The sequence below is a fragment of the Actinoplanes teichomyceticus ATCC 31121 genome (genome assembly GCF_003711105.1).
GTDB lineage: Bacteria > Actinomycetota > Actinomycetes > Mycobacteriales > Micromonosporaceae > Actinoplanes > Actinoplanes teichomyceticus.
In genome coordinates, this window is sequence record NZ_CP023865.1 from 2,012,790 (window position 1) to 2,127,382 (window position 114,593).

Consider the following 114,593-nt stretch of genomic DNA (forward strand, 5'->3'; position numbering starts at 1 on the left):
CCCGCATCGATGCCGCGGCCGGCCGGACCCCGGCGACCCGGGTCAGTCCAGCGCCACGACCTGCCGGCCGAGCGGCCAGAACGCCACCGGGACCAGCTTGAAGTTCGCGATCCCGAACGGGATGCCGATGATCGTCACGCACTGGGCGATGCCGGCCGCCAGGTGGCTCAGCGCGATCCACCAGCCGAAGAGGACCACCCACAGGATGTTGGCCAGGCCGGAGGCGGCCCCGGCGTCCGGGCGCGACACCACGGTGCGGCCGAACGGCGCCAGCGAGTAGACCGCCAGCCGGGCCGCGGCCACGCCGAACGGGATGGTGACGACCAGGGCGAAACAGATCAGGGCCGCGAGACCGTAGCCGATCGCGAGGAGGAACCCGCCGCCGAGGAAGAACCAGAGAACGTTGAGTAGCAAGCGCACACGACCAGCATGAACCCGGGTGGCCACCCGTAGGGGTGTTCCTGGAGCCGGCGTCGCACACCACGGGCGGCGCCCACCACCGCAACCAGGATGGGCTACCGCGGTGCGACTCGCCCAGGTGCTCGACGTCCTGCAGGAACTACACCGCGCCAGCGGCCACCCGGAGATCGCCGCGGTGGAGCGCTTCGGCGCCGACAGCGTGCCCGGCGGCCCGTCCCCGGCGGGGCTGCGGGTCCGCTACGCCACCGGGTCGGAGGCGTACCTCTGGGGGGCGATCTGGCCGGGGGAGACGCCGCTGCCGGTGCCGGAGGCCCTGCCACCGCCGTCGCGGCGCGCCTCGCGCGCCGCGGTCTTCGCCGCCTGGCTGCTGGACGCCGCGCGACCCGGCGCGTTCCGCGCCTGGGACCTGGTCGCGCTGCCCGATCTGGGCCCGGCCGGCGAGCGCGGCAGGGTGCCCCTGGGCCTGCGGATCACCTGCTCCGACGGTACGGCGTCGCTGCTGCGCGCCACCGCGGCCGGCGGGCCGACCGCCGAGCCGGACACCGAGCCCTACCCGGACTACCGCCTGCCCGCCCGGTGACCCCGGACGGGCGGCGCGGTGATCAGTCACCGGTCATCGACGCGCCGGCGCCCCCGGTGGTGGGGGCCAGGAACGTGGTCGCCGGGCGGCCGCCGTCCGGCGCCCGGGGACCCTCGGCGACCCGCGGGTCGGTGGACCGGAAGCTCGCCGCCGACCAGGACCCCTCCTGCCAGGAGTTGTGCGTCGCCTCGACCGCGCCGGACAGGCCCCGCTGGCCCTGGACGTTGCCGACCGCGACGTTGTACCGCAGCGTGGCCGGCGCCGTGGTGACCGCGAAGCCGAGCCCGGTGTTGCGGAACGCGGTGTTGTTGCCCAGGGTGAGCGCCGCGGTGCTGCCCTCGTCGACGAAGCCGTGCCCGTCGTTGTCCCACGCCGCGTTGTGCCGCACGGTGTGCCGCGCGCCGGTCGCCGGGGTGCCGCCGCCGACGGCGAAGCCGTTTCCGCCGTTGCGGAACGACCAGTTGCCTTGCACGGTCACCGCGCCGGCGAAGTCGCCGAGGTTCACCCCGTCGCCGCCGTTGCGGAACGCGCGGTTGCCGCGCAGCTGGTTGCCGGCGCCGTCGCCGAACTGCACGGCCACCCCGGAGCCCCGGTTGTCGTAGAAGTCGCTGTCCAGCACCCGGTTGGCCGCGGTGCCGGGGTCGCGCAGCATCAGGCCGGCGCTGCCGCCGCCGTGCACGGACAGCCGCTGGAAGACCGAGTTCGTGCAGGAGAGGCAGACGTACGCCTGGTCCGGCGCCCCGGTGATCTCCAGCCCCCGCACGGTCCAGTAGGACGCCCGCTGGGTGATCGCCCACTGGCCGGCCGGGATGCCGGACATGTCCAGGACCGGGTGCTCGCCGCGGTAGGCGGTCAGCGTCACGCGTTTCGCCGCGGTCCCGCTCGTGGTGATCGAAATCGGGCTCGTGGGCCGGTAGGTGCCGCCGCGCAGGGCGATCGTCCGGCCCGGCTGGACGACCGCGACCGCCTTGGCCAGCGAAGCGTACGGCCGGGCCACGCTGCCGTCGCCGTCGTCCGAGCCGTCCGGCGCGACGTGGATGTCGGCGGCGCCCGCCGGGCCGCCGCGCCGGGTGCTCGGCGACGGACCGGCGACGGTCGGCGGCGCGGTGGTGGTGACCGGGGCCGCGACGACCGGTGCGGGCAGCGCGGCGCCGCGGTCCGGGTCGGCCGGCGAGTGGTGCACCGCGTACGCGAAGCCGCCGCCCACCGCGACCGTGGTCGCCGTCGCCGCGACCAGCGCCTTGTTCTGCAGCAGCGCGACCAGCGTGGTGCCGTGGGCGGCCGCGGCCGGCGCCGCCGTTCCGCTCTGGACCGCGGCCTGCAGGGCGGCGGTCAGCGCGAGCGGCACCGGCAGCGCCACCATGCCCAGCAGCAGCTGCTCCGGCGGGACCAGGCCGCCGCGCCGGGCCCCGCAGTGCGGGCAGTCGCGCACGTGCCGGGCCAGCCGCTTGCGCCAGAGCGAGTCGGCGGCGCCGTCCCAGGGCCGGATCAGGTCCGCCAGCCGCGGGCAGCGCGGCCGGGCGCGCAGCGCCCGGACCACCCCTCGGGCCAGCTCCAGCTGCGCCTTCATCCGCTGCACCCGGACCGCGGCGTGCCGCGGCCGCACGCCCAGCGCGGCGGCCAGCTCGGCGCGGGTGAGCTCGCCGGACGCCTCCTGCCACCAGAGCGCGAGCAGCTCCCGGTCGCCGTCGTCCAGCCAGCGCCCGGCCTCGGCCAGCTCCCGGCGCTGCTCGGCGACGACCAGCGCGGCGGTGGTCCGCTCGGCGAAGTCGCCGACCGGGTCGGGCACGTCGACCGGCTCCGGATGCCGGCGCAGCAGCGTCATCTTGCGCGACCGCAGGTGCATCTGGACCTGGCGGTACGCGATCGCGATCAACCATGAACGGAATCGGTCAGGCTGGCGCAGGGTGCCGAGGCTGCGGATGGCCTTCAGCATGGTGTCCTGGACGATGTCGTCGACATCCGGGTGACCGTTGAGCGCGCGCCCGACGACGTTGTAGACCAGCGGGAGGTGCCCGGTGACGAGCCGGTCCAGGGCCCCGAGGTCACCGGCCTGCGCGTCGCGGACCAGGCCGGGGCTGTCCCGTACGGCCGCGGCCTGACTCTCCGTCACCGTCCCGCTCTCTCCGTGGGGTAGCGTGGCCGGTCCCGCCGCGCCCGCCGGTCACTTTCCAGGGCCGAGCGTGCTGGCTGCGACAACGGGCCGGCTCGCGATCGAGCCGTATCGTGGCACGCCCGTCCGAGGAGCGTCAAAAAGACTTCTCGGGATTTCTGTTGTCGCCGAGGTGCCCGCCGCGTCTACGGATCGCCGCCCACTCCCGGGCGGTGATCACAGAGCGTGACGGCTCCGCGGGCCGTCGCGCGCTCCGCGAGAGGACCGGCATTGTCGCAGCACACCCCCGGCCGTGGCGAGCCTGCGGGGCGTGGGCGTTCAACCGTCGGCGGGCGCTGTGCGGGGCGTGGGCGTTCAACCGTCGCCGGGCGCTGTGCGGGGCGTGGGCGTTCAACCGTCGGCGGGCGCTGTGCGGGGCGTGGGCGTTCAACCGTCGCCGGGCGCTGTGCGGGGCGTGGGCGTTCAACCGTCGGCGGGCGCTGTGCGGGGCGCGGGCGTTCAACCGTCGCCGTCGCGCTCCGCCGGTTGGGCGCGTACCAGGTCGCGGGTGATCCCGGCGATGTCGCGGGCGCCGGTCAACGCCATGGTCAGATCGAGCTCGGCCACCACGTTGCGGATCACCTCGGCCACGCCGTGCGCGCCGGCCAGGGCGAAGCCGTACAGATGCGGGCGGCCCAGCAGCACCGCGTCGGCGCCCAGCGCGAGCGCGGTGAAGACGTCCGCGCCGGTGCGGATCCCGCTGTCGAACAGCAGGGTCGGCTCCGGCCCCAGCTCGGCACGGATCCCGGCCAGGGCGTCCAGCGCCGCGATCGCGTTGTCCACCTGCCGCCCACCGTGGTTGCTGACCACGACCGCGTCCACGCCGATCTCGAACGCGCGGCGCGCGTCGGCCGGCGTCAGGATCCCTTTCAACACCACCGGCAGCCCGGTCCGCTGCTTCAGCGTCGCCAGGTGTGCCCAGCTCAGGCCGGGGTTGGAGTAGATGTCGAGGAACGTTTCGACGCTGGCGCGCGGGATCGGCGAGCGCAGGTTGGCCCAGAACGGACCCGGGTGGTTGCGGGCCATCGCCAGCAGCGCCCGGATCGCGCCCGGCGTCACCCGGGGCCGCTCCCGGGGCCGGCCGGCGCGCTCGGCGACGATCTCCCGGAACACCGGGTCCGAGGTGTACTGGGCGATCCCCAGCCCCTTGGCGAACGGCAGCGAGCCGAGGTTCAGATCCTGCGGCCGCCAGCCCAGCACCGTGGTGTCCAGGGTGACCACCAGCGCGCCCGCGCCGATCCGCTCGGCCCGCGCGATCAGGCTGTCCACCAGCCGCTCGTCGGAGCTCCAGTAGAGCTGGAACCAGCGCGGGGCGTCGCCCATCGCGGCCGCGCACTCCTCCATCGGATTGCACCCCTGGCTGGAGAAGATGTACGGGGTGCCGGTCGCGGCGGCGCCCCGGGCGATCGCGAGGTCGCTGTCCCGCCCCATCAGCGCGCCCGCGCCGAGCGGGGCGAGGAGCACCGGGCTGGGCAGCCGGCGGCCCAGCAGCTCGACCGACAGGTCCCGGTCGACCGCGCCGGCCGCCATCCGGGGCACGATCGCCCACCGGTCGAAGGCCGCCCGGTTGCGCCGCATGGTCCGGCCCTCACCCGCGCCGCCGGCGACGTACGCCCAGGCCTCGGCGCTGCTCACCCGCCGTGCCCGGCGTTCCAGCTCGGCGAAGTCGGTCGGCACCGCCGGGCGGCGGCCCAGCGTGCCGGCGCGGTAGACGGCCGACTGGCGGGCGAGTCCGGCGTCCGGCATCCGAGGCTCCTAACTTGTCGTACCCGGTGCGTAGGCTGCGGGTCGTGAGGGCGGATCCGAGCATTCTGCACGTGGATCTGGACGCCATGTTCGCCGCGGTCGAGCAGCGCGACAAGGTCTCACTGCGTGGGCGTCCGGTGGTGGTCGGCGGGGTGGCCGGCCGGGGTGTGGTGGCCACCGCCTCCTACGAGGCACGCGCCTTCGGGGTGCGCTCGGCGATGCCGACGGCCCAGGCGCGGCGGCGCTCCCCGCCCAACACGGCGTTCCTGTCGCCCCGCTTCGCGGCGTACAAGAAGACCAGCGAGGTGGTGATGCGGCTGCTGGCCGGGGTGTCGCCGCTGGTCGAGCAGGTGAGCATCGACGAGGCGTACGTGGATCTCGCGGTGACCGCCAACGACCTCAGCACCGCCGGCGTCACCGAGCTCGCGCTGCGCCTCAAGGCGGAGATCGCCGAGGCCACCGGCGGCGTCACCGGCTCGATCGGCGCCGCCTCGTCCAAGCTCCTCGCCAAGATCGGTTCAGATCTCCACAAGCCGGACGGCCTGACCGTGGTCCCGCCCGGCGCGGAGCTGGCCGTGCTGCACCCGCTGCCGGTGAGCCGGCTGGGCGGGGTCGGCCCGGCCACCGAGCAGCGCCTGCACCGCTCCGGCGTGCGCACCGTCGGCGACCTGGCCGCGGTCCCGCTGGAGCTGCTCGTCGACTGGTTCGGCACCGCGCACGGGACCGGGCTGTACCGCCTGGCCCGGGCGCAGGACGACCGGCCGGTGGTCAGCGAGCGGGAGGCCAAGTCGGTCTCCGCGGAGGAGACGTTCGACGTCGACGTGACCGATCCGGTGCGGCTGCACCGCGAGCTCGACCTGCTGGCCGCCCGGGTGGCCGGGCGGCTGCGGGGCAACGGGCTGACCGGGCGGACGGTCAACATCAAGGTCCGGCACCACGACTTCACCACGGTGACCCGCGCGGTCACCCGGGAGCAGCCGACCGACGACGGGCGGCTGATCGCCCACCTGGCCCGGCGGCTGCTCGCCGAGATCGACACCTCCGGCGGGATCCGCCTGCTCGGGGTGGGCGTGTCGGCACTGGCCGATTTCGCCCAGGACGACCTGTTCTCCGGGGCCTTCGCCGGGGCGGCCGGTGACGTCTTCGGGCCGGCGGAGCTGTTCTGGGCCGGGGCACCCGAGCCGGGGCTGCTGGCGGCGGCCGCGCCGGGCACGCCGGCGGGCGGGACGGCCGGGCCCGCCCCGGCCGTGCTGGGCGGGTTCGCGACCGGCGCCGCGTTGCCGGCCGCCGGTGATGCCGCCGCGCCCGCCGCCCCGCCCGATTCCGCCGGTTCGGCTGCCGCCGACCCGGCTGCCGCCGACCCGGCTGCCGCCGACCCGGCTGCCGCCGGCCCGGCTTTCGCCGCCGCGCCCGATCCGACCGGCCCGGCTGCCGCGGCTTCCGCCGCTGGATCGGCTTCCGTCGCTGGCCCAGCTTCCGCTGGCCCGGCTGTCGCCGGGTCGGTGGAGCGGCCGGAGCCCGGCCCGGAGGAACCGCCCCGGGCGCCGGGTGGCGCGCCGTCGGTGACCTGGCGGCCGGGGCAGGACGTGCGGCACGAGGAGTACGGTGCGGGCTGGGTGTGCGGCAGCGGTCTGGGGCGGGTCACGGTCCGGTTCGAGGGGCCGCTGACCCCGCCCGGCCCGTCCCGCACGTTCGCCGTGGACGACCCGCGGCTGCATCCGACCGACCCGCCCGACTGGACGGCGCCCGCCGACGTGCCGTGACCAGGGGCGCGGACTCCGCCCGCCGACGTGCCGTGACCAGGGGCGCGGACTCCGCCCGCCGCCCTGCCGTGACCAGCGGCGCGTGCCCCGCCCGTCGGCTCGGGAGTCCGGTGCGCGTCATCGAACCTGCCGATATTGGCGGATGGCGCACCGCCGCGGGGTTGACCGAGAACAACAGATATGGAGCGGTTGGCGAGGCGAAATCGGGGGAGTACGAACAGGTCGAGAGTGTCTGGCTGGAGGTTGGATGACCACCGTCGCGCCGCGTCCCGTGCAGAGCCGGCCATGGCCGGTCCGCCGTCAGGTCAGAGGGTCCGCGCTGGCCCGCGTCCTGCGGACCACCGATGCCAAACAGATCGGCATCATGTACATGGTCACCGCGTTCGCCTGGTTCGTGCTCGGCGGCCTCCTCGCGCTCATCATGCGGGCCGAGCTGGCCCGGCCCGGCATGCAGATGCTCTCGCCGGAGCAGTACAACCAGCTGTTCACCATGCATGGCACGATCATGCTGCTGTTCTTCGCGACGCCGATCGTGTTCGCCTTCGCCAACTTCGTCGTCCCCATCCAGATCGGCGCGCCCGACGTCGCCTTCCCGCGGCTCAACGCGTTCGCCTACTGGTTGTACCTCTTCGGCGGCCTGATCGCCCTGGGCGGCTTCCTCACCCCGGGTGGGGCGGCCGACTTCGGCTGGACCGCCTACGTGCCGCTCAGCAACGGGGAGCACTCCCCGGGTGTGGGCGGCAACATGTGGGTGGTCGGCCTGGCCATCTCCGGCGTCGGCACCATCCTCGGCGCGGTCAACATGATCACCACGATCCTGACCCTGCGCGCGCCCGGGATGACCATGTTCCGGATGCCCATCATGACGTGGAACATCCTGCTCACCAGCCTGCTGGTGGTGCTGGTCTTCCCGTTCCTGGCGGCCGCGCTGTTCGCCCTCGCCGCGGACCGGGTGCTGCAGGCGCACGTGTTCGATGCGGCCACCGGCGGCCCGCTGCTCTGGCAGCACCTCTTCTGGTTCTTCGGCCATCCCGAGGTGTACATCATCGCCCTGCCGTTCTTCGGCATCATCACCGAGGTCGTCCCGGTCTTCAGCCGCAAGCCGGTCTTCGGCTACAAGCCGCTGGTGGCGGCCACCCTGCTGATCGCCGGGCTGTCGATGAGCGTCTGGGCGCACCACATGTTCGCCACCGGCCAGGTGCTGCTGCCGTTCTTCAGCCTGCTGAGCTACCTGATCGCGGTGCCCACCGGGATGAAGTTCTTCGTCTGGATCGGCACCATGTGGCGTGGCCAGCTCACCTTCGAGTCACCGATGCTGTTCGCCATCGGGTTCCTGGTGACGTTCCTGCTCGGCGGGCTGACCGGGGTGCTGCTGGCCTCCCCGCCGGTGGACTTCCACGTGCACGACAGCTACTTCGTGGTGGCGCACTTCCACTACGTGCTGTTCGGAACGATCGTGTTCGCCGTGTTCTCCGGGATCTACTTCTGGTTCCCGAAGATGTTCGGGCGGATGCTCGACGACCGGCTCGGCAAGGTGCATTTCTGGCTCACCTTCATCGGCTTCCACACCACCTTCCTGGTGCAGCACTGGCTGGGCAACGACGGCATGCCCCGGCGGTACGCGGACTATCTGGACACCGACGGGTTCACCGGCCTGAACACCATCTCGACGATCGGGTCGTTCATCCTCGGGGCGGCGACGCTGCCGTTCCTCTACAACGTGTGGAAGTCGTACAAGAGCGGCAGGGTCGTCACCGCGAACGACCCGTGGGGGCATGGCAACTCGCTGGAGTGGGCGACGTCCTGCCCGCCGCCGCTGCGCAACTTCGACCGGATGCCGCGGATCCGGTCCGAGCGGCCCGCCTTCGACCTCAAGTTCCCCGAGCTCGCGGCCGGTGCGCAGACCGAGGCGGGACCGCCCGAGGGTGGGGCCCGCCCGCTCACCCAGGAATCCCACGGCGGTGCGACTTACCAGGAAAGTCGAGAATAGGGGCATTTGCCGGTATGCCCGAATAGCGGGCGGCTCAGGGAGCGGCCGTAGCCGGATCAGGGAGCTATCCGATGGAAGGTCGGACACTTCCTCCTTTATCCGGAAGGATGCTTCATGCCGCTCGCCCGTCGCCCCGTTCCCCGGCCACGCCGTTCCCGCAGCGCCGCACCCGCCGCCGCCACGGCAGTCGCCGCCGTGGCGCTGGCGGTGCCCGCCATGCCCGCCACGGCCGGCGGCGCATCCTGCGGGACCGGGCGGTTCACCGCGACGTCGCAGGCCGACCTGGCGCGGATCGCCGTACTCGACCCGGGACCGCTCGCCGCCGGCCTGCCCGCCCTCGCCGACGTCCGCCTCGGCCCCGCGCACGGTGCCGTCGACACCCGCAACCGCAGCGGCAAGACCGCGGCCACCGCCGGATACGCCGATGCCCGGCTGCTCGGCATGCACCTGCCCGGGCTCCCGCTGCGCGACGCCGTCGCCGACCATCGGGCCCCCGGCCGGGGACCCGGCCCGGTGCAGGTCACGCTCGCCGCCCTCAACGCCGGCGGCCTGGCCACCGCCCGACTCGGCAAGGCCAGCGCCGAGGCGACCTGGACCGACGGGTACCACTGCGGCCGGACCGGCGCGCTGACCCGCGCGGCCACCATGATCCAGGGCCTGAGCGTGCTCGGCGGCGCCGGCACGACACCGGCCATCCAGGCGGTCAGCAAGCACGGCCACACCGGCCGCCGGACCAGCCTGCTCAAGGTCGGCCCGACCGGCTCCACGCAAAGCGCCACGGACCTGGTGAAACTGCGGGGCGGGCGGATCGGCGTACGGTCGTGTGCCGGTGTCGCCCTCGGCAACCTGACCCTCTTCGCCGGCACCCCGCAGGAGATCACCGCCAAGGTGATCAGCCAGCCGCGTCTGGAGGCGGTCGCCGGCGGCGACCGCCAGCATTCCGCAGTGACCTATCGGCCCGCCGTCCTCTCGGTCACCTCCGGAGGCAAGCCGGTGACCGGCCTGGACGGTGAGCACGACAGCGTCTCCGTCGACCTCCTCGGCCGGATGGCCGCGGATCGGCCGGCGGCGCCGCTCACCGTGCGGCTCTCGCTCGGCTCACCGAGCCAGGAGATCGGCGACTCCCAGGTGCGAGCACAGGCCGCCGCGCTGCGGGTCGAGGTGAAGCTGGGCTCCGCGCATGTGCTCGACGTCGCGCTCGGCCACCTGTCGGTGTCGGCGACCGCCCCGGCCCGCTCGGGCGGGCGGACGCCCGGTGGCTACGCGGCCGCGCCGGCCGATGCCGATCACCCGGGCGGATCGGGGGCGGACGAGCCCGGCGGTTCGTCGGCGGACCAGCCCGGCTCGCCCGTGGGCTCGTCGGCGGATCAGCCGGGTTCGCCCGCGGATCAGCCGGGCTCGTCCGCGGATCAGCCGGGCTCGCCCGCCGACTGGCCGGCGGACCGGCCCGGGGCGCCCGCCGGATCGGCGGGAGACCAGCCTGACGGCTCGCCCGCCGGCCAGGGTGCCGACTCACCCGCGGGCCAGTCCGGCGACTCGCCGGGCGGCGCGGGCGGCCGCCCGGCGCCGGGCACCGCTTCGCGGCACACCGGCCCGGGTCGTCCGGGGGCGGCGCAGGATGGCGCCTCCCGGTCGCCGGCCGGCGTCACCCCGGCTTCCGGTACGCCCAAAGCCGCCGGACTCGCCCTGACCGGCACGAACGTGGCAGCGGTGGGACTGGGCGGGGTGGCCCTGGTCAGTGTCGGCCTGGCCACCCTGTTCCTCACCCGACGCCGTCGCGGCACCGGGCGCTGACCGGCTGCCCGGCACCACGCTGACCGGCTGCTCGGTACCGACAGCGCTGCCCGGCTGCTCGGTACCGACAGCCCTGCCCGGCCCTGCCCGGCCCTACCCGGCACCGCTGCCGGCCGCCGGGGCCGGGTAGGGCCGGGCAGCCCCGGGACGCGGTGGGGGCGGGGCGGTTGGGTGGCGTTGCGCCTTGCGGGGGCCGCCGTGGCGGGAGTCGTGCCGGCGGCCCCGGAGCGCGGCGCGAGTGGTTCCGGAACGCGAGGTGTTTGCCTTCCGCCGCCCGGCATGGTTTGGTCCGCGTCTACCACCGGAACTCCGTCGTTGGAGCCGTTGGGTGTCAGGTGCCGTGACGCGGGCATCCACCGGTGAGAGCTCCGGCGGTCGGCCGCCGCCCCGCATCGCGGGGATTCGCTCCGGCGGCCGACCGCCGGCCCCGGTCCGCCCACCGCGAACCGGCTCGGGCGTACCGGGCCTTCTCCGGCGCGCCGGGCCGGAGGTCCCGCCCGGGAGTGGCTATGGGGCTGGTGGGCGGTCCGGGAAACCGCCATAAGATGATCGTGTGGCGACGCAGAACCTCCCACCCCGGGACGCGATCCGTCGTGCGGCCGGGGAGCTGTTCGTCCGGGACGGCTACGGCGCCACCACGGTGCGGGCCATCGCGGCGGCGGCCGGATGCGACCCGGCGCTGGTGATCCGGCACTTCGGGTCCAAGGAGGGTCTCTTCCTCGCCGCCGTGTCGGTCTCCGGCGACCTGACCGGCATCCTGACCGGCCCGATCGAGTCGATCGGGCGCGAGCTGGTCCGTTACGTGCTGGACGGCGCGGAGAGCCCGGTCGCCGGGGTCTACCGCGCCCTGCTCACCGCCTCCGACCGTCCGGAGATCAAGGAGCGCCTCCGTGCCTCGGTGCACGACGTCTTCGTCGGCCCGCTCGCCGAACGCATCGGCGGGGCCTACCCGGAACTGCGCGCCCGCCTGGCCGCGGCCCAGTTCGCCGGCCTGATCAACGCCTGCTGGCTGGTCGCCGACCCGGTTCTGGCCTGCGCCGAGCGTGAAGCCGTGGTGGCCCTCTACGGCGACGCCATCCAGCGCTTGCTCACCTGCGAAGACCCGCCCACTCCCGGCCGGCCCGGCGATTCCAACGCCGGTACCGGCGGCCCCGTCGGCTGAACCGACCGCGGCGCCCCGCGCCGGGGAATCACCCGGGTCTGCAGGCGCGGCGTCTCGCGGGTCGAGTGGCGCGCCGGTTCCTGCGACGGCGGGCGCCGATCACGGGCCCGCTTCCTGGTCCCCGGTGGGTGAGGCTCTCCGGTCCCCGCTTGTGGGGCATTCCGGCCCCGACGGGCGTGAGCTCTCCGCTCGAGCGCGCTCGGAGTGTGAGCTCTCCGCCCGGCGAGCCCGGAGTGTGAGCTTTCCGCCCGAGCGCGCGCTCCGAGTGTGAGCTTTCCGCCCGAGCGCGCGCTCGGAATGTGAGCTCTCCGCCCGGCGAGCCCGGAGTCTGAGCTTTCCGCCCGGCGCGCCCGGAGCTGGTGACGAGCGCGGGCGAAGGGGCGGCCCCGCGTTCGTCACTAGCTCCGGGCGGTCAGGTGCTGGCGGCGGTTGCGGTGCCAGGTGCGGATGCGTCCGGCGGGGCGCTGGTTGAGGACGCCCGGCCCGGAATGGCTGGAGCAGAGACGCGCGGTGGGGATGGGAGCCAGCGTGCCCAGGCAGGCGAGGACCGCCAGGGGCAGGCCGCCGGGAGTGCCGCAGGCCGTGCGCAACGCGTCGCCCGGAACGGCCGTGGTGAAGTCGGGCGTCCCGGCGGCGGTGGGCGCGCCGGGCGTCCGGGGGAGGGGGCGGGCGCCGGTCGCGGAGGTGCGGACGAAGCGGCGCAGGGCGGTGCGGCGGGAGCGGCGGCTGCGGATCGTGCCACCCGGGACCTCGCCGGCGGTGGCCGTCGCGGCGGTGGCGGACTCCGGCGCGGGGGTGTGGCGGCGGGCGGCGAACACCCAGCCGCGCAGGATGAGGTAGCGGGCGCCGCCCACCACGCTGCCGGTCAGGGCCAGGATCAGCGACTCGGTCAGCGCCGACGGGTGCGGTCCGGCTATGCCGCTCAGCCACGGGGCCACCGCGAGGTTCGCCAGGTAGACGACGACCGACGTGAGACCGGCTTCCCAGTGCAGGCGGCCGATCGCCGAGGTGGTCACGTTGAAGGTGATCCGGCGGTGGGCCTCGGTGTTCGCCGGGGTCACCACGAGCAAAGCCAGCCAGCTCGCCCAGGTGGCCGCGAGCACCTCGCGCACGGAGACGTAGACGATCGTCTGCAGGACCGTGCTCAGCGCGCCGACCAGCATGAACCACAGCAGCTGGCGGGGCACGGTCGCGCTCCACGCGGATGGGCGGGCGAGCCGTCCGGTCGGACTAGGCATGACTGAACGCTTTCGGACAGCGATGGGTACCGCCGTAGTGTCAACATCGTTGACGGGCCCTGTCAACGCCGTTGACACCGTGATGCAGGTTACCCTGCGCCATCGTTTGGTGGCGGTGTGAGGTGGGTTCTGTCCGTTTTCATGGACCGGTTCAGGGTAGAAGATCCGATTTGGCGCACCCGGTTCGGCCGGCTTGACGCGCGGACGACCTGAGGATCTGCAACCTTGCCGTTACCGAGCTGTTTCCGATCAGCGATGCCGGATCACGGGACGGGGCCTCGGCCGTACGCCGGTGGTCGCCGCCGGCGCACCATGCGTCGCTCCGCGGCGGCGGCCACCGGCCACGCCGCGTGCGGCACGGCGGACCGGATCCCGCGCACCGGTCCGGATCCCGCGCACCGGTCCGGTCCCGCGGTCCGGATCGCGCACCGGTCCGGATCCCGCGCACCGGTCCGGTCCCGCGGTCCGGATCGCGCACCGGTCCGGATCGCGCCGCCGGCGGCAGCGGCCGCGATCCGGCCCGGCCTCATCCAGCCGCGTCGGCGAGTGTGCCGAGGTAGTCGCGCAACGAGCGGGCCGGCCGCCATCCCTGCGCGCTCGCGCGCGCGATGTCGAGGACGACCGGGGCGGTCAGTTGCTCCAGGGCGTACCGGGAGAGGACCGGCTCGTGACGGGTGAGCCGGGCCAGACCGGTGGCCGCCCCGGCGGCCGCGCGGGCCAGGCCGAGCGGCAGGTGCCGCACCGGCACGCCGCAGACCGCCGCCACCGTGGCGTCCCGGCTGTAGGCGGCGGCGTCGGCGATGTTGTAGGCGCCCGGCGGCCAGGCGGGCGCGGCCAGGCAGGCGTCGGCGAGGTTCTCCACGGCGGTCAGGCTGAGCCGGATGTCCGGGCCCGGCAGCAGGGCGCGGCCGCCGCGCACGGCGCGGCGCAGGCGGGGAAGCAGGTGCGGATCGCCCGGGCCGTAGACGGCCCGCGGCCGCAGGACGACGGCGCCGGCGGCGAGGGCCAGGCGTTCCCCCGCGGCCTTCGTTCTCCCGTACGCGGTGAGCCCGCCCAGCGGCTGGTCCTCGCGGATCGGGGTGCGGCTGGGGGCGTACACGCTGGCGCTGCTCACCCAGACCAGCGGGCGGCCGTCGACGGCCTGCAGCAGGCGGGCGGTGCCACCGACGTTCACGGCGTGGAAGCGTGCCGCAGCGGCGCGGCCGGGCGGTGGATCGCCGACCGCGGCGGCCAGGTGCAGCACGAGGTCGGCCCCGGTGAGGTCGGGGACGGCGCGGGTGGCGTCCCAATGCCGGTGCTCGCCCAGCGGGCCGGGGCGGCGACCCAGGCAGATGACCGTGGCGCCGGCCGCGGCGGCGGCCCGGGCGACCGCGGAGCCGCAGAAGCCGCTGGCGCCGGTGACCGCGATCCGCATCCCGCGCAGCGGCAGGCCGGCCGCGCTGTCCGCTCCACCGACCCTGCTGCCCGCGCCCCTGGCCCTGCTGCCCGTGCTGCCCGCGCCCCTGGCCCTGCTGCCCGTGCTGCCCGCGCCCCTGGCCCTGCTGCCCGTGCTGCCCGCGCCCCTGGCCCTGCTGCCCCCGCTGCCTGCGCCGCCGGCCCCGCTGCCTGCGCCGCCGGCCCCGCTGCCGCTGCTTGCGCCGCCGGCCCCGCTGTCCGCGTCACCGTCTGCGCGGTCCGCGGCGGGCCCGGTGGCGCGGACCGCGGGCCGGACGGGGTCGCCGTCGCCCGGGGCCGGGCGGTCCGCGGCGGCCGGGGCGGTCATCGGGTCGCCGCCAGGATCAGGCGGGACCAGCCGGGCAGCGCGCCGTGCCGGTCGACGCGGGCGCGGACCACCCGCGGGCGGTGCCGGGCCAGCGCCCGCAGGGCGTCGGTGAGCTGCCGGCGGGCCAGGCGGGCGCCGGGGCAGGCGTGCGTACCCGCGCCGAAGACCAGCTGCGCGATCTGCGGCGGAGCGGGATCGGCCGGGCACGGGTCGGTGCGGTGCGCGTCCACGGCGTGGCGGGCGACCAGGATCAGCCGGTCGCCGCGGCGCACCGGGCAGGAGCCCGCCGTGCCCGGGGCCGCCGCGACCCTGGGCAACAGCGGGGTGGGCGCGGTGACCCGCAGCAGCTCGGAGGTCAGCGCGTCCGGCGCGGTCTCGGCGTAGCGCCACAGGCCGGCGTCGGCGCACCAGGCCGCGGCCCGCGGCAGCGCGGCGACGGTCGTGTTGATCGCGGCCACGGCGAGCATGGCGGCGAGCGCCACACCGTCGGTCACCCGGTCCCGCGCGGCGACCGGCGCCGGGTGACCGGCGGGGCAGCCGTCGGGGCGCGCCGCCGGACCGGTGGCGCCGGTCGAGGCCACCAGGGCGGTCAGATCGGCCGCGGCGGCCCGCGCGGCGCGGCGCAGCCCGGGGCGGGGGATGCCGGGGAGGTGCTCCCGGGCGGCCGTGGCCGCCGCGGCGCGGGCGGCGGCCGCCAGCGCGTGCGGGTCGGCGTCCAGGTCGAGCAGGGCGGCGGCGGTGGCGCCGGCCATCTCGGCGGCCACGTCGACCAGATCGATCGTGGCGCCGCCGGCCAGCGGGGCGAGCCGCCGGTCGAGGACGGCGGTCCAGACCGGGCGCAGCCGTTGCACGCCGTCGGCGCCGAGGGCGTCGGCGAGCGCGCGCCGGGTGCCGCGGTGCTCGTCGCCGTCCTGGTCGAACAGCAGGCCGCCGCCGGTCAGGTCACCGGCCGCGCCTCCGGTGGTGCCGGCGGCGGAGCGGTCCAGCGGGATCCGGGTGAGGCCGTCGCGGAACGCGTCCCGGGAGTGGATCAGGACGGTGCCGCCGAGCCGCCGGACCGGCCGGCCACGGGTGAGCGTGAGCAGCGTGAACAGCACCGGGTGGCGGAACGAGTACACCCGCCGGTCGCGCCGCCGGGCCCGCCGCATCCCGCTGCCGGTCCGGCGCGCCGGGCGACCGGACGGTTCGGCAGGCGTCATCGGACGTGCACCTCGGTGGCGGTGGGCGGCAACCAGCGCCGGTCCCAGTACCACAGCAGGGTGCGGCGCGCGCCCCAGGCCCGCAGCCGGCGCAGGCTCGCCTCGACCACGAGGTCCTCGGCGCGCACGATCCGGTCGGTGTGGCGGCGGGCGCGGTTGAGCAGGGTGACGTCCTCGGACCCGGCTTCCAGGGGCTCGCGGGCGGTGCCGCCGCAGCGCCGGTACAGGTCGGCGGTCAGGGCCAGGTTGTGGCCGTGGACCAGGACGTACGGGGTGCGGAAGTCCGGCGCCCGGTGCGCGCCGCGGTACCGGCCGTAGAGCGCGGCGAGCCGGACCACGGCCGGGAACACGTGGCGCTCGGCCAGGGACGGGTGCTCGTCCCGGCGCGGGACGCTGCGGCCGCAGACCAGTTCGGCGCCGGAGGTCAGGTACGCGCGGGCGGTCGCCACCCAGCCGGGGCCGGGCCGGCAGTCGGCGTCGGTGCGGGCCAGCAGGGTGGCGCCGTGCGCGATGGCGTACCGGAAGCCGGTGTCGGCCGCCGTACCGGCGCCGGGCTCCGGCTCGGTCACCACCTCGATCGGGAACGGCGCGCCGCACCGGCGGACCACGGCCGCGGTGTCGTCGGTGGACGCGTTGTCGACGACGACCAGGGTGAAGTCGGTGTCGGTCTGGGCGGCCAGGGCGTCCAGGGTGGCGCCGATCGAGGCGGCCTCGTTGAAGGCGGGCACGATGACGGCGAGGGGTCTCATCGGCGTACCTCGGCTCGGGCGAACGCGGCGGCGGCCGCGCGGTCCGGCTTGCGGGAGCGGCCGGCCAGCGGCACGGGCGCGAGGAGAACCCGGTCCGGCCGGGCGGCGCCCATCCGCCGCAGCGGGTCGCGCAACGCGGCCCGGACCGCCGAGGGGTCCGCGCCCGGTGCGGTCTCGACGATCGCCACGACCTGCTCGTCGCCGTCGGTGGCCGGGATCCCGACCAGGACGGCCAGGGACACGCCGGGCACGTGCAGGGACGGCTCGTAGAGTCCGGGATAGATGTTCTCGGCGCGGCGCAGGATCATGTCCTTGGCCCGCCCGGCCAGGACGACCCGGCGGCCGTCGAGGCGGGCGAGGTCGCCGGTGGCGATCCACTCGTGTGGTTCGGCGCCCAGATAGCGGTCGCAGACCCCGGCCCCGGCCAGCAGCAGCTCCCCGGCCCGGTCCGAGCCCGGAGCGGGACCGGGGGGTGCTGAACCGGGGCGCGTGCCGGGTCCGGGTCCGGAGGGTGCTGAACCGGGGCGCGTGCCGGGTCCGGAGGATGCGCCCGGCGCGGGAAGCTGCGGTGTGCCCGGCGCGGGGCGCGACGGCGCGCCCGGCGGCGGGCCGAGCCGGGCGCGGACACCCGGCAGCAGCTCGCCGACCAGGTCGCCGTCCGCGGTGTGCGCGGCCTTCCCGGCCGCTTCGACGGCGGCCGCCGGGAAGACCTCGGTCAGCGCGTACACGCACCACGCCTGCTCGGCCCCGGCCGCCCGGACCCGGTCGAGCAGCGCCGCCGAGACCGGCGCGGATCCGCTGTAGACCCGGCCGCCGAACGGGACCCCGGCGTCCAGCGCGGCCCGCAGCTGCGGCGGTGTCAGATAGGTGGCCTGTGGCCGCAGCGCGGTCATCTGCCGGGCCAGCGAGCCTGGCCGGCGGGCCGGCACGGCCACCGGCGCGCCCACGGCCAGCGCCGGGACCAGCACGAAGAACATCCCGCCGAGGATCGGCACGCCGGGCCGCGGTCGTACCAGCTCGGCGACCGCGCGCATCCCGGCCCCGAGTCCGGTCCGGGTGTGCACGACGGCGCGCGGGCTGGCCGTCGTCCCGGAGGTGAAGATGACCACCGCGTCCCCGTCGCCGTCGAAGACCGCCGGGAGCGGGCCGCCCGGCGGCAGGGCCGGGGCGGACCCGGGCAGGCGGCGGCCGACGGTGACGGTCGGGGCGAGCCGGGACAGGTCGGGCAGGGCCAGGCCGGCGCGGCGGGCCAGCGGCGCGGCCCAGCCGGCGACCGCCTGGGCGGCCGCGTCGGCGACGATCAGCGCCGGCCGCGCCAGCGCGAGCCGGGCGAGCAGGACGTCCGGCCCGGCGGAGGGGTCGAGCACGGCGATGCGCAGGCCCATCCGGTACGCGGCCAGCAGCACCGCCAGGGCCCGCGCCCCCGGGCGCACGGCGACCCCGAGTGTGTCGCCGGGGCGCAGACCACGGGCGTGCAGGGCGGCGGCGTACCGGTCGCGAAGCTCGGCCAGGTCTCCCCGGCTGACCCGGCGGCGGCCCAGCAACGCCGGGGTGTCGTCGCCGGGCCGCAGGCCGGCGGTCAGCTCATCGAGCACGGCAGCGCCCGGCATGGCGGGGACGGGTGATGGTCGCCGGCATGGTCACCTCGGGTCCGGGGTGAGCGGGCCGCTGCCGCGGTCGAGGTACCACCGGGCGGTGCCCAGCACGCCGTACGCGGTGAGCCGCCGCGTCGAGTTCTCCACGACCATCTCCCGGCTGCGGACGATCGACGCCGTGGTGCGGCGCACCCGGTTGAGGAACATCCGGTCGGTCGGCGACGGCCGCCGCGGCATCCCGCCGCAGGCCTGGTAGAGCGCCGCGGTGATGGCCATGTTGTTCCCGGCGTGCATCCGGTACGGCGTGCGGTAGCCGTGGCCGCGGTGCGCCGGGCGCAGCCGGCCGAACGCGGCGGCGATCGTGACCAGCCCGGCGAAGGCCACCCGCCCGGCCGGGCCGTGCTCGTCGCGGCGTGCGGTGATCCGCCCGCACACCATGCCGGCCCCGCCGTGCAGCGCGGCCCGGGCCGCCGCCACCCAGCCGGGCCGGGGCAGGCAGTCCGCGTCGGTACGGGCCAGGAAGCCGGCCCCGGCGGCGATGGCGTGCCGGAACCCGGTGTCGACGGCGCAGCCGACGCCCTTCTCCGGCTCGGCGATCAGGCGCACCGGGAACGGGGCGCGGCCGGCGAACGCCTCGACCGCGCCGGCCGTGGTGTCGGTCGAGCCGTTGTCGACCACGAGCAGGGTGAAGCCGGTGTCGGTCTGGGCGGCCAGGGCGTCCAGCGTGGCGCCGATCCGGGCGGCCTCGTTGTATGCCGGGACCACCACCCACAGGTTCGTGGTCACGAGTGCTCCCAGACCATGGTCATCATGCTGACCCCGCCGCCGAGGCCCATGAAGAGCACCCGGTCGCCCGTGGTCAGCTGCGGCGCGACCCGGGCCAGCTGTACGCCGAGGGTGGCGCTGGCGACGTTGCCGAGCCCGGTCACGGTGATCTCCAGCCGGTCCCGGGGCACGCCGGTGACCTCGATGAACCGGTCCAGGTAGGGCAGGGTCACCTGGTGCACCAGGATCCGGGCGTAGTCGGTGTGCTCCAGGCCGGTGCGGGCCCGGACCCGGTCCAGGATGCTGGCGCCGACCTTCTCGAAGACGCCGCGCAGCCGGTGCCCGTCGCCGGTGAAGTAGGTGTGCTCGTCGCCGCGCGGGTGCCGGGAGCCGCCGCCCGGGATGCCGCCGACCGTCCAGTGCTGCGAGTGCGTCTCGGTGTCGATGTCCAGGATGCCGCCGCGGGCGACCGGTTCGAGCACCACGGCGGCCCCGGCGTCACCGAAGGTGAACCCGGCGAACGAGCGGCGCGCCTGCTGGAGGCTGTCGACGCGGCCGCGCATCGCCCGGGTCGGAGTCTCGCCGGTGACCACCAGGGCGCGGCGGGCCCGGCCGGCCAGGATCATCGCGCGGGCCAGGTCGATGCCGTTGACGAAGCTGTTGCAGGCGTTGGTGACGTCCAGCGCGTGCGCCCGGCTGCCGAGCTCGGCCTGCACGATGTGCGCGGTGGCCGGTTCGACCATGTCGCGGGAGGCGGAGGCGAACAGCAGCAGGTCGATGTCGAGCGGGTCCAGGTCGGCGTGGGCCAGGGCGGCGCGGGCGGCGTGCACGGCGAGGGTGGAGGCGTACTCGCCGGGGCCGGCGACGCGGCGCCGCTCGATGCCGGTGAGCCGGGCGAACAGCCCGCGGGGCAGGCGGACGCCACCGGCGGTGGCCACCCCGTCCTGCAACTGCCCGGTGGTGACCTCGCGCTCCGGAAGGTACGCGCCCACCCCGGTTATCCCGACATACATGAGCGCACATTCTGCCCTAGGCGAAAGTCTGCAGGACAACGGCGAGTTTCGGCAGCTGGGCACCCCAGTCCGGGCGGGGGGCGCGCCACTCGACGACGTACGTGCCGCGGGTGCCGGACACCACCCGCCGCAGCCCGCGCATGGGCCCGTCCTCGGGGTCGGTGAACGTGTACTCCCACAGCGCGTCCGGTGGCTCGGGAAGCGACGTGATCCGCAGCCGCCGGTAGCCGGGCAGCCGCGTCGAGCGTTCCTCGGCGACCAGCGCCGCGACCATGTCGGCGGGTGGGTGCGGCCATCGCCTGATCCGCAGCGTGACCCGGCCGGGCGGGTCGGTGAAGGTGACCGTGCCGGCGATCCGGCCGGGCGACCAGCCGGCCGGGACCGCCAGCTGGAAGCCGGCCGGGTCGCTCCACGTCGTGTAGCCGGCCGGGGTGCCGGCCGACGGCGGGCGCTCGTCGCCCTGCGCGCTGCCGCCGATCACCAGGGTGGCGACCAGGGTGAGGGCGGCGGCGAGAGCGGGCACCCGCCGGCGGATCCGGGACCGGGGCGGCGGCTCGACGGCACGGCGCAGCAGCTCGGCGGTGCCGGCCGGGTCCAGGCGGGCGCCCGGGTCGTAACGCAGCAGGCCGGCCAGGACCGGGGTGAGCGGGCCGGCCCGGCGGGACGGGTCGGGCGGGCCGTCGGCCAGGGCACGCAGGGTGGCGGCGGTGCTGCTGCGGGCGTACGGCGGCCGCCCCTCGACCGCGTGGTACAGCGTCGCGCCGAGCGACCACATGTCGGAACTGGCCGTGGACACCCGGTCGAAGAGGCGTTCCGGGGCGATGTATTTCGGGGAGCCGAGCACGACCCGCGCCCCGGTCAGCGCGGCGACCCCGGCCTCGGTCACCGCAGGACCGAAATCGATCAGTACGACCCGGCCGTCGTCAGCGATCAGCACGTTGCCGGGCTTGACGTCGAGATGCAGCAGCCCGGCCCGGCCGACGGCGGTCAGCGCGTCCAGCACGGCCAGGCCGATCCGTGCGACCCGGGCCGGTGGCAGCGGCCCTCGCTCCTGGATGAGCTGCTGCAACGACCGGCCCGGAACGTATTCCATGATCAGCCAGGGGCCGTTCGGGTCGGGCAGGACGTCCAGGGTGCGGATCACGTGCGGGTGCCGGACGCGGGCCGCCGCCTGCGCCTCGCTGACCGCCCAGGTGCGCACCACGGCCTGCTGGTCGGGGCGCAGTCCGGGTGGGACGGTGCACTGTTTGATCGCGACGTCGATGTGCCGGACCTCGTCGTGGGCGAGCCAGACGTGGCTCATGCCTCCGGAGCCGAGGGGCCGGATGATCCGGTAGCGCCCGGCGATGACCGCTTGCACCGTGACCAAAGCCGCACCCCTGGTGTAGGCCAACAGTAACCATGACGCTACTGCAGGTATGCACCCGGCGCCTGTCAGGTTTCCGGCGCTGCCGCGGCCCCCGATCGGAGTATTGCCGTGGGCTCCCTCCCTCGTGGACACTGCCGCCGCCGGACGTCCTCGGCGGACGGACCCGCCGGTCGGCGCCCGGGGATCTGCCCGCCGCGGGGCCCGGACCGCGCCGGCCATCCGGCAGGCCGGAACCCGTGGGCCGCGGCACATGCCGGAATGGCCCTGTCGATCGTGCCCGCGCCGCTCCGCCCGGTTTCCCCGGACGCCTTTCGCGGCTGCGGTCGGGCATCGCCGCCGATGACGCGAGTGCTGAATACGCAATGACGCCGGTGATTGCGACACGTTCCGCCGGTGTCCGTGAACGACGTCTCCGGGGAAATGGCCGCCCGGGTGCCGATGACCATTTCCGGTGACCGCTGATGTCGATGCTCCGGCCGTGGCGCACTGATCACGGGCCCCGGGGGTGAGCGCCCCGGCCGGGTGCTCGGGCGTACCGAGAAAGTGAAGGTGATGACATTCTCGTTACCGGTGGGTAACGTGACTCGTCGGTAAGGGGGTGACAGTTGCTCTACGGAGCCCCGCCTGCGCGTCGCCGGGACGCCCAGCGCAACCGTGCGGCCATCGTCCTGGCCGCGAGCCAGGTGCTGACCGAGAGGGACCCGGTCGCCCTGATGCCGGAGATCGCCCGCCGGGCCGGCGTCGGCCAGGCCACGCTCTACCGGCACTTCCCGGACCGGCACGCGCTCACCGCGGCGGTGATCGAGCACCAGCTGGACCGCCTGGAGCAGCTGGCCGCCGGCCCCGGCGCGCACCCCGAGCACTTCCGCGACCTGCTGCGCGCGGTCCTGCACACGCAGATCGCCATGCCCGGGCTGATGGCGCTGATCCGGCGCCTCGACCGGGCCGCCCGCCATCGCTACCGCCGGCGTGCCCTGGCCGCCCTCGCCGGTCCGCTGCGCCGCGCCCGCGAGCACGGCCACGTCCGCGCCGATCTGGTCCCGGAGGACCTGGCCCTGCTGTTCACCATGGTGCAGGGCGTCGCCGGAGCCGGCGCCGACGCGGCCGCCGCCCGGGCCGCCGCCGACCGCTGCGTCGACCTGATGCTCGACGGCATCTGCCGCTCCACCCCCGGCTGATGGCGGCCGTGCCCGGCCGGCTCAGCGGCACGGTCGCCGCGTCGAGCAGCGCGAATTCCGGCCTACGCGACGCCGGCCGGTCGGCGTGCCGCGGCGCGGGCACGGCCGCAGGGCCGCCCGGCGGGTCGTTACGCCCGATTCTTCGGACGGATCAGGTCGCCACCGTGGCGGGCTCGTCGCTCTGCACCGGCCGCAACCGCAGCTGGGTGATCGCCCGCCCGGTGACCTCCACCACCTCGGCGGTGTGGCCGTCGATCGCCACCGTCTCGCCCGGCGCCGTCGGGATGTGCCCGAGCCGGGCCAGGACCAGACCGGCGACCGTGGTGTAGTCGCCCTCGTCCTCCTCGTCGAGCTCGACACCGATGTCCGGCAGGTCGTGGATCGGGAAGGTGCCCGGCAGCAGCATCGCGCCGTCGTCCTCGCGGATCACCGACTGCACGTCACGGTCGGTCTCGTCGTAGATCTCGCCGACCACCTCCTCGACCAGGTCCTCCATCGTGACGATCCCGTCGATCGCCCCGCGCTCGTCCACGACGAGCGCGAACTGCTGGCGCTGGGTGCGCAGCTGACGCATCGCGTCGGCGATCTTCAGCGTCTCGGGCAGGAAGGTCGGGGCGAACATGTGGCCGCGGACCGGGCCCTCCGCGCCGACCAGGTCGCGCAGGTGCACCACGCCGAGCACGTCGTCGAGGCCCATCGGGCCGGTCACCGGCGCCCGGGAGTGCCCGCCCTCGACGAGCAGCCGCAGCCCCTCGGGCGCGGGCAGGTCGGCGGGCAGGACCAGCACGTCCCGGCGGGGCACCAGGATCTCCCGCAGGATGCGGTCGGCGATGTCGAACGCGCCACTGATGATCGTCCGCTGCTCCGGGGTGAACTCCTGCTGCTGGGCGACCATGTCGCGGATCTCCTCGGTGCTGACCTCCTCGCGGCCCGCCTCCGGGTCGCCGCCGCTCATCCGCACCACCAGATCGGTGGCCTTGCCGAGCAGCCACACCACCGGCCGGGAGAGCGTGGAGAGCACATCCAGCGGCCGGGCCACCAGCAGCGCCCAGCCCTCGGCCCGCTGCATCGCGATGCGCTTGGGGGCCAGCTCGCCGACGACCAGGGTGAAGAAGGTCAGCACGACGGTGACCAGGACGATCGCCGCGGGCTCGGCGGCGGTGCCGAGGAAGCCGAGCGGCTCGATCAGCGGCTGGGCCAGCGAGACGGCCGCGGCCGCCGACGCCAGGAACCCGGCCATGGTGATGCCGATCTGAATGGTGGCGAGGAACCGGTTCGGGTCCCGTGCCAGCCGGGCCAGCGTGCGCCCGGCGCGGCTCTGCCGCTCCAGACGCTGCAGCTGGCTCTCCCGGAGTGAGATCAGGGCCATCTCGCTGCCGGAGAACACCGCGTTGAGCAGCACCAGAACCACGACCAGGACTACTTGCCACCCGTATCCGCCCACGGCGGACATCAACTCCTTAGACGACGTGTCACTCGGCGCCGCAGACCGGCGCTGAGTCAGTCAAGGTACCCGCCGAAGCTGAACGCCACTCCCAGGAAACCCGATCGGCACGAAACCGTCCGCTGCCGTATCGTGTCGCGGTCCCGACGCGCCGGGAAGCCCCGGCGCGTCGGCCGGACCTTTCCCTACATCTTCCGGGCGGTGCGCCGATTGTTGCGGTACGGCCGGTGACTCGGCATCCGTCGTCCGTTGAAGGAGACACAGCGTGCGGTTGTTCGGTTCCCGGCAGACGACCCCCGAGGCCATCCGGCCGATCCCGCGCGACGTCGAGGCGCTGGAGGAGCTGGTGCTGGCCCTCGAATCGGCGATCGACGAGGCCACCGCCTGGCGGATCACGGTGGCCAGCACCGTCGAGTCGTACGGTTTCGGCTACGGGGCGGTGTGGGTGCCGGACGGCCGGCAGCTGCGGCTGGTGCACGAGACCGGCCGGCTCAGCCCGCAGATTCAGGCGGTCACCCCGGGCCGGACGTTGCCGCTGGAAACCGGGCTGATCGGCAAGGCGTACCGCAACCGGCAGCTGACCCACGCCGATGCGCCCGGCGAGTGCGGTGACTGCCGTCGCTGCCAGGCCGCCATGAACGCCGGGATGGTCGCCGGCATGGTCGTGCCGGTCACCAAGGGCGCCGAGGTGGTCGGGGTGCTGGAGTACTACTCGCCGACGCCGCTCTACCTGGACGACTCGCGCCGGGAGAAGTTCGCGACGATCGCCCGGATCGCCGAGCGGGCGCGCAGCGCCGCGGTCGCCGCCGCCGAGCTGCGCCAGGTCGCCGACGACCGGATGGCGGTCACCACGGTCGTCACCAACCTGGGCACCGCCCAGGACAGCCAGGCGGCGCTGCGGGCCGCGCTGGACTCGGTGCGCCAGGCGTTCGGATGGGCGTACGGGTCGTACTGGGAGATCGACCCGGCCGAGCGGGTGCTCAGGTTCGCGGTCGAGTCCGGCTCGGCCGGCGAGGAGTTCCGCCGGGTCACGCTCGCCGCGACGTTCGCCGAGGGCGTCGGGCTCTCCGGCCGCGCCTGGCGGGCCAAGGACCTGGTCTTCGTCCGTGACCTGGCGGAGATCACCGACTGCGTGCGGGCGCCCGCCGCCGGCCGCGCCGGGGTCCGCTCCGGCGTCTGCTTCCCGATCACCAGCGGGGACCAGATCGTCGGCACCATGGACTTCTTCACCACCGAGTACATCGAGCTGTCCGACTCCCGGGCGGCCGCCCTGCGCAACGTGCAGCAGCTGGTCAACCAGCGGCTCGACGTGCTGCGCAGCAGCGAGCGGGCGGCCGCCAACGCGCGGGCCCTGCTGGACACGGTCGAGCGGCTGCGCAGCGCCAGCGGCGACGCGACCGCCGTCGCCGAGCAGGCGGTCAGCCGGGCCTCGGCGATGACCACCGAGGTGGCCGCGCTGGGCCAGGCGTCCACCGCGATCGGCGACGTCATCAAGATCATCGAATCGATCGCGGAGCAGACCAACCTGCTCGCGCTGAACGCCACCATCGAGGCGGCCCGGGCCGGCGAGTCCGGCAAGGGCTTCGCGGTCGTCGCCGGCGAGGTGAAGGAACTGGCCCGGGAGACCGCCGAGGCGACCCAGCGGGTGGCCCAGCAGATCGCCGGGATCCAGGCCAGCGCCGAGACCGTGGCGGCCGGCATCCACACCACCAGCGAGACCATCGGCAAGATGGACGCGGTCCAGGTGCGGATGAACGAGGTGCTGGCCGAGCAGGCCGAGATGGCCCGCGGCCTGGAGCGCTGACCCTCCCGCCGGCTTGATCGGGCGACTTCTCTGTCGTACCCCCGCGTTACCGTGCTGCGATGCAGCAGGATGCGCTGACACGGCTACGCAGAGGAGTGGGCAGATGAGCGGCGTTCGCTTACTGGTCGGCACTCGCAAGGGTGCCTTCATCCTGACGTCCGACGGCACCCGACAGGACTGGCAGGTCGACGGCCCGCACTTCCCGGGCTGGGAGATCTACCACGTCAACGGCTCCCCGGCCGAGCCCGACCGGCTCTACGCCTCGCAGTCCTCGGGCTGGTTCGGCCAGGTGATCCAGCGCTCCGACGACGGCGGGCGGCACTGGGAGCCGGTGGGCAACGACTTCACCTACCAGGGTGACGTCGGCGAGCACCTGTGGTACGACGGGACCCCGCGCCCCTGGGAGTTCAAGCGGATCTGGCACCTGGAGCCGTCCCGGACCGACCCGGACACCGTGTGGGCCGGCGCGGAGGACGCCGCCCTCTACAAATCCACCGACGGCGGCCAGAAATGGGAGGAGCTGACCGGGCTGCGCCAGCACCGGAGCGGCCCGCAGTGGCAGCCCGGGGCGGGCGGGATGTGCCTGCACACCATCCTGCTGCACCCGTCCGACCCGGAGCGGATGTTCGTGGCGATCTCGGCGGCCGGCGCGTTCCGCACCGACGACGGCGGCGTCACCTGGCAGCCGATCAACGCGGGGCTGCGCTCCGGCGGCATCCCGGACGAGGACGCCGAGGTCGGGCACTGCGTGCACCGGCTCGCCATGCACCCGTCCCGGCCGGACACGCTGTTCATGCAGAAGCACTGGGACGTGATGCGTACCGACGACGCGGGCGGCCGGTGGCGGGAGGTCAGCGGCAACCTGCCCACCGACTTCGGCTTCCCGATCGCGGTGCACGCGCACGAGCCGGAGACCGTCTACGTCGTCCCGATCACCAGCGACTCGCTGCACTACGTGATGGACGGCAAGCTGCGCGTCTACCGCAGCCGCACCGGTGGCGAGGAGTGGGAGCCGCTGACCGCGGGGCTGCCCCAGTCGCACTGCTACGTCAACGTCCTGCGGGACGCGATGGCGGTGGACACCCTCGACGAGTGCGGCGTCTACTTCGGCACCAGCGGGGGACAGGTGTACGCGTCCGCCGACAGCGGCGACACGTGGACCGCGATCGTGCGTGACCTGCCGCCGGTGCTGTCCGTCGAGGCACAGGTGCTGCCATGATCCGGGTGATCCTGCCGGTGCACCTGCGCACGCTGGCCCACTCCGGCAAGGAGGTGCGGGTGGAGGTGGCCGGGCCGGTCACCCAGCGCGGGGTGCTCGACGCGGTGGAGCGCGACTACCCGATGCTGGTCGGCACGATCCGGGACCGGACGACCGGGCAGCGGCGGCCACTGGTGCGGTTCTTCGCCTGCGAGGAGGACCTGTCCAACGAGCCGCCGGACGCCCCGCTTCCGGAGCGGGTGGCCCGCGGCGAGGAGCCGTTCATGGTGGTCGGGGCGATGGCCGGCGGCTGACCGCGCCGGGACCGGGGCTCCGGGGTCTTGCGGCCGCGGCGGCCCGGCGCGGCTCGCGCCGGGCCGCCGCCGCCGGTGACGGTTCACCCTCCGGGGCCCGGAGGGCTTCGCCGGCCCGTTCCGAATGCGAAGCCCTCGCCGGCCCACCTTTCGTTCCCGGCGGCTCGCTGACCGGTCGCCGCTTCGCACGGGACGGTTCGGCGCGGCGGTCCGGTGACGGGTCGCGGCTCCGCACGGGTCGCGGCTCCGCGCGGGTCGCGGCTCCGCACGGGGCGCGGCTCCGCACGGGTCGCGGCTCCGCGCGGGTCGCGGCTCCGCACGGGGCGCGGCTCCGCACGGGGTGCGGCCTTTCCGGCCCGCTGTTCAGTGCCGGGCGGCCTGCGGCGGCGTGGGCGTGAGCAGTGTCGTCGTCTGGCCCGCCGGGCCGTTGATGTTCACCACCGGCGGCAGGACCGCCGGCACCTCCACGTTGACGTCGACCACGGGCACGCGCGGAACGCCGGCGTTGCGGACCACCTGGATCGAGCCATTGACGATCAGCACGGATTGCTGCTGGTTCGCCCGCCAGAGCGAGCAGTCCTGGCGGTCCCACAGACCGGTCTCCTCGCCGATCCGGTTGAAGGTCTGGCAGGCCGCCATGACGTCCGGATCCGGCACGGCCGGCGGGGCCGCCGATGCGGGACCGGGCGGCACCGCGAGCGCGGCGACCGTCCCGGCTCCGGCGACGGCCAGCCTCATCGCTGTTCGCATTCTCAGCCTCCTCGGCTGTTCACTGGACATACCGGTGGCGGCCGCTCCCGCCGTTCGGCGGAAGCGGCCGTGGAAACAGGTTCAGCGCCGGGACGGGTTGCTCGGTCCGGAGGCGTTGGTGGTGGTGTTACCGCTGTTGGCGGCCATGCTGTCGGCCGCCGTGGCGGCGCTGCTCGCGGTGGCGTCGGCCGTCCCGCTCGCGGTGGTGTTGCTCGGCTGGCTGGCGGCGGTGCTGGTGTTGTCGGTGCCGCTCGCGGTGGTGTTGTTCGGCTGGCTGGCGGCGGTGCCCGTTGCGGTGTTGTCGCCGCTCATCCGGCCGGCTGCGGCGCTGGTGGCGTCGTCCGAGCCACCCGCGGTGTTGCCGGTGTTCGTCGCGTTGGTGGCGGCGTTCGTGCTGGCGGCGTTCACCGGGGCGTTCCCGGTGTCGCCCGCGGAGGCGCTGTTGTCCAGTGCGGTGGCGCTGGCGCTGGCCGGACCGGTGGTGCTGGGGTCGCCGACCAGACTCGTCGCGTTACCGGTGATGGCGTTGTCCGCCGCGGTGTTGCCGGCCGCGTTGGCGTTGGCGTTGGCGGCGGTGCCGGTCGCGGTGTCGTCGTTGCCGCCGGTGGTGTTGCCGGCAGCGGTGACCGGCTGCTCAGTGCCCGGTTCCAGCGTCAGGGTCGGTCCGGTCATGTCGGCCGGGGCCGGCCCGGTGGTGTCGGTCGGAGCTGTTCCGGTGGTGTCGGTTGGGGTGGTTCCGGTGGTGTCGGTTGGAGCTGTTCCGGTGGTGTCGGTTGGGGTGGTTCCGGTGGTGTCGGTTGGAGCTGTTCCGGTGGTGTCGGTTGGGGTGGTTCCGGTGGTGTCGGTTGGGGTGGTTCCGGTGGTGTCGGTTGGGGTGGTTCCGGTGGTGTCGGTCGGAGCTGTTCCGGTGGTGTCGGTTGGGGTGGTTCCGGTGGTGTCGGTCGGAGCTGTTCCGGTGGTGTCGGTCGGAGCCGTTCCCGTGGTGTCCGTCGGCGCCGGGCCGGTCGTGTCGGCCGGGGCCGGGGCGTTCGTGGCCGGCGCCGGGCCGCCGGTGGGGCCCTGCGGGCTTGTCGTCACGGGCTGGGCCGGCGCCGGGCCGGTCGCGGGTGACGGTGTGCCGGTGTCGACCGGTGTGCCCGAGGTGTCCGGGGCGCCGGTCGCCGGGGCGACGGGTGTCCCCGGGCCGCCGCTCGGGGCGGTGCCGTCGTCCGGACCGCTGACGCTCGGCATCTCCGGCCAGGCCGGTTCGCCGCTCTCGTCGAAATCGACGACCAGCACGAATATCCGGCGGACTCCCTGGAACCCCTGTCTGCAGTCGGTCTCCTGCCAGGCGCCGACGGCGGCGCCGATCCGACTGATCTCTTCACACGCGATCCTGGAGTCGTAGTAGCCGGCGATGTCGCCGTTACGGTGGCTCTGCGCCTGGCCCCTCATCGCGCCGCTGGTGTCCGGCACGTCCGCGGGCGCTGCCTGCGCGGGTCCGGCGAACGCGGCGCCGGCGAGGAGTCCCGCTCCGGCAAGGGTCAGGCTCCGTGTCGTCTTGCTCATCTCATCCCTTTCCTGGCAGTAGCCGTTTTCCGGGGAAAAGCTGAACACGACCGGGCCGAGCGTTTCCTCCGATCGAAGGAATCAGCGGGATATTTCCGAAAATGGGAAATCTGGCTGGGTATAACCGGGCCCTGGCGTAATCCTGCCCCCTGTGGCGACGGCATAGCATCGGGGCATGGTGAGGCCTACGGGGGCAGCGACCCGGGAGGAGATTCGTGTTGCGGCGACCCGGCTGTTCCGCGAGCGTGGCTATTCGCGCACCTCGGTGCGGGACATCGCGGCCCTCGCCGAGATCAACCCGGCTCCGGTGATCCGCCATCTCGGCACCAAGGAGCTGCTGTTCCTGGGCACCATGCAGCTCACCATCGACGACGAGCCGCTGCTGGCCGCTCCGGTGACCGCGTTCGGCGAGCGCTTCATCGAGCGGCTGCTCGCCGACGACGACATGCGCGGGGTTTACCTGGCGCTGGTCCGGGGATCCAGCGAGGCGCCACCCCGCCCGGGGCGACCGCGTTCACCCGGAGGCCCTCCCCGCCGTACATGAAAGCGGTGTTCCTGGTGATGCCGACCACGACGTGCTTGGAGGCGGTGTAGGCCACCCCTGCCGCGTTGCCGCGCAGCGCCGCCTCGGACGCGACGTTGACGGTTCGCGCCGCGCCGGGCGCTGAGCATGGCCGGCAGCACCGCGCGGGTGAGTCTGACGAGGCCGTCGACGTCGACCGCGAAGATCCGGTCCCACACCGCGTCGGAGGTCTCGTGGATCGGGGTGAAGTCGTCGACGACCCGGCGACGTTGGCCAGGCCGTCGATCCGGTCGCCGGCCGCGGCCAGGATCCGGGCGATGTCGTCGGCGCTGGTGATGTCGGCGGGCACCGGGACCACCGCGTCGCCCAGCTCGGCGGCGAGTGAGGCCAGGCCGTACGTTCACTTCTGCACCGGAGACGAACGGCCGCCGCGCCGGGCGCAGCGGCACCCGCGGTACGGACGGACGCCGCCGGGCCGGTGCTCCACCGGTGACCCGGGGCGGGGACGTGACCAGCGGTGATCGGTCACGAGCGGGCGCCGGCTGGATCCTGCGGACGAGCCTGACCCCGGTGCTCCGGGTCGGCTAGGGTTCCGCCGTGGGATTGCTCGACCGGTTCGTCTCTCCGCGGCGCCGATTTGCGGCGCTGGCTCTGCGTGTCGCCCGCAGGACACCGGGTGTGGAACGCGCGGTGCACCGGCCGGACGAGTTCGCCATCGCGATCTATCGCACCGGGTCGGCCGGGCCGGCCCACCTCTATCTCGCCAACATCTTCCGCGAGACGGCCGGTGTGACCACGGCCGAGCGCCGGGAGCGCCTGGCCAAGCTCGTGCGGATCATGGCGGCGCCGCCGCCGCAGGACACCTGGGAGACCGTACGTCCCAAGCTGCGCCCGGTGCTGCGCCCGGTGACGTTCGGGTCGGCCGGCCCGCCCGGGATGCGCCCGCCGATCTCCCGGGCCGCGCTGCCGTACCTGAAGGAACTGGTCGTGGTGGACCAGCCGGACGCGATGGCCTACGTCGTCCCGGACCGGGTCGACGAGTGGGGCGTCACCGTCGAGGAGGTGTTCGCCACCGCCCGGGACAACCTCGCCGAGATGGCCCGCGCCTCACTGGAACAGCCCTGGCCCGGCGGACAGCCGCTGATCAGCATGCTCGACGACGGCGACGCGTACTTCACCTCGCTGCTGCTGGCGCCCGGCTGGCTGGCCGAGGTCGGCGAGCGGCTCGGCGGGCCGGTGCTGGCGTTCGCGCCGGACAACAACACGCTGCTGCTGTGCCCGCTGCCGCGGATCACCGCCGAGCCGTTCTACGCGCTGGCCGGCCAGCACTTCAAGGAGGCGCCACGGAGCCTGTCGCCGGTCGGTTACGTGGCCGGGCCGCAGGGTCGCACGATCGCGTACGCCCCGCCGGCCGGGCACCCGCACCACCTCTCGGCCCGCCGCGCCGCGATGCTGCTCGCGCTCACCGAGTACCACGGGCAGACCGACTGGCTCGCCGAGCAGTACGCCCGGGCCGGTGTCGACGTGCAGGTCGGCGTGCTGCTCGCGACCGAGCCGGTGGGCGGTGTCCCGGAGACCGTGGCGGTGTGGACGGCCGGCGTGAGCACGCTGCTCCCCAAGGCGGACACCATCGCGTTCGTGCACCCGGAGACCGGGCCGCGGTTCCGCGCGCCGTGGGACACGGTCGCCGAGCGCGTCGGGCTGCAGGCCGAGCCGCTGCTCGCCCCACCCAGGTTCCGGGTCGACGACTGGCCGGCCCCGGAGGTCCTCGCCGAGATCCGCCAGGAGTGCCCCTGACCGCGAGCCGGGTCCTGCCGTCGCTCACTCCGGCCGGGTCCTGCCGTCGCTCACTCCGGCCGGGTCCTGCCGTCGCTCACCTCGGCCGGGGAAGGGGCGTGCCGGGGGCTGTGCTGGGATCGGGGTGTGGCGGGGGAACGGGAGCGCTGGCCGGAGCAGGCCGTGGCACGGGTGGTCGAGTGGGCCCGCGGCCGGGAGCCGTCCGCCGGCGGGCGGCGGGTGCTCGCCGTCGAGGGGCGCTCCGGGTCCGGCAAGACCACCCTGGCCCGCGGCGTGGCCGACCGGCTCGGCGCGCCGCTGATCCACATGGACGACCTGTACGCCGGCTGGGACGGGCTGGAGCCGGGCGTGCTGGCCCTGCGTGACTGGGTGCTGCGGCCGCTCGCCGAGAACCGTCGCGCAGTGTGGCGGCGGTGGGACTGGGCCGCGGGGGCGTACGCCGAGGAGCATCCGGTGCCGGACGCGGGCTGGCTGGTGGTCGAGGGGGTGGGCGCCGGGGCGGGCCGGCTCCGGGCGTATCGCAGCGGGTTGATCTGGTTGGACAGCCCCGGCTGGCTGCGCAAGCGGCGGGCCCTGGCCCGGGACGGGGCGACCTACGCACCGCACTGGGACCGATGGGCGCGCCAGGAGGATGCGTTCTACGCCGCCGAGCGGGTCCGCGACCACGCCGACCTGGTCATCGCCAACGGCGGCGAGGTACCGGAGCGCGCGGGTGGCCGGCTGCCCGGATAGGACCGGCGGCGCGGACCACCGGCTGGTCGGCCCGGACCGGTGATGCGGACGGCGGGCTGTCCGGCCGGGGCCGGTGGCGCGGACCACCGGCTGGTCGGCCCGGACCGGTGATGCGGACGGCGGGCTGTCCGGCCGGGGCCGGTGGCGCGGACCACCGGCTGGTCGGCCCGGACCGGTGACGCGGACCGCCGGCTGCGGCCCGCGCCGGTGTGCCAGCTGCCGAGGACCCGCCCGCGGGGATCCCCGCCGGCGGGTCCGGCCCTAACCCTTGACCGCGCCGGCGGTGATGCCGGCGACGAAGTGCCGCTGCAGGAAGGCGTAGGCCACGATCATCGGCAGCGAGGCGACGACCACGCCGGTGAACAGCAGCGGGTACTCGGTGAGGTACTCGCCCTGGAAGTCGAGCAGCGCCAGGGGCAGGGTGCGCTTGTCCGGGTCGTCGATGAACAGCAGCGGGTAGAGCAGGTCGTTCCAGTGCATGACGACCAGGAAGATCGCGGTGGCGGCGAGCGAGGGGTACGACACCGGCACCGCGATCCGCCGGTACGCCGCCCACGGCCCGGCGCCGTCGAGCTCGGCCGCCTCATAGAGCTCGGCCGGCAGCGTCTTCAGGAAGCCGGCCAGGATGAACACCGCGACCGGCAGGGTGACCACGACGTTGACCAGCATCAGCCCGAGCAGGCTGTCGCGCAGGCCGAGCCGGTCGAACTGCACGTACTGCGGGATCATCACGGCCTGGGCGGGCACGGCCAGGCCGACCGCGAAGACGGCGTAGAGGATCCGGGACGGCCAGCGCGGCAGCCGGGCCACCGCGAACGCGACCAGGCTGCCCAGCAGCAGGGTGACCGGCACCGAGACGGCGACCACGAGCACACTGTTGCCGAGCACCCGCAGCAGGTTCTGCCGGGACAGCACGGTGACGTAGTTGTCCAGCGTCGGGCGGGTGGGCAGGCCGAACGGCGCGGCGAACAGGTCCTGGGTGGTCTTGAAGCTGCCGCCGACGATCACCACGAGCGGCACGATGATCAACAGTGCGTAGACGGCTAGCACCAGGCGTCGCGCCACGGCGGGGCCCCTCATCCGTGTGCCAGTCGTGCGGCCCGGTTCTGCAACCAGGTGACCAGCGCGATGGCGGCCATGAAGACGATCGACTCGGCCGCCGCGTAGCCGAGCTGCGAGTTGGCGAAGGTGGCGTAGATCCGGGTGGCGAGCACGTCCAGGCTGGACCGTGGCGGGTTGCCGGCCAGCCCCAGGATCAGGTCGAAGGCCTTGAACGACTGGATCGTCGTGTACGCCACCACGAGCGCGGTCGCCGGCGCCACCATCGGCCAGGTGACGTGCCGGAACTGCTGCCAGCGGCCGGCGCCGTCGGTCTTCGCCGCGTCGTACAGCTCCTCCGGGATCTGGTGCAGCCCGGCGATGTAGACCACCATCATCTGTCCGGCGTGGAACCAGATCTGGGCCACCGCCACCCACAGGATGGCGGTGGCCTCGTCGCCGAGGTAGGCCGAGCGGAAACGGTCCAGTCCGACCGCGTCCAGCAGCGCGTTGGCCAGCCCGAAGTTCGGGTCGTAGACGAACTTCCAGATGAACGCGACCGACACCGAGGACAGCACGGTGGGCAGGAAGAACAGCGCGCGCAGCAGCGTGGACCCGCGGCTGCGGGCGGCCAGCAGGACCGCCAGCAGCAGCGCCAGCGCGGTCTGCCCGAGCACCACCACGAGCAGGAACTTCAGGTTGTTGGTGAGCGCGTGCCGGAACAGGTCGTCGTTGCTCACCACATCGGTCAGGTTCGCGGCGCCGACCTCGCGGAACGTGGCGCTGTAGCCGTCCCAGTCGGTGGTCGCGTAGCGCAGGCCCTGCACGGCGGGCAGCAGGAAGAACCCGCCGTACAGGGCCAGCGCGGGCACCGCGAACAGGTACAGCGTGTGCGGGGTGCGGCGGGTCATCTCTTCTGGTCGATGACCTTCTGGGCCGCCTCGGCGGCCTCCTCCGGGCTCTTGCCCCCGACCACCTGGACCGCGGCGTTCTCCACCGCGCCGCGCACGTCCAGGTTGGCGAACTGGAAGCGCGGGGCCAGCGCGGTCCGGCGGGTCAGCCACGGCGCCAGCGCCTTCAGGTCCGGGTTGGTGTACTCGACGCCCTTGACCGTGACGTGCTGCGCGGTGCCGTTGGCGTAGACACCGGCCACCGCCGGGTCGGAGAGGTGCTCCAGCCAGGCCAGCGCGGCCGGCTGCTCGGCGGACTTGGCGTTGACGCCCAGGATGAACGTCGCGTTGAAGACGCCCTCGTACCTCGCCCTGTCGGCGGTGGTGGTGATCGGCGCGAGCAGGTCGATGCCGAAGGTGGCGCCGAGCTTGCGGACCCCGGAGACCTGGAACGAGCCGGTGGCCAGCAGGCCCGCTCTACCCTGGGCGAACAGCGCCAGCGCGGCGTCGCTGCCGGTCCCGGTGGCGCCCTGCTGGAAGTACGGCCGCAGCTGCTGATACTGCTTGAGCACGGTGAGGAACCAGTCGTCGGTCACCTTCGCCGCGCCGGTCTCGATCTTCCCGAGCGCGTCGTCGGTCGGCGCGTTGTTGACCACCATGACGTTGAGCAGCTGCCCGGCGTTGGCCGCGTCGCCGCCGGGCCAGGCGATCGGCGTGACGCCCCGGCCCTTCAACGCCTCCAGCAGTGCCAGGAAGCCGTCCCAGTCCTTCGGCGCGGCCGAGACGCCGGCCTTGGTGAGCAGGTCGGTGTTGGCCAGCGGCATGTTGAACACCAGCTGGTACGGCAACCCGAGCTGCTTGCCGTCCCGGGCGCCGGCGGTGATCAGGGCGGGCTCGTATCGCTGCACGACCGACTGGCCGGTCAGGTCCGTCCACACGCCGGCCTTGGCGACCTCCAGGAACTGCGCGCCGCGGAACGCGGTGAACGCGTCACCGACCGAGCCGCCGCGCAGTTTCTGCAGGGCGGTGCTCTGGTAGTCGTTCGACGGGGAGATGTCCTGCCGTACGGTGATCTCGGAATTCTTGCTCCGGAAGTCCTTGATGATCCGGTCGAAGACGTCCTTGTCCTCGGCGCGCCAGTGCGCGAAGGACAGGTCGCCCTCCCGGGGGCCGGTGAGGCCGCCGCCCGAGCCGCCGCCGGTGGCCGAGGTGGAGTCGCCCGGGCCGGCGCAGGCGGCCAGCAGCGAGGCGGCGCCGGCGCCGGCGGCGAGCCGGAGCAGGTCGCGGCGGCGCAGGAACGGACTGGTCATGCGGAAACTCCTCCGGAAGTGTCGAGCAGGCCGCGCCGGCGCAGCTCGGGGATCAGGCCTTCACCGGCGTGCCAGACCTCCTCCAGGTGCGGGTACCCGGAGAGGATGAACTCGTCGACGCCGAGCTCGTGGTACTCGGCGATACGGTCGGCCACCTCCTGATGGCTGCCGACCAGAGCGGTGCCGGCGCCGGGACGGACCAGACCCACCCCGGCCCACAGGTTGGGGTAGATCTCCAGGCCGTCGCGGGTGCCGCCGTGCAGGGCCAGCATCCGCTGCTGGCCGACCGACTCGGCCGCGCGCAGCGAGCTCTGGGCCTTCTCGATCTGCTCCGGGGTGAGGGCGTCCAGCATGGCGTGGGCCTGCGCCCAGGCGGCCGCGGCGGTGTCCCGGGTGATCACGTGCAGCCGGATGCCGAAGCGCACCGGGCGCCCGGCCTCGTCCGCCCGCTTGCGCACCGCGGCGATCTTCTCGGCCACCGCAGCCGGTGGCTCGCCCCAGGTCAGATAGACGTCGGCGTGCCTGGCGGCGACGGTGAGCGCCGGCTCGGAGGACCCGCCGAAGTAGACCGGCGGCGGGTCGAAACGCCGCGGCGCGAACGCCCCGGCGACGCGGTAGTGCTCGCCCTGGAAGTCGAACGGGCCCTGCCACGCCCCGCGCAGCACGGTGAGGAACTCGTCGGTGCGCGCGTACCGGCTGTCCTTGTCCAGCCAGTCGCCGAAGCGGCGCTGCTCGGCGGCGTCGCTGCCGGTGACGATGTTGAGCATCAGCCGGCCCCGGGAGAGCCGCTGGAAGGTGGCGGCCATCTGGGCGGCCAGGGTGGGGGAGAGCGAGCCGGGCCGGAACGCCACCAGGAAACGCAGCGTGCTGGTCTCCCGGGCGATCGCCGCGGTGGTCAGCCACGCGTCCTCGCACCAGGTGCCGGTCGGGGTGAGCACCCCGGAGAAACCGTTGCGCTCGGCGGCGCGGGCGACGTCCACCAGGTAGTCGATGTCCGGCTCGCGCAGGGCGGCGCCGTCGGTGTGGGTGCTCCGGCCACCACGGTCGTCGACGCCGACGATGGACCGGCTGTCGCCGGTCGTGGGCAGGAACCAATGCAGGACCACGGGCATGGCGCAGATATTCGCAGATATCCTATAGATCAACAAGGTGATCTAGGACATGTGCACGTGAACAGGCAACCGCCGATCGCATCGACTTCGATCGTGGTGTTCCGGAACGCCGCGTGGTCCGGGCCGGGTCCGCGGGGCTCTCCGGTGCGCGGAGCTCTCCGGTGCGCGGAGCTCCCCGGTCCGCGGGTGGGACCGGAGAGCCCGGCCGGTCACGACACGGCCAGCGCCTGCCACTGCTCGGAGCCGAACACCTCGTAGCGGATCCGCTCGTCCGGGATCCCGCGGCGGTGCAGGCCGGCGCGTACCTGCTGCATGAACGGCACCGGGCCGCACAGGTAGACCTCGGCGTCCGGGTGCAGCGGGATCTTCTCGACGTCGATCCGGCCGCTGCTGTCCTCGTACCACACCTGGCTGGTGAAGGAGCGCAGCCGGGCGCCACTGACGGCGATGTCGGCGCGCAGCGGGTGCCGCTCGGCGCTGCGATCGGCGTGCACCGCGACCACCTCCCGGCCCGGTGCGGTGCGCGCCACGTGGTCCAGGATGGCCGCCATCGGGGTGATCCCGACACCCGCGCTGACCAGCAGCAGCGGGCTGTCGCCGGGGCGCAGCACGAGATCGCCGTACGGCTGGCTGAGCCGCAGCTTGTCGCCCACCTCGACCCGGTCGTGCAGGAAGCCGGAGATCAGCCCGTCCGGTGCCCCGGCGCGGCCGCGGACCCGGCGCACCGTGATCCGCAACGACCCGGCGGCCGGAGCCTGGGAGAGCGAGTACTGCCGCAGCTGCCGGCTGCCGTCCGGCAGGTCGACCGCCACCGTGACGTACTGGCCCGGGGTGAACGGCGGCGCCGGCTCGCCGTCCAGCGGGGCCAGCAGCAGGGACACGGTGTCCTCCGCCTCGGCGATCCGGTTGACCACCTGGTAGTCCCGCCACGGATCGGTGCCGTCCACGCCGGCCTCGGCGTACAGGCGCGCCTCCCGGCCGATCAGCCGCGCGGCGAACAGCCAGTACACCTCGTCCCAGGCGGCCGCGATCTCCGGTGTCACCGCGTCGCCGAGCACCGTGCCGACCGCGCGCAGCAGGTAGCGCCCGACCGTGGTGTACTGCTCCGGGCGGATGCCGAGCGCGCAGTGCCGGTGCGCGATCCGCTCGACGATGTGCTCGAAGACCACCGCGTCCGGGCCGGCTCCGATCAGGTGCGCGGCGAACGCGGCGACCGAGCCGGCCAGCGCCTGCCGCTGCTCGCCGGTGGCCTGCGCCCCGCGGTTGAACAGGTTGGTCAGCTCGGGATTCTCCCCCAGCATCGTCTGGTAGAAGACGCCGGTGATGGCTTCCAGGTGCGCGCCGACGACCGGAAGGGTCGCCTCCACCACGGGGGTGCTCGTTGCGGACAGCATGGTTTCCTCCAAGGGTCAACGACGGCCGATGCTCAGCAGCGTCTCCCGCACCGGCGGCGCGGCGAGATCACCGATCGTGATCGGGTCCAGTGCGGCGTAGAACGCTCCCTGCGCGGCGCGCAACGCTCCCCGGAGCCGGCAGTTGCCGGTCAACGGGCAGGCCGGGTCGCCGTCGCAGTCGACCACCTCGGTCTCCCCCTCCAGGTCGCGGACCAGGCCGCCGACCGACGCGGTGCGGCCGGCGTCGGCCAGCCGCACGCCACCGCCGCGGCCGCGGACGGTCTCCAGCAGGCCGCGCCGCTGCAGCGTCTGCACCACCTTGGCGAGGTGGTTGCGGGGTACGGCGAGAGCCTCGGCCAGCTCGTCGACGGTCAGCCGGTCGGCGCGTGCCGCACTGAGCATCAGCACCCGCAGCGCGATGTCGGTGGAGCGGTTGAGTCGCACGTGATCACCGTAGGCTAAAAGGACTCTGAGATACCTCTTTTGAGAGGGGTTTCACGCTGCGCCCGGTGCAGGACTTTGTGCCTCGATGTTCAGCCTTTCGCGGTTGCTGCCGAACCAGGGGGTTGGAGGCGGCCACCTTCGACACGAGGCGAACAAAGATGAGTCTTCGGATGTTGCCCAGCACCGTGCGTTTCGCGGCGCTCTACCTCGTCGCGTTGCTCGCCGGCCACCTCACCGTCCTGGGCGAGCCGGGAGCCATGCCGGTGATCTGGCCGGCCACCGCGGTCGCCGCCGTCTGGCTGGTCGACCGCTTCGACTCGCGCTGGCGGTGGGTGGACGCCGGCGTGCTCGGCGTGCTCACCACGCTCGCTCTCGTGGCCACCGGGATGCGCGCCGAGGTCGCCTGCGTGCACGGCGCGGCCGCGGTGCTCGGCGCGCTGATCTTCGCGTTCGCCGCGCCCCGCGTGCTGCCCGGCGTCTGGGCGGCGGGCAGTGACCCGGAGCGCCGTGGCCGGCCCCTGGCCACCCTCGCCGACCTGCTGCGGGTGTTGCTGGTGGCGACCGCCGCCGCGCTCGGCGCCGCGCTGGTCGGCGGGCTCGGCGAGCAGCTGGTCACCGGCGACGACGTACTCGCCCGGACCGCGATCTGGCTGGTCCGTGACGTGGTCAGCGTGCTGGTCTTCGGCCCCGCCGCGCGGCGGCTGCGGGACCTGCCGGGGGCCCGGCCCGCCTGGCCGGAGGCGGTCATCGCGTACGCCCTCTCGGCGGCCGCCTACTACTACGTGTTCTCGGTCAACGAGCGCCTGCCGATCGGCTTCGTGCTGCTGGCGATCACGGTGTGGGTCGCGCTGCGCCTGCCCACCGTGCTGGTGATCGGGCACGTCATGGCCTTCGGGACCGCCGCCGCCGTGTTCACCGTGCACGGGCAGGGGCCGTACGCGTCGATCGAGGCCAGCACCCGCGGCACCCAGACCCTGATCGTCCAGCTGTACGTCGGGGTGCTGGCCCTGGTCGGCCTGGCCCTGGCGTTCAGCCGGGACGAGCGGACCGCGCTGATCGAGCGGCTGCGCGCCTCCGAGCACGAGGCCACCGAGAAGGCCGGCCTGATGACCACGATCGTCAACTCGATGACCGAGGGGCTGGCCATCCTCGACCAGCACGGCCGCCTGGTGCTGCGCAACCCGGCCGCCGGACGGCTGCTGGGCAGCACCAGCACGGTCGCCGGGGGCACCACGCTGGGCAGCGACTACGGCTTCTTCCGCCCGGACGGCACCCCGCTGGCCGACGCCGACATGCCGTACCACCGGGCGCTGGCCGGCGCCGACGTGGAACCGATGGACGTGCTGGTCCGCAACGCGGCGGTGCCCGAGGGCCGGATCGTCCGGTTCAACGTGGCCCGGCTGGCCAGCCCGGGCGGTCCGCAACACGTGGTGGTGGTCTTCCACGACGTCACCGCCGACCGCCGGCACCGTGACGAGCTGATGTCGTTCGCCGGGGTGGTGGCGCACGACCTGCTCAACCCGCTGACCACCATCGAGGGCTGGGCCGAGGTGCTGGAGACCGAGCTGGCCGGATACCGGCCGGCCGAGCGGGTCGCCCGGATCCAGCGCGCCGCGGCCCGGATGCGGACCTTCCTGAACGGGCTGCTCGCCTACACCGCCGCCCGCGACGGCAAGCTGATGCCCACCACGATCAACCTGCAGCTGATGCTCACCGACATCGCCAACAGCCGGTACGACCAGGCGGAGAGCAGCGGCGCCCCGCCACCCGCGTTCGCGTTCGGCCAGCTGGATGCGGTCGAGGCCGACCCGGTGCTGACCCGGCAGCTGCTGGAGAACCTGATCGACCACGCGCTCCGCAGCGTCCCGCCGGGAGTGCCGCCGCAGATCAGCGCCGCGGCGCAGCCGGCCCCGAACGGCATGTTGCGCATCGACATCCTGGACAACGGGCGCGGCATCCCGCCCGGAATGCGCCAGGCCATCTTCACCAACTTCCACCGGGCCGAGGGGCACGGCGGTCCCGGGCTGGAGCTGGCGGTCTGCAAACGGATCGTGGAGCGGCACGGCGGGACCATCGAGGCGGTCGCCAACCCGTACGGCACCGGCACCCGGATGACGTTCACGCTGCCGGCCGGGCGCTCGGCGTACGCCCGCACCCTGGAGAACCAGTGGCAGCACCGCCCGCAGACCGGCGCGGCCGCATCGAATCGCGGGTAGATCTCATCACCGGGGCCGGGTGGCCGACCAATACCGGTGAGGGACGTGCTCCGAAGGACCCGGGGTACGGCGAAGGAGGGTTCGGATGGCGGCCACGGACATCGCCGGCCACACGCTCGAACAGGAACGCCTCGCCGCCCTGCACGGCTACGAGGTGCTGGACACCCCGGCGGAGAGCGACTTCGACGACATCGTCGCGCTCGCCGCGCAGCTGTGCGACAAGCCGATCGCCATGATCAGCCTGCTCGACGAGAACCGCCAGTGGTTCAAGGCGCGGATCGGCGTGGACCGGTGCGAGAGCGCCCGGCAGGGCTCGATCTGCACGTACGCCATGCACGGCGACGGCCTGCTGCAGATCCCGGACGCCCGCGACGATCCCCGCTTCGCCGGCGGCGCGACCGTCACCGGCCCGCCGTACATCCGCTTCTACGCCGGGGCGCCGCTGATCACCCCGCAGGGCCGGCCGCTGGGCACCCTCTGCGTCGCCGCGCCGGAGCCGGGCGCGCTCACCGCGGCCCAGCAGCGCGGCCTGCTGGCCCTGGCCCGGCACGTGGTCAACCACCTGGAGCTGCGCAAGTACGCCCGGGAGAGACACGACATCCAGGTTCGGCTGCGCGACGCCGAGCGGATCAAGGACGAGTTCATCGCCCGGGTCAACCACGAGCTGCGTACCCCGCTCACCTCGATCCACGGCTACCTGGAGATGCTCGGCGACCCGGCGCTGCCGTCCGACGCCCGCGACGGCTTCCTGCAGCGGGTGCAGCGCAACTCCGACCGGCTGCTCTCGGTGGTCGACGACATGCTGCTGGCCGCGCAGGTCAGCGCCGGCAGCCGGGACTTCGTCCGGACCCCGGCCGACCTGGCCGCGCTGGCCCGCGCCGCGGTCGCCGGGAACCGGCCGCTGGCCGAGGCGAAGGGGCTGACCATGGTCGCGGAGGCGGAAGAGCCGGTCTTCGCCGACGTCGACGCGGGGCGGATGGGCCAGGCCCTGGAACGGCTGATCCTCAACGCGGTCAAGTTCACCGAACGGGGCACGATCACGGTGACCGCGACCGAGCGGGCCGGGACGGCGGTGCTGCGGGTGCGCGACACCGGGATCGGGATCAGCCGCCAGGACCAGTTCCGGGTGCTCGCGCCGTTCCGCCGCGCCGCCGACGCCGAGCGGGCCGAGGTGCCGGGGATCGGGCTGGGCCTGAGCATCGTCAAGGCGATCGCCGAGGGGCACGACGGGACGGTGCGCATCGAGAGCACCCCGGGCGAGGGCAGCACGGTGGCCATCGAGGTGCCGCTCGCCGGGCCGTACCCGCCCGGCTGAACGCCCCGGACCGGTCACCCGGCGGCGAACGCCGCCTCGATCTCCGCGCCGCGCAGCGCGCGGTCGCGGAACGACGTGGTCCCGGTGGTGAGCAGCTCGCGGGCCGCGTCGCGCAGGGCGCCGTAGGCGGCCCAGGCCAGCGACCCGCCGGTGGAGACCCGCCGGACACCCAGCGCGGCCAGTTCCGGCACGGCCGGGGCGCCCGCCACGGCCAGCACGTTCACCGGCGCGGGCACCTCGGCGACCACCCGGGCGATGTCCGCCGCGGCCCGCAGGCCCGGCGCGTACACCACGTCCGCGCCGGCCTCCCGGTAGGCCCGCAGCCGGGCCACCGTGTCGTCGAGATCGTCGTGCCCGTAGAGGTGGTTCTCCGCGCGGGCGGTCAGCACGATGCCGTACCGGGCGCAGGCCCGCGCCGCCGCGGCCACCCGCTCCGCCCCGACCTGCGGGGTCTCGATCCGGCCGGTCGCCGGGTCGTAGTCCTCGATCGAGATGCCGGCCGCGCCGGCCGCGGCCAGCAGCTCCACCGTCTCGGCGACCCCGGCCGCGGTGTCGGCGAAGCAGCGCTCGGCGTCCACGTTCAGCGGCAGCTCGACCGCGGCGCTGAGCGCGGCCACGTGCGCCACCAGCTCGTCCCGGGTGACGTGCTGGTCCGGCTTGCCGAGCGTGGCCGCGAAGCCGGACGACGTGGTGGCCAGCGCGGCGAAGCCCAGGCCGGCCAGCAGCCGGGCCGACCCGGCGTCCCACGGGTTCGGCATGACGAACGTCCCCGCCTCGTGCAATTCCCGGAATCGTGCCCGCGCAGCAGTCATGATCCGACCCTAGACGGTCGGCCCGGGACGCCGCCGGTCACGCGCCGGTGACCCGCGACGTGAACGCGGCCAGCTTCGCCAGCGCCCGGTCGATCCTCTCGGTCAGGGTCAGCGTCTCCTCGAAGCGCACCAGCCGCATCCTCGGCCGCCGCTTGCCGCGCAGATACAGCGAGCAGGCCAGGTCCGCGCACAGGTACTCGCCGACCGAGTTGCCGTTGCGGCCGGCCGCGCCGGCCAGCGGGGCGGTGAACAGGCTGACGCCGCCGGCCGCGTGGTCGGTCAGGCACACCTGGCACATGCTGGAGCGGGCCGCGCTCGTCGCGCCGCCGCGTTCCGCCTTGCGCAGCAGCAGCGCCACCGGGCCGGCCGGGCCGGGCGTCACGATCGCCGCGCGCTGCGGGGCGGACGGGTCGATCCACCCGAGGAAGTCCAGGTCGGCCCACGGGGTGTCGCGGAAGTCGGGGGGCAGCTTGATCCGCGCTGCCTCACCCTTGCTGCAGTTGACGAACGAGGCGCGGATCTCCGCCTCGCTGATCGGGTCCATGGGGTCGGACCCTGGCACATCCGGCCCGCGGACGTCACCCGATTTCCAGGCGCAGGGCGAACACGCTGCCGGTCGGCTCGGCCGGCCGGTACGCCACCCGCCCGCCGTTCGCCCGCGCCAGGCTGACCACGATGTGCAGGCCCAGCCCGTGCCCCTCGGCGGCGGCGTCCGCGGCCCGGGTGTACCGCTCGAACAGGTGCGCCCGCAGCTGTTCGGGGACCCCGGGGCCCTCGTCGTGCACACCGATCTCCACCTCGCGGCCCTCGACCGCGACGGTCACCGCGGTGGCGCCGCCACCGTACTTGCGGGCGTTGGTCAGGAAGTTCACCACGATCTGGCGCAGATGGGCCGGGTTGGCCAGCACCGTCACCCCGGGCGGGCAGCTGATCGGCACCGTGGTGTCGGCCGCGTCCGCCGCGTCGCGCAGCGCCGCCGCCAGCGCGACCGGCTGGCGTACGGTGGTCAGCTCGCCGGCGTCCAGCTGGCACATCGCCAGCACGTTGTGCCGCAGCTCGTCGATCCGGTGGCCGGCGGCGACGATGCGGGCGGTGAGCGTGCCCAGCGGCTCGGGCAGCTCGGCCTCGCACAGCATCTCGCCGAAGCCCAGGATGGCGGTCAGCGGGGTGCCGATGTCGTGCGACAGCATCCCCATCAGGTCCAGTTTGAGCTGGTTCGCGCGGTGCAGCTGCGCGTTGCGCTCGGCCAGCACGGTCACCGCGGCGTCCCGCTCGCGCCGCGCCCGGACCTGCTCGGTGATGTCCTGGACCACGCCGATCAGGTGCTGCGGGTGGCCGTCGGCGTCGCGGATCAGGCGCACCCCGGTCTGCACGTCCACCACGTGACCGTCGGCGTGCACCAGGCGCTTGGTCCGCTCGTACGCGTCGCCCTCCCCGGCGAACAGCCCGGCCAGCGCCTCGGTGTCGCCGGCGCGGTCCTCCGGGTGGGTGAGCAGGACCACGCCGTACCCGCGCAGCTCGGCGGCCGACCGGCCGACCATCCGCGCGTACGCGTCGTTGACGTGCAGGATGTCGCCGTCCAGCCCGACGATCACCTGCCCGATCGTGGACTGGTGGAACTGCACCCGGAAACGCCGCTCGCTCTGCTCGCGGGCCAGCTCGGCCCGCCGGCGGTCGGTGATGTCGGTGTTCGTCTCGATGATCTCGTAGCCGGTCCCGTCCGCCGACGGGCGCGACACGTGCCGGCTGAGCGCCACCACGACCTGCCCGTCGGAGCGCCGGTGCACCAGCTCACCCTCCCAGGAACCGGTCTCCTGGAGGGCCCGCTCCACCTCGGGCAGCGGCTTGGGGAAGGCGGTGGACAGCAGCCGGTGGATGTTGCGCCCGGTCACCGCGCCGGCCGGCCAGCCGTACATCCGCTCCGCGCCCCGGTTCCAGAACCGGATCGTCCCGTCCGGGTCCCGGACGATGATCGCCGCCGGCGCGGCGTCGATCAGCTCGGCCTGCCGCCTCAGCTGTTCCTCGGCGGCCCGCCGGGCGCTGATGTCGTGCAGGAACGCGTGGAAGACCGGCCGGCCCCCGGCCGTGTCGGTGGCCTGCAGGGTCAACTCGACCGGGAAGTCCCGCCCGCGGCGGTCCACCGCGGGCAGCTCCAGCCGGGTGCCGGCCAGCCGGGACGTCCCGGAGTTACGCACCCGCTCCAGCCCGCGCCGGTGCGCGTCGCGGTGCTGTTCGGGCACGACCAGCCGGCTCAGGTCCACGCCCACGGCCTCGTCCCGGGACCAGCCGAACAGCTGCTCGGCGGCCGGGTTCCACTCCAGCACCCGGCCGTCGGCGTCGATCGAGACGTACGCGTCCTGGGAGACCTCCAGGATCCGGCGTACCAGCGCGGACGTCGCCTCGGCGTGCTGCGCCGCCCGGACCAGCTGAATCTCCGAGGCGACCGCCGCGGCCAGGTCCTCCAGGATCGCCAGCTCCTGCTCCGACCAGGAGCGCGGCGCGCTGTCGATGGCGCAGAACGCGCCGAGCACCCGCCCGTCGACCCGGATCGGCATCCCGGCGTAGGCGATCACCCCGATCTCGTCGATCGCCCGGTTGTCCCGCACCAGCGGGTTCGTCCGGGCGTCGGTGACCACCAGGGGCTGGTCGCCGTCCACGACGTGCTGGCAGAACGAGTGGGTCATCGGGGTCTGCCCGAGCTCGGCCCAGCGCTGCGGCAACCCGAGCTGGCTGGCGAACACCTGCCGGTCGTCGAGCACCAGCGACACCAGCGCGGTGGGCACCCCGAGCAGGCGCGCGGCCAGCCGAGTCAGCCGGCGTAGGCCGGGCGCCTCCTCGGCGTCCAGCAGGCCGGTCGCCCGTACCGCCGCGAGCCGTTCCGGGTTGTCCACCGGCCTCTGCAGGAGCACTGCCATGTTCGGTTGATCGGCACCGGGTGCCGATACTTGAGCGGCGCGGCCCGGCCGAACCCGGCGGGCGCCCGGCCGGGTGCCCGCCGGTCGGGCGGACCGGTCCCGGCCCGCTGATCGGGGGCGGCGTGCCGGTCCGGTGCACCCGCGGTCAGGGCACCGCGCCGAGCAGGGTCAGGACGTCGGTGAACATCGTGGTGGTGGCGGTCAGGTCGAGGTGCTCGGCGAGCCAGCCGCGGTGACGCACCCCCTGCAGCACGGCGACCATGGTGGTCCGCACGGTGCGCAGGGTGGCCGGCGAGAGCAGCACCGCCGAGGTGCCGTCGGCGTGCGCCGCGCGCTGCGCGGCACCCAGGGCGACCAGCGCGGCCGCCGAGCCGTTCAGGATCTGGGCGACGTGCAGGCGGTCCCGGTCGAGGTTGAAGGCGGCCACGTGGACGGCCAGCCCGAGCGCCGCCAGCAGCCGCCCGGTCTCGTCGCCGCTGAGCACGGCCGGCATGGTCGCCGCATCGTCCTCGGCCGCGGTGGCGGCGTCGCCGAACCCGGCCACCAGCTCGGCCGCGACCTCGGGCGGCACCCGCAGCTCGGGGAGCGCGACGTCCGGGAACCGCTGGCGCAGCTCGGCCTCGACCGCGTCGCGGATGACGTAGCCGGGGACCACCCGGTGGTGCTCGGCGAGTCGGCGCATGATCACCGTGACCACGTCGTCGGGGGTCATCGGCCGCTCCATCCGCCTACCGTATCCGCCGGTCCGGTCGGTGGACGGCGGGCAGCGTGACCCCGGCGGTGCCGCCGGGTGGTCGCCCGGTGGGCCGCCGGCCGCGCGGTGGGCCGTCCGCCGCGTCGTTGACAGCCTGACCATCGGCCCGGCCCGGGGTTTGCTGAGGCACGGCGGGCGGGGGATCGCCGGGGCCCGATGCCGGCGATGGGCGCGCCTGTCGGCGCAGGTCACAGCATGTTCCTAGATTCCGCGAAACCCGACAAAACAGTCGGATATGCGATAGAACGGCCGTAAGTCCGCATGAGGAAGACCGACGAACGGGGTACGAGCGGTGGCCACTCCGACACACGTGGAGATGCGCGAGGAAGAGCGGGAGCGGCAGCGCCAGAGCCTCAGCACGGCGGCGGCCCGGAACCTGACCACCACCACCAAGACGCCTCCGCAGATGCAGGAGATCACCTCCCGGTGGCTGCTGCGCAAGCTGCCCTGGGTGCAGGTGTCCGGCGGGGCGTACCGGGTCAACCGGCGCAGGACCTACCGGATCGGCGACGGCCTGCTCAGCTTCACCACCGTCGGCGCCCAGGTGCGCGTGGTGCCCGGCGAGCTGCGGGAGCTCTCCGTGCTCAGCGAGTTCGAGGACGCCGACGTGCTGGCCGCCATCGCGGACAAGTTCGTGCAGCAGGAGTACCAGCCGGGCCAGGTGATCGTGGAGTTCGGCTCGGTCGCCGACCACCTCTACCTGATCGCGCACGGCAAGGTGAACAAGGTCGGCGTCGGCGACTACGGCGACCCGGTCAACCTGGGCGTGCTGGCCGACGGCGAGGCGTTCGGCGAGCAGTCGCTCATCGAGGGCGAGCGGATCTGGGGCTACACCGCCAAGGCGATGACCGCGGTCACCCTGCTGAGCATCCCCCGTGCCGCGTTCACCCAGCTGCTCGACCAGAACGACCACCTGCGCTCGCACGTGGAACGCTTCCGGGCCAAGAACCGCCGCCCGCAGAACAAGCACGGCGAGGCGGCCATCGCGATCAGCGCCGGCCACTCCGACGAGCCGGTCCTGCCCGGCACGTACGTCGACTACGAGCTGAGCCCGCCCGAGTACGAGCTGAGCGTCGCCCAGACCGTCCTGCGCGTGCACACCCGCGTCGCCGACCTCTACAACGACCCGATGAACCAGCTCGAACAGCAGCTGCGCCTGACCGTCGAGGCGCTGCGCGAGCGCCAGGAGTACGAGATGATCAACAACCGCGACTTCGGCCTGCTGCACAGCGCCGACCTGAGGCAGCGCATCCACACCCGGGGCGGCCCGCCCACCCCGGACGACCTCGACGAGCTGCTCAGCATGCGGCGCAGCACACGGATCTTCCTGGCCCACCCGCAGGCCATCGCGGCGTTCGGCCGGGAGTGCACCAAGCGCGGCATCTACCCGCCGATGGTGGAGGTGGACGGGCACAGCATGACGGCCTGGCGCGGTGTGCCGATCCTGCCCAGCAGCAAGATACCGATCACCGAGACGCACACCACCTCGATCCTGGCGATGCGTACCGGCGAGTCCGACCAGGGCGTGGTCGGGCTGCACCAGACCGGCATCCCGGACGAGTACCAGCCCAGCCTCTCCGTGCGATTCATGGGGATCAACGAGCAGGCGGTGATGTCCTACCTGGTCAGCGCGTACTACTCGGTCGCCGTGCTGGTGCCGGACGCGCTGGGCATCCTGGACCACGTCGAGCTGTCGCACTGATGCCGCTCGCACCCGATCTCGGCCGGGAGATCCTGCGCGACCTCACCGGGGCGCCGCCCGGCGATCTCGAGGCGGTGCTCGCCGCCGTACCGGCGGGTTTCGCCGCGCGGACCGGCCCCGGCGCCGTGCCGGGGATCGCTCTCGCCCCGACCGGCCTGGGCACCTCGGCCGCGCGCGCCTTCCGATCCCGGCCGGACGCGACGCCGCGTCCGGCCGCAGCGCACCCGGCGTGGGGCGTGCCGCGACCGGCGCAGCCGTGGAGCGTGTCCCGGCCGGTGGCGCCGCGGCTGTTCTGCCCCGGCCCGCTGCGCGACGACCACGCGCTGGGCGAGCAGGTCAACGACGCCATCGTCGGGTGGGCCGAGCAGGTCGGCATCTACCGCGGCCGGCTGGACCGGCTGCGCGCGGCGAACTTCGGCCGGTTCATGATGCTCACCCACCCGGCCACCAGCGACCCGGACCGGTTGCTGGCCGCGGCCAAATGCGTGGTCGCCGAGTGGGCGGCGGACGACTACTACGTGGACGAGGTGTCGCTGGGCGCCGACCCGTCGGTGGTCGGCTCCCGGCTGGCCAATCTGCACGCGCTGGTCGACCCGGCGCCGCTGCCCCACGGATACGCCGCCCAGCTGGCCGAGCACCACCGGCTCCGGCCGGTCTCGATGGCGTTCCGCGGCGCCGTCGAGCACCTGACCCGGTACGCGTCGGTGACCCAGCTGGCCCGCTTCCGCCACCAGATGGCGATCCTCTTCCTGGCCTGGACGCAGGAGGCCGACTGGCACGTCAACCGTCGCACCCCGCCGGTCTGGGAGTACCTGGTGCAGCGGCACCTCAACAGCTACCTGCCGCCGATGCTGCTGGTCGACGTGCTCGCCGGCTACGAGCTGCCGCCGCAGGAGTACGACCATCCGCGGGTGCGCCGGGCGTTCACCACCGCGGGCAGCGCGGCCGTGCTGGTCAACGACCTGTACTCGGCACGGAACGAGTCCGGCGCCGATCACAACCTGCCCAGCGTGCTGGTGGCCGGCGAGGGCCTGACGCCGCGCGAGGCGGTGCTGCGCACCGTGGAGATCCACAACGAGCTGATGCGGACCTTCGTGACCCTGGCCGCGGAACTCGCGGCGTCCGGCTCGCCGCCGCTGCGGCGCTTCCTCGCCGACACCTGGGCGTGGCTGGGCGGCAGCCGGGAGTGGCACGCCACCAGCGGCCGGTACCACCCGTCCGAGCAAGGGGAGAAATCATGAGCACGACTGCCGTCTCGCCGCTGCGCACCGACTTCGAACGATCCGTGGCGGCCTACTGGAACACTCACCGCGCCGACCCGGTCAACCTGCGCCTCGGCGAGGTGGACGGCCTCTACCACCACCACTACGGGGTCGGCGAGCCCGATCCGGCCGTGCTCGACGGCCCGGCGCAGACCCGTGAGCAGCGGATCATCGCGGAGCTGCACCGGCTGGAGAACGCGCAGGCCGACCTGCTGCTCGACCACCTCGGGCCGGTCCAGCCGGGCGACGCGCTGCTGGACGGCGGCTCCGGCCGGGGCGGGACCAGCATGATGGCGCACGCCCGGTTCGGCTGCCGGGTCGACGGCGTGTCCATCTCCGAGTACCAGGTCGGCTTCGCCAACGAGCAGGCGGTCCGGCGCGGCGTCGCCGGCATGGTCCGGTTCCACTTCCGCAACATGCTGGACTCCGGGTTCGCGACCGGGTCCCGGCGGGCGGTCTGGACCAACGAGACGACGATGTACGTCGACCTGTTCGAGCTGTACGCCGAGGTCGCCCGGCTGCTGCCCTTCGGCGGCCGCTACGTGTGCATCACCGGCTGCGCCAACGACGCGACCGGCCGGCGCTCCAAATCGGTCAGCCGGATCAACGAGCACTACACCTGCGACATCCACCCCCGCAGCGACTACTTCAAGGCGCTCGCCGCGCACGACCTGGTCCCGATCACCGTGGTCGACCTGACCGCGGCGACCATCCCGTACTGGGAGCTGCGCGCCGAGTCCGAAGTGGCCACCGGGATCGAGGAGGCGTTCCTCACGGCGTACCGGGAGGGCAGTTTCCACTACCTCCTGATCGCCGCCGACCGGGTCTGACCACCCCGGCCGGTTGGCCGCCGCCGGGGGCGACGCCCCCGGCGGCGGTTTTTCGTGAATATGTTCCGGGTAGTCGCCTGGCATGGCCCTGCCGATCGAGGACTACGCGATCATCGCCGACACGCAGACCTCCGCCCTGGCCGGGCGCAACGGTTCCATCGACTGGCTGTGCGTGCCCCGCTTCGACTCCGGCGCCATCTTCGCGGCGCTGCTCGGCGAGGCGGAGAACGGCCACTGGACGATCGCGCCGGCCGCCGGCCCGGTCACCACCCGCCGCCGGTACCGCGACGAGACGCTGGTGCTGGAGACCGAGTTCGAGACCGCGACCGGGGTGGCGCGGCTGATCGACTTCATGCCCCCGCGGACCGAGTCGCCGTCCTCGGTGGTGCGGATCGTCGAGGGCGTGCGCGGCACCGTCGACTTCGGCATGGAGCTGCGGTTGCGCTTCGACTACGGGCACGTCGTGCCGTGGGTCCACCGGGAGGGCGACGCGCTGGTCGCGGTCGCCGGGCCGGACGCGGCCTGGCTGCGCACGCCGGTGGCCACGCGCGGCGAGAACCTGGCGACCCGGGCCGATTTCACCGTACGGGCCGGCGAGCGGGTCCCGTTCGTGCTGACCTGGCGCCCGTCGCACCTGCCGCCGCCCGAGCCGATCGACGCGGCGCACGAGCTCGGGGTGACCGAGGGGTACTGGCGCGGGTGGGTGTCGGCGTGCACGTACCAGGGCGAGTGGCGCGAGGCCGTGGTCCGCTCGCTGCTCACCCTCAAGGCGCTGACCTACGGTCCCACCGGCGGCATCGTCGCGGCCGCCACCACCAGCCTGCCGGAGAAGCTCGGCGGCGTGCGCAACTGGGACTACCGCTTCTGCTGGCTGCGCGACGCCACCATCACCCTGCAGGCGCTGCTCTACTCCGGCTTCCAGAGCGAGGCCATCGCCTGGCGCAGGTGGCTGCTGCGCGCCATCGCCGGCAACCCCGCCGAGCTGCAGATCATGTACGGCGTCGCCGGTGAGCGCCGCCTCGACGAGTACCGCGCCACCTGGCTGGCCGGTTATGACGGCAACCCGGTCCGGATCGGCAACGCCGCCGCCGAGCAGTTCCAGCTCGACGTCTACGGCGAGGTGATGGACGCCCTGCACCAGGGCCGCCGGGCCGGGCTGACAGCCGACGACCCGGCCTGGGGCCTGCAGGTCAAGCTGATGGAGTTCGTCGAGAACCACTGGCGGGAGCCGGACGAGGGCATCTGGGAGGTGCGCGGCGGCCCGAAGCAGTTCACCCACTCCAAACTGATGGCCTGGGTGGCGGCCGACCGCGCGGTCAAGGCGATCGAGGAGTTCGGCCTGCCCGGGCCCCGGGACCGGTGGACCCGGCTGCGCGACGACATCCGCGCCGACATCCTCAAGAAGGGCTACGACCCGCGGCGCGCCACGTTCACCCAGTTCTACGGCTCCGTGGAACTGGATGCCGCGATGCTGATGGTCCCGCTGGTCGGCTTCCTGCCCGCCGATGACGAGCGGGTCCGCGGCACCGTCGCGGCGATCGAGGAACACCTGCTCGTCGACGGTTTCGTGCAGCGGTACACGCAGCACCCGGACAGCGGCGTGGACGGGCTGCCGCCGGGCGAGGGCGCGTTCCTGGCCTGCACGTTCTGGCTCGCCGACAACTACGCCCTGATGGGCCGGCACGACGAGGCCCGCGAGACGTTCCACCGCCTGCTGGCCCTGCGCAACGACGTGGGCCTGCTCTCCGAGGAGTACGACACCCGGGCCGGCCGGCTGGTCGGCAACTTCCCGCAGGCGTTCAGCCACGTCCCGCTGATCGACACGGCCCGGACCCTGACCAGCGCGCTCGCGCCGACCGAGGCCCGCGCCGAGGAGGGGCTGCGCTAGATCCGCCGGGCGCGGCCGGGCGCCGGATCGCGTGCGGAGTCGTTCATCATCCGGTCGTAACGTGGGGTGCCATGCAGACGAGAAAACTGGGGGACCTCACGGTCTCGACGATCGGCTTCGGGGCGATGGGGATGAGCCACGGCTACGGGCCGGGCCCGGACCGGGACGCGAACATCGCGCTGCTGCGGGCCGCGGTCGAGCGGGGGGTCACCCTCTTCGACACCGCCGAGGTGTACGGGCCGTGGGTCAACGAGGAGCTGGTCGGCGAGGCGCTGGAGCCGTTCCGCGGCCAGGTGGTGATCGCCACCAAGTTCGGTTTCGCGATCGGCGCGGACGGCCGGGAGAGCGGGGTGGACAGCCGCCCGGAGAACATCCGGCGGGTCGCCGACGCCTCCCTCCGGCGGCTGCGGGTGGACGCCATCGACCTGTTCTACCAGCACCGGGTCGACCCCGACGTGCCGATCGAGGAGGTGGCCGGGACGGTCCGGGAGCTGATCGAGGCCGGCAAGGTACGCCACTTCGGGATGTCCGAGGCGGCCCCCGCGACGATCCGGCGGGCGCACGCGGTGCAGCCGGTCACCGCCGTGCAGAGCGAGTACTCGCTGTGGTGGCGGCGGCCGGAGGAGGGACTGCTGGACACCCTCGCCGAGCTGGGCATCGGGTTCGTGCCGTTCAGCCCGCTCGGCCGCGGCTTCCTGACCGGCACGATCGGCGCGGACACGGTGTTCGCGGACAACGACATGCGCACCGGGCTGCCGCGGTTCTCCGCCGAGGCGCGGGCGGCCAACCAGGCGCTGGTCGAGCTGATCGGGCGGATCGCGGCGGGCAAGGGGGCGACCCCGGCGCAGGTGGCGCTGGCCTGGCTGCTGGCGCAGCGGCCGTGGATCGTGCCGATCCCGGGCACCCGGCGGCCGGAGCGGCTGGCGGAGAACCTGGGCGCCACGGAACTCGCGCTGAGCGCCGCCGACCTCGCGGAGATCGAGTCGGCGGCGGCGCGGATCGAGGTGCGGGGCGCGCGGTACCCCGAGCAGATGGAGCGGATGACCAACCTCTGACCGGCCACGCCGAACCACACCCGCGGGCGGCGGGTGGCGAATCTCCCACCCGCTCGCCCGATCGTGGTGCATTTCGTCCTTGGAACCGGCGGACCGCCCGGCGAACATGGGACCATGCCCGATCTCGACGTGCTGATCGTCGGCGCCGGCCTGTCCGGCATCGGCGCCGCCTACTACCTGCAGCGTGACCATCCGCAGCGCAGCTACGCGATCGTCGAGGCACGCGGCGCCAGCGGCGGCACCTGGGACCTGTTCCGCTACCCGGGCATCCGGTCCGATTCCGACCTGCACACCTTCGGCTACGAGTTCCGGCCGTGGCGCGAGGAACGGGTGATCGCCGACGCCGCGTCGATCCTGCGCTACCTGCGGGAGACCGCCGCGGAGCACGGCATCGACCGGCGGATCCGCTACCACCACCGGGTGATCGGCGCGTCCTGGTCCAGCCCGGAGGCGACCTGGCGGGTGGCGATCGAGCACACCGACACCGGCGAGCGCTCCGAGATCACCTGCCGGTGGCTGTTCTGCGCCGGCGGCTACTACCGCTACGACGAGGGCTTCACCCCGGACTTCCCGGGACGCGACGGCTTCCGCGGCACGATCGTGCACCCCCAGCAGTGGCCGGACGATCTGGACCACACCGGCCGGCGGGTGGCCGTGATCGGCAGCGGCGCGACCGCGGTCACCCTGGTCCCGGCGCTGGCCGAGACCGCCGCGCACGTCACGATGGTGCAGCGCACCCCGAGCTACGTGGTGGCCGCGCCGGCCCGGGACCCGCTCGCGCCCCGGCTGCGGCGGCTGCTCGGCGACGAGCGGGCGTTCGCCGTGATCCGCCGTAAGAACATCGCCCAGCAGCGGGCGATCTGGCAGTTCTGCCAGCGGCACCCGAAGGCGGCGCGCCGGGTGATCCGGTGGCTGAACACCCGCCAACTGCCCGCGGGCTATCCCGTGGACGAGCACTTCAACCCGCCGTACGACCCGTGGGACCAGCGGCTGTGCGTGGTCCCGGACGGCGACCTGTTCCGCGCGATCCGGTCCGGGAAGGCATCCGTGGTGACCGGGCGGATCGACACGTTCACCGCCGACGGCGTGCGGATGGCGGACGGGCGACTCGTCGAGGCCGACGTCATCGTGACCGCCACCGGGTTGAACGTGCAGGCCTTCGGCGGGGTCGAACTCACCGTGGACGGCGAGCCGGTGAAGCTGCCGGAGACCGTCGCCTACAAGGGGATGATGCTGTCCGGAGTGCCGAACCTGGCGTACGCCATCGGCTACACCAACTCCTCGTGGACCCTCAAGATCGGCCTGCTCTGCGAGCACTTCTGCCGGCTGCTGGAGCACATGGACCGGCACGGGCACACGGTGTGCCGCCCGCGGCCGGCCGGGCCGATGGCGACCCGGCCGTTCCTGGACTTCGGGGCCGGCTACATCCAGCGGGCGCTCGGGCAGCTGCCCCGGCAGGGCGCGCGGGCGCCGTGGCTGACGTCGATGAACTACCAGTCCGACGTGAAGATGCTGCGGGAGGCGCCGGTGACCGACCCGGAGCTGTCGTTCGACTAGGTCGTCCACCGGCCGTCATCGAGCACCGCCACGCCGTACCACCTCAGCAACGCCAGCCGTCACGAAACGCGGCCTAGGCCGCGTTTCGTAAAGGTCATCAGAGCCATTGGTTGATGACGGCGATGGTGACGGTGGCTTCGAAGCGGACGGCAAGCTTGTCGTACCGGGTGGCCATCGCCCGGTTCTGTTTGAGCTGGTTGATGCCGCATTCCACGGCGTGACGCTGCCGGTACACGACCGGGTCGAACGCCGGAGGACGCCCGCCCTTGGAGCCTTTGGCCTTGCGGTAGGCGTCCTGGTCGGCCTTGCTCGGGATGCACACCCTGATCCTGCGGCGGCGGGCGTACCCGCGATTGCCCCGGCTGGTGTACGCCTTGTCCGCCAGGACCAGATCCGGCCGGGTACGGGGCCGGCCACCACCGACCCGATAGACCTTGATGCGTTCCAGGACCTTGATGAACTGCGGACTGTCACCCCGCTGACCAGCGGTGATCACCGTCGACAGCGTCTTACGACCCTGCTCACAGGCCAGATGGGTCTTGGTGGTGAACCCGCCCCGGGACCTGCCCAGAGCATGATCGCCGGGTTCGGCGAACACCCCACCCGGCGGTTCCTTCTGCAGGTCACCATCACGACGGGCACCCGCGGCATGCTGATGGGCACGGCTGATCGTGGAATCGACGCTCACCGCCCACTCGATGTCACCGGCGGCGTCGGCCCGGGTCTGGAGCCGGGCCAGGATCTTCGCCCACGTCCCGTCGCGCTGCCAGCGCCGGAACCAGCGATACAACGTCTGCCAGGGTGCGTACACCTCGGGCACGTCCCGCCACGGTGTTCCCGCCCGGACCCGCCACCGGATCCCATCGATGATCTGCCGTTTCGTCCATCGCGGCGGACGGCCTCGCCGTGGCTCCGCAGGCAGCGCAGGTTCCAGCACCGCCCACTGAACGTCGGTGAGATCGTGTCGCCTCGCTGCCGCTACCCTGGGCACGAGGTCTCCGGTGGTTCAGGTTTGCTTGGTCGCTAACCCGTTTACCGGAGACCTCACTTCGTATCGACAACCGCCACGCCGGGACACGTCACACCTCGCCCGCACTTACGAAACGCGGCCTAGCGCCCCGACCCATAATTGATCATCACGTACCGCAGGGAGAACATCAGGGCCGCGAGGGTGCGGAACGTCTGGCCCAGGACGGTGATGGTGTAGTTGGACGGTACGTCGCCCCGGGTCACGCGATGAATGAAGGTGGACACCCGATCCCAGTCGTTCTCCAGCTGGGCATAGTCCGCACCGATCGGGGTCGTGGTGTAGTGCAGCAGATTGTCGTAGACGCGGTTCAGGATCAATCCGAAGCGGGCCGCCTCGGAAATGTACTGAATGGCGTCGACATAGGACTGCTGCCGCTGCTGCAGCGTGCGGCTGCCCGGGTCGTACAGCCCGAGGATCGAGTTGTACATGCCTTCCGGCGTGAAGACCCGGCTGGCGCGAGCCTGCTGGGAACCGCCGTTGAGGTTGGTGTACGAGCCGGTGCCGATGTTGCTGAACACCGCCCCGGGCGCCACCGAGCGAATACGTTGCCGGAAGACGTCGGAATAGGTGGAGAACTCGTAGTGGATATTGGTCCGCTGCGACCAGAACCCGGCGACGTAGAGGATGTTCGACCACAGGTAGACGGTGGCTATGTGATCACCGTCCAGGACGATGTTGATGCCGATCAGTTGCGCGCCCTGGCTGGTGGTCTCGTCGACGTTGCTCTCGCTCTGATAGTCGTGGCCGGCGGCCCGGTGAACGGCCGCGATCATGTTGTAGTAATCCGTGGCGGCCTCCGCGCCACCCCAACGTAAATTGTCGATGTTCCAGGTGATGTTGTAGAAGTTCCCCGACACGTCCGCGGACGCGGGCGTGGGCGAGACCGCGAGTGCCGCGATGGCGGACACCAGTGCCAGCACTCCTGACATGATGCGGCGCCACGGCCGGCTCCCGCGTGAAGGATTTCGTCGCACAGCTGCACACCTCTCCGGTTCCATTCCGTCGAGCAGCTCCGTGCGAGCAGAGCTGCCGGTCGGCGACGAGCCGACGCTGTGCAGCCTCTCAAGCCATCGTCAGATGGAGATCCGTCAAATGACTGCATTCGCCGCGCCGGGCCCCGTCCGGCCGCCGGGCGGGGGTGAGCCAGGCGGCCGCCGGCATGGGCGTGCTGATCCTCGAAGAACACGACGGCGGTCCGGGCAGCCCCTGAGCTGCGGCGCGGACGCCGGTCAGGAGGCCGCGGCGCGGCGGCCGACGTACTCCGACCTCTCCTCGTACTGCTCGGTCCAGCGGCGGCTGCTCGACTCCAGCGGGTCCGACTCGTGGACCGAGCGGCCGTGGAAGCGCTGGGCGTAGTCGAGCATCCCGTCGACGAGCCGGTCCACGTCCGCGCCCGGGCGTACCACCAGGCGCATGAACTGGCTGGTCATGCCCAGCTTGTTGCCACACTCGCGGGTCATGATGCCGTGGTTGGCCACCAGGAAGTCGCGCAGCGCCACGCCGGACCACTCGTTCGGCAGCTTCACCAGGAAGAAGTTGCCCTGCGAGGGGAACACCGTGAGACCCGGGATGCGCTGCAACTCCCGGCCCATCGACCGGCGGTCGCGGCTGAGCAGGCGCAGGCTCTCCTCGTACTCCATCTCGTGGTCCTGGATCATGTGGACCACCTTCTCGGCCAGCGAGTTCAGGTTCCACTTCGGCAGCATCTTCGCGATCCTGCCGGCGATGGCCGGGTTGGCCAGCAGGTAGCCGAACCGGATGCCGTGCAGGCCGAAGTTCTTGCCGAGCGACTTGAGCACCACCGCGTTCGGGCGGATCACCGCGTCCGGGCCGACCGAGGGGTAGCGCTCGGCGTCGGAGAAGTCGATGAACGACTCGTCGACCACCACCAGGTCCAGGTCGCTGAGCGCGTCCAGGAACCGGATCACGTCCCGGCGCGGCAGGTAGTTGCCGTCCGGGTTGTTCACGTTGCAGATCACCGCGACCCGGGACCGGCGCTCCCGGATGAACTCGACGTACTCCTCCAGGTCCAGCCGGAAGCCGTCGCGCTCCTGCAGCGGAAACATGTCGACCCGTTTGCCGGTCTCCAGCGGCTGGTCGGTCCACCGGCCGAAGGTCGGGATCGGGATGGCCAGGCTCTCCTTGACCAGTAGATGGTCGATCCAGGTGATCAGCTCGGTGGAGCCGTTCGCCATCGCCACCGTCTGCGGGTGCAGGCCCAGCACGGCGGCCAGCTTCTTGGTGATGGTGGCCGAGTCGCTCGGGTAGTACTTCAGGATGCTCTTCAGCTCCCGGGTCAGCTCGTCGAACATCTCCGGGGTGGGGAAGTACGGGTTGCACGGAATGCAGAAGTCGACGATCTCCGCGCCGTCCCCGGCCGCCCGGGCGAGGTCGAAGTAGGACGCGCTGTGCGCTCCCCTGTGCAGGATCGACGTGTCGAATGCGGTCCGTGCCACGCTGTCCTCCCGATGCCCTGAAGTGACGTTGCCGCCACCGGGTACGCGGTACGCAGCCCGATCGTTCACACCATCGTTGATCCGGTAGAGGCTTAAGCCCGAGGAAAGGAACGACATGCGGGGGATTCTGCGTACCGGACTGATCGGTTTCGTGGTGCTCGGGTCGGTGACCGTCGCGGACGAGGCGCGGGCCACGCCGGGGGCCGGGGTCGCCGCCCGGACGGTGGGGCAGCGGGCGGTGCACGGCGCCGGTCCCGCCCGGCACGAGTGGGCCGCGGCGCCGGGCGGCACGGTGTCCACGAGGGAGCGCTGACCCACCGGGCTTCGTAACGGCCGGTGTGCCGTCTCCCCTGTTACCGTGACCGGGGACCGGGCGCCTGCGGGAGGAGACACACGATGACCGGCTGGCCGGCCGCTCCGGTGATCTACGAGATCGACACCTGGCCGTGGCTGACCGGGCTGGCCCGCCGTCTGGGCCGGGAGGTGACCCTGGCCGACGTGCCCGCGGAGGTCTGGGACGAGGTGGCGGTGCCCGGCCTGGACGCGGTGTGGCTGATGGGTGTCTGGGAGCGCAGCCCGGCGGGGCTGGCCGTGGCGGAGGCGGACGACGGCCTGCGGCAGGCGTTCCGGTACGCGCTGAGCGACCTGACACCGGCCGACGTGGTCGGCTCGCCGTACTGCGTGCGCCGCTACCGCGCCGACGACCGCCTCGGCGGGCCGGCCGGTCTCGCCGCCGCCCGCGAGCAGCTGCGCGCCCGTGGGCTGCGGCTGGTGCTCGACTTCGTGCCGAACCACGTGGCCCCGGACCACCCGGCGGTGACCCGGCACCCCGACTGGTTCGTCCAGGGCACCGAGGAGGATCTGGCCGGTGACCCGGCCGGCTGGTTCCGCGCCGGTGGCCGGGTGATCGCCCAGGGCCGGGACCCGTACTTCCCGCCGTGGCCGGACGTCGCCCAGCTGAACGCGTTCTCGGCCGGGATGCGCGACGCGACGCTGGCCGCGATGTCCCAGATCGCGCAGCAGTGCGACGGGATGCGCTGCGACATGGCGATGCTGCTGACCAACGAGATCTTCGCCGGCACCTGGGGCCGGTGGGCCGGACCGGCGCCGGCGGCGGAGTTCTGGCCGGAGCTGATCGGCCGGCTGCGTGAGCGGCACCCCGGCGTGGTGCTGATCGCCGAGGCGTACTGGGACACCGAGTGGACCCTGCAGCAGCAGGGCTTCGACTTCTGCTACGACAAGCGCCTCTACGACCGGCTCGTGCACGAGGACGCCGGCTCGGTCCGCGGGCATCTGACGGCCGGGCGCGACTACCAGGACCGGCTGATCCGCTTCCTGGAGAACCACGACGAGCTGCGGGTGGCCGAGGCCGTGCCGGGCGCCCGGGGCCGGGCCGCGGCGGTGGTGACGGCCACCCTGCCCGGCGCGACGCTCTGGCACGACGGGCAGTTCGAGGGCCGGCGTACGCATCTGCCGGTGTTCCTCGGCCGATACCCCGACGAGCCGGTCGACGCCGGGCTGCAGGACTTCTATCGCGAGCTGGTGCGTACCGCGGCGACGATCCGGCGGGGCGGGTGGCGGCTGCTGGCGACCCGCGGCTGGCCGGACAACGGATCGTACCGGGACGTGCTGGCCTGGGCGTGGCACGACGAGCACGGGCCGCGCCATGTGGTCGCGGTCAACTACGCCGGGCAGCCGTCGCAGTGCCGGATCGAGCTGCCCTGGGCGCAGCTGGCCGGCCGGGCCTGGCGGCTGACCGACCGCCTGGACGGCCGGGTCTTCGAGCGTTCCGGCAGCGAGCTGGCCGAGTCCGGCCTCTTCGTCGACCTGCCGGCGTGGGGATTCCACGTCGTCGCCTTCGCGTAGGCGGGACTTCCCGGCAACGGTCCGGGCGGGATCCACCGGTCAGCCCGGACAGCGATCCGCCCGCCCCTTCGCGGGTGAACCCGCGCGCCGGATCACGACCCGGTGCGGCGATGTGCGTCCCGGGACCCGGCTCGCGGGTGATGCTCGACAGAGGCCTGCTCGACAGAGGCCGCGAGGCACCCGGGTCGTGGCGGAGGGGGAGTTCGGACATGATGGCGCGGCGGCTCGGCCGGGAGCCCAACGTGCTGCGGCGTACCTCCGACCGGGTCGAGAGCCTGCTGGTGTTCGTGCTGGTGGTGGCGTTCCTGGCGGGTGCGCCGCTGCTGGCGTGGCGGGCCGGGGACGCCGCCTACCGGGCCGAGGCCCGAGCCTGGCGGTGGGAGCGCGAGCACGTCTTCCGGGTGGACGCGGTGCTGGTGGAGGACGCCGCCACGACCGGGGCGTGGGGGCCGCGAACGCTGACGCCGCTGGCCGCGCGCGCCACCTGGACCGCGCCGGACGGTTCCGCGCACAGCGGCATCGTGCAGACCGAGGAGCGGGCGCGGGCCGGCAGCCGGGTCGAGGTCTGGGTGGACGACACCGGGCAGCTGCGCGTGCCGCCGGCGCGCCGCAGCCCGGCGTCGCAGGCGATCCTGGTCGGGGCGGCGGCCACGTTGTGCCTGGCCGCCGTGCTGGCCGGGCTGCACCTGGCCGCCCGCGGCGTGCTGGACCGGCAGCGTGACCGGGCATGGGCGCGTCAGTGGCGGGAGGTCGGGCCCCGCTGGAGCCGGGACCGCCGGTGACCCCCCTCTATGCTCGGTGGGCGAGGGCAGGAGACGGAGGAGGCTGCGGTGGATCTGACGGGAATCCGGGCGGTGCTGCTGGACATGGACGGCACCCTGGTCGAGTCGCACGCCGCCGTGGAGCGTGCCTGGCGCACCTGGTCGGCCGAGCACGGTGTGGACTCCGACGCGGTCCTGGCCGTCGCGCACGGCGCGCCCGCGGAGACCACCGTGCGCAGATTCCTTCCGGACGCCGGCCACGATGCCGTGCGCACCGCCGCCGCCCGGCAGCTGGCCCTGCAGTACGACGACCTGGCCGACGTCACGCCCTGCCTCGGCGCCGGTGAACTGATCGGCACGCTCGCCCGCCGCGGCCTGCCCTGGGCCGTGGTGACCAGCGCGGATGTCCGCCTCGCGACCGCCCGGCTGAGCGCCGCCGGGATCACCCCACCGGTGCTGGTCACGGTCGAGGACGTGCCCGCCGGCAAACCCGCCCCGGACGGCTACCTGCGGGCCGCCGCGGCCCTGCGCGTCCCGCCCACCGCCTGCCTGGTCGTGGAGGACGCCGAGGTCGGTGTCCGGGCGGGCCGGGCGGCCGGGGCGCGCACCGCCGGGGTGCGCGGGGTCGCCGCCGACCTCACCGTCGCCGACCTCGCCGAACTGGCCCGCCTGCTCTGAGCCGCACCGCCCGCGGTAAGCCGCGCCGCCCCTCTGAGCCGCACCGCCCGCGGTAAGCCGCGCCGCCCCTCTGAGCCGCACCGCCCGCGGTAAGCCGCGCCGCCCCTCTGAGCCGCACCGCCCGCGGTAAGCCGCGCCGCCCCTCTGAGCCGTGCCGCCCGCTGCCGGCCGCGCCGCGTCGCGCTGTCCCCCTCGCCGCGCGTACCGGGCGCCGCAGCGTGACGGCCCGCGGCACCTGTCCGGGATTGAGCACAGGCCACCTCGCGTGCCACGATGCCGCGGGTGACCAGCAGATCCGCGGCGGCGCACGAGCAGCGCCTGCGCGACCTGGTCCGGCTCCGCCGGGTCCGGGACCGCATCGACCGCGATTACGCACAGCCCCTGGACGTCGCGGCGCTCGCCCGGGGCGCGAACATGTCCGCCGGGCACCTCAGCCGCGAGTTCAAGCTGGCCTTCGGCGAGTCCCCGTACGGCTACCTGATGACCCGCCGCATCGAGCGCGCCATGTCCCTGCTGCGCCGGGGCGATCTGAGCGTCACCGAGGTGTGCTTCGCGGTCGGCTGCTCGTCGCTGGGCACGTTCAGCACCCGGTTCAGTCAGCTGGTCGGGGTCTCGCCGAGCGAGTACCGCAGGAGCGCGGCGGACGCGACCGAGGGGATGCCGTCCTGTGTGGCCAAGCAGGTCACCAGACCGGTCAGGAATCGAGAAGCTCCCGCGCCGGCCCGCTCCTAGCCTGGTCGGCATGGACATCAGGATTCACGCCAGCTTCCTCCCGCACGACGACCCGGACGCGGCGCTCGCCTTCTACCGCGACCTGCTCGGCTTCGAGGTGCGCAACGACGTCGGTTACGGCGGGATGCGCTGGATCACGGTCGGCCCGAAGGGTCAGCCGACGTCGATCGTGCTGCACCCGCCGGCCGCCGATCCGGGCATCACCGAACCGGAGCGCCGGGTGATCGCCGAACTGATGGCCAAGGGCAGTTTCGCCGCGCTGACCCTGGCCACCGAGGACCTCGACGGCGTCTTCGAGCGGCTGGTGGCCGGCGGGGCGGACGTGGTCCAGGAGCCGGCCGACCAGCCGTACGGCATCCGCGACTGTGCTTTCCGCGATCCGGCCGGCAACCTGATCCGGATCAACCAGCTCTGACCGCACCGCCGCCGCAACGGCGGCGGTCCGGGCGCGCCGCGCATGGCGGGAGCGGCGTGCGGGACGTCCCGGGGCGTGGCCGGTGGCCTGCGGACGCCGGCCACGAGGGCGTACCGGGAAGGGGCGGCCGTGCGGCGACGCGGCCCGGACCGGGCGGCGGTCGCGCGGGTGAGCGGCCCTCAGCGAACGCTGTCGAGCACGGCCATGACCTCGGCGGCCCGCTGCTCGAGCCGGTCCAGGGTCGCCGGCCGGAACGCCTGCGGCGTCTCCGACATCACGCACAGCGTGCCGGCCACCACGCCGTGGGTGCGCAGGGGCACCCCGGCATATGCCCGGACCGTGCCGAACAGCGCCGACGGCGGGAAGAACCCCCAGCTGACCGCGTGCAGGTCGCCGATCAGCAGCGCGGTGTCCAGGTCGGCCACCCGCCGGCACGGCGCCCACCCGGCCGGCATCCCGCCCGAGGGGTCCAGCCAGGCCGGCGCCCCGGTCGCGGCGGCGAACAGCACCGCATCCTCGCGGACCAGGTTGATCCCGGCGATCGGCGCGTCGAGCTGCTCCGCGACGTCGTCGAGGAGCACCTGCAAGCGGTCGCGGACCAGCAGCCCGGCCAGGAACAGGTCGGTCACCGCGGCGGCGCGGGTGTCCACCAGCACGTCCAGGGAGCAGGTCTCGAAGGCCGCCACTGACATCGATGATCCTTTCAGCCGAGGGCGCGCCGGTCCGCCGCGTCGGGGGACCGGCACGTGAGACCCACGGTGCGCGGCACCGGGTGCCACCGGGTTGTGCCGCCGGGTGCGGCCGGGTTGCCGATGAAACCCCTTCCTCCGGGGTACGCCGGAAGGCCGCCGCGTATCTCGGGGTGCCGAGGCGGTCACGCATCGCTGACGTCCCGTTTCGCCGGCGTTACCGTTCGGGGTCTTGACAGATAACGAACGTCGATGGGTGAATGTGTTGGATCCTGATCGGACAAGTGTGTGGTCACCTAACTTTCGCGTGTGAAGCCGTTCGGCTTCGAGGGCCCCGTGGCCAACACGGCCAAGCAGGCTCCGGCGTCACCGTGCTCGGCACCCCCACGTCAACAGCAACCGGCACCAGGAGATCAGCGGCGCGTTCCTCGCCGCCGTGGTCGTGGCCCCGACGCTCGCGGCGCGGGCCCGGCGTACCCCATCCCCCGAAAGTCGCCCGACCTGCTAAGGAGTCGCATGCGCCACCTCGTCCTCCGTACGGTGGCCGCGCTCGCGCTGGTCGCCGGTGGTCTCGTGGCCACCGGCGCACCGGCCGCGGCCGTCATCCCCAAGACCCCGCCGCTCACCACACCCTGGACCGGCCAGGTCTCCACCACCAACCCGCTGCCGGAGTACCCGCGCCCGCAGATGACCCGAGCGGACTGGCAGTCGCTCAACGGCGAGTGGCAGTTCCTCAACCCCGGCACCGATGCGGCCGGCAACGTCGACCGCGACGCCGCCCCGCCGATCGGGCAGACGCTGCCGGAGCGCATCCTGGTGCCGTACCCGCCCGAGTCGGCGCTGTCCGGCATCATGCGCAACGACAACCGCGACCTGATGTTCTACCGCCGCACCTTCACCGTCCCGGCGGGCTGGGCCGGGCGCCGGGTGCAGCTGCACTTCGGCGCGGTCGACTACGAGGCCACGGTGTGGGTCAACGGCCGTCAGGTGGCCACCCACCGGGGCGGCTACGACCGGTTCGAGGCGGACGTCACCGACGCGCTGAACGGCGGCGCCAACGAGATCGTCGTGCGGGTCTACGACCCGACCGACGGCCGTGGGGAGGAGCAGCCGGCCGGCAAGCAGACCAACAACCCGAGCGGCATCTTCTACACGCCCACCTCGGGCATCTGGCAGACGGTGTGGCTGGAGCCGACCGCGGCCTCGTCGATCTACTCGGTCGACATCTACCCCCACATCTCCGCCGGGACGGCCACCGTGCGGGTGTTCACCCGCGGCGCCGTGAGCGGGCACAGCGTCCTCGCCGAGGCGCTCTCCGGCGGCACGGTCGTCGGCAGCGCCACCGGCGGCTTCACCGAGTTCACCGTCCCGGTGCCGAACCCCCGGCTGTGGTCGCCCGACGACCCGTACCTCTACGACCTGCGGGTCTCGCTGCGCAACGCCTCCGGCGCGACCGTCGACCAGGTGGTCAGCTATTTCGGGATGCGCGAGGTCGGCACGAAGATGGTCAACGGCGTGCTGCGGCCCACCCTCAACGGCGAGTTCGTCTTCCAGGCCGGCACCCTGGACCAGGGCTTCTGGCCGGACGGGTTGTACACCGCGCCCACCGACGCCGCGCTGGCCTTCGACATCCGCAAGCACAAGGACCTGGGCTTCACCATGGTGCGCAAGCACATCAAGGTGGAGCCCGCGCGCTGGTACCACTGGGCGGACCGGCTCGGCCTGCTGGTCTGGCAGGACATCCCGTCCGGCGGGGACGCCACCAAGACGGCCGCGCAGATCGCCCAGTTCGAGACCGAGGCCCGCGAGATCGTCGACGAGCACCGGTTCAGCCCGGCGGTGATCACCTACGTGCCGTTCAACGAGGGCTGGGGCGAGTGGAGCCTGGCCGAGACCCAGCGGCTCACCCGGAGCCTGGAGAGTCACGACCCGACCCGGCTGATGAACCCGCACAGCGGCTACAACTGCTGCGCCTCCCAGGGCGACCCGGGCACCGGGGACATCATCGACTGGCACGTCTACACCGGCCCGGACGCGCCCGCGCCGACCGCCGGCCGGGTGTCGGTCCTGGGCGAGTTCGGCGGGCTGGGGCTGCGCACGCCGGGGCACGAGTACAGCCCGAACGGGCAGTTCTTCGCCTACGAGCAGATGGCGAGCGCGGCACAGCTCAACGACCGGTTCACCGGGATGATCCGGGACACGCAGCGGCTGATGACGGCGAAAGGGCTCTCCGGGTTCGTCTATACCGAGATCGCCGACGTGGAGGGTGAATACAACGGCCTCTACACCTATGACCGCCGCGTGCAGAAGGTGGACACCGCCCAGGTGCGGGCCGCGCTGACGAACCTGATCAACGCGTCCCGTAACCAGAACGCGTCGGTTCCGCTGACCCTCGGTCACGTCCGGTCGTTCCGGGTCACCACGGCCGGGTACACCGACCGTCACCTGCGGCACGCCGACTCGCTGGCCCGTACCGACGTGATCTCCGGGGACACCGCGCGCCAGGACGCCTCGTTCCGGACCGTCGCCGGGCTCGCCCACCCGCGCTGCTACTCGTTCGAGCCGGTCAACTTCCCGGGCCGGTACCTGCGGCACGCCGACGGCCGGGTGCGTATCGACGCGGACACCGGTGGCACGTTCCGGGCCGACGCGACCTGGTGCTCGCGCCCCGGCCTGGCCGCCGGCGGGACCTCGTTCGAGTCGTACAACCACCGCGGCTCGTACCTGCGGCACGCCTCGGAGATCGTCCATCTCGCCGCGAACGACGGCTCGGCGCAGTTCGCCGCCGACGCCACCTGGAACGTCGCGGACCCGGCGCGGTGGCGCAGCTCGGTGCTGCTGCCGTACGACGTGCGGCGTTCGCTGCAGGTGACCACGTGGGGTCACACCGACCGCTACCTGCGGCACGCGGACAGCCTGGGCTGGACCGAGGTGGTCGGGGCGGGCAGTTCCGCGCTGCTCAAGCAGGACGCCACCTTCACCCTGCGGCACGGCCTGGCCGACTCCTCCTGCTACTCGTTCGAGTCGGTCAACTTCCCGGGCCGGTACCTGCGGCACGCCGCCAGCCGGATCCGCCTGGCGGCGAACGACGGCTCGGCGCTGTTCGCCTCGGACGCCACCTTCTGCGCCCGCCCCGGTCTGGGCGGCGCCGGGGTGACCTTCGAGTCGATCAACTACCCGGGCCGGTACCTGCGACACTTCGACTCGCAGGCCTGGCTGGCCGGCGGGACCGGATCAACCTGGGACCGGCCGCAGACGCTCTCCGCGGACGCCGGCTGGAACGTGGTCGCCGGCTGGGCGTGAGGCAGCGACGGGAGCGGGCGCCTCCGGGCGCCCGCTTCTGTCGGCTTCCGGCGTTCCGGCCCGGACCGGCGCCCGCGGGGTACGCCGGGGCCGGGAACCGGCGCCCCCAGGTCGCGCTGCTCACCGGTGGGTCATCGGCCGGACACCGGCGTGCCGCCGCTCCCGTGATCGTTGGTACAGCGGGTGGTCGCGGTGCGCGACGGTGTCCTACATTGCTGTTTCTTGGGCCCGTTCCGCCCGACGGCGGGCCGGGCTGCAGATAACCGAGGAGAGCCAGTCATGACCCAGGACCACACCCCGCCGCCGGAGCAGCACCCGTCCTCCGGCGGCCCCGTCCCCCCGGCCCCGGGTCCTGACCCGACGTACGGTCCGCCCCAGCCGGGGTACGGCCAGCCGCCGCAGGGCTACGGTGCGCCGCAGCCGGGGTACGGCCAGCCGCCGCAGGGCTATGGTCCGCCGCAGCCGGGGTACGGCCAGCCGCCGCAGGGCTACGGTGCGCCGCAGCCGGGGTACGGCCAGCCGCCGCAGGGCTACGGTGCGCCGCAGCCCGGCTACGGCCAGCCGCCGCAGGGCTACGGCCCGCCCCAGCCCGGCTACGGCTACCCGCCGGGGTTCGGTCCGGCCCCGATGGGCTACGGCGCTCCGGCCACCAAGCCGATCCTGGTCTGGATCCTGCTGGCCGCCGGCGTGCTCACGTTCCTGGGTTCGTTCCTGCCGTGGGCCACGGTCACCGCGCCGATCGTCGGCACCCAGTCGGCCTCCGGCATGGACGGTGCGGACGGCTTCTTCACCCTCGTGCTCGGTCTCCTGCTGGCGGCGTACGCGGGGTTCGCCCTGCTCCGGCGCCCGCTGCCGTCCTTCGCGCCGTGGGCGGCCGTCGGTGTCGCCGGCCTCCTGCTGGTGATCGCGTTCTACGAGCTGATCCATGTGCAGTCGGCGGCCGACGAGGTGAAGAACGTGCTCGGCGGCCAGGACGACCCGTTCGGCATCGGCAAGGCGTTCAGCGAGTCGTTCAAGGTCAGCACCGGCTTCGGCCTCTGGCTGATCACCATCGCCGCGCTCGCCGCCGTGGTGACCTCGGTGCTGCTCGCGCTCAACGCGCGCAAGGCGCGGACCGCGCCGCCGCAGCACTTCTGACAGCTACCCGACCTCGGCGGCGAGCGGCAGGTGGTCGCTCGCCGTCCGAGGCAGGGCGCGCAGCCGGGTCACCGTCATCGACCGGGCCAGCACCTGGTCGATCCGCGCGGCGGGCAGGGCGGCCGGCCAGGTGAAGGCGAAATCCGCGGGCGGGCCGGTCATGAGGCGGCCGATCGGGCGCAGCCCCCGGTCGTCGGCCGTGGTGTTCAGATCGCCGATCACGAGCAGCCGCGGCACCGGGTCCGCGGCGATCAGCTCGCCGAGCATGCGGGCGCTCTCGTCCCGCCGGGTCGAGGCGAGCCCGCCCGCGCCGATCCGTACCGAGGGCAGGTGGGCGACGTAGACCGCGACGTCGCCGCGCGGGGCGCGTGCGACCGCCCGCAAACCCCGGTTCCAGTCGGCGCCCAGGTCGTGCGGGCGGATGTCGACCGGCGCGGCCGACCTGAGCGGGAAACGCGACCAGAGTCCGACGGTGCCCTGCACGGCGTGGTACGGCAGCTCCGCGTCCAGCACGCCGGCGTAGGCCGGCACCGCCTCCGGGAGCAGCTCTTCCAGGCCGACCAGGTCGGGCTGCCCGGCCAGCAGCGCCCGGGCGGTCGCGGCCGGGTCCGGGTTCTCGTCGCTGACGTTGTGCTGCACCACCCGCAGCTCCGGGGTCCCGGGGTCGCCGGGCAGCAGGTGCCCGCCGAACTGGACCAGCCACGCGAGCACCGGCAGCAGCGTGGCCAGGGCGGCCGGGCGCGACCGCCGCCAGGCGGCCCCGGCGAGCAGCACCGGCACGGCCAGCCCCAGCCAGGGCAGGAACGTCTCGACCAGGCTGCCGAGGCGCCCGGCCGTGTTGGGCACCGCGCGGTGGCCGATCAGCACGACGGCGACCAGGACGGCGGGCAGGGTGGCGAGGAGACGGCGGGCGGGCACCCCGGTGATCCTTTCAGTCGTCCGCTATCTTATTTCGCATGCGAAATACCGAGACGGCGCGGATCCCGGTCCCGACCGGTGGCGCGATCACCGCCACCCTGTTCACGCCGGAGACCCCGGCCGCCGTCGCGGTCGTGCACCCGGCGACCGCCACCCCGCAGGGGTTCTACGCGTCCTTCGCCGGCTATCTCGCCGGCAACGGGATCGCCACGGTCACCTACGACTATCGGGGCACCGGCCGGTCCGGCCACCCCCGCAAGCACCGCGACCTGGGAATGCGCGACTGGATCGGGGCCGACGCGCCGGCCGTGGCGGCGTGGGCCGGGCAGCGGTTCGCCGGCCTGCCCCGGCTCGCCCTCGGGCACAGCCTGGGCGGCCACGTGCTCGCCCTCGGCGCCGGCGGCACCGACCTGGCCGCCTCGGTCATCATCGCGTCACACGTGGCCGCGCTGCGCACCATCCCGAGCCGCCGCGAGCGCGCCCGGGTACGGCTGATGCTGCACCTGGTCGGCCCCGCGCTCGGCCGGGTGCTGGGGTACGTCCCGGCCCGCCGCCTCGGCCTGGGCGAGGACCTGCCCGCCGCCGCGATGGCCGAGTGGGGCGGCTGGACGCGGCTGGACAACTACTTCTTCGACGACCCGACGATGCGCGCGCGGGAGCGGGCCGCCACCGTCACCGGCCCGGTGCTGGCCGTCGGCGCCTCGGACGATCCGTGGTCCACCCCGCCGCAGATGGACGCGCTCACCGGATACCTGACCGCGGCGGGCGTCCAACGGCGGACGTACACGCCGGCCGGCGCCGGGGTGCCGGTGATCGGGCATCACGGGCTGTTGCGGCGCTCGATGCGGGACACGGTCTGGCCGGAACTGCTGGCCTGGTTGCGCGCGCACGCGGCGAAGGCGTCAAGATGACCGCGTGCGCCTGCCTCGCCTGATCTTCCTGCTCTTCAACGCCGACCGCGCGGTCCGGCGCTGGATCGACGCCCGCTCCGGCGACACCGGGATCGGCGCGTCCGGCGCCGGGGTGCTGTTCTACCTGGCCGGGCACGAGAACGCGCTGATCGGCGACGTGACCGCGGCGCTGGGCGCGTCGCCGTCCGGGATGAGCGGCCTGGTCAACCGCCTGGAACGCGGCGGCTGCGTGAGGCGCTCGCCGGACCCGGACGACGCCCGCGCGGTCCGGCTCGCCCTCACCCCGCGCGGCCACACGGCGGTGACCCGCGCCCACGCCCTCGTCGGCGACCTGAACGCCCAGCTCACCGAGGGATTCACCGCGGAGGAACTGGCCGTGGTCGGGCGGTGGCTGGAGCGGGTGACGCGCTTGTCCGCCCGGTGAGGGACCGCTGGGACCGACCGGGCAGGGCGCCGCCGGCGTCGAGCTGCCGGGGGACGCCGGAGCCGGTCCCCGCTGTGGCCCGGTCACCGGGGAAACCACCGAATACCAGCTCATCCGGTGAGCGACAGAACACACTGGTCATCGCACCGATCAGCGATCGACCAGTGAGGAGAAGCCATGTTCCACCGTCCGCGCAGGAGCAGCGCGCTGATGGCCGTCATGCTCGGATCGTGCCTGGGCGCCGCCGGGCCATCCGCGCCCGCCCATGCCGGCGCGACCGGCGCCGTCAGCTGCCCGCAGCGCGACAGACTCATCACCGACCGGACCACGTCCTGCTTCTGGACCGACATCCAGATCCGCATCTTCAGACGCGTCAACGACGAACAGACCGGGTACGCCCGGTTCTCCCTGGTCTCGAATGCCGCCCTGAATCCGCGCAGCCGCCAGTGGACCCAGCGGCTCACCGTCACCATGCTCACCGCCGAAGGCACGGCCACCAGCGGCTTCACCGTTCAGGCCTCGGCGACCGCCCCGGACGACGACGCCTTCACCATCGGCACCTCACCCGCCCGTCAGCTCCGCAGGATCGGCGCGCCGGTGACCCTGGACTACCAGATCAGCGCCGTTCAGGACGACCTCGCCCGCAGCCGCGTCCAACCGGTCGTCGTCCTGCTGCCGGTGACCCCCACCACCGGCGACGTCCCCAGGTACGCGATGACCGCGGGGGCGCCGGTGGTCCGCTGCGACAACGCCAGCACGGTGGGACCGGACACCGGCGGCTGCGTCTACCCCGACTTCGTCCCCACCTACCGGGTCAGCGGCAACAACGCCATCGCGCAGGTCGCCGCACACATCCGGTGGGCTCAGCAGAACCTGCCGCACCACTGGGGCTGGAAAGGCCACGGGCCGGCCCTGACCCGGATCACCGACGTCGCCAAGGCCGGCGCCACCTACCGAGCCGCCTGCGGCAACCGCCGCCCCACCGCCGGCCAGTACTGCCACATGTACCCCTTCCCGGACACCGCCGAGGCCGCCTCGCCCGACTACAGTTGGCGCAACCTCGACAAGGTGCAGGCCAACCGCGAGATGGCCGACCTGCGGTTTCCCTGGTACGAGAAGAACCGCGTCATGGACGGCGACGAGTACTGGGTCGACGCCGGCTGATCCGCGCCGCGCGACGGACGCCGGTCGGCGGCCACGGCCCGAGCACGTGGGCGGGGCGCGCGCCGGCCGGACCGCTCCCAGCCGGCACGGAGCGCACCCGGCGCGGCCGGCCGGACGTGCCCCGGGACGGGGCGTACGCTGCCCGGCTCGTGACTTGAGGTAACGGTCGGTCATTTTCCTCGGTCTGCGCGGAGGATCGGCGCGGGGTACGGGAGTCGGCACACTGGGTGAGTACCCCGCCCCCGTATCTCGATCGAGGAGACCCATGGCTGACTCCGTCGTCTACGACCAGATCCCCGTCGTTCGCGCCACCGGGCGGGGCAGCACCTCGCTGGCCGCGTTCCACGACGCGCTGGTGACCATGGAGTGCGGTTTCTACAACCTCGTCCGCCTCTCCAGCGTCATCCCGCCCGGGACGTCGGTCGACCCGAGCGGCAAGGCGCCCGTCCCGGCCGGCGCGTGGGGCGACCGGCTGTTCTGCGTCTACGCCGAGCAGCACGCCACCCAGGTCGGTGAGCAGGCGTGGGCCGGCATCGGCTGGGTGCAGCGGCGTGACGGCCGGGGCGGCCTCTTCGTCGAGCACGAGGGCACCAGCGAGGCCTTCGTCACCGAGGCCATCAAGGCCAGCCTCCGGGACCTGGTGAAGGGCCACGAGGACGAGTTCGACGGCCCGGACTTCGTGGTCCACGGCGCGGTCTGCGACGGCGAGCCGGTCTGCAGCCTGGTCCTGGCCCCCTACGAGACCATCTCGTGGAAGGGCGCGCCGGCGGCCAACCCGCCCGCCATCAACTGATTCTCCCTGCCGGGTCCGTGCTCCCTGCGGTGCCCGGCAGTCCGAGCGGCGTCGAGCCACCCGTCCCTGTCCGGGGCGCGCGTCTCCGGGGTGCCCGGCAGTCCGAGCGGCGTCGAGCCACCCGTCCCTGCCCGGCCCGCGTCTCCGGGGTGCCCGGCAGTCCGAGCGGCGTCGAGCCACCCGCCCCCGCACGTCCGCGCGATTTCCGGCGGCCGGCCGCGCCCCGGCGGCCCGGTGATGGGTGATCAGCATCTGTGGTCCGAGGCCCCACCCCGACCGGGGTGGGGCCTCGACCGGCTTTCCGCCCGGCCGCACGTCGGTGCCGCCCGGAGCGGACGCCGTTCTTCGGGCTTGCCGAGCGCCGGGTGGAGGCCGGTCGGCATCCGGTCCCGGGCCGCGGCGCGGACCGCCGCGATGGTCTCCGGCAGCAGGACCGGCAGCGCGATCACCACCCCGACCACGGATTGCGGGATCCCCGCGTCGACCACGGCCGCTCCGATCTTCTGCGCCGATCCCGGACCCGCCGAGCCACCCCGCCGGGTCCGCCATACTCGATCGTTGTGACGAACCGGACGCCCCGCCTCGAGATCGAATACTGCACACAGTGCCGCTGGCTGCTGCGGGCCGCGTGGCTGGCACAGGAGTTGCTCACCACGTTCCCGCGGGATCTCGGTGAGGTGGCGCTGGTGCCGGGCGTCGGCGGAGTCTTCGAGGTCCGTCTGGACGGCGAGACCCTCTGGAACCGCAAACCCGACGGCTTCCCGGATCTGCCGCAGCTCAAGCGGATGGTCCGCGACCGGGTCGCGCCCGGCCGCGACCTGGGCCATTCCGACCGCAAGGACATCGCCCCGGCCCCCAGCCCCGAAGCCTGACGAGAACCCTCGAGGAGCGCGGCGCGAGGTGGCGACGGGCGGCTGATCGCCGTCGCCGTCGCCGGCAGCGGCGGGCGGTTGGCCGGCGTCGTGGCCGGGCGGCTGATCGTTGTTGCCGCCGGCAGCGGCGGGCGGCTGGCCGGCGTCGTGGCCGGGCGGCTGATCGATGTTGCCGCCAGCAGCGACGGGCGGCTGATCGTCGGCGCGGCCGGGCGGCGGCGGGCCGCTGACCGCGGTTGCGCCCGGGGAGTGATGCCGGCCGCCGCGCGGAGACGCCGGACGGAGCGCCGGTGCTCCCCGGGCGACCTGCCCGGGAGCACGCCGTGTGTACCGCAGGGTCAGAGGTCGGGGCTGTCGGCCGGGGCCATGATGCGCAGGGCGTTCGGATCGACCGCGATGCGCATCGGGGTCGCGCCGCGCGGCTCGCCGTCGACTTCGACGTGGGCGGGATGGTCGGTCTCCAGCCAGAGCTCGCCGACCGCGAGGAACGGGTGGTCGCGCAGGCTGCGGCGGTGGCCGGTGGCCGCGTTGCGGGCGGTTTCGCGCAGCAGCTCGCGCCGGGAGGGGCCGCCGACCGGGTACGCCACCAGCAGCCGATCGTCGGCGTGCGCGTCCGCGGTGATGGGGCGACCGGCATGGAAGCCGCCGTTCGCCACGTACACCTGGTGGGTGTGCAGGCGCAGCTCACGGCCGTCGGCGCGGATGGTGGCGCGCAGGGGGCGGTGCCGGGCCAGCAGTCCGAGCGCGGTGATCGGATAGGCGAGCCGCCCGGCCAGCCGTTTCAACCGCCCGGGCACCTTGATCATCACCTCGGCGGACAGTCCGATCCCGACGTGATTGGTGAACGGCATGTCCCCGGCCAGCCCCAGGTCCACGTCGATCACCTTGCCGTCGGCCAGGGTGCCGACGGCCGTGTCGAGGTCGGGCTCGATCCGTACGGTACGGGCGAAGTTGTTGGTGGTGCCCAGCGGCAACAGCCCGAGAGCGACGTCCCGGTGCGCCAGCATCCGTCCGGCGGTGCTGATCGTGCCGTCGCCGCCACCGGCGATCAGCAGGTCCGGTCCCCGGCCCAGAGCGTCCTCCAGCACGGGCTCCAACTCGCCGGATCGCTCCACCCCGTACGCCCCGAGCAGCTCGAATCCGGCGGCGAGCAGGCGGGCGTGCGCGTCCTCGTAGAGTTGCCGCCCGCGACGTGAGCGGGTGTTGACGACCAGCGCCGCCCGGCGATCACGCCGGATGTCCTCGGTGAGCCGCTGCTTGCTGCGCACACCGTCGACCCTATCCGGCACGGCTCCGACCCGTGTGAGCCGGAACCGCGGCCCGGTAGGTGTCACACCGTGGAGATGAAGGCCGGGTGGCTCAGCAGGAAGTTGTCGATCTCGTCGCGCTTGATCGCCCGCAGCAGATCCATGCTGTCCGGGCTGAGGATCTCGACGCTGCCGAGGCCGGGCACCGTCCTGGAGTTCAGCTTGCCGGCGTTGGTCTTGATGGTGACCAGCTTGTCGGGCTTGAGACTGCGCATCCCCAGCGCCCAGTCGACCAGCTCGATGCCGCCCTTGTCGACCGTCATCGACTTGCCGAACGCATTGATCAGCTTGGGCAGCTTGGTGGGTGAGTCCAGGCCGTCCTTCACCGCCTGCTCGATGATGGCCTTGAAGAACTGTTGCTGGTGCCGCTGCCGGCCGTAGTCGAGCGAGCCGTCGCCGAGCAGGTCGCGCTGGCGGACGAAGTCGAGCGCGTCGGCCGGGGTGAAGCAGTGCTTGCCCTTGGCGTAGAAGTTCGGCTTCACGCCGTCGATCCTGTCGCGGATCGTGCCGTCCTTGTTGATGACGAACGGCGCCGCGGGCTTGCCGTTGCGGTCGGTGCCCTTGTGGATCGAGGTGGTGTCGGTGTCGACATACATGCACACCTTGCCGAGCACCTTGACCACGTCGCGGAAGCCCTGGAAGTCGATGATCGCCCCGGCGTCCGGGGTGATCCCGGTCAGCTCCTTGACCGTCATGGTGAGCAGCTCGAACCCGTGCTGCAGCGCCACCTTGCCCTTGAGTCCGCGGGTGCCGAAGGCGAACGCGGCATTGATCTTGGCTTTTCCGCCGGCCCATTTCTGCGCGGTGTTGTCGTAGGCCGGGATGGTGACGTAGCTGTCCCGGGGAAGGGAGATCAGATAGCCGCTCGAATGGTCCTTGTTGATGTGCAGCAGGATGATCGAGTCGGAGCGCAGCGGCTCGCCGTTGATCTGGTCGGGTCGCTGGTCGATGCCGACGAGAAGGATGTTCTTCGCGCCGTCCAGGTTCGCGGTCCGCTTCTCCTCGACCGGTTTGGCCGAGCCGAGCAACTCCTCCTGGCCGACGGCGGACGTGGCCGCGGCCACCGTCGCCTTCAGCCCCACCGCGCCGCCGCCACCGGCCACCAGCAGCGCCGATCCGAGGACCACCGTCCAGAATGCCCACCGGGGTGAGCGTCGCCGGCGTCTGCTTGTCCTGCGCAAGGCGGTCTCCTCGTCTCGAGCGGTCATGCCGTCCACGTCGATCCAGGACGGTCGTTCCACCCATGAAGACGGGCGCCGCACGCCGAAAGATTGCCTCCGCGACATGGAATTCCGCTGAGCGGAAGTTGGCGGCTCGCTGAACGTCGATCCGATCGCCGTGCGTTGCTTGCCTGTTACTCCCTAACCCGCCGATTTCTGTTCACTGCCGCGCCGCCGGGGGCCCCTAGCGTCCAGATCAACATTCCCCGCCGTAAGCGAGCAGCCATGTCCCCTGAGCCGGATGTCAGTGTGGTCATCCCGACGTGCAACCGGCCGGAACTGGCCGTACGCGCGGCGCGCAGCGCACTCGGGCAGACCCATCGCAACCTCGAGGTGATCGTCGTCGTCGATGGGCCCGACGACGCCACCACGGGGGCCCTCGCCGGGATCGCCGACCCGCGGCTGGAGGTGCTCGTGCTGCCACGGCGCGGCAAGGCGCCGAACGCCCGCAACGCCGGGGCCCGGCACGCCCGTGGCCGCTGGACGGCGATGCTCGACGACGACGACGAATGGCTGCCCGGCAAGCTCGCGGTGCAGCTGGAGCTGGCCGAGGCGGCCCGGTCCGAGGCGCCGATCGTGGCCTGCCGGATGATCAACCGGACGCCGCGCGCCGACTCGGTGATGCCCCGCCGGCTGCCCGCCCCGGGCGAGCCGATCAGCGAGTACTTCACCGTCCGGCGGGGCCTGTTCTACGGCGACGGCTTCATCCAGACCTCCACCCTCCTGGCGCCCACGTGGCTGTGGCGTAAGGTGCCGTTCACCGTCGGGCTGCGCCGCCAGCAGGAGCTCGACTGGGCGTTGCGGGCCCTGCGCGAGGAGGGCACCGAGCTGATCTACGCGAGCGAGCCGCTGGTGCTCTGGCACCAGGACGAGGACCGCGAGCGGATCAGCCTGGAGAACCCGTGGCAGGAGCAGCTGGAGTGGCTGCGCGACAACCGCGCGCTGTTCACCCCGCGGGCGTACGCCGCCTTCACCCTCAGCGTGCTCAGCTCGATGACCGCGCCGACCCGCGACTTCGCCCTCTTCCGGCAGCTGCTCGCGGAGGCTCGCGGCCACGGCCGGCCGGGGGCCCTGGACTACCTCACCCACCTGCAGATCTGGGCCCTGCCGCCGGGCCTGCGGCGCCGCCTGCGCGACCTGGTCGTGGGCCGCCGCACCGGCGGCGAGCCGGCCCCGGCCGAGCCCGCCCGGCCGGTCCCCGCCGATGCCGACTGAGCGCCGCGTCGCGATCTGGCGCAGCGCGATGCTGCCCGGATCGGAGACGTTCATCCGCGGTCAGGGCGATGCGCTGACCCGGTGGACGCCGACCTACGTCGGCGCCACCCGGATCGACTCGGCGCTGTCGCGCCCCGACGACGTGATCGCCTTCCCGGACGGCCGCGGCTTCCTGCGGCTGCGTCTCACCGGGACGTCGCCCCGGCTGCGGGAAACCCTTTCCGGGGTACGGCCGGATCTCGTGCACGCCCACTTCGCCGGCGACGGCTGGCTGGTCAGCCACTCCGCCCGGCAGCTCGACGTGCCGCTGGTGGTGACCGTGCACGGGCACGACGTCACCCGCCAGCCGGCCAGTCCCGGCGCCAAGGGCGTGCGCTACCGCCGCAACCTGCGCACCGTGTTCCAGCGGGCGGCCCTGGTCGTCGCGGTCTCCGAGGTGATCCGCGAGCGGGCGGTCGCCTGGGGCGCCGACCCGGCGAAGGTGCGGGTGCACCACACCGGGGTGCCGGTGCCACCGGCGGTGCCGATGGTGCCGAAGCGCTGGGACGTGGTGTTCGTCGGCCGCTTCGTGGCCAAGAAGGGCATCGACGACCTGCTCACCGCCCTCGCGTCGATCGACTCCCCGCGACCGCGCGCGCTGTTCATCGGCGACGGCGAGCTGATGCCGGCGATGCGGGCGCGGGCCGAGCAGCTGCGGGTGGACGCCACGTTCGTGGGCAGCCGGCCGCCCGACGCGGTGCACCGGCACCTCGCCGAGTCCCGCATCCTGGCCTGCCCGTCGAAGACCGCGCCGGACGGCGACACCGAGGGCCTGCCCACCACGCTGCTGGAGGCCGGCGCGCTCGGCCTGCCGGTGGTTGCCACCCGGCACAGCGGCATCCCGGAGGCGGTCGTCGACGGCGCGACCGGCCTGCTCACACCGGAGGCCGACCCGGCCGCGCTGGCCGGCTCGCTGACCCGGCTGCTCGGCGACGCGGAACTGCGCCACCGGCTGGGCGCGCAGGCCCGCCGGCACGTCACCGCGCACTTCGACCTGGTCGAGCAGACCCGCCGCCTGGAACGGCTCTACGACGAGGCCAGCACGGACGCCCGGCTGACCAGCCGGCGCTGACCACGCGTGCCGCGCCGGCGGGGCGCGCCCGCGTGGCGCGGTCCGCGCCGCGCGTCGGCGCCGCGCCCGTCCGGGAACCGGCGCCGCGATGCGGCCACCGGCGGTCAGCCGTCCGGGCGGAGGCGGCGCAGCGCGGCCCGGGCCACCCGCTTTCCGGTACGAAGCCCGCCGGCCACCACGGTCGCGGCCCGGCCGGGCGCGGTCGCCTTGAGCGCCGAGATGATCCGGTTGGCGCGGATCAGTTCGGCGTCTCGCCGGGCCGCCCGCCGCTCGTACCAGTCCGCCTGGGCACGGGCCTCGGCCAGCTCCCGGCGCAGGCGATCCCGCTGCGCCACGGTCTCGCGCAGGGTGGGTGGGCCGTCGTGCGCGTCGGCGGCACGGTCCGGGGCGACCCGGCCGGCCATCTCGGCCAGCAGCGCGGTGACCTCGGACTCGTCGGCGGGCGTGGGCCACAGGTGGCTGAGTCCCTCGTCGAACATCGCCCGCGCGAACCGCCGCAGCGCCTCCCCATCGCGCCGGGAACCGGCAGGTCCGGCTGCGGTGTCTTCAGCCGTGGCGACTTCAGCCGAGGTGGGTTCCGGCGCGGCGGGTCCGGCGGCAAGGGGGGCGGGCGCGTCCAGCGGGCGGCCGAGCCCGTGCAGCAGCCCGTCCGGATCGACCACGATCTCGTCGGCGTCGACCCCGGCCAGCGCGCCGGCCTGCCATGCCGTCAGCAGTCCGCGAAACGCCGGATGGTCGTGGCCACGCGCGGCGGCCAGCAGCACGTCGTGCAGGCATCGCCCGGCCGGCACCACCCGGGCCGCGCCCGCGCCGACGCGCAGCCAGCCACGGGCCGGGTCGTGCTCGACCCGGTCCACCCCGGCCGGTCCGGTGCCGATCAGGGCGCCGGGCAGGTCCGGCCGCGCCGGGCCACCGGGCCGGGTGGCGACCACGACCCAGCCCGGGGCGGTCGGTCCGGCCAGCCCGGCGTGGAGCAGCCGCATGGCGATCGGCCGCGGGTCGGCCAGCAGCGGGGCGGCCGGGACGAGCGCCCGGCGCAGCGTCGACTGGAGCAGGCCGCGCATCCGCGGGTCGGCGAGCAACTCCGCACCCAGCAGGGCGGAGGGCGCGTCCGGGGACGGGAAGGCGGCGTACCCGCGCAGCACCTCCAGCCCGGCGGACCGCACGGCGGCGTGCAGCTCGGAGAGGCTCACCGGGCGGGTCGGATCGTCCTCGGCGGGCGCCGGCCACTCCGTGACGCCGGGCTCGGCGGGCAGCGCGACCAGGCGGTGCAGGCCGGCCGGGTTGGGCAGGCCGAGCAGCAGGCGGCCGCCCGGGCGGAGCACCGCGAGCAGCCGCGCCAGCGCCTGCGACCAGGGTAGTTCGGGGGACTCGGTGGAGCCCGTCCGGTCCAGGCCGTCCAGGGCCAGCACGGTGTCGAACTCCGGCTCCGCGGCCAGCTTGTCCAGGCTGCCGCACCACACCCGTACGCCGGGGCGGGTCGCGTACCGGCGGGCCAGGGCCTCCGCGTCCGGCGTACCGCGTACCAGCAGGGTCAGCTCGCCGGCCGTGAGCGGATCGACCACCTCGGCCCCGTGCGGTCCGACGACCAGCGTGCGGCCGTGCGCCGCGGCGGCCAGCGCGGCCAGCACGGCGCCGCGGGCCCCGGTGTCCACCGGTTCCGACCAGTGCGGCATCTCGCCGCCGAGCAACCGCACGCTCATCGACCTGTTCCTTCCGCGACGGGGGTGGGCGCGCCGCCGGCCGGAGGGTCCGGCCAGTGGAAGAGCCGGCGCAGCTCGGCGGGGGAGCGCAGCCGGTCGGCGCCCAGCTCGGTGACCGCGACGGCGTGCGCCGCCTCGGCATCGACCCGAGGGCCGTGCAACGCGGCCCACTGCCGCTCGATCCGGCTCTGCCCGCCGAACGCCGAGCGCTCGCCCCGCAGCCGCATCGGATCGCCGTAGACCGCCGGCTCGCAGCCGGCCAGGATGCCGTAGAACACCGCGCTGCACAGCCGGTTCGACGCGACCCGGCGGTGTCTGCGCTGCTCAGCGAGCTGCCGGTAGAGGAAACGCGGATCGAGATCGGTGTACCACCCGCCGCGGTAGCCGTGACAGATCACCCGGAACCCGGCCTGCTCGTACCGCCGGCGCAGACGCGGCGTCCGGTACTCCTGCCAGTAGAGGCAGACCGTCACCGGCCCGGTCTCGGTCGCCCGGATCTCCTCGATCAGCCGGCCGTGGTCGCCGACGACGTGCTGCCCCTCCCAGCCGTGGAACGGGTACCAGATGGTGCCCTCGCGGCGCGCCGGCTCCACGGGCGGCTCCATGGCCAGCAGGTACGCCCACGGCGCGCCGACCACGTGCACCGGCCGGCGGCCCAGCGACCAGGCCCGGCGCCGGGTCGGCTCGCTCCACACGAACAGCGGGATGCCGGGCGTGAACTCGTGGTCGGGCGCCATGCCGTCGCCGATGTTCCAGCCGTGCTGCAGATACCCGCGGATCTCGTGTACGTCGGCCGGGTCCAGTCCGCAGTACCGGGCCAGCACGTGGGAATGCCCGTAGTAGTGGTTGGCGTGGTGCACGACTCTCCGCGGCGGGGAAGGGCTGAGGCGAGCGCCATCACACACGGTCCGGGCGTCCGGCAGGCGAACTTCCGGTGACCGCGGAACCACCGCGACCGGGACTTCCCGGGTCGGGCGGCCCGGTGCGCCCCGAGCGCCGGTTGGCGATCAGGCTGGTCACGGTGACCGTGACCAGCACCCCGGCGATCACCGCGAGGGAGAGGGCGGTCGGCACGTCCGGCACGGCGTCCGGCCATTGCTTGTGCCCCCAGTGCAGGATCAGCTTCCCGCCGATGAAGGCCAGGATCACCGCGAGGCCGTAGTCCAGGTGACGCAGCCGGTCCAGCACGTTGCGCAGGACGAAGTAGAGTGCCCGCAGGCCGAGCAGGGCGAACGCGTTGGTGGCGAAGACCAGGTACGGGTCCTCGGTCACGCCGTACACCGCGGGCACCGAGTCGACGGCGAAGACGATGTCGGTCATGAACACCGCGACCACGACCAGGGCCAGCGGGGTCAGGGCACGGCGGCCCGCGTGCCGTACGGTCAGCGCCGCGCCGTGGTACTCCGCGGTCACCGGCAGCAACCACCGGACCAGCCGTACGCTCCGCAGGTTCGCCACGTCGACGGTGTGCTCGCCGCCGCGCGCCGCGTCCCGCAACACCTTGCCCGCCGTGCCCAGCAGCACCGCCCCGAACAGCAGGAACGCCCACGCCCCGGAGTGCAGCACGGCCGCCCCGAGCGCGATGAACACCGCCCGCAGCGCCAATGCCCCGGCGATGCCGTAGAGCAGCACCCGCTGGGCCAGGGCGGCCGGCACCGCGAACGCCCCGAGCAGCAGCATGAAGACGAACAGGTTGTCCACCGACAGGGACTTCTCCACCACGTAACCGGTGAGGAACTCGACGGCCGGGCGTGGACCGTACACCTGCCAGACCAGCACCCCGAACGCCGCCGGAAGCGCGAGATAGAACAGCGACCAGCCGACCGCCTCGCGCATCCGCACCTCGTGCGGCCGGCGGGTGACGGCGAAGTCGGCGGTCAGCAGCACGACCAGCACGGCGACCGTGATCGCCCACAGGCCGGGCGAGGCGATGGAGGACATCGATCTCCCTCGGACAGTTGTCAGCGTCCGAGGTCTCTCTCACCCGCGCTGGTGATCGGGCGGACGAGCGGGGGCGTGACCGCACACCCGTGATGACCGCAGCGTCCCGGCCGGAGGTACTCCCCTCACCGCATAGGATATCCGGCCGATCCGCTGATCAGTATCGCTCCGGTTCTCAGCAACGGTCGAAGTGCCGGGCCACCGCGCCCAGCCCCAGGGCCAGCGCCGGCCCGGGCAGGCGGGACGCCGCCCCGTAACGGTGGCCCGGATGGTTCCCGTCGATCAGGTCCTGCCACAGCGCCGCCACCGGGTCGTCCGTCGCGGCCAGCTTGTGCCCGGCCGCCAGCAGCAGACCGGCCAGATCGTTCTGCTGGCGCAGCCGCTGCTGCTCGAAGATCCGGCTCCACTGCAGCAGCGACAGCGAGCCCTCCGCCGAGTCCGGCACCGTCTCGTCCAGCATCGGCAGCGGCCGGGCCGCCGCCCACGCCGCCAGCTGCGCGCCCGTGACCCGCCCCGGATCGCCGTCCGCGCTGCGGGCCAGCGCGTACGACAGCAGCGCGGTCGTCTCCACCAGCAGGTGCTGCACCGGCACCAGTCCGGGCGGGTCGAGCCACCAGTGCTCCGGCTCCAGCAGCTCGGCGGTGTGCCGGGTGGCCGCCCGCCACCAGCCCTCGTCACCGGCGGCCAGCGCCTCGGTGTACGACCACAGGAAGGTCACTCCCCGTGCCTATCAGCGGCGTTCGACGCGAGTCAATCACGCGAAGGCCTGACCGGGTGCGCCGCTCGGTACCCGGTTCCGGGAACGGTCCGGGCCACTGCCGGTTCCCGGTGTTTGCGGGTGTCCGTCGGCCCTGGGGTGTTCGGGGCGTTCACGCTGCCGGTTCCCGGTGTTTGCGGGTGTCCGTCGGCCCTGGGGTGTTCGGGGCGTTCACGCTGCCGGTTCCCGGTGTTTGCGGGTGTCCGCCGGCCTCGGGTGTTCCGGGCGTTCACGCTGCCGGTAGCGGCGGGGCGAGGTGGTTCCGCGGGTTCGATCGTTGCCGAGATCGGCGGAATCCGGCAAACCGCTCCTTAGCTGCTAAAGCTCGCGTTTAGTGTGATCGAATGGAGAAGAAAAGGCATAAAACGGCCATCGTTGCTGTCGGCTTCCCGCTCGCCTCCGTGTTTGTCGCCGGGCTCGGCCCGACCATGCTGACGGTCGGCCTCGCCCCGCCCCGTCCCGCCGCGGCCACCGTCGCGACCCCGGCGCACGACTCCGCCGGGACACGGGCGCGGGCCGTGATTTCCGACGGGGTCGCCGTGGGGTCGGCCGGGGTGCGGGCCGTGATTTCCGACGGGGCCGTCGTGGGGTCGGCCGGGGTGCGGGCCGTGGTTTCCGACGGGGTCGCCGTGGGGTCGGCCGGGGTGCGGGCGAGCACCCGGACGCCGGTGGAGGCGGCGGCTCCCGGCGGCCCGGGGGCCACCGGGGCGGGCTGGACCCCGGCGAAGAACGCGGCGCTGGCTCAACTCCTGACCGACGCGGTCGCGCCCTCGCTCACCATCGGCTCCGCGCGGCCCGGCGCCGGACTGCTCCGCGGGTCGGCGCCGACCACCGCGGCTGCCCCCGATCCCCGGCGGCTCAAGGCCGCCCTGCTCACCGCGGCCGATCTGCCCGCCGGGTACGTGCCCATGCCGGACGCCCTCAAAGCCTTCAACGACACCGGCTCCCCGATGGGCCTCTGCGGCACGGTACCCGGTGGCCCCGCCGACCGGCCCAGCGTCCCGGACCGCCCGGTCGCGCCCGGCGCGCCGCTCGGTCCCGGTCTGCCGGCGCGCCCGGCCCCGCGCGGCAACGGGCCCGCGCCGATCCAGGTGGGCACCCCGGCGGTCCCGTCGGCGGTGCCCGGTGGCGCTCCCGCGGCCCCGTTCGCGGCTCCGTCGGCGGTGCCCGGCAGCGCTTCCGCGGCTGGACCCGGTCGCCCGTCGGCGGTGCCCGGCAGCGCTTCCGCGGCTTCGCCCGATGCCCCGTCACCCGCGCCCGGTGGCGCGTCCGCGACCCCGGCGGTCCGGCCGGGACATCCGTCCGTGGTCTCGTCGCCCGCGGTCCCGTCCACTTCGCCGAGCCATTCTTCCCCGGTCCCGTCCACTTCGCCGAGCCATTCTTCCGCGGCCCCGCCCGCGGCCTCGGCGAAGCCCGCTGACCGGACGGTGCGGACCGCCTTCATGAGGGGGGAGACCGGCCCGGTCCTGATCGAGGTGATCAACCCGGTCGGCGACCGCGCGGCCGCCGACATCATCGCTCAGGTGGCCGAGGCGCCGCGGCGTTGCCCCGCCTACGACGAGGGCCGGCCCGGCGAGCCGGACGCGCTGCACATGGCGACGTATGCGCTGGACGTGCCGCGCTTCGGCAACGGGGCCGCGGGTGTGCGCTTCGAGGTCGTGACGACCAGCCCGCGGGTCACCGTGCACGGCAAGATGATCGCCGTGTCGGTGCGGGGCACCGTGGTCACGGTGGTGCTCGCCAACCTGGAGGAGCCCGGCCGGCACGAGCTGGAGGCGATCACGCGGATCGCCGTACGCAAAGTCAGTCAGCAGAAATAGCCGGATCCGGCACGCGGCGCGGCGGCGGGCGAAGCCCACGCCGGTCCGGCGCGGGCGGCGAGCACGGCGTGCCGGGTCGCCGGGGCCGTGGCTGATGTCCGCGCCGGGTCGCCGGGGCCGGGGCTGATGTCCGTGCCGGGTCGCCGGGGCCGTGGCTGATGTCCGTGCCGGGTCGCCGGGGCCGGGGCTGATGTCCGCGCCGGGTCGCCGGGGCCGTGGGCTGGGAACCGGCCGTACGGGCCGGACGGCGTCGCCGGGCGTCACGGCCTCATCCGGATGCGGCGAGTTTCTGCAGCGCCTCCTTGGCACCGGTGGTCAACGGCGCGCCGTGCCCCGGCAGGATGACCTTGACGTCCAGGCCGGCCAGCTTCTTCACCGAGGCGGCCGCCGCCTTCTCGTCCGCGGTGTATTGCGGGTTGGCGCCCTGGAGGCCGTTCTCGGTGCGCAGCGCGTCGCCGGCGACCAGTGTCCCGGTCGACGGGTCGAAGATCGAGACGTGGCCGGCGGTGTGCCCCGGCGTGCCGATGATCTGCAGGCCGAACACCTCGTCGCCGTCGGCCAGTGAGGTCAGCGCCCGGTCCGAGACGATGGTCGCCGCGTCCTGGGCGCCGGCGTAGACGGTGGCTTTCACCCGCGGCTCCACCTCGGCCAAACCGCCCGCGTGGTCCGGGTGGTGGTGGGTGAGGATGAGGTGTTTCACGGCCGACCAGTCCGCGCCGGCCGCGGCCAGCCCGGCGGCGATCGACGCGCCCGATCCCGCGGTGCCGGTGTCCACCACCGCCACCTCGCTGCCTCTGAGCAGCAGGTAGGCCGAGACGAAGCCGAGATCGACCCGTTGCCAGCCGCCCGTCCCGCCCGCCGCGGACGGGGGTGCGGACGCCGGCCGGCCGGCGGACGGCGCGGAGGACGAGGACGAGCAGGCGGTCAGGGTCTGCACCACGGCCAGGCCGACCACTCCGGCCCCGGTGGTCACGAACAGACGGCGGCTGATCCGATGAGCGGTCATCACCCATGCTTAGCGCAATCGCCCGGCAACCGGCAGCTATGCCCGGACATTCAAACCTGCCTATAGTTCAGGTATGCCGGTCCAGCGCCTGGTGGGGCACCTGCGCGAGCTCGGATTCTCACCGTACGAGGCACGGTGCTACGCCGGCCTGCTCGGCGCCGGCCCGCAGACCGGGTACGCGATCGCCAAACTCACCGGCGTGCCCCAGCCCAAGGTGTACGAGACGCTGCGCCGGCTGGTCGCCCGGGGCGCCGCCGAGCAGGCGCCCGGCCCGCCGATCCGGTTCACCGCGGTCGACCCGGAGGCGCTGCTGGACCGGATGGCGAGCGCGTACGCCGCCTCGATCGCGGGCGCCCGCGCGGCGGCCGCCGAACGTGTGCGGAACGTGGCGGCGAGCGCGATGCCCCTGGGAGCCGTTCCGTCGTAGCGGGAACGACCGCTGGGCGACCTCGAAGCCCGGTCCGACGTGGCCGGTCCGCTCGTCGTCCTGCAGTGGATCGCCGCCGTCGGCCTGGGCGTGGTGGTGGTCACCCTCCGGCTGCCCGCCCGGCGCCGGCTCTCCGGGCCGGCCGAGCGGGTCTGTCTGCTCAGCACCAACCTGTGGTTCCTCGTCGCGGCGCTGATGCCGGTCCGATGGGCGTGGTGACGAGCCGGCGGGTCGTCAGCGCCCACGACGCCGGGCCGGCTCAACGGTTGTTCGGGCTGAAGTGCATGTAGTCCTTGAGGCTGTGCCAGCGGCCGCCCCAGGCCAAGCCGTTGGTGGTGAAGGCCCGCTCCGCGCCGCCGTCGTGGATCATGCCGGGGCGGTAGGGGCCGCGCGGGATCCACGGCTCGCTGTGCGGCGGGTCCAGGTAGTCGCCGCGGATCATCGGGTTCTGCCGCGGGTTCACGTCGATGGCCAGGCCGTACGCGTGCTGGGACCACCTGTTCGTGCCGGCCACGGTGCGGCACTCGTAGCCACTGGTCAGCACCGTCCGGTCGGTGAGGCCGGGCAGGTTCACCGAGGCCGGCTGCATCACCATGACCGGGAAGCGCCAGGCGTAGAGCAGCGCGAACGATCTGCGGGTGGCGGCGACGATCGAGCGGTGCACGATCAGGTTGCCGTCGTGCACGACGCCGTCGTAGTCGGCGTAGCGGACCCAGACCCGGCGCAGCGAGGACGCCGGTACCGGGCACTCGCGGTCCGGGTCGCCGTTCGCCTCGGTCGCGGTGACCGTCTCCACGCGGCTGCGCCACGGCGGTCGCGCCTGACCGGGAGCGGACAAGCGCAGCGCGCCGTCCGGGCGTGGCACGGATGTGCCGGTGAGGCCGTTCCACCGCCGCAGCTGCGCGACGGTGACGCCGTGCCGGTCCGCGATGCGGGAGAGCGTGTCCCCGGGCCGCACGATGTACGTGGCCGGCGAGGAGTCGAGCGGGGCCGCGACAAGTGGGGCGGCAGCCGGCAGGGCCACGGCAGCCGAGGCGGCGGCCGGCAGGATCACGGCAGCCGAGGCGGCGGCCGCGGCGGGCACCGGGGACGGGAGCAGCGCGAGCGCGGCGAGCAGGCGTTCCAGCACGGCATCCAGCGTCCGGTCCGGGGTGTGGCCGCGCAGGCGAATGCCCGTGGATCGCCCCGGAAGGCGGACCCGGCGCCGGGCGTGAACCGGCGGGGCCGGGATGCGGGCCGTCCGGCGTACGCGACAATCGCCGGACCGCACCGCTTTCGTCACCAATTGAAATCATTCGACGAAGTTGCCCGGAGTCCGGCGGCATCCGTTTCGATGAGCGGCATGAAGCGTCGCCCCGCCGGTCCCCGGCCACATCGCCGGCACCGTCTCGGCCTGCTGGATGACCACGCTCGCCGGCATGACGGTGCCCGGCAACGACCCGCTGCGCGGCCGGTCCGCGTTCTCCGTGCTGCATCCCGGGCTGTACCGGTACCTGGACATCCCGGACGTCGCCTCGCTCGCCGCGCCACGCCCGATGTACCTGGCCGGCGGCGCGGGCGACCCGCTCCTCCCGCCCGCGGGTGTCCAGGCGGCGTACGCCGAGCTCCGCGCGGTCCGGGCCTCGCAGCACGCCGGACGCCGGCTGCGCACCCGCGTCTGGCCCGGTCCGGAGCACGTCCTCGCCCCGCCGATGCGGGATGCCGCGTTCGACTGGCGGGACGCCCGGTCGCGGGAACGTTCAGTTTCGCGGGCCGCCGGTCGATCAGCACAAGTGCAGACTGCTACGGAATGAGTGCGTCAGGTGACGGATACCTCCCAGGTGCGCCCCGATGGGCCCCGCGTGACTGAGCTGACCGGCCTCGAAGTGGTCGACGAGCTCGGCCGCGGTGCCTTCACCATGGTGCACCAGGCCCGGCGCGGCGACCGCGACTACGCGCTGAAGCGCCCGCTCGCCGGGGCCGGTGAATACCCCGGGATCCGGATCGCGTTCCAGCGTGAGGCGGCCCTGCTGGCCTGCATCGACGACCCCGGCGTGGTCGGCGTGCACGCGGTCGGCGAGCTGAACGGGGTGCCCGGCCTGGTGCTCGAGCACCTGTCCGGTGGCCCGCTGGCCGAGCTGCTGGTCTACGGCGTGCTGACCCAGGAGCGGACCGTGGAGGTGGCCGCCCAGCTGGCCCGCGGCCTGGCCGCCGCGCACCGGGTCGGCCTGGTGCACCGGGACATCAAGCCGGACAACATCATGATCGCCAAGGACGGCCGGGCCAAGCTGATCGACTTCGGTCTGGCGCAGCTCGGCCGGGCCGCCGCGTCGAACGGCGACCAGGCGGTCGGCACCTTCCTGTACACCTCGCCGGAGCAGTCCGGCATGCTGCACCGCCCGGTCGACGGCCGCTCCGACCTGTACTCGCTGGGCGTGGTGCTCTACGAGTGCCTGACCGGCCGCCTGCCGTTCGAGGCCGACGACGTCGGCGAGCTGCTGCGCCTGCACCTGGCCGCCCCGGTCCCGGACATCCGCGAGAAGCGCCCGCAGATCGACCCGGGCCTGGCCGCCGTGGTGCACCGCCTGCTCGCCAAGGATCCGGACGACCGCTACCCGGACGCCGCCGCCCTGCTCATCGCGCTGCGGGACTGCCCGGGCGGCGCGGCCGCCGAGGAGCCCGCCGCCGGCCGGTGGCCGATGTGCGGGCGCGACACCGAAGCGGACCGGCTGGCCCGCCGGTGGGAACGGGCCCGTGCCGGGCTGGGCGGCGTCGTGGTGATCCACGGCGCTCCCGGGTCCGGCCGGACCCGGCTGGCCGAACACGCCGCCGGGCTGGCCACCACGGACGGCTGCCCGGTGGTCTGGGGCACCTGCCGCCCCGACGAGCCGGCGCCGCTGGCCGTCGTCCGGGAGGCCCTGCAGTCGCTGCTGGCCCGGGTTCACCGGCTGCCCTCCGAGGCCCGCGCCGACGCCGAACGTCACCTCGCCGAGGCCGCCACCGCGGCCGGAGCCGCCCAGGTCACCAAGCTTTTCGGGGACCTCGGGCTGAACGTGCCCGCCGGCGCGGCCACCGGCTCCGACGAGCACGTCTTCGCGGCCGGCGCGGCGTTCCTCGGCGACCTGGCCCGCCGCGCCGACGGCATGATCCTGGTGATCGACGACGCGCACCTGCTCGACGCCGCCACCCGCCGGCTGCTCGCCGCGCTCGCCCCGGACCTGCCCGGCCTGCCGCTGCTGGTGCTGCTCACCGAGACCGGCGGCGCCACCGGCCTGGACCTGGGCGTGCCCGGCACCCTGGAACTGACCTGCACGCCGCTTCCCCCGGCCGCGGTGGCCGAGGTGATCGCCTCCCGGCTGCCCGGCGCCCGGGTGCCGGCCGAGTTGGCCCGGCACGTCACGGTCCGTACCGACGGCACCCCGCTCGCCGTGGTCAGCTACCTGATGCGGCTGCTCGACGCCGGCCTGCTCGGGCCGCTCTGGGGCACCTGGCGGCTGGACACCGCGGGCGCCGACGCGCTGCCGTCCGCCGCCGGGGTCCGCGATCTGCTCGCCGCCCGGCTGGCCGGGCTGCCCGAGCCGGTCCTCGACCGGCTCGCCACCGCCGCGGTGGCCGGCGTCCGGTTCCGGTCCGAGGCGCTGCCGGTGACCGGCGCGGCGCTGACCGTCGAGGCGCTCGAATCCGGCCTGGAGCGGCACGTGCTGGAGGCGCGGCCGGGCGGCTGGTACGCCTTCGTGCACCCGCAACTGCGCGACAGCCTGCTCGACCGCCTCTCCGCCGACGAACTGTGCCGCCGCCACGCCGCCCTGGCCGCCGCCCTGGAGGACCTCCCGGCGCAGCTGCGCGACGAGGCGCACGCCTACACCGTCGCCCGGCACCACCGGCGCGCCGGCGACGCCGCCCCGGCGGACGCCCGTCGCCGCAGCGCCGCCGCGGCCGGCCGGCAGGCCCTCGCCGACCAGGCGCCCGGCGACGCCGTGGACTACCTCACCGACGCGATCGACGGCGACCCGGCGCCCGGCACCGCGCTGCTGCACCCGCTGGCCCAGGCCTACCTGCGGGCCGGCCGGTTCACCGAGGCCGGCGAGGTGCTGGACCGGGCGCTCGCGGCCGAACCGGACCGGCTGGCCCGGGCCCGCCTGCTGATCACCTGGATCGAGCTCAACCACACCACCTGGGACGATGCGCGCGCCCTCGAAGCGGCCGGGAGCGCGCTGGCCGAGCTGCGCCGCCCGCTGCCGGCCAACGGGCTGCTGCTGGTGCTCTCGACACTGGCGTACGCGTTCGCCGGCGGGGTGATCCGGCGTACCCGGATCGGGTTCGGCAAGGCCGAGGGCCGGCGCCGGGAGGACCTCGCCGTGCTGACCGCCGTGCTCGACGCGGGCGGCTACGCCGCCGCTCTGGGCCTGCGCCTGCGGGAGGCCGGCGTGCTGGCGATGCGCGCGCTGTACGCGGTCAACCGGCTCGGTCCCAGCCGCGAGTACGCCCGGGTGTACGCCCTGGTCGGCTACGTGCTGTACATGGTCCGGCTGCGCGGCGCCGGCGCCCGCTGCATGGCCCGCGCCGCCCGGGTCGCCACCGGCCTGGGCGACCCGGCGCTGGCCGCCTACGTCGAGTGGCTGCACGGCTGCTCGCTGCTGTTCGGCGGCTACGACGACGGCGGCGCCTGGGAGAAGACGATCACCCGGAACGCCCGCTGGTACGAGCCGGCCCAGCTGCTGCCCGGCCACGCCTCCCAGGGGCTGCGGCTGCTGCTGCGCGGCTACGCCGCCGAGGCCGAGCGCGAGTACGAGCGCGGCCTGAGCTGCCTCGCCGACCCGGCCCAGGCGATGGGCACCTCGCTCGGGATGCTGGGCGTGATGATCCCGGCCTACCAGGGCCGTACCGGCGAGGCCGCGACCGCGCTGCAACGGCTGCGCGAGGCGTTCCCGTCCGGCGCCGGCACCCGGGTGCAGCGCGCCAACATCATCACCGCGGTCGCCTGCGCGCTGCTCGAACAGGGCGAGGTCGGCGAGCCGTTCGACCGGGTGCTGGCCGAGTTCCACGCGCTCGGGCTGCGACCCGGCGACCTGATGCCGCAGCACAGGTGGCTCTTCGTCTACCGCGCGCACGTCGGGCTGATCCGGTTGCGGTACAGCAGCGACGAGGACCGCCCGGCCCAGCAGGCCGCCGCCGTCGCGGCGATCCGGGAGCTCGGCAAGGTCGGCGGCTCGCCGCTGATCAGGTTGGTCTACGCGATGTGCCAGGCGTCGCTGGCCCAGCTCATCGGGGACCAGGAGCGCAGCATCAAGCTGGCCGACGACGTGGAGCGGGTGGCCCGTGCCCTGGACGCCCCGCTCGCGCAGTACGAGCTGCTGCGCATCCGGGCCCGTGCGCTGCGCGCGCTCGGGCAGAACCACGAGGCGGAGCGGCAGGCCCGGGCCGCGCTGAACCTGGCCGCCTTCTACGGCTGGGAGCAGCGCCGGCGGCAGACCCGCACCGAGTTCGGCGTGGACGAGGGGGCCAGCACGCACCGGCGTACGGCCGCCGGCACCCGCGCCGGCGCGGGCACCGGGCGCAACCGGCGTCTGGAGGCGTTGCAGCAGGTCAGCACGGCCGCCGCCACGGTGCTGGAGCCGCAGCAGCTGGCCCGGGTGGCGCTGGACGAGACGCTGCGCATCCTGGGCGCCGAACGGGCGCTGTTCTTCCTGCTCGACGAGGCGGGCGAGCCGGTCCGCTTCGCCGGCCGGGACGCCTCGGGCGACCTGACCGACACCATCTCGTACGGCGCCACGCTGGTGCGCCGGGTCGCCGAGACGGGTGAGCCGGTCGTGGTCACCGGGACCGACCAGGGCGCCGCGCTCGGCTCGCGCAGCGCGGTGGTGCACGGGCTGCGCAGCATCCTGGTCGCCCCGGTGCAGTTCAAGGGCCGCCTGATCGGCGTGGTGTACCTGGACAGCCGGCTGGCCCGGGGCATCTTCACCGACGACGACGTGGCGGTGCTCACCGCGGTCAGCAGCCACGTCGCCGTCTCGCTGGAGACCGCCCGGGCCGCCCAGCTGCACCTGGCCGTGCAGGCCGCGCAGCAGCAGCAGGCGCTGGCCGAGATGCTGCGCGCGAGTCTGGCCGAGCTGACCGGCATCCTGGAGCCGGACCGGCTGCTGCGCCGGCTCAGCGGCACCCTGCAGACGTCGCTGGGCGCCGCGTCGAGCTGCCTGGTCAGCCCGGACGGGGAGGTGCTGGAGCCGTCCGAGGTGGCCGGCGCGCGGCTCACCCCGGAGGAGGCCGCCCTGCTCAGCGGCCTGACCGAGCCGGCCCTGCTGGACCCGGCCGGCACCGGCGGGCTGCGCGAGCGGCTGCTCACCGGCGAGCCTGCGGCCCTGGCGGTGCCGCTGGCCGGCCGGGACGGGGCGGCCGGGATGGTGCTGCTCGGCGGCGGCGCGCTGGACGACACCAGCCGGCAGGTGGCGGCGGCGCTGGCCACCCAGGGGATGACCGCCTACGACAACGCGCGCCTGTTCACCCGGGTGCAGGAGCTGGCCACCACCGACGAGCTGACCGGGCAGCACAACCGGCGGCACTTCTACGCCGTGGCCGGCGCGCTGGTGCACGCCGCGGCCCGGAACGGGCGCCCGCTCGCGGCCGCCATGCTGGACATCGACAAATTCAAGAGCGTCAATGACACATACGGCCACGGGGTGGGCGACGAGGTGATCCGCACCGTGGCCCGGCGGATCCGTGCCGTGCTCCGGCACTCCGACGTGCTCGGCCGCTACGGCGGCGAGGAGTTCGCGATCGTGCTGCCGGACCACGACGGCGAGGCGATGGAACTGGCCGAACGGGTCCGCGCGGCGGTGAGCGGCGAGCCGGTGCCCACCCAAGCCGGACCGCTGCCGGTCACCATCAGCATCGGCCTGACCCGGCTCGGCCGGGGCGACGCCACGCTGGACGACCTGCTGGCCCGGGCGGACCACGCGCTCTACCGGGCCAAGGAGGCGGGCCGCAACCGGGTGATGGCCGAGTGACGCTGCCGCGGTCCGGCTGACCCTGCGGGATCCGGCGTTCCCGGTCCTGTCTGCCCGGCGCGTCGCGGGGCTCGCGCGGCGGGCTGTGGTGCCGCGCGGCGCTGCGGCTCTCGCGCGGCGCTGCGGCTCTCGCGCCGTGTGCTGCGGTTTCCGCGCGGTCCGTTGCGACCGCTTCCGCGCGTTGTGTCGCGGGTCGCGCGTCGCGCGTCGCGTTGCGGTTCGGGCGCGGCGCTGCGGCCCTCGTGCGGCGCGGGGCTTCTCGCGCGGCGCTGCGGCCCTCGTGTGGTGCTGGGGTTCTCGTGCGGCGCGGGGGTTCGTGCGGCGCTGCGGCCCTCGTGTGGTGCTGGGGTTCTCGTGCGGCGCGGGGGTTCGTGCGGCGCTGCGGCCCTCGTGTGGTGCTGGGGTTCTCGTGCGGCGCGGGGGTTCGTGCGGCGCTGCGGCCCTCGTGCGGCGATGGGGTTCTCGTGCGGCGCGCGCGGTCCGTGCGGTGGCTGACCCCGGTGGGTGCTCGATCGGGCCCGGCCCCGGGTGCCGCGGGCCTGGGGCCGGTGGTCGCGGTGTCCGCTGTGACCGGCGCGATCGCGCGGTCCGTGGCGGGCCCGCCCGGGCGGCGACGGCCCGCTGGCCGCGCGGGGCTTGTTTCGCCGAACGGAACGGAATCCCGTACCGGAATCGTTTCAATTCCAAGATTTCCAGAACTTAACAGATTGTTCTCCACCGGGTACGAAATTCACCCATGGTCGCGGTGTAGGTTCGATTTCGGGTTGATTCGCGCCGGTCGGATGAAGAACCATCCGCCCGGCCCCTCTTCCGGCGCCGCGGGAGATCCCCGCCGTGATTGGAGAAAAGGACTCTGAAATGCGTATCATGCTGCTCGCCGGTATCCTTCCGGCGGTGCTGGCCCCCGCCGCCGCCCAGGCCGCGCCGTGCCCCACGACCGCGATGCTCGGCACCTACGATTTCGGTCGTGCCGGTGTCATCGGCGCCGCCGGCCAGGCAGCCGGTGTCTGGTCCGCCGCGACGGTCCGCTCCGGCTTCGCCGGTGACGACCTGATCGTCACCTACACCCCGCGCCACACCCCGTCCGCTACCGAGCGGATGGTCTACACCGCGCTGTTCAACGAGGTCGACGACCCGCGAGCGGAGTGCCATCAGGTCGGCGCTGACGGTGTGGCCAGGCACGTCTGGGTGTCCTACCGGTGCCGCACCGGCATCGCTCCGAACTACACGCTCCTGGTCCGCTGACCCGCCCGGCGCCGCGCAGGTGAGCCGGCGGGCAGCGCGAGTGGCTGCTCACCCGGCCGTCGCGGTGCGCGGGCGAGTCGCAGCCGGACGGCTCCGGCGCCGGCGCGGACCGGCGATCGGCGACCGGCGGACTCTCCGTGGGCCGATGTGCGCCGCAGGCTTTCGGCTGATCGGAAGCCGTCAGCTGGTCGAGGCTGCCGATCCACCGGAAACCGCCGGCGTCGAGGCTGCCGGCCTACCGGAAACCGCCGGCGTCGAGGCTGCCGGCCTACCGGAAACCGCCGGCGTCGTCCTGCCGGCCTAGCGGAAACCGTCGGCTCATCGAGGGTCGCCGGTCAGCCGGGAGTTGTTTGACCTTCCTGGGGGGAAGCCCGGTTTCCGCCGTCGCGTCGCGGCGGCGGAAACCGGGCGAAAAAAGCTCCCCGGCTCTTGATTATTGACTCCGCGACGCCGCGTCGAAAAATGCGAACGGATGCGGTCACCGCCTTCCCGGAAAATGGAACCGGCCGAAACGAGGGTGCGCTTTCAAGGCCACTTCCCGAACCGGCCGCAACCGAGCCGGGCGGCGCGAAGACCGCGCCGACGGGCCGCTCATGCAGCCGGTCGTGGTGGCGGCCCACTTATGCAGCCGGTCGTGGTGGCGGCCCACTTGCGCAGCCGGTCGTGGTGGCGGCCCACTTGCGCAGCCGGTCGTGGTGGCGGCCCGCTCACGCAGCCGGCGGTGGCGGCCACCCCCTCACGAAGCCTGGACCCGCCCGACCACCTCGCCGAAGCCGATCCTCGACCCGTCCGCGCCGGGCGCCGTCGCGGTGATCGTCACCTCGTCGCCGTCCTCCAGGAACGAGCGCGTCGTACCGTCCGGCAGCGTCAGTGGCTCCTGGCCGTTCCAGGACAGCTCGATCAGCGATCCGCGCTGCTCCCGCTCCGGCCCGCTGACCGTCCCCGACGCGTAGAGGTCCCCGGTCCGCAGCGACGCGCCGTTGACCGTCATGTGCGCCAGTTGCTGGGCCGCCGTCCAGTACATCCGCGCGAACGGCGGCCGGCTCACCACGGCGCCGTTGAGCCGCACCTCCAGGGTGAGGTCCAGCCCCCACGGCTGGTCGCCGTCCGCGAGGTAGTCCAGCAGCGGCTCGTCGCGGGCCGGCGGCTCGACCCGGGCCGCCGACAGCGCCGCCAGCGGCACCACCCACGGTGACACCGAGGTCAGGAACGACTTGCCGAGGAACGGGCCGAGCGGAACGTACTCCCAGGCCTGCAGGTCCCGCGCCGACCAGTCGTTGACCAGGCAGACCCCGAAGACGTACGACGGGAAGTCGCGCGCCGGCACCGGCGTGCCCAGCCTCGACGGCACCCCGACGACGAACCCGACCTCGGCCTCGATGTCCAGCCGCAGCGACGGCCCGAACACCGGCGCCGGGTCGGGGGGCGCCTTGCGCTGCCCGTGGGGTCGCCGCACGGGTGTGCCGGACAGCCGCACCGTGCCGGCCCGCCCGTGGTAGCCGATCGGCAGGTGCTTCCAGTTCGGGGTGAGCGGCGGCGACCCGGGCCGGAACATCCGCCCCAGGTTCTCCGCGTGGTCCGCCGAGCTGTAGAAGTCGACGTAGTCGGCGACCTCGATCGGCAGGCGCATGGTCACCGCATCCCGCGGCAGCAGGTGCGGCTCGACTCGCTCCCGGTGGGCCGGATCGGTCAGCCACGTGGTGATCATCGAGCGCAGCGCGGCCCACGCGTCCGGGCCCTGCGCCATGAACGCGTTCAGCGAGCCCGTCGCGTGCACCGGGTCACCGGTCAGTCCGGCGAGGTCGAGGACGTGGTCGCCGATCGCCACCCCGGTGCGCGGCCGGCCGCCGGCCGGGCAGAACACGCCGTAGGGCAGGTTGGCCGGCCCGAAGCCGGTGTCAGCGGGCAGATCGAGCCAGGTCATGCGTGGATCTTCTCCGAGAGCAGGCCGAGTTGGACGAGGTCGTGCACCGGCTCGGCGACGTCGCACGTGCCGAACGAGGTGAACACCGACCGGGCGCGGGCGGCCCGCGCCGGCGACCAGGCGCGCAGCTCCGCCGCGATCCGCGCGCCGCCGGTGCGCCGCAGGTGCGCCTCGGCGTCGGCCGGGTCGTCGGCGGCGAGCAGCACGTTGAGGAAACCGTGATGCTCGAAACCGGTTACCGGGTCGATGTGCCGGATGGCGTTGTGGAGTCCGGCGGTGCACTTGAACGCGATGCCCCGCGCGGCGCACGCGCGGATCGTCGCGGCCAGCTCGCCGGGAGCGGGAAAGAGGTCGGCGCGTGGGCCGCCGGTGCGCAGCTTCGCCCGGCAGCCGGTGCCGGCGAGCACGTCGAGCACCTCGGCACGCCCCGCCGTACGCGGAATCTCCACCGCCGTCGGCAGGCCCGGCGGCAGTTCGGCGGCCATCACCCGGACCGCCGCCCGCGCCTGCGCGGCGTCGACCGCGACCGGCGCCTCCACCGCGGCCAGCCGCAGTCCCGGGTGGCGGGCGATCGCGGCGGCCGCCGCCGGCAGGTCGCCGGGCGCGGCGATCAGCGCGACGGGAAGCGGCGGCCGGTCCTGGTCGAGGTGCGCGCCGACCTCGGCCAGCCGCGCCGCGGGCAGCACGAACGGGCCGACCAGCGGGCTGTCCCGGCGCTGGTGCGCGGGCACCGCGGCGGCCATCGGCGCGTTCCCGGGCGGGAACAGTGCCGCGTCGTCGAAGAGCCGGGCGAACAGCGCGCCGGAGGCCGCCCCGGCGCTCATGCGGACGGGCCGCGGCCGGACCACGACCAGGCGTAGCGCCCGTCGTCGGCGGCCAGGCCCGCCTCGCCGAGGTCGAGCGGCCGGAACGTGTCCACCATGACCGCCGTCTCGTCGAAGAACTCCACGCCCAGCGAGCGTTCCACCGCGCCCGGCTGCGGGCCGTGCGAATGCCCGCCGGGGTGCAGCGAGATCGAGCCCTTGCCGATCCCGGAGCCCTTGCGCGCCTCGTAGTCGCCGTCCACGTAGAACATCACCTCGTCCGAGTCGACGTTCGAGTGGTAGTAGGGGACCGGCACGGCCAGCGGGTGGTAGTCCACCTTGCGGGGCACGAAGTTGCAGATCACGAAGTTCTGTCCGGCGAAGACCTGGTGCACCGGCGGCGGCTGGTGCACCCGGCCGGTGATCGGCTCGAAGTCGGCGATGTTGAACGCGTACGGGTACAGGCACCCGTCCCAGCCGACCACGTCGAACGGATGCTCGGGCACCACGTGCACGGTGCCGCCGCCGCGGTGCTTGACGTAGATCTCGACGTCGGCGCCCTCGGCCAGCAGCGGCTCGACCGGTCCGCGCAGGTCACGTTCGCAGTACGGCGAATGCTCCAGGAACTGGCCGTAGCGGCTCAGGTAGCGGGCCGGCGGGGCGATGTGCGAGCTGGCCTCGATCACGTACGTGCGCAGCGGCTCCGGCCCGGACGGCATCCACCGGTGCGTGGTGGTCCGCGGGATGATCACGTAGTCGCCCCGGCCGACGGTGAGCGCGCCGAACACGGTCTCCACCGTGGCGCTGCCCCGCTCGACGTAGACGCACTCGTCGCCGATCGCGTTGCGGTAGTACGGCGAGGGCAGGGCGGAGACGGCGTAGGAGATCCGCACGTCGGCGTTGCCCAGGACGAGACGCCGGCCGGTGACCGGGTCGACCGCCTTGTGCTCCTCGCCGGGGAAGAGCTCGTGCAGCCGCAGGTGCCGCGGGACGAGCGGGGCGTTCGGGGTCAGCGTCTGGTCGGGCAGCTGCCACGGGCGCGCGTCGACGATCGCCGACGGGATGCCGCGGTGGTAGAGCAGCGACGAGTCGGAGGAGAAACCCTCCTCACCGACCAGCTCCTCGGCGTAGAGCCCGCCGTCGGGGCGGCGGTGCTGGGTGTGCCGCTTCGGCGGGATGCTGCCCACCTGCCGGTAGAACGTCACGCGTAGGACCTCCCGGGTGCCGGCGGACCACTCCGGCGGGTCGCGCCGCAATGGTCCAGGACCGCGCAGTCGTCACGCGGGGTGGCCGCGACGACTCCGTGTGCTACGGAATTTACGAGGGCGTAACAGAACGCACAAGTGGACTGGGTGATTCGCCTCTCCCGTTCTGCCGGTAGCCTTTCGCCGGAGAGGGGGGAACGTGCCGAAGATCGTCGATCACGACCAGCGCCGTTCCGAGATCGTCGAGGCGTTCCTCACCGTCGTGGCCCGGGCCGGGCTCGCCGCCGCGACCAGCCGCGCCATCGCGGCCGAACTGGGCATCGGCACCGGCGCGCTGTGGCACTACTTCGACGGGTTCGACGAGGTGGCCGCCGGGGCGTACCGGCGGATCACCGAGCGCACCAACGACCGGATCGCGGTCGCCACCGCCGGGCTGCGCGGCCTCGACGCGGTCTACGCGATGCTGCGCGAGATCCTGCCGCTGACCAAGGAGACCCTGGACGAGGCGCACGTGGTGGTCGGCTTCTGGGGGCGGCTGGCCGCCAACGCCACGATCGAGGAGAAGCAGACCGACCTGGGCGAATACTGGGGTGGCCTGCTCCGCCGGCATTTCGCCGAGGCGGTCGCGGACGGCGAGCTGGACCCGTCGATCCCGGTCGCCGACGTGCTCGACGTGCTGTTCGCGATCTGCATCGGCCAGCAGGTCAACGCGGTGATGGCGTCGCCGATGGTCGATCCCGGACGGCAGCTGGCGATGATCGACCACTGCCTGCGCCCCTGGCGCCGCTGAGCCCGGACGTCCCTCGGCCCGGTGAGCGGGCGGCGGTATCCGTAAGGTGATCGACATGGGGCCCAAGCTGAGCACCGCGAAGACCCGCACGGCGATGCGTGACGCCGCCCGGGTCTCCGCACAGACCCTGTTGATCCTGCTGCTCACCTACGTGGTGCTGCGGCTGCTCGGAATGGCCTGGTCGGTGATCTGGCCGCTGGTCGTGGCCCTGCTGCTGACCACGCTCACCTGGCCCCCGGCACGGTTCCTGCGCCGGCACGGCTGGCCGCCCGCGCTGGCCGCCTCGCTGGTCACCGTGCTGTTCCTGAGCCTGGTCGCGGGCATCGTCGTGCTGATCGCGGCGCCGGTCGCGGGGGAGTCCGGCAAGCTCGCCGACGGGGTGGCGGCCGGCATCCAGCAGGTGCGTGACTGGGCGTCCGGCCCGCCGCTGAACATCGGCGACGACCAGGTGAGCAGCGCCCTGGACCAGGGGATGAACAAGCTGCAGCACAGCGTGGGCAGCATCGCCTCGGCCACCCTCAGCGGGGTGAGCACCGTGATCAACGGCCTGGTCACCACGATCCTCGCGCTGTTCCTGATGTTCTTCTTCCTCAAGGACGGCCCGCGGTTCCTGCCGTGGCTGGCGCGCCAGCTCCCGGGCCGGCTCAGCGCCGACGTGCCGGAGATCGCCGACCGGGCCTGGAGCACGCTCGGGTCGTTCGTCCGCTCGCAGGCGTTCGTCGGGCTGCTCGACGCGATCTTCATCGGGGTCGGCCTGTGGATCACCGGGGTCCCGCTGGTGCTGCCGCTGGCCGTGCTGACGTTCGTCACCGCGTTCGTCCCGATCGTCGGCGCGGTCTTCGCCGGCCTGGTCGCGGTGCTGATCGCGCTGGTGTTCACCGGCTGGGTGAAGGCGTTGATCGTGCTCGGCATCATCCTGCTGGTGCAGCAGTTGGAGGGCAACGTCTTCCAGCCGATGATCCAGAGCCGGGGCCTGGGCCTGCACGCCGGCGTGGTGCTGCTCGCGGTCACCCTCGGCGGCAACCTGGCCGGCATCGTCGGCAGCCTGCTCGCCGTCCCGGTCGCCGGCCTCATCGCGGTGGTCTGGAACTACCTGCGGGAACAGCTCAGCGAGCCGGTCGCCGACCCGGCCGGGGAGAAGCCACCCGCCGAGACGCCCGCCACCGCAGCGGCCGCGACGGCGAGCCGGCCGCGGCCCACCTCGACCTGACCGGCCCGGGACACCACCTTCCCGGCGGGCCGGAGCCACATCGGACGGCGTACGGCCGGAAGAACCCCGGCGGGCGGTCCGCGGCGACGTGACGATCACCGCGGAACCCGTCCCGGTTCACCCTCGACCTCGGCGGTGGGGCGGCCTACGGACCGGTGGCCCGAGCGCCGCGATCCGACTCCATCCGGGACGTCTTCCACGCCAACGTGTACGACGGTGGCGCGTTGCGCCGTTGCCTTACCTCACCGCGCCGCAGTAGCGTGATCGCCGTCACCATCGGGCCGGATGGATGGCAGCTTCGCTCGGACCGTGGCCGGACCCGCGCGCCGGCGCCCCGGACGCCGGTGCCGTCCGGCCCGTACGGGTGGGCCCGGCCGACCCGCCGGGCGGGGGCGGAAGCCGGGCCGACGGCCTCTGCTGGGGCGTCCGCCCGGGCGGCATGGTGATGCGGGGCGGCGTCGACCCGGCCGCGGGCGCCGCCACCGGCCGAGTCCGACCCCCCGGCCGGACGCGACCGCCCGGCGTGCCGGCCCGGCGGCGGCAAGCGGAGCGGCAGTGGGAGCGCGGCATGAGAGTGGCGGGCAAGACCCTCGTGGTGACCGGCGCGGGTGACGGGATCGGCCGCGCGGTGGTCCTGGAGGCGGTGCGGCGCGGCGCCCGGGTGGCCGCCGTCGGCCCGGACGCGGCCGCGGTGCGCGAGACCGCGCGCCAGGCGGTGGCGCCGCTGCTGGTCTCCGCGCACGAGGTGGACGTGACCGACCACGCCGCGGCCGAGACGCTGCCGGCCACGGTGGCCGAGCGCTGGGGCGCGGTGGACGGGCTGATCCACTGTGCCGGGGCGGTGCAGCGGTTCAGCCCGGACGATGAGGCCCTGCGCGTCTCCCGGGGCTTCCTGCGGCTGCTGCGCACCCGGCCGGAGGCGCACCTGGTGACCGTTCCCGGCCCGGGCGGCGCGTCCCGGGCGGTGGTCAAGGTGCTGGCCGACGGGCTGCGCGCGGCGTGCGCCGGCACGAACATCCGGATCACCGTCGTCGCCGGCCAGATCGCCGCGGGTTCCGCGCCGGCCGCCGTGGGGCAGGCGGCGTACCGGGCGGCGCGCGACATCCTGGACGCGGTGGAGCGCAACGCCTCCCGGGTGACGATCGGCCCGGACGCCGGGCTGATCGACCGGCTCAGGTGGCACCCGCGGACCCGGCCGGCCTGATCCCGGCCGTCAGATGTCGATGGTGAACAGCAGGCCGGCCACCAGGAGCGGGATGAGGACGCCGGCGGCGCCGCAGGCCACCCCGGTGATCGCCATTCCGCGGCCGTGGGGCACCTGGTCGGCGGGGCCCTTCAGGGCCTGGACGCCGAGCACGATCCCGGCGATCCCGCTGATGACACCCAGCCCGAAGCCCCCGCACGGGACCAGCGGCAGGCCCAGCAGACCGAAGATCATCGCGAGCAGGGGGAGCCGGCTGCCGGCCGGCGCGGGCGGGTAGGCCGCCTTCACCGGATGTGCCGGGCCGGGCGCCGGCAGGTCGTGCACCACGGCGGACAGCTCGCCCCAGGTACGGGCCGCGTACGCCTGCCGGGACCGCTCGCTGAACTCGTCGATCGTCAGCCGGCCCTCCGCGGTCGCCGTGCTGAGCCGCGCGACGATCGTCTCCCGATCGGCGTCGGACACCCGGACGTGCGGCGAGCGATACATGGCCCCAGGTTACCGGCGGCGTACCGGTCGGCGCGTCCACCAGCAGGGTGGCCCCGGAGTCCCGCGCCGCGTGCGCCGAACGCCGGCCCGAGACGGAACCGGGGTACGCGGGGAAGCGCCGCGGGGTGATCGATCACGGTCACCGGTGGCTGTCCGCGACCGCACCGGGGCGCCGCCGGGCCCTAGGGGGCCGGGATCGGGGGAGGGTCCGGGGCGGACCCGGATGACCCCCGCGTGCCGGACCGGAAAGGTGGACATCGATCTTGTGACCACGGTGGAGGTGCCGGATGAATCGTCGTTCACTGCTCGGTGGAGCCCTGGCGGGCGGGCTGCTCGCGGCCACCGGAGGGGCGCCGGCGTACGCCGGGACGACCGGGGCCGGGCAGCTGCCGGGGCTCGACCCGGACGCCCTGGACGCGGCCATCGACCCGCTCGGCGACGAGGTCAGCGGTGCCCTGGTCCGGGTGGAGGGAGCGGCCGGCCGGTGGCACGGGCGGGCCGGGGTGGCCGAGCTCGGCACCGCGCGACCGGTGCCGTGGAACGGCCGGTTCCGGATCGGCAGCATGACCAAGACGTTCACCGCCACGGCGGTCCTGCAGCTGGCGGCGGCCGGCCTGGTCGACGTGGACGCGCCGCTGCGGCGGTACCTTCCGGACCTGCTGCCGGAGGGCTATCCGGGGACGGTGCGGCAGGCCCTCGACCACACCCACGGCCTGCGCGGCGCACAGATCCCGAGCAAGGACCCGGAGTGGTTCTTCCAGCACCGGTACGACACCTTCGCCCCGGGCTCGCAGGTGCGCTGGACCGACACCCCGCTGTTCACGCCGGGCGAGCGGCAGCAGTACAGCAACGCCGGGTACATCGTGGCGGGTCTGGTGATCGAGCGGGTCACCGGCCGCCCGTACGCGGACGCCGTCCGGCGCGGCATCCTGCGCCCGCTCGGGCTGCACGCGACCTCGCTGCCGGGCGCCCGCTTCGACATCCCCGGCCCGCACGCGCACGGCTACCAGCGGGTCACCGACGGCGGCCGGGTGCGCTACGTGGACGTCACCCGGCTCAACCCCACCCTGCAGTGGGCCGCCGCCGAGATGATCTCCACGACCGGCGACCTGGACGACTTCCTGGTCGCCCTGTTCGGTGGCCGCCTGCTGCCGCGACGCCAGCTGGACGTGATGCTGACCGTCCCGCAGGCGCCGACGTGGGCGCCCGGGGAGAAGGCGGACGGCACCGACGCGACGTACAGCGCCGGCCTGACCCGGTTCCGGTTCGGCGGGCTGGAGGTGTGGGGCAAGTCCGGGGATCGGCCGGGCTACAACAACGGCATGGGCGCGACGCTCGACCTGCGGCGGCGCCTGACGTACTCGGTGAACACCCTGAACATGGGCGGCGAACAGCCGGCCGTGGCGAACCGGATCATCATGGCCGCGCTGACCTGACCGGCCCGCCTCCGCAACCGGGCCGGCCGTCGGGTCAGGACAGGGTCTTGACCAGGTGTTCCAGCGATTCGGTGACCGGGGCGGTCAGGTCCGCCCCGGTCAGGCGGTGGCCCGCCCCCGGGATGATCCGCACGGTGACCGGCGCGCCCAGCGCGGCCAGCCGGTCGTGCAGCTCCCGGCTCTGCGCGGCCGGCACCACCCGGTCGAGCGCGCCGTGGACCAGCAGCATCGGCGGCGCCTCGGCCGACACGTAGGTGACCGGGCTGGCCGCGGCCGCCTCGCCGGACAGGTCCGGCACGACCCCGCCGAGCAGCAACCCCTCCGGGCCGCCGCGGTCGAGCCCGTATGGGTGGCTCTGCGCGGCCATGCTGAGCAGGTTGCTCGGGCCGTACCAGACCACCGCCGATTGCACGGCGTCCGAGACACGCGGGATACCGAAGTGGCCGGTCAGCACCGGATCCGGATCGTCGCCGGTGAGCGCGACCAGCGAGGCCAGATGCCCACCCGCCGACTCACCCCAGACCCCGAACCGGGCGGCGTCCAGGCCCAGCTCGCCGGCGTGCCCGCGCAGCCACCGCACCGCCGCCTTGACGTCGTGCAACGGGGCCGGGAAACGGGCCTCGCCGCTGAGGCGGTAGGTCACCCGCGCGACGGCGAACCCGTCGCCCAGCAGCCGCTCGGTGATCCGCCCGGCGGCCGGCGGTGCCGGCTCGCCGCGGTGGTCGCCGGCCCGCCACGCGTCGCCGTGGATCCAGATGACCAGCGGAACCGGCGGCTCGACGGCCAGTGGCCGGAACAGGTCGAGCGCCAGCGGCCGGAAACCGGGGATCTCCGCGACCACGGTGTCGCACCAGCGCAGCCGGTCACCCTCGACGAGGGGCACCGGCGGGCGGTAACGCCGCGGATCGGTCAGGTCGGATGGGCCCGTGGGCCGGTCGCTGGTCACGTTCACCTCGTACCAGAAAGGCCGCCGACGGCGCGGAGAGAAAGCCGGCGGCGTACCGGAAAGATGCTGCTACCTGGCCTTTTGCCGGGAAGCGCGGGCCTCCGGCGCCGCGGACGCCCGCCGGAGCCCGTGCCCCGGACCGTCCGGAGCCCGTGCCCCGGACCGTCCGGAGCCCGTGCCCCGGACCGTCCGGGGCGCCGCCCACGCCGGGGCCAGCGGGCAGGACGGCGAGCCCGTGCCCCGGACCGTCCGGGGCGCCGCCCACGCCGGGGCCAGCGGGCAGGACGGCGAGCCCGTGCCGGAGACCGGCCGGAGTGCGGTATAAATCCGTAATATCGGTCTTACGGGCGTCACGGGCTTTCGGATCAGCTCGTTGATCGTGGGCGTGGACACCATGAGGACACCCACCCCCCGCCGCGCCGTGTTCACCCGCCCCCGCATCGGCGCCGCGCCATGCCGGTGAAGGTCCTGTACATCGCCGGCTGGGGCCGCAGCGGCACCACCATCGTCGACAACATCCTGAACTCCTACGACGGCGTCTTCTCCACCGGCGAGCTCGTCTACCTCTGGAGCCGTGGCCTGATCGAGGGTCGGAAGTGCGGCTGCGGCCGGATGTTCCCGCGGTGCGCGCTGTGGGCCGACATCCTCGACGTCGCGTTCGGCACGGCCCGGCCGGATCCGCGCCGGATCACCCGGTTGCAGCGCGAAGCCGTCCGGGTCCGGCACACCTACGCCCTGACCGGCCCGGTCGCCGTCCCGGCGGCGGAGGAGTACCGGCGGCTCACCGAGCGGCTCTACCGGGCGGCGGCCGAGGTCACCGGCGCCCGGCTGATCGTCGACTCGTCCAAGGTCCCCTCGGTGGCGGCCCTGCTGCCCGGGATGGCCGGCATCGAGCCGTACCTGCTGCACATGATCCGCGACCCGCGGGCGGTGACGCATTCCTGGATGCGCGCCACCTGGCAGCTGGATCGCCGCAAGCCGGCGCTGATGCGCCAGGAGGCACCGGCCGCGAGCACCATGCACTGGCTGATCCGCAATGCGCTCGCCGAGCGGTTGTCCGGCGCGTACGGCGGCCGCTACCGCCTGCTGCGCTACGAGGACTTCGTGGCCGGTCCACGGGCGGCGATCGAGGGGCTGCTCGCCTTCACCGGCATGGACGCCGCGCGCGGGCCGTTCCTCGACGACACCACCGTGCGCCTGGCCGGCAATCACACGATCGCCGGCAATCCGGGGCGGTTCCGCACCGGCGAGATCGCGCTGCGCCCCGACGACCGGTGGCGGCAGGAGCAGGCCGCCGGGCCCCGCCTGACCGCGACGGCCCTGGCGTTCCCGCTGCTCCACCGGTACGGATACCGCACCCGGATCAGCCGTCCGAATCGCCCGGTGAACCGGGGCGGGGCGGATGTGCCGGTGCGCCCGAAGCTGTCCTGACCGGCCGGCCCGGGTGGGCGAGCCACCGTGCCCGGAGAAAAAGGGTCGCCGCGGCGGCCCTTTTCGGGGGTACGGGCAATGTCCCGGCAGGTCGATGAAACGGTAAGGTCGGCCGTCGCGATGTTTCCCGATCGCGGCGTAAGCGCAATGTAGAAATCCCCTTGAGAAATGCTTGGAACAATGAGGGGAACTGACACGCGCGCAGCGGAGAAGCATCGCGCCGGCCGGTCGTGGGTCGCGGCGGCCGCCGCCGGGGCCCCCGGCCTCGGCGCGGGCGCGCGCTCCGCCGGTCCCGGCGCGCGAGCCCCGGCCGCGCCCCCCGCCGACGACTGCCGGACCGCGCGGCCGAACCCGTACCGGACGGCCGCGGCCGGGGTACGGCACCCGGTCCGGCGGCGACCTGGTGCCGGCCCGGTCGAAGGGCGGCACGGGAGAAAGCGCCGGCCGCGGCGGCGCCGTACCGGACGCCGGGGCCAGGGCGGCAGGGTACGCCTGGAGCACTCCACCACCGGCAGACCGGACACCACGATCCGGACACCGGCCACCTCCGCTCACTCGCACCTGGTCTCCTACGGCGTCGGCCGGATGCTGCTCACCCGGCAGTCCGGGTCGTCGATCGCCGCGCAGGCGTACGAACTCGGGCACCGGCCGGGCGGCGCCGGCCGGCGAGTCCTGGATCACCGGTGGGTCGCGGGACCGGCGGCCCGCCGCCTCCGCTGACTACTCTGTTCCTGATCATCTGGGGGTCCGGCCGGCTCTTCAGGGGTGTCCGCGCGAGCCCGGGGGCACCGCGGGAACCGGCCGGAGCATGACCGGCGGGAGTGCGGGATGCGGTACGTCGCGATCGGGGACAGTTTCACCGAGGGGATGGGCGACACCCAGCCGGACGGCAGCGAGCGGGGCTGGGCCGATCTGGTCGCCGCCGGGCTGGCCGCCGGGCTGGGTGAGCCGATCCGGTACGCCAACCTGGCCATCCGTGGCCGGCTGCTGCGCCCGATCGTCACCGAGCAGCTCGACGCCGCGCTGGCGCTCGACCCGAAGCCCACGCTGCTGTCGCTCAACGGCGGCGGCAACGACATGATGCGTCCCGGCGGGGACCTGACGGCCCTGGTCGAGATGACCGAGCGGGCGATCCGCCGGTGCCTGGACAGCGGCGTACAGGTGCTGCTGCTCTCCGGCCCGGACCCGTCGGGGCGCCTGCCGCTGGGCGGCATGATGCGGCGCAAGGGGGAGATCCTGACCGCCGCGGTCGCGCCGTTCGCGCAGCGCTACGGCCTGACCTTCGTGGACGTCTTCCACGACCGGGAGATCCGGCGTCCCGGCTACTGGTCGGCGGACCGGCTGCACCTGAACGCGGCCGGGCACCGCCGGGTGGCCGGGCTGGTGCTGACCGCGCTGGGCCACCCGACCACCGCGCATGTCATCGACTCCGGCCCGGCCGGCCGGGCCGGGCTGCTCGCCGAGGCCCGCTACTACCGTGAGCACGTGCTGCCCTGGGTGCAGCGGCGGCTGCGCGGGCAGTCCTCCGGCGACCACCGCACCGGCAAGTACCCGGACTGGATCTCGGTTCCCGCCGCGCAGCCGGCCTGACCCGGCCGGTCCCGCCGCGTGGCGGCCGGGGCGCCGATCCCGCCGCGGTGGGCCGGGCGCCGATCCCGCCGCGCGGCGGCCCGAGCGCCCGGCTGCCGCGCGCGGCCCGGCGCGCCGGTGCGTCAGGCGAAGACGATCGTGTGGTTCTCGTGGCGGATCACGCGGTCCTCGCTGTGCCAGCGGACCGCCCGGGACAGCACCGCCCGCTCCACGTCGGCGCCCCGGCGCTGCAGGTCGGCCACGGTGTCGGCGTGCGAGACGCGGATCACGTCCTGCTCGATGATCGGGCCCTCGTCCAGGTCCTCGGTGACGTAGTGAGCGGTCGCGCCGACCAGCTTCACACCACGGTCCTTGGCCTTCGCGTACGGCCCGGCGCCGATGAAGGCGGGCAGGAAGCTGTGGTGGATGTTGATGATCGGCACGCCGACCCGCTCGATGAAGTCGCCGGAGAGGATCTGCATGTAGCGGGCCAGGACGATGAAGTCGACGTTGCCCTGCAGCAGCCGCAGATGCTGCTCCTCGGCGGCGGACTTGTCCGGGCCGGCGGACGGCACGTGGAAGAACGGCACGCCGAAGGACCGCACCTCGTCGGCGGTGTCCGGGTGGTTGGAGATCACCATGGCGACGTTGATCGGCAGCTCGCCGCGGCGGTGGCGCCAGAGCAGGTCGAGCAGGCAGTGGTCGTCCTTGGATGCGAAGATCGCCACCCGCTTGGGCACCGACAGCTCCCGCAGGGTGTACTCCAGCTCGAAGCCCTCGGTCAGCTTGGCCCGCAGGTCCAGCTCGACCTGCGGCAGGCGGGCCTTGAGGTGGTCCAGCGCGAAGACGGTGCGCTGGAAGAACGCCCCGCCGTGCGGGTTGTCGGAGTACTGGTCCAGCGACACGATGTTGGCCTCGTGCTTGCCGAGAACGGCGCTGATCGCGGCGACGATGCCGGTGCGGTCCCTGCCGTGCACGATCAGGACGGCCTGATCGTCGGTGGGCCCGGGCTGTGTGCGGACCGCGGGTGCGTTCTGGGTCAGCGTCACGTCAGGGTCCTCCTCTCTCCTCGCCGGCGCGGCGTCGGCCCGCGCCGTTGCGGCACCGGATGCGGGCTGCACGGTAGCGCGGCCGGGTGGCTGTGCAAGATTCAAACCCGGATTCTCCCGCAGCGCGGACACCGGCGGCGGCCCGGGTGATCGCGCACACAGCGCACCGGGGCCGAAGCGGCGTCCGGTGCGGGCCGTCACTCGGCGGGCGGGTCGGCCAGCGGCCATCCACCGGCTGCCAGGTGGGCGGAGACCCGGACCACGTCGGCCGGGGTGGCCTCCTGCAACAGCTGGTGGCTGATCATCTCCTCGATGTCGGCGCTGGTGATCGCGTCGTCGCCCGGCGCGGACCGGGCGGCCAGCTCCCGGGCGATCCGGCGGATCTCGTCCTCGGTCAGCTTGCGGCGCAGCAGGCCCAGCAGGGCGACGTAGTCGTGCCGCGGTACGCCGTCCGGATACCCGGCGCGCAGCCACTCCACGGCGCGGGTGACGAAGTTCGACCGTTGTTCGCTCACTGTCGCTCCCGGTCAGTGCTTGTCGACGAGGACCGGGAAGACGTGCTCGAAGCTGAGCGCCTTGCCCAGCCCGGTGGCCACGATGAAGGTGATGCCCAGCAGCACCCCGAGCAGGACCACGGCGAAGCAGACGTACCCGGCGATGGTACCGGCGACCTGCGCTCGCGGTCCGGTCGTCGCGGGCTCGTGCGCCCGCGCCCCGCCGTACGCCAGCGACCGGATGCCGAGCGCGAACAGCGCCGGCAGCCCGGCGCCCAGCAGCAGGCTGGCCAGCAGCACCTTTCCGGCGCCGGTCAGGGCCAGGGTCAGGTTGTCCATCGGTTCCCCCGCTCAGCTCGCCGCGCCGGCGGTGGCCCGCGGCCGCTGCGCCGGTGCGGCGTCCCACTCGTCGTTGACGTTGTTGTGGTCGATCGGCGCGCGGCGCGAGCGCAGGTACATGTACCCGGCCAGCGCCACCAGGATCGCGAAGACCAGCAGCGCGCCGCCGAGCCCGCCGACCAGGTCGCCGATCCACCACATGACCGCGCCGGTCAGCCCGGCCGCGGGCAGCGTGATCAGCCACGCGGAGATCATCCGGCCGGCCACCGCCCAGCGCACCTTCGCGCCCGGCTTGCCGACGCCGCTGCCCAGGATCGAGCCGGTCGCCACGTGCGTGGTGGACAGCGCGAACCCGAGGTGGCTGGAGGAGAGGATGACCGCGGCCGAGGCGGTCTCGGCGGCCATGCCCTGCGGCGGGGCGATCTCCACCAGGCCCTTGCCCAGCGTCCGGATGATCCGCCAGCCGCCCAGGTAGGTGCCCAGGGCGATGGCCAGCGCGCAGGAGATCTTCACCCAGAACGGGATGTCCCCGGTGTCGGTCCACTCGCCGGAGGCGATCAGGGCCAGGGTGATCACGCCCATCGTCTTCTGCGCGTCGTTGGTGCCGTGCGCCAGCGAGACCAGCGAGGCGCTGCCGATCTGGCCCCAGCGGAAGCCGTGGTCGGTGAAGCGGGCAGCCACCCCGGCGGTGATCCGGTAGATGGTCCAGGTGCCGGCCGTGGCGACCAGTCCGGCGATCACCGGCGACATCACCGCGGGCAGCAGCACCTTGCCCAGCACGCCGTCCAGCTTCGAGCCGTCACCCGACCACTTGACGCCGGCCCAGCCCAGGCCGGCCACGGCCGCGCCGATCAGGCCGCCGAACAGCGCGTGCGAGGAGCTGGACGGCAGCCCGAGCAGCCAGGTCAGCAGGTTCCACAGGATGCCGCCGACCAGGCCGGCCAGCACGATCAGCAGCAGCGCCCGGCCCCCGCCGGCGAGCAGGTCGGCCCGCGGGGTGCCGTCGCTGTTCTGGATGTTGACCACCGCGTTGGTCACGGTCAGCGCGACCTCGACGGAGAGGAACGCGCCGATGAGGTTGAGCACGGCGGACAGCAGCACGGCCACCTTGGGACGCAGCGCGCCGGTGGCGATCGACGTCGCCATCGCGTTGGCCGTGTCGTGGAAGCCGTTGGTGAAGTCGAATCCGAGGGCGGTGATGACCACGAGGATGAGGACCACGGTTGTCTCGGTCACGAGAAAAGCGTCTACCCACCGTGGAGCGCCTCAACAGGGCTGAACGGCAGTTGTGCAAAATTCGGCACCGATTGGCCGGAGTGAATGGCGAGTTCACCGGAATTTCGGCCGGCGCGAGGTTTCAACTCTCCGCGGGTCCGGGTGGCGGCGGCCGGGCCCGCATCGCGTCCGGGTACTCGCCGTGCGACCGGTACGGCGGGCCACCGACGCCGCTCCACCGGATGAGAGCGATCGATGGCGGGCAAGTGCTTCCCCGTGGTGGAACGGTCCCGGGGCGGGCCACTCGCCCCGGGACCGCCGGATCGTGTCAGCCCGGGTACGGCAGGACCTGCGAGGGCAGCTTCACCGGCCGGCCGCCCCGGGCCAGCGTCGCCGGCGCCGAACCGGGCGGGGTACGACGGAACAGCCGCCCGCCGGCCCGCAGGAACGTCACCGACCCGTCCGCGCCCCGGACGAAGTTGTCCCGGCCGGCCCCGTAGTTGCCCGCCAGGTCCTGTTCCAGCGCGTAGTCCCGGCGGTAGAAGACCAGCCACCCGCCCGCGGTGCCGTCGTCGCCGCGGATGCTCAGCCGCCCGGCGTCCGGCACCAGGTTCACCGCGACCGATACGGCCGTACCGTCGAAGCCGATCTGCTCGTAGACGTAGCGCCCGGCGTACCCGGCCAGCTCGGCGTCCGGCAGCGTCCCGGGCTTCGCCGGCAGGTTGTGCACCCCGGCGAACCGGCTCAGCGCCCAGTCGTCGGCGAACAGGTCACCGAGCAGGTTCGGCCCGGTGTCGGAGTTGGTCAGCACGGTGATCGCGAAGCCCCGCTCCGGCACCATCAGGAAGCCGGAGTGCTGGCCGGGCCAGTCCCCGCCGTGCTGCACCACCAGCGGGCCCTCCGCGGTCGGCCGCAGCATCCAGGTGATGCCCATGCCGTCGAGCTCCACGAACAGCGTGCCACCCGGCCCGGGGTGCGACCGCATCCGGCGCAGGGACCGGGTGGTCAGCAGCGGCGCCCCGGTGCCCAGGTGGAACCGGGCCCAGCGCAGCTGGTCGCGGGCGCTGGAGATCAGCCCACCGGCCGGGTTGATGCTGCGCGGCACGGCGAACGCCGCCGGGTCGGCGATCAGCTCGCCCTGCGCGGTCAGCGTGTGCGAGGTGGCCACCCGCGCGCCGGGCAGCTCGGCCAGGGTGAACGCGCTGCTGCGCAGCTGCAGCGGGCCGGTGACCAGGCTGCGGACGGCTTCCTCGTACGGCCGGCCGGTCACCACCTCGATCAGCCGCCCGGCCAGCGACAGCGCGGCGTTGTTGTAGGCGAACGTGGTGCCCGGCTGGGTCAGCTGCGGCAGCCGGGACATCGCGGACACGTACCGGGCGAGGGCGCCGTCGTCGGCGCCGGTGTCCAGGTAGAAGTCGCCCAGCCAGCCCGGGGTGTGCTGCAGCAGCTGCAGGACGGTGACCCGGGCCGAGGCGGCGGCGTCCGCGGTGCGGAAATCGGGCAGATAGCTGCGGACGGTGCGGTGCAGGTCGAGCCGGCCGCGCTCGACCAGCCGCATGATCGCGGTGCCGGTGAAGGTCTTGGTGGTGGAGCCGACCCGGAAGAGCGTGTCGCCGTCCACCGGCTGCGGGTCGGCGAGATTGGTCACGCCGTAACCGCGGACGTAGTCCCGGCCGCGGTGGTGCAGGGCGAGGGCGACACCGGGAATGGCGTATCTCGCCATCCCCTCTCTGATCTTCGCGTCGAGCTCGGCGAAGGCGTTCTTCGAGGCCCGCGCGGGGTTTGCGGTGAGGGTCGCGGCGCCGGTGGCGGCGGCAGCGGCGGCGAGGACGGTACGCCGGGAGACCGATACGGACATGCGCCTCACTGTATCCACGCAAGTCACTACGCGTGGGCGGTCGGCGGGTTCGGCGCCGCGCGGGCGGGGTACCGCAGACGCGAAAGGGGAGGTGGGATGGCCGACAAGGGGACCGATCAGGCCCGGTTGAACCGCGAGGACGAGGAGGAACGCCAGCTGATCCGGCCGCCGGACGTCAACCGCGACACCAACCGCTCGGCAACCCGCCTGGAGCTCTTCTTCGACCTGGCGTTCGTGCTGTTCGTCGGCCGCTGCGCGGATGTGCTGGCCCACCACGAGACGTGGAGCGGCGGGTTCCAGTTCGTGGCGCTGCTGGTGGCCGGCTGGTGGGGATGGGCGAGCACCACCCTCTACGCCAACCGGTTCGACACCGACGACGCGATCTTCCGGTTGCTCACCCTCATCGGGATGGCCGGGGTGATCGTCATGGCCGCCTCGGCCGAGGAGGCGATCGGTCCGCACGCGCGCTGGTTCGCCATCGGCTACGTGCTGCTGCGGATCGTGCTGATCCTCGGCTACCTGCGGGTGTGGCGGAACCTGCCGGACACCCGGGTGGGGATCCGGCCGTACCTGTGGGGCCATTGCGCGGGCGCGGCCTGCTGGCTGGCGTCGCTCGCCGTCCCGGGCACCGCCCGCTACGTCCTCTGGGCGGCCGGCGTCCTGGTCGACCTGCTCGGGCCGACCCTGGCCGCGCGGGTGAAGGACGCGCCGCCGCTGCACATGGAACACCTGCCGGAACGCTTCGGCCTCTTCGTCATCCTGGTGCTCGGCGAGTCGGTGACCGCCACCGTGACCGGCATCCAGGACGGGAAGTGGTCGGCCGGGGTGCTGGTCGCCGCGGCGTTCGCGTTCCTGGCCACCGCGGCGCTCTGGTGGTCGTACTTCGACCTGTCCGGCGGGGCGGCGAAACGCCGCCTGATCCAGGAGGGCGGCGAACACACCCGCCAGGGCGTGCACGACTTCTACGTGTACGCCCACCTGCCGGTCGCGGTCAGCCTCGCGGCCGTGGCCGTCGGCCTGGAGCACGCCATCGCGCACGGCGCGGACGACCACCTGTCGACGGGCACCCGGGTGGTGCTCGGCGCCGGGCTGGCCGGGTATCTGCTCAGCGCCACGGTCATCCAGGGCGTGCTGTCCGGGCGGTGGCGCGTCGCGCTGCTCTGGCCGGGCCTCGGCGTGCCGCTGATCCTGCTGATCACGCTGCTGTTCGACGGCTCACCGGCGGCGCTGACCGGGCTCTGCGCGGCGGTGCTGGTGGCCGGCGTGATCACCGGTGTGCGCCAGCACCGGGCCGGCGAGGTGCGGGTGGCCAAGGTGTGAGCCGGCAGGTGTGCCGGCCGGCACCGGCCGGTACTATCCGTGACCGGTACGCGGTGGCCCGGGCGTGCGCCTGCTCAGCGACCCGCCTGGTCACCGGCCCAGGGGCCGCGTGATCATGCCCACGGGCGGTAGCGTGCCGTCGTTGCGTAGGATTTCGGGCCGCACCACGTCCGCCGACGGGAACCGAGGAATGCGATGCCGCTCACCCCAGCAGATATCCACAACGTGGCCTTCAAGAAGCCGCCGATCGGCAAGCGTGGATACGACGAGGAAGAGGTCGACGCGTTCCTGGACGAGGTGGAGCAGGAGCTGATCCGCCTCCTCGAGGAGAACAACGCGCTGCGCGCCCAGGCCCAGCGCGGTGGCGGTGGTGGCGGGATGGGCGCCAACCCGGCCGCGACCATGGTGCTCACCAACGAGTTCGCCGACCTGACCGCCCAGCTGGAACGCCTGCAGGAGGCCCGGGCCCGGGCCGAGCAGAACGCCCGGGACATGCAGGCCCAGCTGGAGCGCGCCCGCAGCGCCACCCCGTCCGGCGCGCTGCCGACCGTCGGCGACGACGACCGCAACGCCCGGGTGCTGATGATGGCCCAGCGCACCGCCGACGAGCACATGCGCGACGCCCAGCGCGAGGTGGAGGCGCTGCTCGAGGCCGCCCGCGGCAAGGCCGAGCAGATCACCAGCGAGGCCCAGCTGAAGGCCGGCACGATCGAGAGCGACGCGCGCCGCAACCACGCCGAGGCGATGGACAGCCTGGTGGAGAAGCGGGCCGCGCTGCTCGACGAGATCGAGCGCCTCGGGCAGCTGGCGCAGGGCTACCAGCAGGCCCTCACCAACCACGTCACCCAGCAGCTGATGGACCTCACCGCCGGCCCCGACTCGGCCGGTCGCGAACTGGAGTGAGCCCGCCCGCCGGGTGAGGCCCCGCGGACCCGTCCGGTCCGCGGGGCCTTCGCATTGAACGCGATCCCCCCGCCCGCTGTATTCGGCGGCACAGGGGGTGAGCGCCGCTTCACACGGCGTCCCCGCAGTGGCCGATGTGGAGGGGCGCCATGCACGACTTTGCTTACCGGAAGCCGGCGGCCGGCGGGTGGGCCCGGGACCTGGACCACCGCGAGCCGGTGGCCGGCGAGGCGGCGGACGGCCGGGTCCGGGTCGCGCTGGACGGCGACGGCCGCCTGGTGGAGCTGCATCTCGACCCGCGGGTGGCGTACCTGCCGCTCGACGAGCTGCGCCGCGCGCTGATCGACGCGTTCACCGCGGCCTGGGACCGGCGGGCCGGCCGGGACGGCGACGTGGCCGCCCGGTACGGCGCCGGAGTCGCCCCGGACCGGCTCCGCGCCTCCCTCGC

General features: G+C 73.9%; 97 protein-coding genes and 1 pseudogene (1 of these 98 only partly in view). 50 read left to right on the plus strand and 48 right to left on the minus strand.

The genetic code is table 11. The features are described from left to right. Positions 1 to 42 precede the first annotated feature (42 nt). Positions 43 to 420, minus strand: a complete 378-nt coding sequence (locus ACTEI_RS09185; protein WP_239082259.1) for a YccF domain-containing protein — start codon at positions 418 to 420, stop codon at positions 43 to 45. A gap of 103 nt (positions 421 to 523) precedes the next feature. Here ACTEI_RS09185 and ACTEI_RS09190 point away from each other — a divergent pair, with 103 nt between their 5' ends. Next, complete coding sequence (locus ACTEI_RS09190; RefSeq protein WP_122977259.1) at positions 524 to 1,000, plus strand: hypothetical protein; 477 nt, start codon at positions 524 to 526, stop codon at positions 998 to 1,000. Positions 1,001 to 1,022: 22 nt separating this feature from the next. On the opposite strand, the gene ACTEI_RS09195 is transcribed toward ACTEI_RS09190, so the two are convergent. Together ACTEI_RS09195 and ACTEI_RS09200 are read right to left on the minus strand one after the other, a co-directional pair. Next, complete coding sequence (locus ACTEI_RS09195) at positions 1,023 to 3,113, minus strand: sigma-70 family RNA polymerase sigma factor (protein WP_239082260.1); 2,091 nt, start codon at positions 3,111 to 3,113, stop codon at positions 1,023 to 1,025. A 498-nt stretch (positions 3,114 to 3,611) separates the two neighbouring features. Further along, entirely contained in the window at positions 3,612 to 4,898 is a 1,287-nt protein-coding gene (locus ACTEI_RS09200) for an alpha-hydroxy-acid oxidizing protein (RefSeq protein ID WP_122977260.1), read from the minus strand. A 44-nt stretch (positions 4,899 to 4,942) separates the two neighbouring features. Between ACTEI_RS09200 and ACTEI_RS38155 the strand changes: the two genes are divergently transcribed. The 4 genes from ACTEI_RS38155 (at position 4,943) to ACTEI_RS09220 (ending at position 11,607) form a co-directional block, all read left to right on the plus strand. Beyond that, positions 4,943 to 6,661, plus strand: a complete 1,719-nt coding sequence (locus tag ACTEI_RS38155; protein ID WP_122977261.1) for a DNA polymerase IV — start codon at positions 4,943 to 4,945, stop codon at positions 6,659 to 6,661. Positions 6,662 to 6,908: 247 nt separating this feature from the next. Next, entirely contained in the window at positions 6,909 to 8,651 is a 1,743-nt protein-coding gene (ctaD, locus tag ACTEI_RS09210) for an aa3-type cytochrome oxidase subunit I (RefSeq protein ID WP_122977262.1), read from the plus strand. Between the two features lie 114 nt (positions 8,652 to 8,765). After that, the gene (locus ACTEI_RS09215; RefSeq protein WP_145830831.1) at positions 8,766 to 10,445 is read left to right on the plus strand and encodes an ICP22 family protein; all 1,680 of its coding nucleotides are present in this window, start codon (positions 8,766 to 8,768) and stop codon (positions 10,443 to 10,445) included. Positions 10,446 to 10,998: 553 nt separating this feature from the next. After that, entirely contained in the window at positions 10,999 to 11,607 is a 609-nt protein-coding gene (locus ACTEI_RS09220) for a TetR/AcrR family transcriptional regulator (RefSeq protein ID WP_122977264.1), read from the plus strand. 398 nt (positions 11,608 to 12,005) lie between these two features. Here the strand turns inward: ACTEI_RS09220 and ACTEI_RS09225 are convergent, their stop codons facing one another. From ACTEI_RS09225 to ACTEI_RS09270, 8 genes are all read right to left on the minus strand, one after another. Then, positions 12,006 to 12,845, minus strand: a complete 840-nt coding sequence (locus ACTEI_RS09225; protein ID WP_122977265.1) for a GtrA family protein — start codon at positions 12,843 to 12,845, stop codon at positions 12,006 to 12,008. Between the two features lie 526 nt (positions 12,846 to 13,371). Then, complete coding sequence (locus ACTEI_RS09235; protein ID WP_122977267.1) at positions 13,372 to 14,259, minus strand: NAD-dependent epimerase/dehydratase family protein; 888 nt, start codon at positions 14,257 to 14,259, stop codon at positions 13,372 to 13,374. 344 nt (positions 14,260 to 14,603) lie between these two features. Then, positions 14,604 to 15,806: a cytochrome P450 family protein gene (locus ACTEI_RS09245; protein WP_239082261.1), complete on the minus strand. Its 1,203-nt coding sequence runs from the start codon at positions 15,804 to 15,806 to the stop codon at positions 14,604 to 14,606. After that, positions 15,803 to 16,555, minus strand: a complete 753-nt coding sequence (locus ACTEI_RS09250) for a glycosyltransferase family 2 protein (RefSeq protein ID WP_122977270.1) — start codon at positions 16,553 to 16,555, stop codon at positions 15,803 to 15,805. Before ACTEI_RS09250 ends, ACTEI_RS09245 begins: the two co-directional genes overlap by 4 nt. Beyond that, on the minus strand, positions 16,552 to 18,165 hold the full coding sequence (locus tag ACTEI_RS09255; RefSeq protein WP_122977271.1) for an AMP-binding protein: 1,614 nt from the start codon (positions 18,163 to 18,165) through the stop codon (positions 16,552 to 16,554). Before ACTEI_RS09255 ends, ACTEI_RS09250 begins: the two co-directional genes overlap by 4 nt. 30 nt (positions 18,166 to 18,195) lie before the next feature. Continuing rightward, positions 18,196 to 18,936, minus strand: coding sequence for a glycosyltransferase family 2 protein (locus ACTEI_RS09260; RefSeq protein WP_203723576.1), 741 nt, complete (start codon positions 18,934 to 18,936; stop codon positions 18,196 to 18,198). Next, a complete protein-coding gene (locus ACTEI_RS09265; RefSeq protein ID WP_122977272.1) occupies positions 18,933 to 19,928 on the minus strand; it encodes a 3-oxoacyl-ACP synthase III family protein in 996 nt (331 codons plus the stop codon). The genes ACTEI_RS09260 and ACTEI_RS09265 overlap by 4 nt, the downstream gene beginning before the upstream one ends. Before the next feature lie 16 nt (positions 19,929 to 19,944). Further along, on the minus strand, positions 19,945 to 21,288 hold the full coding sequence (locus tag ACTEI_RS09270) for a serine/threonine-protein kinase (protein WP_239082262.1): 1,344 nt from the start codon (positions 21,286 to 21,288) through the stop codon (positions 19,945 to 19,947). A gap of 614 nt (positions 21,289 to 21,902) precedes the next feature. On the opposite strand from ACTEI_RS09270, the gene ACTEI_RS09275 reads away from it, so the two are divergent. Further along, entirely contained in the window at positions 21,903 to 22,475 is a 573-nt protein-coding gene (locus ACTEI_RS09275) for a TetR/AcrR family transcriptional regulator (protein WP_122977274.1), read from the plus strand. A gap of 151 nt (positions 22,476 to 22,626) precedes the next feature. On the opposite strand, the gene ACTEI_RS09280 is transcribed toward ACTEI_RS09275, so the two are convergent. Beyond that, on the minus strand, positions 22,627 to 23,928 hold the full coding sequence (locus tag ACTEI_RS09280) for a hemolysin family protein (protein WP_122977275.1): 1,302 nt from the start codon (positions 23,926 to 23,928) through the stop codon (positions 22,627 to 22,629). A gap of 256 nt (positions 23,929 to 24,184) precedes the next feature. Here ACTEI_RS09280 and ACTEI_RS09285 point away from each other — a divergent pair, with 256 nt between their 5' ends. The 3 genes from ACTEI_RS09285 to ACTEI_RS09295 all read left to right on the plus strand — a co-directional run bounded on the left by ACTEI_RS09285 (position 24,185) and on the right by ACTEI_RS09295 (position 27,235). Then, positions 24,185 to 25,723: a GAF domain-containing protein gene (locus tag ACTEI_RS09285; protein WP_122977276.1), complete on the plus strand. Its 1,539-nt coding sequence runs from the start codon at positions 24,185 to 24,187 to the stop codon at positions 25,721 to 25,723. A gap of 103 nt (positions 25,724 to 25,826) precedes the next feature. Then, positions 25,827 to 26,942 carry a WD40/YVTN/BNR-like repeat-containing protein gene (locus ACTEI_RS09290; protein ID WP_122977277.1) on the plus strand — a complete coding sequence of 372 codons (1,116 nt, stop codon included), beginning with the start codon at positions 25,827 to 25,829 and terminating at the stop codon, positions 26,940 to 26,942. Continuing rightward, entirely contained in the window at positions 26,939 to 27,235 is a 297-nt protein-coding gene (locus ACTEI_RS09295; RefSeq protein ID WP_122977278.1) for a MoaD/ThiS family protein, read from the plus strand. The genes ACTEI_RS09290 and ACTEI_RS09295 overlap by 4 nt, the downstream gene beginning before the upstream one ends. Positions 27,236 to 27,598: 363 nt before the next feature. Here ACTEI_RS09295 and ACTEI_RS09300 read toward each other — a convergent pair whose 3' ends face one another. Together ACTEI_RS09300 and ACTEI_RS09305 are read right to left on the minus strand one after the other, a co-directional pair. Then, positions 27,599 to 27,985, minus strand: a complete 387-nt coding sequence (locus ACTEI_RS09300) for a hypothetical protein (protein ID WP_145830833.1) — start codon at positions 27,983 to 27,985, stop codon at positions 27,599 to 27,601. Positions 27,986 to 28,066: 81 nt separating this feature from the next. Next, positions 28,067 to 29,533: a hypothetical protein gene (locus tag ACTEI_RS09305; RefSeq protein WP_122977280.1), complete on the minus strand. Its 1,467-nt coding sequence runs from the start codon at positions 29,531 to 29,533 to the stop codon at positions 28,067 to 28,069. Positions 29,534 to 29,708: 175 nt separating this feature from the next. Between ACTEI_RS09305 and ACTEI_RS09310 the strand changes: the two genes are divergently transcribed. After that, a complete protein-coding gene (locus ACTEI_RS09310; RefSeq protein ID WP_203723577.1) occupies positions 29,709 to 30,077 on the plus strand; it encodes a TetR/AcrR family transcriptional regulator in 369 nt (122 codons plus the stop codon). A 4-nt stretch (positions 30,078 to 30,081) separates the two neighbouring features. Here ACTEI_RS09310 and ACTEI_RS39305 read toward each other — a convergent pair. Next, a pseudogene (locus tag ACTEI_RS39305) lies at positions 30,082 to 30,414 on the minus strand (SDR family NAD(P)-dependent oxidoreductase); the annotation flags it as partial. Positions 30,415 to 30,734: 320 nt separating this feature from the next. On the opposite strand from ACTEI_RS39305, the gene ACTEI_RS09320 reads away from it, so the two are divergent. Further along, a complete protein-coding gene (locus tag ACTEI_RS09320) occupies positions 30,735 to 31,853 on the plus strand; it encodes a DUF1444 domain-containing protein (protein ID WP_244940673.1) in 1,119 nt (372 codons plus the stop codon). 126 nt (positions 31,854 to 31,979) lie between these two features. Continuing rightward, positions 31,980 to 32,585: a nucleoside/nucleotide kinase family protein gene (locus ACTEI_RS09325; RefSeq protein WP_203723578.1), complete on the plus strand. Its 606-nt coding sequence runs from the start codon at positions 31,980 to 31,982 to the stop codon at positions 32,583 to 32,585. Positions 32,586 to 32,846: 261 nt separating this feature from the next. Here the strand turns inward: ACTEI_RS09325 and ACTEI_RS09330 are convergent, their stop codons facing one another. From ACTEI_RS09330 to ACTEI_RS09355, 6 genes are all read right to left on the minus strand, one after another. Next, a complete protein-coding gene (locus ACTEI_RS09330) occupies positions 32,847 to 33,650 on the minus strand; it encodes a carbohydrate ABC transporter permease (RefSeq protein ID WP_239082263.1) in 804 nt (267 codons plus the stop codon). Positions 33,651 to 33,661: 11 nt separating this feature from the next. Beyond that, positions 33,662 to 34,534 (minus strand): carbohydrate ABC transporter permease, encoded by an 873-nt coding sequence (locus ACTEI_RS09335; protein ID WP_122977284.1) that lies wholly within the window; start codon positions 34,532 to 34,534, stop codon positions 33,662 to 33,664. After that, positions 34,531 to 35,823 (minus strand): ABC transporter substrate-binding protein, encoded by a 1,293-nt coding sequence (locus ACTEI_RS09340; RefSeq protein ID WP_164465885.1) that lies wholly within the window; start codon positions 35,821 to 35,823, stop codon positions 34,531 to 34,533. The genes ACTEI_RS09335 and ACTEI_RS09340 overlap by 4 nt, the downstream gene beginning before the upstream one ends. Beyond that, on the minus strand, positions 35,820 to 36,935 hold the full coding sequence (locus ACTEI_RS09345; protein WP_122977285.1) for an LLM class flavin-dependent oxidoreductase: 1,116 nt from the start codon (positions 36,933 to 36,935) through the stop codon (positions 35,820 to 35,822). The genes ACTEI_RS09340 and ACTEI_RS09345 overlap by 4 nt, the downstream gene beginning before the upstream one ends. Before the next feature lie 209 nt (positions 36,936 to 37,144). Continuing rightward, positions 37,145 to 38,329 carry a globin domain-containing protein gene (locus ACTEI_RS09350; RefSeq protein WP_122977286.1) on the minus strand — a complete coding sequence of 395 codons (1,185 nt, stop codon included), beginning with the start codon at positions 38,327 to 38,329 and terminating at the stop codon, positions 37,145 to 37,147. Positions 38,330 to 38,344: 15 nt separating this feature from the next. Further along, complete coding sequence (locus tag ACTEI_RS09355) at positions 38,345 to 38,773, minus strand: RrF2 family transcriptional regulator (protein ID WP_122977287.1); 429 nt, start codon at positions 38,771 to 38,773, stop codon at positions 38,345 to 38,347. 170 nt (positions 38,774 to 38,943) lie between these two features. Between ACTEI_RS09355 and ACTEI_RS09360 the strand changes: the two genes are divergently transcribed. Then, entirely contained in the window at positions 38,944 to 40,989 is a 2,046-nt protein-coding gene (locus tag ACTEI_RS09360; RefSeq protein WP_239082264.1) for an ATP-binding protein, read from the plus strand. Positions 40,990 to 41,074: 85 nt separating this feature from the next. Next, a complete protein-coding gene (locus tag ACTEI_RS09365) occupies positions 41,075 to 42,304 on the plus strand; it encodes a GAF domain-containing sensor histidine kinase (protein ID WP_122977289.1) in 1,230 nt (409 codons plus the stop codon). A gap of 14 nt (positions 42,305 to 42,318) precedes the next feature. Here ACTEI_RS09365 and ACTEI_RS09370 read toward each other — a convergent pair whose 3' ends face one another. The 4 genes from ACTEI_RS09370 to ACTEI_RS09385 form a co-directional block, all read right to left on the minus strand. Beyond that, positions 42,319 to 43,116 carry an isocitrate lyase/PEP mutase family protein gene (locus ACTEI_RS09370; RefSeq protein WP_122977290.1) on the minus strand — a complete coding sequence of 266 codons (798 nt, stop codon included), beginning with the start codon at positions 43,114 to 43,116 and terminating at the stop codon, positions 42,319 to 42,321. 37 nt (positions 43,117 to 43,153) lie between these two features. Next, positions 43,154 to 43,660 (minus strand): FBP domain-containing protein, encoded by a 507-nt coding sequence (locus ACTEI_RS09375; protein ID WP_122977291.1) that lies wholly within the window; start codon positions 43,658 to 43,660, stop codon positions 43,154 to 43,156. Between the two features lie 34 nt (positions 43,661 to 43,694). Further along, entirely contained in the window at positions 43,695 to 46,031 is a 2,337-nt protein-coding gene (locus ACTEI_RS09380) for a PAS domain S-box protein (RefSeq protein WP_239082265.1), read from the minus strand. A 145-nt stretch (positions 46,032 to 46,176) separates the two neighbouring features. Continuing rightward, positions 46,177 to 46,755 carry a hypothetical protein gene (locus ACTEI_RS09385; RefSeq protein WP_244940674.1) on the minus strand — a complete coding sequence of 193 codons (579 nt, stop codon included), beginning with the start codon at positions 46,753 to 46,755 and terminating at the stop codon, positions 46,177 to 46,179. 322 nt (positions 46,756 to 47,077) lie between these two features. Between ACTEI_RS09385 and ACTEI_RS09390 the strand changes: the two genes are divergently transcribed. From ACTEI_RS09390 to ACTEI_RS09415, 6 genes are all read left to right on the plus strand, one after another. Continuing rightward, positions 47,078 to 48,487: a family 2B encapsulin nanocompartment shell protein gene (locus tag ACTEI_RS09390; RefSeq protein ID WP_239082266.1), complete on the plus strand. Its 1,410-nt coding sequence runs from the start codon at positions 47,078 to 47,080 to the stop codon at positions 48,485 to 48,487. Then, on the plus strand, positions 48,487 to 49,728 hold the full coding sequence (locus ACTEI_RS09395; RefSeq protein ID WP_239082267.1) for a family 2 encapsulin nanocompartment cargo protein terpene cyclase: 1,242 nt from the start codon (positions 48,487 to 48,489) through the stop codon (positions 49,726 to 49,728). Before ACTEI_RS09390 ends, ACTEI_RS09395 begins: the two co-directional genes overlap by 1 nt. After that, the gene (locus ACTEI_RS09400) at positions 49,725 to 50,579 is read left to right on the plus strand and encodes a geranyl diphosphate 2-C-methyltransferase (RefSeq protein ID WP_122977293.1); all 855 of its coding nucleotides are present in this window, start codon (positions 49,725 to 49,727) and stop codon (positions 50,577 to 50,579) included. Before ACTEI_RS09395 ends, ACTEI_RS09400 begins: the two co-directional genes overlap by 4 nt. 82 nt (positions 50,580 to 50,661) lie before the next feature. After that, the gene (locus ACTEI_RS09405) at positions 50,662 to 52,467 is read left to right on the plus strand and encodes a glycoside hydrolase family 15 protein (RefSeq protein ID WP_122977294.1); all 1,806 of its coding nucleotides are present in this window, start codon (positions 50,662 to 50,664) and stop codon (positions 52,465 to 52,467) included. A 71-nt stretch (positions 52,468 to 52,538) separates the two neighbouring features. Next, positions 52,539 to 53,522: an aldo/keto reductase gene (locus ACTEI_RS09410; RefSeq protein WP_122977295.1), complete on the plus strand. Its 984-nt coding sequence runs from the start codon at positions 52,539 to 52,541 to the stop codon at positions 53,520 to 53,522. Between the two features lie 114 nt (positions 53,523 to 53,636). Then, on the plus strand, positions 53,637 to 55,079 hold the full coding sequence (locus tag ACTEI_RS09415) for a flavin-containing monooxygenase (protein WP_122977296.1): 1,443 nt from the start codon (positions 53,637 to 53,639) through the stop codon (positions 55,077 to 55,079). 97 nt (positions 55,080 to 55,176) lie between these two features. Here ACTEI_RS09415 and ACTEI_RS09420 read toward each other — a convergent pair whose 3' ends face one another. The 3 genes from ACTEI_RS09420 to ACTEI_RS09430 all read right to left on the minus strand — a co-directional run bounded on the left by ACTEI_RS09420 (position 55,177) and on the right by ACTEI_RS09430 (position 58,565). Then, complete coding sequence (locus ACTEI_RS09420; RefSeq protein WP_122975831.1) at positions 55,177 to 56,070, minus strand: IS5 family transposase; 894 nt, start codon at positions 56,068 to 56,070, stop codon at positions 55,177 to 55,179. Positions 56,071 to 56,189: 119 nt separating this feature from the next. Further along, positions 56,190 to 57,029 (minus strand): ribosome-inactivating family protein, encoded by an 840-nt coding sequence (locus ACTEI_RS09425; protein WP_164465886.1) that lies wholly within the window; start codon positions 57,027 to 57,029, stop codon positions 56,190 to 56,192. Between the two features lie 309 nt (positions 57,030 to 57,338). Then, positions 57,339 to 58,565 (minus strand): pyridoxal phosphate-dependent aminotransferase, encoded by a 1,227-nt coding sequence (locus ACTEI_RS09430; protein WP_122977298.1) that lies wholly within the window; start codon positions 58,563 to 58,565, stop codon positions 57,339 to 57,341. 115 nt (positions 58,566 to 58,680) lie between these two features. On the opposite strand from ACTEI_RS09430, the gene ACTEI_RS09435 reads away from it, so the two are divergent. The 6 genes from ACTEI_RS09435 (at position 58,681) to ACTEI_RS09460 (ending at position 63,017) form a co-directional block, all read left to right on the plus strand. Further along, positions 58,681 to 58,878, plus strand: coding sequence for a hypothetical protein (locus ACTEI_RS09435; RefSeq protein ID WP_122977299.1), 198 nt, complete (start codon positions 58,681 to 58,683; stop codon positions 58,876 to 58,878). Between the two features lie 83 nt (positions 58,879 to 58,961). Further along, positions 58,962 to 60,431 (plus strand): alpha-amylase family protein, encoded by a 1,470-nt coding sequence (locus tag ACTEI_RS09440; protein WP_122977300.1) that lies wholly within the window; start codon positions 58,962 to 58,964, stop codon positions 60,429 to 60,431. Between the two features lie 209 nt (positions 60,432 to 60,640). Further along, entirely contained in the window at positions 60,641 to 61,213 is a 573-nt protein-coding gene (locus ACTEI_RS09445; protein WP_122977301.1) for an Rv1733c family protein, read from the plus strand. Between the two features lie 48 nt (positions 61,214 to 61,261). Next, positions 61,262 to 61,870, plus strand: coding sequence for an HAD-IA family hydrolase (locus ACTEI_RS09450; protein ID WP_122977302.1), 609 nt, complete (start codon positions 61,262 to 61,264; stop codon positions 61,868 to 61,870). Between the two features lie 282 nt (positions 61,871 to 62,152). Continuing rightward, a complete protein-coding gene (locus ACTEI_RS09455) occupies positions 62,153 to 62,602 on the plus strand; it encodes a helix-turn-helix transcriptional regulator (RefSeq protein WP_122977303.1) in 450 nt (149 codons plus the stop codon). 10 nt (positions 62,603 to 62,612) lie between these two features. Continuing rightward, complete coding sequence (locus tag ACTEI_RS09460) at positions 62,613 to 63,017, plus strand: VOC family protein (protein ID WP_122977304.1); 405 nt, start codon at positions 62,613 to 62,615, stop codon at positions 63,015 to 63,017. Positions 63,018 to 63,196: 179 nt separating this feature from the next. Here ACTEI_RS09460 and ACTEI_RS09465 read toward each other — a convergent pair whose 3' ends face one another. Beyond that, positions 63,197 to 63,709, minus strand: coding sequence for a GAF domain-containing protein (locus ACTEI_RS09465; RefSeq protein ID WP_122977305.1), 513 nt, complete (start codon positions 63,707 to 63,709; stop codon positions 63,197 to 63,199). A 513-nt stretch (positions 63,710 to 64,222) separates the two neighbouring features. Between ACTEI_RS09465 and ACTEI_RS09470 the strand changes: the two genes are divergently transcribed. Together ACTEI_RS09470 and ACTEI_RS37720 are read left to right on the plus strand one after the other, a co-directional pair. After that, positions 64,223 to 67,009 carry an AbfB domain-containing protein gene (locus ACTEI_RS09470; RefSeq protein ID WP_122977306.1) on the plus strand — a complete coding sequence of 929 codons (2,787 nt, stop codon included), beginning with the start codon at positions 64,223 to 64,225 and terminating at the stop codon, positions 67,007 to 67,009. Positions 67,010 to 67,288: 279 nt separating this feature from the next. After that, the gene (locus tag ACTEI_RS37720; RefSeq protein WP_187645931.1) at positions 67,289 to 68,146 is read left to right on the plus strand and encodes a hypothetical protein; all 858 of its coding nucleotides are present in this window, start codon (positions 67,289 to 67,291) and stop codon (positions 68,144 to 68,146) included. 3 nt (positions 68,147 to 68,149) lie between these two features. Here the strand turns inward: ACTEI_RS37720 and ACTEI_RS09480 are convergent, their stop codons facing one another. Then, entirely contained in the window at positions 68,150 to 69,064 is a 915-nt protein-coding gene (locus ACTEI_RS09480; protein ID WP_239082338.1) for an endonuclease/exonuclease/phosphatase family protein, read from the minus strand. A 38-nt stretch (positions 69,065 to 69,102) separates the two neighbouring features. On the opposite strand from ACTEI_RS09480, the gene ACTEI_RS09485 reads away from it, so the two are divergent. The 5 genes from ACTEI_RS09485 (at position 69,103) to ACTEI_RS09510 (ending at position 73,228) form a co-directional block, all read left to right on the plus strand. Next, positions 69,103 to 69,975: an alpha/beta hydrolase family protein gene (locus tag ACTEI_RS09485; RefSeq protein ID WP_122977307.1), complete on the plus strand. Its 873-nt coding sequence runs from the start codon at positions 69,103 to 69,105 to the stop codon at positions 69,973 to 69,975. Positions 69,976 to 69,979: 4 nt separating this feature from the next. Beyond that, positions 69,980 to 70,399, plus strand: coding sequence for a MarR family winged helix-turn-helix transcriptional regulator (locus tag ACTEI_RS09490; protein WP_122977308.1), 420 nt, complete (start codon positions 69,980 to 69,982; stop codon positions 70,397 to 70,399). Positions 70,400 to 70,576: 177 nt separating this feature from the next. After that, entirely contained in the window at positions 70,577 to 71,563 is a 987-nt protein-coding gene (locus ACTEI_RS09495; protein ID WP_122977309.1) for a hypothetical protein, read from the plus strand. A 265-nt stretch (positions 71,564 to 71,828) separates the two neighbouring features. After that, positions 71,829 to 72,356 carry a pyruvoyl-dependent arginine decarboxylase gene (locus ACTEI_RS09500; RefSeq protein WP_122977310.1) on the plus strand — a complete coding sequence of 176 codons (528 nt, stop codon included), beginning with the start codon at positions 71,829 to 71,831 and terminating at the stop codon, positions 72,354 to 72,356. A gap of 560 nt (positions 72,357 to 72,916) precedes the next feature. Next, on the plus strand, positions 72,917 to 73,228 hold the full coding sequence (locus ACTEI_RS09510) for an Rdx family protein (RefSeq protein ID WP_122977311.1): 312 nt from the start codon (positions 72,917 to 72,919) through the stop codon (positions 73,226 to 73,228). 338 nt (positions 73,229 to 73,566) lie between these two features. Here the strand turns inward: ACTEI_RS09510 and ACTEI_RS09515 are convergent, their stop codons facing one another. Then, positions 73,567 to 74,496, minus strand: coding sequence for a diacylglycerol/lipid kinase family protein (locus tag ACTEI_RS09515; protein WP_122977312.1), 930 nt, complete (start codon positions 74,494 to 74,496; stop codon positions 73,567 to 73,569). A gap of 62 nt (positions 74,497 to 74,558) precedes the next feature. After that, positions 74,559 to 75,662: an LCP family protein gene (locus tag ACTEI_RS09520; RefSeq protein WP_239082337.1), complete on the minus strand. Its 1,104-nt coding sequence runs from the start codon at positions 75,660 to 75,662 to the stop codon at positions 74,559 to 74,561. Positions 75,663 to 75,980: 318 nt separating this feature from the next. Here ACTEI_RS09520 and ACTEI_RS09525 point away from each other — a divergent pair, with 318 nt between their 5' ends. Both ACTEI_RS09525 and ACTEI_RS09530 read left to right on the plus strand, forming a co-directional pair. Further along, complete coding sequence (locus tag ACTEI_RS09525) at positions 75,981 to 76,970, plus strand: glycosyltransferase family 2 protein (protein WP_122977313.1); 990 nt, start codon at positions 75,981 to 75,983, stop codon at positions 76,968 to 76,970. Beyond that, the gene (locus ACTEI_RS09530) at positions 76,960 to 78,081 is read left to right on the plus strand and encodes a glycosyltransferase (protein WP_122977314.1); all 1,122 of its coding nucleotides are present in this window, start codon (positions 76,960 to 76,962) and stop codon (positions 78,079 to 78,081) included. The genes ACTEI_RS09525 and ACTEI_RS09530 overlap by 11 nt, the downstream gene beginning before the upstream one ends. Positions 78,082 to 78,185: 104 nt before the next feature. On the opposite strand, the gene ACTEI_RS09535 is transcribed toward ACTEI_RS09530, so the two are convergent. The 4 genes from ACTEI_RS09535 to ACTEI_RS09550 form a co-directional block, all read right to left on the minus strand. Further along, complete coding sequence (locus ACTEI_RS09535) at positions 78,186 to 79,784, minus strand: hypothetical protein (protein ID WP_145830835.1); 1,599 nt, start codon at positions 79,782 to 79,784, stop codon at positions 78,186 to 78,188. After that, complete coding sequence (locus ACTEI_RS09540; RefSeq protein WP_122977316.1) at positions 79,781 to 80,644, minus strand: hypothetical protein; 864 nt, start codon at positions 80,642 to 80,644, stop codon at positions 79,781 to 79,783. Before ACTEI_RS09540 ends, ACTEI_RS09535 begins: the two co-directional genes overlap by 4 nt. Before the next feature lie 37 nt (positions 80,645 to 80,681). Beyond that, the gene (locus tag ACTEI_RS09545) at positions 80,682 to 81,725 is read right to left on the minus strand and encodes a TerC/Alx family metal homeostasis membrane protein (protein ID WP_122977317.1); all 1,044 of its coding nucleotides are present in this window, start codon (positions 81,723 to 81,725) and stop codon (positions 80,682 to 80,684) included. A gap of 175 nt (positions 81,726 to 81,900) precedes the next feature. After that, a complete protein-coding gene (locus ACTEI_RS09550) occupies positions 81,901 to 82,443 on the minus strand; it encodes a hypothetical protein (protein WP_122977318.1) in 543 nt (180 codons plus the stop codon). 602 nt (positions 82,444 to 83,045) lie between these two features. Between ACTEI_RS09550 and ACTEI_RS09555 the strand changes: the two genes are divergently transcribed. Next, the gene (locus ACTEI_RS09555) at positions 83,046 to 84,302 is read left to right on the plus strand and encodes a hypothetical protein (RefSeq protein ID WP_145830836.1); all 1,257 of its coding nucleotides are present in this window, start codon (positions 83,046 to 83,048) and stop codon (positions 84,300 to 84,302) included. A 268-nt stretch (positions 84,303 to 84,570) separates the two neighbouring features. Here the strand turns inward: ACTEI_RS09555 and ACTEI_RS09560 are convergent, their stop codons facing one another. Then, a complete protein-coding gene (locus tag ACTEI_RS09560; RefSeq protein WP_122977320.1) occupies positions 84,571 to 85,308 on the minus strand; it encodes an MBL fold metallo-hydrolase in 738 nt (245 codons plus the stop codon). Between the two features lie 73 nt (positions 85,309 to 85,381). Here ACTEI_RS09560 and ACTEI_RS09565 point away from each other — a divergent pair, with 73 nt between their 5' ends. Then, entirely contained in the window at positions 85,382 to 85,735 is a 354-nt protein-coding gene (locus ACTEI_RS09565; protein ID WP_122977321.1) for a TrmB family transcriptional regulator, read from the plus strand. Between the two features lie 39 nt (positions 85,736 to 85,774). After that, on the plus strand, positions 85,775 to 85,954 hold the full coding sequence (locus tag ACTEI_RS09570; RefSeq protein WP_122977322.1) for a hypothetical protein: 180 nt from the start codon (positions 85,775 to 85,777) through the stop codon (positions 85,952 to 85,954). Positions 85,955 to 85,994: 40 nt separating this feature from the next. On the opposite strand, the gene ACTEI_RS09575 is transcribed toward ACTEI_RS09570, so the two are convergent. After that, entirely contained in the window at positions 85,995 to 86,864 is an 870-nt protein-coding gene (locus ACTEI_RS09575) for a M15 family metallopeptidase (protein WP_239082336.1), read from the minus strand. 271 nt (positions 86,865 to 87,135) lie between these two features. Between ACTEI_RS09575 and ACTEI_RS09580 the strand changes: the two genes are divergently transcribed. From ACTEI_RS09580 to ACTEI_RS09590, 3 genes are all read left to right on the plus strand, one after another. Then, positions 87,136 to 87,528 carry an alpha/beta hydrolase gene (locus ACTEI_RS09580; protein WP_122977323.1) on the plus strand — a complete coding sequence of 131 codons (393 nt, stop codon included), beginning with the start codon at positions 87,136 to 87,138 and terminating at the stop codon, positions 87,526 to 87,528. Positions 87,529 to 87,576: 48 nt separating this feature from the next. Continuing rightward, positions 87,577 to 92,718: a diguanylate cyclase gene (locus ACTEI_RS09585; protein WP_164465887.1), complete on the plus strand. Its 5,142-nt coding sequence runs from the start codon at positions 87,577 to 87,579 to the stop codon at positions 92,716 to 92,718. Between the two features lie 858 nt (positions 92,719 to 93,576). Then, positions 93,577 to 93,963 (plus strand): hypothetical protein, encoded by a 387-nt coding sequence (locus ACTEI_RS09590; protein WP_122977324.1) that lies wholly within the window; start codon positions 93,577 to 93,579, stop codon positions 93,961 to 93,963. A gap of 736 nt (positions 93,964 to 94,699) precedes the next feature. Here ACTEI_RS09590 and fahA read toward each other — a convergent pair. From fahA to ACTEI_RS09605, 3 genes are read right to left on the minus strand one after another with little or no spacing between them, the layout of a single operon-like run. Beyond that, on the minus strand, positions 94,700 to 95,887 hold the full coding sequence (fahA, locus tag ACTEI_RS09595) for a fumarylacetoacetase (RefSeq protein ID WP_122977325.1): 1,188 nt from the start codon (positions 95,885 to 95,887) through the stop codon (positions 94,700 to 94,702). Beyond that, entirely contained in the window at positions 95,884 to 96,711 is an 828-nt protein-coding gene (locus ACTEI_RS09600) for a hypothetical protein (protein ID WP_122982030.1), read from the minus strand. Before ACTEI_RS09600 ends, fahA begins: the two co-directional genes overlap by 4 nt. Further along, positions 96,708 to 97,895 (minus strand): homogentisate 1,2-dioxygenase, encoded by a 1,188-nt coding sequence (locus tag ACTEI_RS09605; RefSeq protein ID WP_122982029.1) that lies wholly within the window; start codon positions 97,893 to 97,895, stop codon positions 96,708 to 96,710. The genes ACTEI_RS09600 and ACTEI_RS09605 overlap by 4 nt, the downstream gene beginning before the upstream one ends. A gap of 199 nt (positions 97,896 to 98,094) precedes the next feature. Between ACTEI_RS09605 and ACTEI_RS09610 the strand changes: the two genes are divergently transcribed. From ACTEI_RS09610 to ACTEI_RS09625, 3 genes are all read left to right on the plus strand, one after another. Beyond that, positions 98,095 to 98,685, plus strand: coding sequence for a TetR/AcrR family transcriptional regulator (locus ACTEI_RS09610; RefSeq protein WP_122977326.1), 591 nt, complete (start codon positions 98,095 to 98,097; stop codon positions 98,683 to 98,685). Positions 98,686 to 98,740: 55 nt separating this feature from the next. Next, positions 98,741 to 99,895, plus strand: a complete 1,155-nt coding sequence (locus tag ACTEI_RS09615; RefSeq protein WP_122977327.1) for an AI-2E family transporter — start codon at positions 98,741 to 98,743, stop codon at positions 99,893 to 99,895. Positions 99,896 to 100,463: 568 nt separating this feature from the next. Next, entirely contained in the window at positions 100,464 to 101,099 is a 636-nt protein-coding gene (locus ACTEI_RS09625; protein ID WP_164465888.1) for an SDR family NAD(P)-dependent oxidoreductase, read from the plus strand. Between the two features lie 9 nt (positions 101,100 to 101,108). On the opposite strand, the gene ACTEI_RS09630 is transcribed toward ACTEI_RS09625, so the two are convergent. Further along, on the minus strand, positions 101,109 to 101,585 hold the full coding sequence (locus ACTEI_RS09630; RefSeq protein ID WP_122977330.1) for a DUF1707 and DUF4190 domain-containing protein: 477 nt from the start codon (positions 101,583 to 101,585) through the stop codon (positions 101,109 to 101,111). A gap of 287 nt (positions 101,586 to 101,872) precedes the next feature. On the opposite strand from ACTEI_RS09630, the gene ACTEI_RS09635 reads away from it, so the two are divergent. Beyond that, positions 101,873 to 103,021 (plus strand): serine hydrolase domain-containing protein, encoded by a 1,149-nt coding sequence (locus tag ACTEI_RS09635; protein ID WP_122977331.1) that lies wholly within the window; start codon positions 101,873 to 101,875, stop codon positions 103,019 to 103,021. Positions 103,022 to 103,055: 34 nt separating this feature from the next. On the opposite strand, the gene ACTEI_RS09640 is transcribed toward ACTEI_RS09635, so the two are convergent. Further along, complete coding sequence (locus ACTEI_RS09640) at positions 103,056 to 103,904, minus strand: alpha/beta hydrolase (protein ID WP_164465889.1); 849 nt, start codon at positions 103,902 to 103,904, stop codon at positions 103,056 to 103,058. Between the two features lie 516 nt (positions 103,905 to 104,420). On the opposite strand from ACTEI_RS09640, the gene ACTEI_RS09645 reads away from it, so the two are divergent. Then, positions 104,421 to 105,398, plus strand: a complete 978-nt coding sequence (locus tag ACTEI_RS09645) for a sulfotransferase (RefSeq protein WP_122977333.1) — start codon at positions 104,421 to 104,423, stop codon at positions 105,396 to 105,398. Between the two features lie 828 nt (positions 105,399 to 106,226). Beyond that, on the plus strand, positions 106,227 to 106,988 hold the full coding sequence (locus tag ACTEI_RS09655; RefSeq protein WP_122977335.1) for an SGNH/GDSL hydrolase family protein: 762 nt from the start codon (positions 106,227 to 106,229) through the stop codon (positions 106,986 to 106,988). 122 nt (positions 106,989 to 107,110) lie between these two features. Here ACTEI_RS09655 and purU read toward each other — a convergent pair whose 3' ends face one another. The 5 genes from purU to ACTEI_RS09680 form a co-directional block, all read right to left on the minus strand. Beyond that, complete coding sequence (gene purU / locus ACTEI_RS09660) at positions 107,111 to 108,016, minus strand: formyltetrahydrofolate deformylase (RefSeq protein ID WP_122977336.1); 906 nt, start codon at positions 108,014 to 108,016, stop codon at positions 107,111 to 107,113. 197 nt (positions 108,017 to 108,213) lie between these two features. Beyond that, positions 108,214 to 108,531 (minus strand): DUF3349 domain-containing protein, encoded by a 318-nt coding sequence (locus ACTEI_RS09665; RefSeq protein WP_122977337.1) that lies wholly within the window; start codon positions 108,529 to 108,531, stop codon positions 108,214 to 108,216. A 12-nt stretch (positions 108,532 to 108,543) separates the two neighbouring features. Continuing rightward, positions 108,544 to 108,849 carry a hypothetical protein gene (locus tag ACTEI_RS09670; protein WP_122977338.1) on the minus strand — a complete coding sequence of 102 codons (306 nt, stop codon included), beginning with the start codon at positions 108,847 to 108,849 and terminating at the stop codon, positions 108,544 to 108,546. Positions 108,850 to 108,861: 12 nt separating this feature from the next. Then, positions 108,862 to 110,085 carry an inorganic phosphate transporter gene (locus ACTEI_RS09675; RefSeq protein ID WP_122977339.1) on the minus strand — a complete coding sequence of 408 codons (1,224 nt, stop codon included), beginning with the start codon at positions 110,083 to 110,085 and terminating at the stop codon, positions 108,862 to 108,864. A 307-nt stretch (positions 110,086 to 110,392) separates the two neighbouring features. Continuing rightward, the gene (locus ACTEI_RS09680; protein WP_122977340.1) at positions 110,393 to 111,922 is read right to left on the minus strand and encodes a serine hydrolase domain-containing protein; all 1,530 of its coding nucleotides are present in this window, start codon (positions 111,920 to 111,922) and stop codon (positions 110,393 to 110,395) included. A gap of 96 nt (positions 111,923 to 112,018) precedes the next feature. Here ACTEI_RS09680 and ACTEI_RS09685 point away from each other — a divergent pair, with 96 nt between their 5' ends. From ACTEI_RS09685 to ACTEI_RS36835, 3 genes are all read left to right on the plus strand, one after another. Then, positions 112,019 to 113,242, plus strand: coding sequence for a low temperature requirement protein A (locus ACTEI_RS09685; protein WP_122977341.1), 1,224 nt, complete (start codon positions 112,019 to 112,021; stop codon positions 113,240 to 113,242). Between the two features lie 195 nt (positions 113,243 to 113,437). Further along, the gene (locus tag ACTEI_RS09690) at positions 113,438 to 114,145 is read left to right on the plus strand and encodes a DivIVA domain-containing protein (RefSeq protein WP_122977342.1); all 708 of its coding nucleotides are present in this window, start codon (positions 113,438 to 113,440) and stop codon (positions 114,143 to 114,145) included. 149 nt (positions 114,146 to 114,294) lie between these two features. Continuing rightward, a protein-coding gene (locus ACTEI_RS36835) for a YbaB/EbfC family nucleoid-associated protein (protein ID WP_164465890.1) crosses the window boundary here: on the plus strand, positions 114,295 to 114,593 show its 5' portion. It continues 88 nt past the right edge of the window; only the first 299 of its 387 coding nucleotides appear in the window; it begins with the start codon at positions 114,295 to 114,297; its stop codon lies beyond the right edge, outside the window.

Bases quoted from the DNA above. Each gene is read 5' to 3' on its own strand.
- ACTEI_RS09310 (WP_203723577.1), top strand. From the start codon at position 29,709: ATGGTGAGGCCTACGGGGGCAGCGACCCGGGAGGAGATTCGTGTTGCG.
- ACTEI_RS09525 (WP_122977313.1), top strand. From the start codon at position 75,981: ATGTCCCCTGAGCCGGATGTCAGTGTGGTCATCCCGACGTGCAACCGG.
- ACTEI_RS09485 (WP_122977307.1), top strand. From the start codon at position 69,103: ATGCGAAATACCGAGACGGCGCGGATCCCGGTCCCGACCGGTGGCGCG.
- ACTEI_RS09545 (WP_122977317.1), bottom strand. From the start codon at position 81,725: ATGTCCTCCATCGCCTCGCCCGGCCTGTGGGCGATCACGGTCGCCGTG.
- ACTEI_RS09215 (WP_145830831.1), top strand. From the start codon at position 8,766: ATGCCGCTCGCCCGTCGCCCCGTTCCCCGGCCACGCCGTTCCCGCAGC.
- ACTEI_RS09380 (WP_239082265.1), bottom strand. From the start codon at position 46,031: ATGGCAGTGCTCCTGCAGAGGCCGGTGGACAACCCGGAACGGCTCGCG.
- ACTEI_RS09690 (WP_122977342.1), top strand. From the start codon at position 113,438: ATGCCGCTCACCCCAGCAGATATCCACAACGTGGCCTTCAAGAAGCCG.
- ACTEI_RS09445 (WP_122977301.1), top strand. From the start codon at position 60,641: ATGATGGCGCGGCGGCTCGGCCGGGAGCCCAACGTGCTGCGGCGTACC.
- ACTEI_RS09405 (WP_122977294.1), top strand. From the start codon at position 50,662: ATGGCCCTGCCGATCGAGGACTACGCGATCATCGCCGACACGCAGACC.
- ACTEI_RS09335 (WP_122977284.1), bottom strand. From the start codon at position 34,534: ATGACCCGCCGCACCCCGCACACGCTGTACCTGTTCGCGGTGCCCGCG.
- ACTEI_RS09340 (WP_164465885.1), bottom strand. From the start codon at position 35,823: ATGACCAGTCCGTTCCTGCGCCGCCGCGACCTGCTCCGGCTCGCCGCC.
- ACTEI_RS09465 (WP_122977305.1), bottom strand. From the start codon at position 63,709: ATGTCAGTGGCGGCCTTCGAGACCTGCTCCCTGGACGTGCTGGTGGAC.
- ACTEI_RS09395 (WP_239082267.1), top strand. From the start codon at position 48,487: ATGCCGCTCGCACCCGATCTCGGCCGGGAGATCCTGCGCGACCTCACC.
- ACTEI_RS09265 (WP_122977272.1), bottom strand. From the start codon at position 19,928: ATGTATGTCGGGATAACCGGGGTGGGCGCGTACCTTCCGGAGCGCGAG.
- ACTEI_RS09500 (WP_122977310.1), top strand. From the start codon at position 71,829: ATGGCTGACTCCGTCGTCTACGACCAGATCCCCGTCGTTCGCGCCACC.
- ACTEI_RS09375 (WP_122977291.1), bottom strand. From the start codon at position 43,660: ATGGACCCGATCAGCGAGGCGGAGATCCGCGCCTCGTTCGTCAACTGC.
- ACTEI_RS09670 (WP_122977338.1), bottom strand. From the start codon at position 108,849: ATGGACAACCTGACCCTGGCCCTGACCGGCGCCGGAAAGGTGCTGCTG.
- ACTEI_RS09470 (WP_122977306.1), top strand. From the start codon at position 64,223: ATGCGCCACCTCGTCCTCCGTACGGTGGCCGCGCTCGCGCTGGTCGCC.
- ACTEI_RS09370 (WP_122977290.1), bottom strand. From the start codon at position 43,116: ATGACTGCTGCGCGGGCACGATTCCGGGAATTGCACGAGGCGGGGACG.
- ACTEI_RS09565 (WP_122977321.1), top strand. From the start codon at position 85,382: ATGCCGGTCCAGCGCCTGGTGGGGCACCTGCGCGAGCTCGGATTCTCA.
- fahA (WP_122977325.1), bottom strand. From the start codon at position 95,887: ATGACCTGGCTCGATCTGCCCGCTGACACCGGCTTCGGGCCGGCCAAC.
- ACTEI_RS09200 (WP_122977260.1), bottom strand. From the start codon at position 4,898: ATGCCGGACGCCGGACTCGCCCGCCAGTCGGCCGTCTACCGCGCCGGC.
- ctaD (WP_122977262.1), top strand. From the start codon at position 6,909: ATGACCACCGTCGCGCCGCGTCCCGTGCAGAGCCGGCCATGGCCGGTC.
- ACTEI_RS09350 (WP_122977286.1), bottom strand. From the start codon at position 38,329: ATGCTGTCCGCAACGAGCACCCCCGTGGTGGAGGCGACCCTTCCGGTC.
- ACTEI_RS09580 (WP_122977323.1), top strand. From the start codon at position 87,136: ATGACCACGCTCGCCGGCATGACGGTGCCCGGCAACGACCCGCTGCGC.
- ACTEI_RS09635 (WP_122977331.1), top strand. From the start codon at position 101,873: ATGAATCGTCGTTCACTGCTCGGTGGAGCCCTGGCGGGCGGGCTGCTC.
- ACTEI_RS09685 (WP_122977341.1), top strand. From the start codon at position 112,019: ATGGCCGACAAGGGGACCGATCAGGCCCGGTTGAACCGCGAGGACGAG.
- ACTEI_RS09295 (WP_122977278.1), top strand. From the start codon at position 26,939: ATGATCCGGGTGATCCTGCCGGTGCACCTGCGCACGCTGGCCCACTCC.
- ACTEI_RS09300 (WP_145830833.1), bottom strand. From the start codon at position 27,985: ATGCGAACAGCGATGAGGCTGGCCGTCGCCGGAGCCGGGACGGTCGCC.
- ACTEI_RS09255 (WP_122977271.1), bottom strand. From the start codon at position 18,165: ATGCCGGGCGCTGCCGTGCTCGATGAGCTGACCGCCGGCCTGCGGCCC.
- ACTEI_RS09630 (WP_122977330.1), bottom strand. From the start codon at position 101,585: ATGTATCGCTCGCCGCACGTCCGGGTGTCCGACGCCGATCGGGAGACG.
- ACTEI_RS09655 (WP_122977335.1), top strand. From the start codon at position 106,227: ATGCGGTACGTCGCGATCGGGGACAGTTTCACCGAGGGGATGGGCGAC.
- ACTEI_RS09530 (WP_122977314.1), top strand. From the start codon at position 76,960: ATGCCGACTGAGCGCCGCGTCGCGATCTGGCGCAGCGCGATGCTGCCC.
- ACTEI_RS09535 (WP_145830835.1), bottom strand. From the start codon at position 79,784: ATGAGCGTGCGGTTGCTCGGCGGCGAGATGCCGCACTGGTCGGAACCG.
- ACTEI_RS09250 (WP_122977270.1), bottom strand. From the start codon at position 16,555: ATGAGACCCCTCGCCGTCATCGTGCCCGCCTTCAACGAGGCCGCCTCG.
- ACTEI_RS09625 (WP_164465888.1), top strand. From the start codon at position 100,464: ATGAGAGTGGCGGGCAAGACCCTCGTGGTGACCGGCGCGGGTGACGGG.
- ACTEI_RS09615 (WP_122977327.1), top strand. From the start codon at position 98,741: ATGGGGCCCAAGCTGAGCACCGCGAAGACCCGCACGGCGATGCGTGAC.
- ACTEI_RS09440 (WP_122977300.1), top strand. From the start codon at position 58,962: ATGACCGGCTGGCCGGCCGCTCCGGTGATCTACGAGATCGACACCTGG.
- ACTEI_RS09345 (WP_122977285.1), bottom strand. From the start codon at position 36,935: ATGCCCGTGGTCCTGCATTGGTTCCTGCCCACGACCGGCGACAGCCGG.
- ACTEI_RS37720 (WP_187645931.1), top strand. From the start codon at position 67,289: ATGACCCAGGACCACACCCCGCCGCCGGAGCAGCACCCGTCCTCCGGC.
- ACTEI_RS09460 (WP_122977304.1), top strand. From the start codon at position 62,613: ATGGACATCAGGATTCACGCCAGCTTCCTCCCGCACGACGACCCGGAC.
- ACTEI_RS09400 (WP_122977293.1), top strand. From the start codon at position 49,725: ATGAGCACGACTGCCGTCTCGCCGCTGCGCACCGACTTCGAACGATCC.
- ACTEI_RS09305 (WP_122977280.1), bottom strand. From the start codon at position 29,533: ATGAGCAAGACGACACGGAGCCTGACCCTTGCCGGAGCGGGACTCCTC.
- ACTEI_RS09435 (WP_122977299.1), top strand. From the start codon at position 58,681: ATGCGGGGGATTCTGCGTACCGGACTGATCGGTTTCGTGGTGCTCGGG.
- ACTEI_RS09385 (WP_244940674.1), bottom strand. From the start codon at position 46,755: ATGGAGCGGCCGATGACCCCCGACGACGTGGTCACGGTGATCATGCGC.
- ACTEI_RS09645 (WP_122977333.1), top strand. From the start codon at position 104,421: ATGCCGGTGAAGGTCCTGTACATCGCCGGCTGGGGCCGCAGCGGCACC.
- ACTEI_RS09245 (WP_239082261.1), bottom strand. From the start codon at position 15,806: ATGACGCCTGCCGAACCGTCCGGTCGCCCGGCGCGCCGGACCGGCAGC.
- ACTEI_RS09495 (WP_122977309.1), top strand. From the start codon at position 70,577: ATGTTCCACCGTCCGCGCAGGAGCAGCGCGCTGATGGCCGTCATGCTC.
- ACTEI_RS09290 (WP_122977277.1), top strand. From the start codon at position 25,827: ATGAGCGGCGTTCGCTTACTGGTCGGCACTCGCAAGGGTGCCTTCATC.
- ACTEI_RS09590 (WP_122977324.1), top strand. From the start codon at position 93,577: ATGCGTATCATGCTGCTCGCCGGTATCCTTCCGGCGGTGCTGGCCCCC.
- ACTEI_RS09560 (WP_122977320.1), bottom strand. From the start codon at position 85,308: ATGACCGCTCATCGGATCAGCCGCCGTCTGTTCGTGACCACCGGGGCC.
- ACTEI_RS09280 (WP_122977275.1), bottom strand. From the start codon at position 23,928: ATGTCCGCCGTGGGCGGATACGGGTGGCAAGTAGTCCTGGTCGTGGTT.
- ACTEI_RS09600 (WP_122982030.1), bottom strand. From the start codon at position 96,711: ATGAGCGCCGGGGCGGCCTCCGGCGCGCTGTTCGCCCGGCTCTTCGAC.
- ACTEI_RS09410 (WP_122977295.1), top strand. From the start codon at position 52,539: ATGCAGACGAGAAAACTGGGGGACCTCACGGTCTCGACGATCGGCTTC.
- ACTEI_RS09680 (WP_122977340.1), bottom strand. From the start codon at position 111,922: ATGTCCGTATCGGTCTCCCGGCGTACCGTCCTCGCCGCCGCTGCCGCC.
- ACTEI_RS09365 (WP_122977289.1), top strand. From the start codon at position 41,075: ATGGCGGCCACGGACATCGCCGGCCACACGCTCGAACAGGAACGCCTC.
- ACTEI_RS09235 (WP_122977267.1), bottom strand. From the start codon at position 14,259: ATGCGGATCGCGGTCACCGGCGCCAGCGGCTTCTGCGGCTCCGCGGTC.
- ACTEI_RS09225 (WP_122977265.1), bottom strand. From the start codon at position 12,845: ATGCCTAGTCCGACCGGACGGCTCGCCCGCCCATCCGCGTGGAGCGCG.
- ACTEI_RS09415 (WP_122977296.1), top strand. From the start codon at position 53,637: ATGCCCGATCTCGACGTGCTGATCGTCGGCGCCGGCCTGTCCGGCATC.
- ACTEI_RS09360 (WP_239082264.1), top strand. From the start codon at position 38,944: ATGTTGCCCAGCACCGTGCGTTTCGCGGCGCTCTACCTCGTCGCGTTG.